Genomic DNA, 111115 nt, shown 5'->3' on the forward strand with positions numbered 1-111115 from the left:
CTGAAACCATCATCCCGATGGATCACAGGCCGATGATGCACTAACAATCAAATCGGACCAGTCAGATGAGGCTGCTCATGGTAACCCGGTAAATCAAACGTGGCTATGTTTGTCGCTCCCGGCAAAGCTAGAAAAGTCTTGCTCACGTTAGCATCAACCGTTCATGGTCAAAGGGAATTTCGGGAAATCGCTTAGTACAAATTATGGTGAGAAGGCAAGTGGTTGATGCTAAAGCATACTAACATTGTGGAAAGCGTTCGGAACCCCAAATGGGCCAGAAAAGATCAGTCAGTTATTGATTGTTACGTAAAGTTCAACCACATCAAAAATGAGGTTCCCTTCTCTGCAAATCCAAATGACTGCGAACGCCATGGAATTGAAATTTTCCATCGTTGTCGCAGTGGTGAGTTTGGCCCTATCGGGGCCTACGACGGCGTTTCCTTACATCCGAGCTTTCAGCAACCACGCTTTCAACAAACGTTACCCATCTGGTTCATGAACCAATTTGCCGGTATGTTAAACGAAGCAAATTCTGAAAACCATGCTGGCACGGCGCGTGGTATTGTTTTAGTCTGGGGAGCTTTTCTAGAAGAAGTTCTAAAAGGATACATTGAAGGCAGCTATAAAAACCAAAATTTAGCTGGTACGCCATCCAAAACAAAGAGAAGGATGACAACCCTTGGCGGCAAAATTGAGGTGGCACATGATCTTGGTTTGTTAAATCCAGAAGTTAAGGAAAATCTCAACGCTATCAAAGAATTGAGAAACGTTGCCGCACACAGCCTTCACTTTTCAGATTTTTACCATATCAATACTGAAAAAGCTAAAGGAGCCTACAACCGCCTCTATTCGGAATTCGCCGCAGACACATTTCACGAAGTCGCAAATCTCCAATTTGTTGCTCGATTTATCTACGGTACGGCCTGCCAAATGGTATCTTTTGAGTTGGCGTTATGGCACGACAATCTGCTGAGGCCTTGAAACCGGCTCTTAAAGCCCAGCCTTCACGCCCCACCTAGCGAACTCTCTAAGCCGCGCCTCACGTCCACCATAGGTATTCTCAGCGACCGACTGAGCGGAATGCCCGAGGTATCCATGACGAACCTCTACAGGTGCCCCAGCATCCCTTAGCTTATCACTTGCCCTGTGGCGTAGCCCATGGACCTTCATGCGCTTGTCGTCGGTGTTCTTTCTGACCGCCTTCATCAGCGCCGCAGAGGCAGCCGTAGGGCCTCCGTCACGGCCATAAGAAGGGAACAGAGGCTGGTCACCCTTACTCCCCTCAACACGCGCCCTGAGGGATTCCCTGAGGCTGTCTGAGGCTATTGGAACATGCCTGTCACTGTTGCTGTTCTTGATGCCATTTATTTCGTTGGGGGTGATCAGGATGGACGGAGTTTCCCCATTCAGGTCGACGTCACAAACGCGCAGACCACAAGCCTCACCCAACCGCATACCAGTACCTTTTAATACTCGCCACATATCCGGTAGGTCTTCGCTGCGACCACCCTCAAGGGTCTTCTGAACGGCGTCCACGACGTTGTCAGGCAGCGGTACATTCTTATCCAGAGAACTAACCTGTTCCTTAGGCCATGGAAGGCGCTCGAAATGGTTACGCTCAGACGGTATCTCCAATTCCCTGACGGCATGATTATAGGCGGCGGCGACAATAATCACTTCTCGCTGACACGACTTGAGCGCTAGCGGTTCTCCATTTGCTTTCTTCAAACCAAGCAGGTGGTCCATGAAGCTACGTGCTGTCTGTCGGTCGATACTCTCAATCGTCACGTCTTCCAGAGGCTTCCCTAGGGCGTCCTTCAGTCGGCCAAAGGTGCGGTCAATTCTGACCATCGCCTTTCGATCATCAGCAAGCCCTTTGTCCTTCGCGTAGGTGTCCCGCATGTCGACCAACGTGGGCTTCGGGGGTTCCTGATCAGGGTTCAGGATAGCAGCCACAACTTCCGGTGCCTCTCCACGGGCAGCCAGACCGTGACCCACTACCCCACGGGTCCAGCTATCGTCAGGGTCCAAACCTTGAACACCAGTCATGTAATGCTCTGCTAGGCGCTGGGCGTCGATGAACTTCTGAGTGGCTGACCGGGTGTCAACCTCAGGGTGCCGCCTAAGAGTATCCTCAATTATCGCGTCAAAATTTCTCAGGTGGAACTGATACTCGCGCTGAAAAGCAGCCCCGTCACGCGCCTTAATGTGCTTCTGATAGGCATCCTCACCACGAATTTCACGCACGCGCTTCGGCCACCTTCTGCGGAAACGCCATTGAGTGTCGCTGATGGGGTCGATGTATTTGATCTTCATTCTAAGGGCCATTGTGTGCTGTCCGTGTGTGCTGTTTGCGTTATGCGACACACTCGGAAAATGCTGATTGCCCTTGTTTATATGACCCAAAACGAACTGATCAAGTAAGTTCTGGTGCGGTCGAGAAGACTCGAACTTCCACGGGTGTTACCCCACAGCGACCTCAACGCTGCGCGTCTACCAATTCCGCCACGACCGCACTGCCTGTGACTTGGTAGAGCGGCGTATAGACGTTGGCGCACGCGATGTGAAGAGGCAAAAACACACTGGTTTAAAAACCTTCGCAGCAGTCCTATCTAAGCCGGTGATCAACACAGTTTCGATCTGACAGGAGCCGCAGATGACCTCGCCCGATACCCGCGCCATCATCCAAATCGATATCGTGTCAGACGTCGTGTGCCCGTGGTGCATAGTCGGGTTTCGCCAGCTTGACGTGGCATTGAAACAGCAGGGCATCCAGGCCCAAATTCGCTGGCACCCGTTCGAATTGAACCCGAACATGCCGCCTGAAGGGCAGAACCTGCGGGAACACATCACGGAGAAATATGGCTCGACCCCCGAACAGAGCCAGCAGGCACGTGACAGGCTAACGGCGATCGGCGCAGAACTGGGGTTCACCTTCAACTTTCACGAAGACAGTCGGATCGTGAATACATTCAAGGCGCATCAGTTGCTGGATTGGGCCGAAAGTCAGGGCCAGCAACACCAATTGAAGCTTGCGCTTTTCGACGCATATTTCACACGGCAACAGGATGTGTCCGACGTTGAGGCTCTGTTGCAGGCCGTCACGTCTGCCGGGCTGAACTCTGATGCCGCACGTCAGGTGCTTGAGACCGGCGAACACATCGCCTTGGTGCGAGAGAAACAGCAATTCTGGACCAGCAGGGGTATTTCAGGTGTGCCGTCCATGGTGTTTGGCGGAAAATACCTGCTGACCGGCGCGCAAGGGGTCGATACCTATTCCCGGGTGCTGCAACAGTGTTTGACCGAAGCGGCCTGACCCCTCTTCCCCTGCCCGCTACGGACGGATATGAGGCCGCCATGGAATGGAAAATCACCGATGGTCTGACCAGTTATGACGAAGCGACCGCCTTTATGGAGGCACGCGTCGCCGGGATTGCACGCGGCGACGCGGAGGAGTGCATCTGGTTACTGGAACACCCGCCGCTTTATACGGCAGGCACGTCAGCTAAGGTAGAAGACCTGACCGATCCTGACCGCTTTCCGGTTTATGCAAGCAAACGGGGCGGCGAGTACACCTATCACGGCCCCGGTCAGCGTGTGGCCTATGTCATGCTGGATCTGAACAAGCGCGGGCGCGACGTGCGCCAATTCGTGAAGCAGTTGGAAAACTGGGTGATATCGGCACTTGCCGAATTCAACGTGCATGGCGAAATACGCGACGGGCGCGTTGGTGTCTGGGTGCGGCGCGACGACAAACCGCTGACGGTGACCGGCAAACCGGAAGAGGACAAGATCGCGGCAATTGGCCTGCGTTTACGCAAATGGGTCAGCTTTCACGGTATTTCGATCAATGTCGAACCGGATCTGGAGCATTTCTCGGGCATTGTTCCCTGCGGGATCAGCGAATATGGCGTGACTTCATTGGTGGATCTGGGGCTTCCGGTCACCATGAATGATCTTGATGCGGCCTTGAAGAAAACCTTCGAGGGCGTGTTTGGTGCCTCTGATTTCTGATTCTGCCTTGGCAGAGAATCAGCTTCCGCTGCGCTTGGATACAACAATATGCATGTGCGGAAGGCTCTGTTTCCGAAACACGTCGCAATTTACCAAGAACCATTCAGTTTTACGTTATTCTTTAGGCAAGTTTTAATTCTCTAGGATACACCGGTGTTGTTAACGAGTAATATGAAACTGCCAATCAAGAGTGAGTGGTATGTTAAACCGGTGATCAAGGGCTCGCCCTCGAAATCCGAGAAGTGTTTGGTTACGAGTCTGCCGTTCCGACCCCAAATCGGAACGGCAATTCATTTCCCCCCTTCACGCTGAAACCCGTGCTCAAGCCGCAATGGTCGGGGGCAGGCGATTTCTGCGTTGTCCAGCTATGGATCCACATGGCCTGTCCCAAGGAGGGGTTTCGGGTTTTCTTGTCTCCGGTCGCGGCGACATGCACGGGCGGATGCGGGTAATTGTCCAGATTGTCATCTCACAAAAAGACCTGAAGATATTGATTAAAAAGAGATTTTTATCCTTTCCGCATGTTCGGCAATCAAGTCGAAATCACCCATCTTACCGGGTGGGCGCATCGACACCCCGTCATGACGCGGCAGGACGTGAAAATGCAGGTGGAAAACCTCCTGCCCGCCTGCGGTTTCGTTGAATTGTTGAATGGTTACACCGTCCGCGTCGAAGGCTTTCATCACCGCACGAGCCATCTTTTGAACGGTGTACATGACCGCCGCCAGTTGGTCGGGCGTGGCATCCAGCACATTGCGGCAGGGCGTTTTGGGGATCACCAGCAAATGCCCATCCGCGCGCGGCATGATGTCCATGAAGGCCAGTGTGTCGGCGTCTTCGTAAACTTTTGACGAAGGTATCTCGCCGCGCAGAATTTTGGCGAAGATGTTGTCGGGATCATAATCCATGGTTGCCATCCGTTCCTTGAGGGGCTTTTGACCGAGTTGTGGTCCACCCGCCCCGCCGGGTCAAGCCGGGGGATTGAAGGCTGAAATGTACAAATTGTACCGGGTTTTCGGAGGCCGTTGTTCGTTTTGTACAATTGGATTTGGCTTGAGATCGCATAGATCGAGACAGATGCAGGACGTTCCCGACAGGTGATGTCCGCCTACGCAGCAGAGTACAGGTTTCGCATTTCTTAATGAGACGAAAACTGGTTAAGTTCTTCAATACTTCATCAAGCTCAAGTCAAAGGTTCGCATTGCGAGTATTTGCGGTCAACTGAGTGTTCCCGAGTGTTGGTGTTTGCTGCCCGCTGACCGTTAGGCAAGACAGTGGTTTCGCCTCTGCATGATTGATATTCTAGGCGGGGTGAAAATTTGGAGAAGAACATGCTTTCCAGACGGGATTTTCTTGGCTCAACAGCGGCGAGCCTCATGTTCGCGACAGCCGGCAACCGAGCTGCGGCGCAGGTTTCGGAATTTCGGCAAGTTCTGTTGACTACGGACGGGCTCGGCCTTGCGGCACTGGTCAAGTCCGGAGACATAACGCCATCAGAGCTTTGCGACGCTGCCGTCGAAGCCGCCTTGGCGCTTGATCAGAGTCTCAATGCGATCACAACGCCGATGTACGAAGAGGCGAGAGACAAGGCCGTGGACATGCGACGGCAAGGACCGTTTGCCGGGGTTCCGTTTGTGGTGAAGGATAACCTCGATATTGCAGGGCAATACACGACCCATGGCTCGCGCGTATATCGCGACAATCACCGACCAAGGTCCGCGCCGCTGGCACTGGCCCAAGAGGCAGCCGGGCTGAACCTGATCGGAAAGAGCAATATGCCAGAGGTCGGAGCACTTCCGGTCACGGAAGGTCAACTGCTCGGACCGTGCCGCAACCCGTGGAACCTCGATCACTCCTCCGGAGGCTCAAGCGGAGGGTCCGCGGCTGCGGTCGCGGCAGGTATCGTACCGCTCGCCCATGCCAGCGACGGCGGCGGGTCCATCCGTATTCCTGCATCCTGTTGTGGTGTCTTCGGATTGAAGCCAAGCCGTCACCGTATGTTGTGGGGATCGAGTGATCAGACCACCTATGCTGCCGACAATTGCGTCAGCCGCTCCGTGCGAGACAGCGCGGTGCTTTTCGCCTTGGGGCAGGACCGGTCACCGAATGCACCGCACAGACCAATCCCGTTGATTTCTGGCCCGTCCACCAACCGGCTGAAAATCGGATTTGACCTCCGCAATTATTACGGCGACCTGCCAGATCCCGAGGTGCAGCGCGTCATCGAAGAAATGGCGCAACTCTGCGAAGACCTTGGTCATAGCGTGATTGAAACGCAAAGCCCGGTGGACGATGAGTTCGAGCTTCGCTTCAACCAGATCTTCGGGTTCCGCATGGTGGGCCTCGCCGACGCGGCGACGGCCAAGGCGGGCCGACCGCCGGAGGAAACGGGACTGCTTGACGCGTTCGTCCGCGACTGGGCCGCCTTCGCGCGCAACTTCACTCATGAAGATCAGGAAGCAGCCAGCGCATATATGCTGGATCTGGGCACCAGATATGGCGCATGGCTGTCCGCGTTTGATGTGTTTCTGTCACCGGTTACCCCGGGCACAGCACCGGTGATTGGCACGCTATTCGATGAAAGTGTCCCATTCGAGGAGATGTTCGCGCGTGTTGCGAGGTTCACGTCCTACACCCCGATTCAGAACGCGCTTGGATTGCCAGGAATGTCCGTGCCCGCAGGCCTGACCCGTGAAGGTCTGCCTATTGGCAGCCATTTCGTTGCACCCGCCGGTCGCGAAGACACACTTTTCGAACTGGCCTACGAAATCGAACAGGCGAAACCATGGTGGGCCGACTGGGCGCCTGTGTCGGTGGCCAGTCTCTAGAGCTCCATGCAATAGCAATAAGTACGTTGAAATCGAGAACGCCCAAGGAGGCAGCGACCCCTTTGTGTTCTTAAGCTACCCTTCCCTGTCCTCGATCCTGCGGAGTGGGCCGACGGCAGGCGTTCACTCCTTTCCGGTCGGCTTTGAGCGCCGGTCCCATTGCGGGCGGCATGATGACAGGTACCAGATCCGCTGTATCGCCACCCCCCGAACGCTCAGATCCCGGCCTCTTGATCGTTCCTTTTCAAGGGGGGTGCGGCCATTTATCTTGATCCAGATCAAACTCGGCCATTGAAGGTCGCCCCTACGCATTCTAAAACCAGCAGGAATCCCGCGCGTTGGAGAGGTCCGGCTGCGCGGTGTAGTTGCAACAGGAGGCACCTATAATGGCAGACGCAGCCATTCATGGTCACGACCATGAAGACCAGCGCAGCTTTTTCCAGCGCTGGTTCATGTCGACCAACCACAAGGACATCGGGATTCTGTACCTGATCGTTTCGGCTCTGGCCGGTCTGATCTCGGTTCTGATGACCGTTTACATGCGGCTCGAGCTGATGCACCCCGGTGTTCAGTACATGTGCCTTGAAGGCTTCATGGCCGACCCGTGTACGCCCAACGGGCATCTGTGGAACGTGATGATCACCTATCACGGTGTTCTGATGATGTTCTTTGTTGTCATCCCTGCCCTGTTCGGCGGATTTGGCAACTATTTCATGCCGTTGCAGATCGGCGCGCCGGATATGGCGTTCCCGCGGATGAACAACCTGTCCTTCTGGCTTTATGTCGCCGGTACCTCGTTGGGTGTGGCCTCGCTGCTGAGCCCCGGTGGGAACGATCAGATGGGTTCGGGCGTGGGCTGGGTTCTGTACCCGCCGCTGTCCACGACCGAGGGCGGCATGTCCATGGACCTTGCGATCTTTGCCGTACACGTATCGGGCGCCTCCTCGATCCTCGGCGCGATCAACATGATCACCACCTTCCTGAACATGCGTGCCCCCGGCATGACCCTGTTCAAGGTGCCGCTGTTCAGCTGGTCGATCTTCGTCACCTCGTGGCTGATTCTGCTGTCGCTGCCGGTTCTGGCGGGCGCAATCACCATGTTGCTGATGGACCGCAACTTTGGCTTTACCTTCTTTGATCCGGCCGGTGGCGGCGATCCGATCCTGTATCAGCACATCCTGTGGTTCTTTGGCCACCCGGAAGTGTATATCGTGATCCTGCCCGGTTTCGGCATCATCAGCCATGTCATCGCGACCTTCTCGCGCAAGCCGATCTTTGGCTATCTGCCGATGGTCTGGGCGATTATCGCGATCGGTGTTCTGGGCTTTGTCGTGTGGGCGCACCACATGTACACCGTCGGCATGTCGCTGCGTCAGCAGGCCTATTTCATGCTGGCCACGATGGTCATCGCGGTTCCGACGGGCGTTAAGGTCTTCTCGTGGATCGCGACCATGTGGGGCGGTTCCATCGAGTTCAAGACACCGATGCTGTTTGCCTTCGGCTTCCTGTTCCTGTTCACCGTTGGCGGTGTGACCGGTGTGGTTCTGTCGCAGGCTGGCGTGGACCGTGCCTATCACGACACCTACTATGTGGTTGCGCATTTCCACTATGTGATGAGCTTGGGTGCCGTCTTTGCGATCTTTGCGGGGATGTATTTCTACTTCGCGAAAATGACCGGTCGCCAATATTCCGAGTTCTGGGGCAAGGTTCACTTCTGGATGTTCTTCATCGGCGCCAACCTGACCTTCTTCCCGCAGCACTTCCTGGGTCGTCAGGGCATGCCGCGCCGCTACATCGACTATCCCGAGGCGTTCGCGCAGTGGAACTATGTTTCGTCGATTGGTGCGTTCATCTCGTTCGCTTCGTTCCTGCTGTTCTTCGGCATCGTGATCTACGCCCTGCTGCGTGGCGCACGCGAGACCCGGCCCAACTACTGGAACGAGTATGCGGATACGCTGGAATGGACCCTGCCCACGCCGCCGCCCGAGCACACGTTCGAGCAGCTGCCCAAGCAGGAAGACTGGGACAAGGGCCACGCGCACTGATCTCGATCTGATCCAAAGAAACCCCGCCCAGGTGGCGGGGTTTTTCTTTGCCCTCACCTCGCGTTCGCCAAGTGCCCCGAAATCAGCTATGATGTGCGGACGGAACAGTCGGAGGGTCGGCAATGCCCGAGATCGACTTTTGGTATTCCATTGGCAGCACGTACAGCTTCCTGACCGTGATGCGTCTGGACGAATGGTGCGCCCAGCATGACGCCACGGTGAACTGGCGCCCGTTCAACGTGCGTACGGTGATGTCGGCCCAGCAGAATATTCCTTTTGCCGGAAAGCCTGTGAAATCGGCTTATATGTGGCGCGACATCGAACGCCGCTGTGCCAAGTACCACATCCACGCCAACCTGCCCGCGCCCTATCCGATTTCCAATCTGCCGCTGGCCAATCAGGTTGCGGTGCTTGGAATGATGGACGGCTGGGGCGTGACGTTCACCCAGACGCTATATCGCATCTGGTTCGAAGAAGGGGTGGAAGCCGGTAGCGAAAGTGCACTGTCCGAGGCGCTTTTGCGGTGTCAGCAGGACCCCCGACTGACCCTGGCGCGCGCGCAAGGCGACGACATCGTCGCGGCCCTTGAGGCCGAGACGGAAACCGCCGTCAAACTGGGTGTTTTCGGCGCCCCCAGCTTTGTTGTCCGGCAAGAGGTGTTCTGGGGTGACGATCGTCTGGATGACGCCCTATCCTGGTCTCGGGTCGGCCACGTCGTCTGATCAAAACCCGTCGACATGAGGCCGCGCTGCGCTATGTTCGCGGTATGCCCTACACGTGGAATCAGACCTCGGAAACCGAACAGGAACTGCGGCTTTGGCCGCATAACTCGCTGCCTCCGCGAGGGGCGATGATCACGATATTGTCGGTGTTCCTGTTTGGCCTGATCCCATTGCTGGCCACGCTTGGTTCCGTGATCCTGTGGGGGCTGCTGCCGTTTCTGCTGATCACTGTGCTGGGGCTGTGGCTGGCCATCAAGACCAACTACCGCGCCCGCAGTGTTTTCGAGGTTCTGACCCTGTCGGGCACACATGCGCGGCTGGTGCACCACACCCCCGGCAAAGAGCAGCACGAATGGTCTTGCAACCGCTATTGGGCGCGACCGGCGATGCACGAGAAAGGCGGCCCGGTGCCGCATTATGTCACCCTTGTCGGAGACGGGCGCGAGGTCGAAATCGGGGCGTTTCTGTCCGAAGATGAACGGATCACGCTTTATGACGAGCTGGTCCTAAGACTGCGCGAGCCGGTCGCGCAGTAGCAATTCACAGGGCCTAGTGCCTCAGCAATCGCCGTTTGAGGCTGCGCACAGGTGATCCTTGACCATCGGGCCGACCTTGCCGAAATCCATCCGGCCGGTATAGCGCGTCTTCAACTCGCCCATCACCTTGCCCATATCGCGGATCGAACCCGCGCCGGTTGCCGTGATGGCGGTTTGAATGGCCCTGCTGACCTCATCGTCATCCAGCTGTTTGGGTAGAAATTCCTCGATCACCTCGACTTCGCGAATCTCGCGTTCGGCCAGATCCAGGCGACCGCCCTCTTCGTAGGCGCGTGCGCTTTCCTTGCGCTGCTTGGTCATTTTTCCAAGGATTTCAAGAACCTCTGCGTCGCTGCATCCCTTTGCTTCTTCATTGTCGGACGCACGTGCCGCGATGTCGCGGTCTTTGATGGCGGCGTTGATCAACCGCAGCGTCGACAGACGCTCGGCTGCTTTGTCTTTCATTGCTTGCTTCAGGGCTGCATTCACCCGTGATCGCATATCCATTTGGCTTGTCCATCCCCATGACAAAGGAACCTCGACCATATCGAAACAAAAAGCCTGACACAACCGGGGGTGAATACAGTTAACCCATTGAAAAACAACAATAGCCTAAAAATTGAACAGACTTGACCCAGACGCGCAACCCCCTTAGGTATGCGCCGATTTACCCTACAGGAGAGTCGCGCCATGGCCCCGAATGCCCCGTCCAAGCCCACCGCATGTCTGGCTTTGGCCGATGGAACCCTGTTTTACGGCGCAGGCTTCGGCGCGACCGGGCAAACCGTGGCTGAGCTGTGCTTTAACACGGCGATGACCGGATATCAGGAGATCATGACCGACCCGTCTTATGCCGGGCAGATCGTAACCTTCACCTTCCCTCATATCGGCAATGTCGGCGTGAACCCCGAGGATGACGAAACCGGTGATCCGGTCGCCGCTGGCATGGTTGTGAAATGGGATCCGACCGAGCCATCGAACTGGCGCTCGACCGAGGAGCTCAAGGGCTGGCTGGCCCGCCGGGGGCGCATCGCCATCGGTGGTGTCGATACCCGCCGTCTGACCCGGGCCATCCGCCAGCAAGGTGCGCCGCATGTGGCGCTGGCCCATGATCCCGAGGGAAATTTCGACATTGGGGCGCTGGTGGCTGCCGCGCGCGGTTTTGCCGGGCTGGAGGGCATGGACCTGGCCAAGGAAGTCACCTGCGCCCAAAGCTATCGCTGGGATGAGATGCGGTGGGCCTGGCCGGATGGGTACCAGCGTCAGAAGGCCCCTGCCCACAAGGTTGTTGCCGTTGACTATGGCGCCAAGCGCAACATCCTGCGCTGCCTCGCATCCGCTGGATGTGATGTTACCGTTCTACCCGCAACCGCGACCGCAGCTGACGTGCTGGCACATCAGCCCGACGGTGTGTTCCTGTCGAACGGTCCCGGCGATCCGGCAGCAACAGGCGAATACGCCGTACCGATGATCAAAGAGATTCTGGAGACGACAGACCTGCCTGTGTTCGGCATCTGCCTTGGACACCAGATGCTGGCGCTGGCGCTGGGAGGTCAGACGGTCAAGATGAACCACGGCCACCACGGCGCGAACCACCCGGTCAAGGATCTGGACACCGGCAAAGTCGAGATCACGTCGATGAACCACGGTTTTGCTGTCGATGCGCAATCCCTGCCGGATGGCGTCGTGGAAACCCACCGGTCGCTGTTTGACGGTTCGAACTGCGGTATCCGCATGGCGGATAGGCCGGTTTATTCGGTCCAACACCACCCCGAGGCATCGCCCGGACCGCAGGACAGTTTCTATCTGTTCGAGCGCTTCGCCGAGGCCATGGAAAAGAAGAAAATTCAGGCATAACTGCTTGTCTGTGCAGTGTTAACCGGGTGTTAACCCTGATCGAACAACCCTGAGCGCAGGTAACTGCGCCAGGGTTTTGTTATGGCTGAGCTTGATCTTCTGGATTTCACGTCCGCCGCACCGATCCCCGCGCCCGGGTATCGGAAACCACTGGGCACCTGCCTGCTGGAAACCGGGGCTATCACCCGATCCCAGCTGGACCATGCGCTGAGCCAGCAAACCAGACAGAACGCACCGCTGGGAGAGATACTGGTCGGCGAAGGCTATGCCACCCGGCAGGACGTGTTGAGCGCGCTGTCTGCGCAATCCGGCTGGCAGATTGCCGATCTTGAACAGATCCCGCCGATGCCGGAACTGAGCGGGCTGATGCCGGTCGACTTCTGGCTGAAGCACAATGTCATCCCCTGGATGCGGATTGGCCCCCTTGTTCTGGTGGCCACTGCCCGGCCCGACCGGTTCGCAACCGTGACCGCCGGGATGCGGGAATGCGATTATTCCGTGATCCCGGTGCTGGCGGCATCCGATCAGATCGACCGCACGATTGCGCGGCAATTCTCGGGGACTTTGGCCAGATCGGCGGAAACGCGGGTTGATCCCGCACAAAGCTGCCGCAACTGGACCCTTAGGTCGCGCGTAGGGCCGTCGGTGGCCCTGTTGTGTGTGCTGGGGCTGTTTGCCATGTTTCCGGCGTTTGGCCTGCTGGCGGTGCTGGGCATGGCTGTGGGAACTTTAGTGCTTTTTGCAGCCTTTCGGATGGCTGGCACGCTGGCTTACCTTTGGCATCGCCTGAGAACGCAGCCGGACCACACCGAAGCTGCCATCACATTGCGGCAGCCCTGCGTGTCGATCATGGTGCCATTGTACAAGGAGCGCGAGATCGCGAACGCTCTGGTGCACAGGCTGCAGCGGCTGACCTATCCCAAGGCGTTGCTGGATGTCATCCTTGTGCTTGAGGAAAAGGATGACGTGACGCGCAATGCCCTTGCGCAGGTGAGCCTGCCCAGTTGGATGCGCATCGTCGAGGCGCCCGAGCTGAACGGGCTGACCACCAAGCCGCGCGCCATGAATTACGCTCTGGATTTCTGCCGGGGCGACTTCGTCGGCGTCTGGGACGCGGAAGACGCCCCACAACCGGATCAGATTGAGCGTGTGGTGGCGCATTTCACCCAGGCCGCGCCGGATGTTGTGTGCCTGCAAGGGGTTCTGGATTACTACAACCCGCGCAGCAACTGGCGGTCGCGCTGCTTTACCATCGAATACAACAGCTGGTTCCGCGTGATCCTGCCGGGGATCGCCCGCATGCGGCTGGTGGTGCCGCTTGGGGGCACCACGTTCTTTTTCCGTCGCGACAAACTGTTGGAACTGGGCGGCTGGGATGCCCACAATGTCACCGAGGACGCTGATCTGGGCGTAAGGCTGTGCCGGGCCGGGTACCGGACCGAAATGGTGGATACCACAACATATGAGGAGGCGAATTTCCGGGCCTGGCCCTGGGTCAAACAGCGCTCGCGCTGGCTCAAGGGGTTCATGGTCACGTATCTGGTGCATATGCGCAGCCCGCGAAAACTGTGGCGTGACCTTGGTGCCGTTAAATTTCTGGGCCTTCAGGCGTTCTTTTTGGGCACGTTGGGGCAATTTCTGCTGGCACCCATTCTCTGGGTATTCTGGCTGTCAAGCCTGGGGTTGGCCAATCCGATGGGGAATATTCTGCCGCATTCCATCTCAACCGCGCTGATCGGGCTGTTTCTGGTGGCAGAGGGGCTGAGTATCGGTGTTGGTCTGATCGCCGTATCCGCGCGTGAGCGGCGGTTTCTTTTGCCTTGGGTTCCGACGATGTTTCTGTATTTCCCGCTAGGCGTGATTGCCGGTTACAAGGCGTTGTGGGAATTGGCGACCAACCCGTTTTTCTGGGACAAGACCCAGCACGGACAGGCCAGCGAAGACGAGCCGCTGACCTGATAATCACTTGTCGCGGCGACTTGCGTCCTGTTTCAGGCGCGTCATGAACGCGATCGAGATATGATCCTTGAGCGCCCGCCCCGCCGCCTCTTCATCGCGCGCGGCAATGGCTTCGACGATGCCTTTATGTTCGCTCTGGGCAATCTCTCCGCGCCCCTGCACGGCCAGCGACGTGGTCGCCATCAAGGCCATAGTCCGGTGCACCAGATCAAGCTGCTGGACAAGGTAGCGGTTGTGCGAGGCCAGATGGATCTGTTCGTGAAAGCGCCGGTTGGCACGTGACAGCGCCATCGGATCGCCCACCAGCTTGTCATCTTCGAGAACCATGTCCTGAAGAACCCTGATCTCTTCTTCGGTGGCGTGTTTGGCAGCCAGCCGCGCGGCGAGCCCTTCCAGTTCGCGGCGCACGATATAAAGCTCGGCCATCTGGTTGTGGTCCAGCGACGCCACGATCAGTGACCGACCGTCCCGTTCCAGCAGAGACTGGGTTTCCAGGCGTTGCAACGCTTCGCGGATCGGGGTGCGCGACACCCCGAACCGTTCTGCCAGCTCGCTTTCCACCAGACGATCGCCGGGCTTGTAGACGCCGACATCAATGGCTTCGAGTATCAGGCTATAGGCATCCTTGGTGGGGGATCGGGTCTGGCTCATGGGGTATTCTGTCTCCTCGTTCGGACATGTCTATCCGTCTCTGGGGGCAGCAATCAAGTACGGCATTGAAATCACCCGGCCCGCGCCCTAAACCCAAGCCATGGTCAAACCGTCCTTCAGTCATGTCACGCAATGGGTGTTCGATCTGGACAACACCCTGTATCCGCCGCATATGCAGCTGTTCGATCAGATCGAAGTTCTGATGACGGATTATGTGGTGCAAGCCATCGGCGTGGACCGGGCCGAGGCCGACAGGCTGCGCGGGCAATACTGGCGCCAATACGGCACCACGCTGGCCGGGTTGATGGCCGAACATGATCTGGACCCCGAGCCCTATCTGCACGCGGTGCATCAGGTGGACATGAGCCATATGGACCCGGATGCAGAGCTGGCCGATCACATTCGCGCCCTGCCCGGACGGCGCATCGTCTACACCAATGGCAGCGCGCCCTACGCCGAGCGGGTCTTGCAGGCGCGCGGGCTTTCGGGGCTGTTTGATGCAATCTATGGCGTCGAACATGCCGGGTATCGGCCCAAGCCCGAGAAAGCCGCCTTTGAAGCCATCTTTGCACAGGATGGCATTCAGGCTGACAAGGCCGCGATGTTCGAGGACGACCCGCGTAATCTGGCCGCCCCGCATGAGATGGGAATGCGCACGGTTCATGTCGCCCCGGACCCGCATGAGGCCGATCACATCCACCATCACACGGACGATCTGACCGCATTTCTGGCCCGCCTGCGGTAGCCTGTCACACTGCGACGATCCGTACGTTCTGCACCCGCATGCGCAGCCCTATATGCGCTGGAGCGACGAACAGAACGGAGAAGCCCCATGAGCGCGATCGATATGCCCGGACGCCTGCCGGTTTGGCAGCGCCTTTTCTTTGCAATTCCGGTTTTCGGGTGGCTGGCCCGCGACGCGGCCAACGGCAAGGCGGAGGACCTGTATTACACCGTCGGCGCGGTCCTCAGCATGTGGGGCTGTTCCGCCATGGTGTTTGGTCTTCCCGGCCTTTACATCCCTGCCCTGATGATGGTGCCGGTGATGTTCCTGGTCCTGATCCTGATCTCGCGCGGCTGAGATACGGGACAGGATGTCACTTGGCGCAGGGGGTGGAACCGAACTAGGGTCTGCCCGAGATGATGAGAGGCGCCATGACTGACAGTTGTGACATCCTGATTTCCGGCGGAGGAATCGCCGGTCTGACCGCAGCGGCGGCGTTTGGAACCGCCGGGTTTGACGTGGTGTGCGTAGATCCCGCGCCACCGATCACCGAACGGGATGTGGACGGGTCCGACCTGCGCACCACCGCCTTTCTGCAACCTGCGCGCGGCCTGCTGGAGCAATGCGGCCTGTGGGCGCGGCTGGATGCCCATGCGGCCCCCTTGCAGATCATGCGTATTGTCGATGCCGGGGGGGACGTGCCCGAACCCCGCGTCGTACGCGATTTCAACGCCGCTGACATTTCCGAGCAACCGTTTGGCTGGAACCTGCCCAACTGGCTGTTGCGCCGGGAAATGGTCGCGCGGCTGGCAGAGCTGCCGAATGTCGATTTCCGCCCCGGCACCGGCACCGTCAGCCTGTTCACCCGCACTGCCGAAGCCCGCGTTGGCCTGAGCGACGGCAGCCGCATCCGCTGCAAGCTGGTGCTGGCCGCAGATGGGTGCAACTCTCCCATGCGCGCGGCCGCCGGTATCAAAGTGCATACAACGCGGTATGGGCAGAAAGCGCTGGCGTTCGCGGTGACGCATCCCGTACCGCACGAGAATGTCTCGACCGAGATACACAGGTCTGGCGGGCCGTTCACATTGGTTCCGCTGCCCGATTGGCAGGGGCAGCCCTCGTCCGCCATTGTCTGGATGGAACGCGGGCCAAATGCCGTTGACCTTTTGACCCTTGATGCCGAAGCGTTTGAGACTGCGATGACAGAACGGTCCTGTGGCCTGTTTGGCCCCTTGAAGCTGGCATCGCGCCGGACCATCTGGCCGATCATCAGCCAGTCCGCGGAACGGCTGGCGGGTGAGCGCATTGCCCTGATGGCCGAGGCCGCGCATGTGGTGCCGCCGATCGGCGCGCAGGGGCTGAACATGTCATTGGGCGATCTGCGCTGCCTGCTGGATCTGGCGCAATCCCAGCCCGAAGGTCTGGGCGACGCGCAGATGCTGGACGCATATCACAAGGCGCGCCACACCGAGATCGAGATGCGGGTCAAAGGGATCGACCTGCTGAACCGCGCCTCGATGATCGAGGCGCGCCCGCTGCGGGATGCGCGCGCAATGGGGCTGAGCGCGCTTTATTCTCTGCCCCCTGTGCGCAAGACGCTGATGCAGATGGGCCTTGGCGTTCGCTAAGGCCCGGCCTGTTTACAGAACCTGATCCAGCACGCGTTTCAGGCGCGCGATGGTGGCGTCTACATCATAAAGCTTGTCCAATCCGAACAGGCCCAGACGGAAGGTGCTGAAGCCTTCGGGTTCGTCACATTGCAGCGGCACCCCGGCGGCAATCTGCATCCCCAGAGCGGCAAATTTCTTGCCGTTCTGGATTTCGGGGTCCGAGGTGTAGCTGACCACAACGCCGGGTGCGCCGAAACCGTCAGCCGCCACCGAGACAATGCCATACTCCTTCAACATCGCCCGCACGCCGTCGCCCAATGCCCATTGCGCCTTGCGCAGCTTTTCGAACCCGTATCCCCTGGTTTCTGCCATGGTGTCGCGGAAAGCCAGCAGCGCATCGGTGGGCATCGTGGCGTGATAGGCGTGACCGCCATTTTCATAGGCCTGCATGATCTGGCGCCACTTTTTCAGGTCGATGGCGAAACTGTCCGAGCTTGTCTGTTCCAGACGCGCCTCGCCCCGTTCGGACAGCATGACCAGACCGGCACAAGGCGATGCGCTCCAGCCCTTTTGCGGGGCCGAGATCAGGACGTCGACGCCGGTGGCTTTCATATCCACCCAGGCACACCCGGATGCGATGCAATCCAGTACCATCAACGCACCCACCTCATGCGCCGCGCTGGCCAGGGCGGTCACATAGTCATCCGGCAGGATGACACCTGCCGCCGTTTCAACATGCGGTGCGAACACAACACCGGGTTTCTGTTCGCGAATCGTTGCGACGACCTCGTCAATCGGTGCGGGCGCAAAGGGGGACGGGCTGGTATTGCCGGTCTCGCGCGCCTTCATCACGGTGGTCGAGCTGGTCAGGGCGCCGCTTTCGATGATCTGGCTCCAGCGGTATGAAAACCACCCGTTCCGAACCACAAGGACTTCCGCCCCGCGCGCGAATTGCCGGGCGACCGCTTCCATCGCATAGGTGCCACCGCCCGGAATGACGGCCACCCCGTCTGCCTTGTACACCTCTTTCAGCATGGCAGAGATGTCGCGCATTACCCCCTGAAACTTTTGGGACATATGGTTCAGCGAGCGATCGGTGAATACGACCGAGAATTCTTCGAGCCCGTTCGGGTCAACGTTTTTCAGCAAGGCAGGCATATGGCGTCCTTTCAATATCGTCAGTGCAGTCTTGGTCTCTTTACCTTGGCCAGTAAAGCCATTTCGCGACAAATAGTGACGCCACGGAATGCGGGTAAAATCGGCCTGTTTGGTGCTGTAGGACGCTGGGAACACAAGAAAATGACGCCAACCAGTGTCACTTCCCCTTTACACTTCTGCTTGCTTCTGAACAGATGCGCACACTTTTTACTTGAAGGGATATTTTTCCTGTGACGATTCATAAGCGTATTAACTTCCAGTCCGTTCGAGATGAAGTAAAACGACGTATTGAAAGCCGCGTGTGGCCTCAGGGATCTTTGCTACCGACCGAAACGCAACTGGCGGAAGAATTCAATTGCGCCCGCGCGACGGTGAACCGCGCCCTCAGGGAACTGGCCGATCAGGGTTTCATCGAACGCAAGCGCAAAAGCGGTACGCGGGTCAAGAAAGAACCCAGCAAACACGCCAAGCTGGAATTCTCGCTGGCGCGACAGATGGTCGAAAGCCAGAATGCCGCCTATCGCTATGCGCTGGTGGAACGGACTGTCGAGGCCTGCCCCCGCTGGCTGTCCTCTCAGCTTGATGTCCCCGCCGAGACGCGGGTTCTGCATGTCGTTTGCATGCATTACGCGGACAACCGCCCGTTCCAGCTTGAAGAGCGCTGGATCAATATCGGAACCGTCCCCGATGTGGAAAAGGCCGACCTGACCCAGCAAGGACCGCATGAGTGGCTGTTGAATGCCGCTCCGTTCAACGATGCCGAGGTTGCGTTCTGCGCGATTTCCGCTGATGCAAGGCTGGCGGAATTCATGGGAACCACGGCGGGCGCGCCGATGATCCAGATGGAGCGCACCACATGGAAAGAAGACAAACCGATTACGTTTGCCCGCCTGACCCATCATCCCGGATATTACATCCGCACCAGATACTAAGGCAGGTCACCCAATCGGTCCCGGCAGCCGTTCCTCGCTCAGCAGAACATTCGCTTCGACATCGCCTGCGCCGGGCAGCGTCATGATCCGGCGCCGCAACACGCGTTCGAAATCGGACAGGTCCCGCGCCACGACGCGCAAACGGTAGTCGTACAGACCCAGAACATGCTCGACAGTCTGAACTTCAGGGATGGCGCTGACGGCGCGTTCGAAATCCTCAAGGCTGATCTGGCCCTTGCGCGCCAGCTTGACCCCCAGAAACACGGTCACGCCAAAGCCGAGCGCCTCGGCATTCAGGCGCAACCTTCGGCCCTTGATGATCCCGGCGTCCTCCAACCTGCGGATACGCCGCCAGGTGGCGGGTTGAGACAGATTGAACCTCCGACCCAGGGCACCCGCGCTTTGGGTGGCGTCCTGTTGCAGCGCACGCAGCAGACGGCGGTCAATCTCGTCCAACTCGATCATACCGGCAACACCTCGTCCCGCTTGACTCGCGCGATATGCATCAGCGCTTCGATATCGGCGATATGCGGCAGGGTCAGGATCCGGTCCCGATAAAGCTGCTGATAGTGCTTCATATCCCGCGCTATGACCGACAGGCGGACATCCACCCGGCCCAGAAAGGTCTGGATTTCGATCACCTCGGCCACGTTGCGGGCCTCTTCCATAAACTCGTCAAAGGCGCGGGCCTGTGTCTTGTCCAAGGTGATCCGAAGCGACACTTCGACAGCATAGCCCATTGCGGCCCAGTCGATCACCGCCTCCTGCCCTTCGATGATCCCGGCCGCCTGCATCTTTTCCAGCCTGCGCCAACAGACGCCAGCGCTGATCCGGCACAGATCGGCAAGTTCCGCGGTGGTCAGGCTTGGGTTGGCCTGAAAATGGCGCAAAATGCGCCGGTCGATATCGTCAAGCATGATTTTTTCGGTATTTTCCGTTTCCAAGAATTATTCTTCATCTTTTTCACAAATACTCAAGCCCAACCCTATCGCCAATCGGACGCCCGGCAGGTAGAACCGCCCCAACCAAACCAGAAAGGACCGGCAAAATGCGCGTCTATTACGATCGCGATTGCGACATCAACCTGATCAAAGACAAGAAAGTGGCTATCCTGGGCTATGGCAGCCAGGGTCACGCCCACGCGCTGAACCTGCGCGACTCGGGCGCCAAGAACCTGGTCATCGCCCTGCGCGAAGGCTCGCCCTCGGCCAAGAAAGCCGAAGCAGAAGGTCTGGAAGTGATGGGCATTGCCGAAGCGGCTGCCTGGTGCGACGTCATCATGTTCACCATGCCCGACGAATTGCAGGCCGAAACCTACAAGAAATACGTTCATGACAACATCAAGCCGGGCGCGGCCATCGCCTTTGCCCACGGCCTGAACGTCCATTTCGGCCTGATCGAGCCGAAGGACGGCGTTGACGTCATCATGATGGCCCCCAAAGGCCCCGGTCACACCGTGCGTGGCGAATACACCAAAGGCGGCGGCGTGCCCTGCCTGGTCGCGGTTCACAACGATGCAACCGGCAAGGCGCTGGAAATCGGCCTGTCCTACTGCTCGGCCATCGGTGGCGGCCGTTCGGGCATCATCGAGACCAACTTCCGCGAAGAATGTGAAACCGACCTGTTCGGCGAACAGGCCGTTCTGTGCGGTGGTCTGGTCGAACTGATCCGCTGCGGCTTTGAAACTCTGGTCGAGGCCGGTTACGCACCCGAGATGGCCTATTTCGAATGTCTGCACGAAGTGAAGCTGATCGTTGACCTGATCTATGAAGGCGGCATCGCCAACATGGATTACTCGATCTCGAACACGGCCGAGTATGGCCAGTATGTCACCGGTCCGCGCATCCTGAAATACGACGAGACCAAAGCCCGCATGAAAGCGGTTCTGGACGACATCCAGCAGGGCAAATTCGTCCGTGACTTCATGCTGGAAAACGCCGTTGGCCAGCCGACCATCAAAGCGTCGCGCCGCGCCAATGACGAGCATATGATCGAAGAGACCGGCGCCAAGCTGCGCGGCATGATGCCGTGGATCTCGGCCGGCAAGATGGTCGACAAAGAAAAGAACTAAACCTGACCGATGTCAGGCAAAGGGCGGCCCAAGCGGTCGCCCTTTTTCATTTTAAGACCGCTTTGGCAAAGCATTCGCACAGCACGAAATCCCATCCCGTATCGTAGCCGCCGCGCTTTTCGGGCGCTTCCCCCGCCCAGACGTCCCAGCCGGAATGCGTCAGGGTGACTTTGGCCTGCCCCGAACCACAATCCTCAAAACGCACATCGACGCGCGTTGGAGACTCCCTGCTGGTGCCCGGATGCCAGGTGAATGCCACGGATTGGCCGGGATCAATTGCCAGCACCTGACCCCAGTCGGCACGGGTTCCGTCGAACATGACCTCATAGACCGCGCCACCGATCCGGGGTTCAATAACCACGTCCCTTGCCGGTTGTCCCTGCGATGCGGAAACCGCGTGGCTGTCCAGCGGCCACCATGTCCCGATGCGGTTGACGAAGATGTCGAAAGCGCGCGCAGCAGAGGCACTTACGACAATTGTCTTGACTATCGGGTCTGTCATGGCCTCTCTCCCGCTCTGTTCACCTCATCTGCAAAGCTGTTCATCACGTCGCTCCAGTAACGGTCGAGCCATCTGCGCAGCTCTGCCAGCCCCTCGGGGCGCACCGCATAGATCCGGCGCGTCCCTTTCGCGTGGCATGTCACCAGCCCAGCATCAGACAGCACCTTGAGATGTTGTGAGACGGCCGGTCGGCTTACTGGCAGCTTTGACGCAAGTTCACCTACTGCCTGAGGCTGGCTGGCGACGGCTTCGAACACCTGCCTGCGGGTCGCATCGCCCAAAGCTGAAAATGTCATATCGTAAGTCATTGCTTACGGTAAGTGGAAACTAACATAAAGTCAAGATCAGCCCGTGACACCGGCGCGCACGCGGGATAAGGGGATGGAATGGTTGAACAACCCACGAAGCAGGACTGGAGCGGCGTTTTCACGCTGGGGCTTATTTGGGGCGGCACATTCATGGTCGTCGCGATGGCATTGGAAGGCTATGGCCCGATTACCGTGGCGACATCGCGCACCACTTTGGGTGCGGTGACATTGCTTGTCCTGATGCGGATCACCGGGCGCCGTATGCCGGTTTTGACACCCGCGCTGACAACATCAATCCTGCTGATTGGCGTGTTGTCGACTGCGGTGCCTTTCATGCTGCTCAGCTGGGGGCAGCAATATGTACCCTCGGCCTTTGCAGGGCTGTCCATGGCCGCAATTCCGCTGATGGTGCTGCCGCTGGCGCATTTCTTTTCCGATGAGCCGCTGAACCTGCGTCGGTTTCTGGGCGTATGCCTTGGGTTTTCCGGCGCATTGGTCCTGATCGGACCCGGTCTGGCAAAGCTGGGTCAAGGGACCGAGCCGCTGGCGCAGCTGGCCTGTATCTCTGCCGCCCTCTGCTATGCCTCGACATCGATTCTGACACGACGCTGCCCGCCGGTCGAGCCGCTGGCGCTGGCCGCGCTGACCCTGCTGGTCGGCGCTGTTCTGCTGGTGCCCATCATGCTGCTGGTCGAAGGTGTCCCTACTTGGCAGGGCAACCGCCCATCGCTGGCCCTGATTGTCCTTGGGCTGATCCCCACAGCTTTCGCCAATTTGCTGCGGGTTTCGATCACCCGCAGCGCCGGATCGGTGTTTTTGACGCTGGTGAATTATCAGGTGCCGATCTGGTCGATGGTGTTCGGGGCCTGGATCCTGTCCGAGGCCCTGCCCCTGCGGTTCTACGTCGCCCTGGCCCTGATCTTGACGGGCATGGCCATCAGCCAATGGTTCAGCCTGCGCAGGGTTCTGTTCGGGCGCTAGCCTGCGGCGGCTTCGACCTCGGCCACGATACTGTCGACGACCTGTACCAGCAGCGCGTCATCCTCGCATTCGGCCATAACGCGGATCAGCGGCTCGGTGCCGGATTTGCGGATCAGCAACCGGCCCTGCCCGTTCAGCCGCGCCTCGGCATCGGCAATGGCAGCTTTAACGCTTTGAACTTCAAGCGGAGTTTGACCGTTGGCATAGCGGACGTTCTTCAACAGCTGCGGCACGGTTTCGAACTGCTTGGACAGGTCCGAGGCTTTGCGACCAGACAGAACCATCTCGGCCAGGAAATGCAGGCCGGCCATCAGGCCGTCACCGGTGGTGGCATAATCGCTCATCACGATATGACCGGATTGTTCACCGCCCAGGTTGAAGCCGCCTTCGCGCATGCGCTCGACCACATAGCGGTCGCCGACAGCCGTGCGTTCCAGTCGCATGCCGTGTGACGAGAGGTGCCGTTCGAGCCCCAGATTGGACATCACCGTGGCCACAAGGGCATCGCCTTTCAACTGCCCGGATTTTTTCCAGGCCGTCGCTAGCAGCGCCATAAGCTGATCGCCATCGGCGATCTGACCGGTCTCGTCGACGATAACAACCCGATCCGCGTCGCCGTCCAGACAGACACCAACGTCAGCGCCATGCGCCACGACGGTTTCGGCGGCCAGTTGCGGCTTGGTCGATCCGCAGTTGAGGTTGATGTTCTTCCCATTGGGCGAAATCCCGATCGGGATCACGTCTGCACCCAGTTCCCAAAGAACCTCGGGCGCGGTGCGGTGGGCGGCGCCATTGGCACAGTCGATCACCACCTTGAGACCATCCAGACGCACATCGCGCGGCAGCGAGGATTTTACACGCTCGCCATATCTGAACCGGGCGTCATCAACACGACGCGCCCGTCCGATATTCTGGGCCTGAGCAGGCCGGACACCTTCGTCGATCAGCTTTTCGATGTCGATCTCGGCCTGATCGGACAGTTTATAACCGTCGGGGCCAAAGAACTTGATGCCGTTGTCCTCTGCCGGGTTGTGGCTGGCCGAGATCATGACACCCAGATCGGCCCGCATCGACCGCGTCATCAGGCCCACCGCAGGCGTCGGAACCGGTCCTAACAACAGCACATTCATTCCCGTTGACGTCAGACCGGCGGTCAGCGCGTTTTCCAGCATATAGCCGGACAGGCGTGTGTCCTTGCCGATGACGACCCGGTGCACACCGGTCGCATCACGCCGGAAATAGCGCCCCACCGCAGCCCCGATGCGCAACGCCATTTCCGCCGTCATCGGATGCGTGTTGGCCGTGCCCCGCACCCCGTCGGTTCCGAACAGCTTGCGCATTGGTGTCACTCCGTGATTTTCCGTGAGACCGGATTACCGGACAGCGGCCCATAGACGCAAGGCCTGAGCGGTCTCGGCGACGTCGTGAACGCGAATGATCTGCACGCCCTGAGACAATCCGGCCAAAGCCACAGCAATTGAACCCGGCGCGCGGGCAGTCTTGTCAGGCTCCCGTCCAATTGTTCCGATAAAGCCCTTGCGGGACACGCCCAGCAGGATCGGGCAGCCAAGCCCGTGAAACAGGCTGAGATTGCGCAGCAAGGTCAGGTTGTGATCCTCGGTCTTGCCGAAACCGATACCTGGATCGACGATGATCAGGTCGCGCCGAAGCCCCAAGCTTTCCAGCAGAGCGATCTGGGTTTCGAGGAAGTCATAAACATCCAGCAACACGTTGTCGTAGCTGGGGTTTTCCTGCATCGTGGCTGGATCACCCTGCATATGCATGACGCAGACCGGTGTGCCCTTGTCGGCGCAAAACGGTGCCAATTCGGGATCGAAAGTGAACCCCGAGACATCGTTGACCAGCCCCGCGCCCGCCGCACACGCCGCTTTGGCGACGCTGGCTTTGCGGGTGTCGATTGAAATCAGGGCATCCGTTTGTGCGCGAATCGGCTCGATCACCGGGCGGGTGCGGGCAATTTCCTGATCTGCCGGAATGAAATCCGCGCCCGGGCGCGTTGATTCCCCGCCAATATCCAGAATGGTGGCTCCATGCGCCACCATCCTTGCAGCGGCATCGCGGGCGGCCTCGACGGAACTGTGAACACCCCCGTCCGAGAAACTGTCAGGCGTGGTGTTGAGAATGCCCATGATGTGCGGCACCTGCATATCCAGCCTGGCGATGGGTGCGCGCGGGCGGGTCAACCGCTCCAGTGCCCCACCGGGAATATCCGATGCTGCCATGATCTGCGGTGCGGTATCGCGCCCAAGCGCTTCGACATGGGTAAACCACAGGGGCTGACCGGCCAGAGAATACGCGCCAGCGGGCCGGGTCTGGCCGTGCTGAACCAGCGGTCTGAAATAGATGCTCACAATTCGGCCTGATCCACGGCCACAGCCCGCAGGGGGGTTTTGGGCGTTTTCGGCAATTCGCCGCCGATGACCATCATTTCGCTGGCTTCAAAGGTCGCCGCAAACCATGCAGCCAAAGCCACGGCGTCGGAGGGCGCGGCGGACGGACCATCCACCGCGTCCAGCACGATCTTGGACGGGGCCCAGACACAGATCTGGCCGTTCTTCATGGCCCAGTCCAGTTCCGTCCGGGTTGAAACCACCTTGCAGCGGTGATCGCGCGCGGCCAGAACCCACGCGTTCTGCTCGATCGCCAGCAGGTCAATCCGGCGCTGTGTCATTGCGTGGCCGGTTTGCGGCGCAGCCAGGTCTGACGCCCCCACACACAGGATCAGCGGGCGCTGTCGGTTCTGCAACTGGTCGATCCACCCGGTCAGATTGTCCGACGCGATAGCGTCATTCGACAAGTAGACCAGACGGGGATGCGGGCGATCTTCCTCGGTCACGTCGTGATGAACCGAGTCTTTCCCCCGCACGATCTCGACCCCGAGAGCGCCTGGGCCGCGATCCAGTTTTTCGATGCGAACAAAGACCCTTACAGCCTGTGGTTCATGCAAGATACGTTCGGCTACACGCTCGGCCAGGGTTTCAAGCAGGTTCAGACGCTCGGCCGCGAGTTCATAGGCAATGGATTCCGTCACCCGGTCATAAGACAGGATGCGATCCACATCGTCGTCAATAGGGTCGGTCAGAGGCCGGACTTCGACCACGATATTGAAACAGATCCGCTGGGTTGTTCCCCGCTCGGCCTGAAACGCACCGATTTCAACCTCGACAATATGGTCGCGCAGGGAAATGCGGTCCAGCGGCCCTCGGGGCGAGGTCGCCTCGGACCGTTCGGTCGGGTGCGCAAATGCCAGTCGGATTTCAGAACTCATGGGTCCGGCCTTTTCGGCTTGTTGCAGGGCTTGCCCTCTATAGGCGTTGCAAGGGCCTATAACATTCAAACAAACGCCATTCCAACCGCCGAATGCGGCGTCAGGTGACGCGAAACCAGCTCATCATACCCGAAGCGGCATGTCCCAGCATATGGCAATGCAACAGCCAGTCCCCCGGATTATCCGCGACCAGAGCGATCTGGCGGGTTTGTCCGCGATCAACCAAAACAGTATCGCGCCACGGGCCAAGCGATCCGTCCGGCTGGATCAGTCGGAAGTGGTGACCGTGCAAATGCATGGCATGTGGAAAGACTGTTTCATTGACGAACTCGATCCTGTGAAGACCCCCGGTCCGGGCATCCAGAAACGGTTCGGACGGGCGTTCCGCATAACCGTTCAGGGCCCAGAACCGGCCCAACTGCGCCAGTTCTTGGCCTGACAATTCTGTGTCCCCGATCCGGGCGCTGTCCAGCCAGCGCATCGCCCCGCCTTGCAGGGACATCCGGTGCGATGGTGCGGATGAGACATCCTCGATGACTGGCAAAGGGTTGGGCGGCAACGCTGACACGCCTTGTCGCGGCGCAGGTGCGAAGGGTTCGTCAACATCAAACCGAACGATGCCAAAGGCACCATCGCGCTCAACGCTCACCAGACTTGCCGTATCGCCCGCAGCCACGACATCCACAACAAGATCGATGCGTTGTGCGGGGGCGATTGGGAAAGCCCCAGACAATGGGATCGGCGTTTCCAGTGGCATACCGTCAAGAGCGACGATCCAACCAGACAACCCGTCAAGATTCAGGTCAAAAATCCGCGCGTTGGAGGCGTTGATCAGGCGTAGCCGGAGACGGTCGTTCCGTCGCGCCTCAACGCGAGGGTCAAGGGATCCGTTGACAGTGATGATATTCCCCAGCCGACCAGCATGGCTGAGATCATGGCCATTGTCGAAATCATCCGTGATCTGAGCGGTTTCCGGATCAAGCCGCCAGTCGTCCAGCATCAGCACCAGATCCTGATCCACATCGGGGGCAGCAGTTTCTTCGACGATCAGCGGCCCGTAAAGCCCGCGCGCAACCTGTTCCATCGACTGGTTATGCGCATGATACCAATAGGTCCCTGCGTCGGGAACGACGAAGGAGTAATCAAAGCTTGCGCCCGTCTCGACCGCGTCCTGCGTCAGGCCGGGCACGCCGTCCATGGCGTTTTCGATGCGAATGCCGTGCCAATGGACCGACGTGGCTTGCGGAAGCTGGTTCATCAGGGTGCGCTGGATGCGGTCGCCCTGCCTGACACGCAGTTCAACGCCGGGGACAGACCCGTCATATGTCCAGACTTCCGTTTCAGGATAACTTTCTGGCGCGATCGGGTGTTTGGCTACACGCGCATTAAGCGGTGCAAAACCCGCGCTGGCCACACGCGGCATCAGCAATGCTGCGGCGGCGGATTGCAAAAGGTGTCTGCGGTTCAAAATCATCACGGGCCTCCTGGCCCGCAATATAGGGTGCAACCTGCCCCACGCCAGCAAGCTTCCAGCGCGGGTGCGTCAATCAGTTGCTCGCTGTCCGGTAGTTGTGACGGTAAAAAACATGCACGCCGATTTTCGCGGTCTGTTTATAGACCCGCGACCAGGACGGGCGCACCGACGTCGTGTGATAGTGTGTTGCCCCTTCGGTCAACTCATTTGCCACGCCATCAATGGCTGCCCGCGCGACTTTCGCCACACGCTCATACGCCTTTTTCTCGTGGATGACTTCCTTGCGGCCATCGCAGGTATACGTGAACTGGCACTGGTATTTCTTGCCGGTCCCCTGATGGATCACCCCGCACAGGGAATCCGGGAAACGGCTGCTTTTGACCCGGTTCAGGATCACCTCGGCAACCGCGAACTGGCCGCGCACGCTTTCGCCGCGCGCCTCGAAGTACAGGGCTTCGGACAGGCATTTCCAGTTTTCACCACCGGAGGCCTTTGGTTGCTGGTCAAGCCAGTCTTTGGAGAAGGACACTTCGACAGGTTCAGCCGCCTTGCGGGGCTGGAACAGCTTGAAATAGTCCCGAAAACTTTGCGCTGGCAGCTCGCTGCGGGCGACAAGTTCTTGTTTTGCAGTATCAGTCGCTTCCTTCTCAGCGAAGGATGCACTCGGCAGAACGGTTGCCGCCACTGCGGCAACAGCCAATATGTAACGTAGCATCAGATAACCTCGCACAGGCACATCACGCGCCTTACCCTCCCCCGGCGGGCGCGACGAGGCTGATACCCCAGACTGACGCAAAGGTCCAGTATCTTGAAAAAAGCAAGTGGAAAATCGCCCGTAGCGAAAATATTTTTCGCCTACGAGTGACCGTATAACCCACTATTCCTTGGGGTCCGGCGCGGTGTCAACCCCCAAGTCTGGAGGAAATCGCCAGTTGAGCGGCAGCCAGCCGAGCGACCGGAACCCGGAACGGTGAGCATGACACATAGTCGAATCCAAGATCGCGGCAAATGGCGATTGATTCGGGGTTCCCGCCGTGTTCGCCACAGACCGAAAGGGTCACATCCGGCTTCGCGGCACGCCCGCGTTCCGCCCCGAGTTTCAGCAGCTCGCCCACCCCGTCCGGATCAAGGACATGGAACGGATCTTCGGTAAAGACCCCCTGCCGCACGTAAGCGGACATGAAACGACCGGCATCGTCGCGGGACAGGCCGTAGGTCATCTGCGTCAGGTCGTTCGTTCCAAAACTCATGAAAGCAGTCTGTGGCGCGATCTCTTCCGCGCGCAGACAGGCGCGTGGCGTTTCGACCATGACGCCCAGCCGATATTCGAACTTCTGCCCGCGTTCCGATTCAACGGCGGCGGCGACCGAGTCGATGCGGGATTTGACCAGTTCAACCTCGCGCTTGGCGGATACCAGCGGGATCATCACTTCGGGCACCACCGGAGCACCGTTTTTTCGGGCGTCAAGCGTGGCTTCAAAAATCGCGCGCGCCTGCATGTCGTAGATCTCGGGTACGGTGACACCCAGACGAACGCCGCGCAGGCCCAGCATGGGGTTGTATTCGGTCATCGCCTCAACCCGGCGTTCGACGTCGGACACGGGCAGGTCCAGCGCCTCGGCCAACTCCCGTTGCCCGGTGCGCGTTGTCGGCAGAAATTCATGCAAGGGTGGATCGAACAGGCGGATGCAGACAGGCTGACCTTCCATGATCCTGAACAGCTGAACGAAATCCTCGCGCTGCATCGGAAGCAGGCGTTCCAGCACCGCCGCCCTGCCCGCCGAGGTTTGCGCAAAGATCATTTCGCGCATCACGATCAGACGACCGGGGTCAAAGAACATGTGTTCGGTCCGGCACAGACCGATCCCCTGGGCCTGAAAGTTCCGGGCCGTCTGCGCATCAGCCGGTGTGTCGGCATTGGCGCGGATTTCGATGTCACGCTCGGCATCGGCCCAGCCCATCAGCGTCTGGAAACAGTCATCCAACGCGGCCTCGAGCATGGCGGGCTGACCGGCCAGCACCTGACCCGAGCTGCCATCAATGGTGACAATATCGCCGGTTTTGAATACCCGGCCATCCGGTGCGGTCAGCATCTTGTCTTTCGTCTGAAACCGCATTTCCGAGGCCCCGACGATACAGGGCAGACCCAATCCGCGCCCGATCACGGCCGCGTGGCTGGTCATGCCGCCTTTTTCCGTCAGAACCGCAACGGCGGCGTGCATCCCGCGCACATCCTCGGGCGAGGTTTCCCGGCGCACCAGAACACATGCCTCGCCACGGGCGGCACTGGCCTGTGCTTCGGCCGAGGTAAACACGATCTTGCCGGTCGAGGCACCGGGGCTGGCACCAATGGCCGTGGTCAGCACATCGCGTTGCGCATCGGGGTGGACCTGACGGTGCAGTAGTTCGTTCAGCGCGTGCGGGTCGACACGCATCACCGCCTCTTGCGGCGGTATGATACCGTCTTCGGCAAGACGTACGGCAATGCGCATGGCCGCGCGGGCCGATCGCTGCACCCGGACACCATCCAGAATATGCACGGTGCCGTCCTGAATGACGAATTCGACCTGCATCTCTTCGCGCAGTTTCTCGCGCATCAGCGCGGCCTGAGCCTTGACCTCGGCGAAAGCATCTGGTGCGACCTCTTCCAGCGATGGGCCGCGCGGGTCTTTTTCCAGAAACAGGGCTGCCACATCTTCACCCAGCGCATCGCGCCCCTGACTCTGGCTTAGATAGCGGCCGGTGATTTGTGGCATTCCGGTCGTGGAATCAACCAGTTGCAGAACGCCAGATCCGCATTCGCCTTTCCCGACGCCGGGGATCATCTCTTGGATGACCAACCCAAGCCCGGCATCTGCGGGTGCCCCCTTGGCCTGCCGCAGCAAGCGCGCGGACGTCCCGTCCCATGCACGCGCCATCGAGCGCAGAACGCCGATCAGCTGTTCGCCCCTGTCCTGCGGAAAGACCTCGTCGGTTTCATCCTCGTAGGCGCGCAGCGAGTGGCGCAACCCCTCGCGGCCATCAGCTTCGATGTCATCGAACACATCCGCATCCAGCCGTGCCACGTGGATCGCATAGCTTTGAACGAACCGCAGATACAGAGCTGCGGCGGCCTCGGCGCCCATGGTGTCGGACAGGTCGACATAGCGCGCGTCGTTCATTCCGATATTGAGAACCGCGCCGGGGCCGCCCCAATCGGGATCTTCGGAACTGGGTCGGACGCATAGCAACGAGGTCGGGTCGAACTGTTCGAGGATCGCCGCAATATCCGGGATCGCCCCTTCTGCAATCTGGTGAACGGCATCAAATGACAGCGCAACGGTTCGGGGCACCGGCAGGTCCAGCCGGACCAGACGTTGCAAACATTTGGCCCGCCCGCCATGTGTATGGGCGGTGACAGGCGCATCGGATGTAATGAGCGTTGTATTCGGATTATTCTGCACTGCAGCACCTTTTGGTTTGTCTGCAGCATAGGCGCTTGCGCCCTTCACGCAAGTGCGTTGTGGGCGCGCCTGCCAGTGCGCCCAGTCGTTTACCCTTCGATCCGGGTCAGATCGGCCACGCTGGAGCAGATCTGCCGGATCTGGCTGAGAAGGTTCAGCCGGTTGCGGCGAACAATGTCATTGTCGGTGTTGACCTGCACATCCTCAAAGAACGCATCCACCGGCCCGCGCAGCCCCGCCATGGCGGCCATGGCCGTGGGGAAATCTTCGGATTTCAGCGCGGGTTGGATTTGCGCATGTGCTGCATCCAAAGCGGCAAACAATGCCTTTTCGCTGTCGGTCTCGGCGAATTTCACATCCGCACCGTAGGAATATTCCACCCCGTCCTTTTCTTCGGCCTGGGTCAGGATGTTGTTGGCGCGCTTGAAGCCCTGCACGAGGTTTTCGCCATCTTCAGTCGCGATCACCGCGTTCAGCGCGCGGGCGCGTTTCACCAACAGGTTGAGATCATCATTGCCGTCCATCGCGATACAGGCGTCAATGACGTCGTGACGGATGCCTTCGTCGCGGAGGAAGACCTTGAGGCGGTCGTGGAAGAAGGAAAGGAGATCGTCGGATGCGTCGGGGATCTTCTTTTCAAGGCTCAGGAAATCGGCACCCGACAATTCTCCCAGCCTTTCCTTGACAGTCTGGAAGGCTGCGCCAAACACGCCATGATCTGCGATTTCATCCAACAGTTCGTCAACATTTTCAGCCGCCAGCGCCTCGTTTGCAGCGCTTTCAGCACGCAGCAGCTGTCTGTCGAAAAACTGATCCAGATGCAGACGCAGGTCATTGTCGAGCACCAACCGGATAACCCCCAGCGCCGCACGGCGCAAGGCAAACGGGTCTTTCGAGCCAGTAGGCTTTTCATCAATCGCCCAGAACCCGGTCAGTGTGTCCAGCTTGTCGGCCAATGCAACGGTCACCGACAGCGGAGCAGTGGGGACATCATCCGACGGCCCCAAAGGCGAGTAGTGCTCTTGCGCGACGGCGGCCACGGCGGCATCTTCACCTGCCGCTTCGATGTAATACCGCCCCATAAGGCCCTGAAGCTCAGGGAATTCGTAGACCATTTCCGAGCTGAGGTCGGCCTTGGCCAGGCGCGCGGCTTTTTCAGCCTGATCGGCATCGGCACCGGTTACTGGTGCCAGTTCGCGGGCCAACGCGGCGATACGACCGATCCGGTCGGCCTGCGTTCCCAGTTTGTTGTGGAAGGTGACGTTCTCCAGCGCGCGGGTCCATTGTGCAATGTCCGATTTGGCGATGCGCAGGTCATTTTCCCAAAAGAACTTGGCATCGGCAAGACGGGCTGACAGCACTTTCTGATTGCCCGCCAGAATGGTCGCGCCATTGTCCGCGGTTTCGCGGTTCGCAACAGTGACGAACCGTTCAATCCGGCCCGTTTTGGGATTGCGGACCGAGAAGAACTTCTGGTGTTCTTTCATCGAGGTTTGCAGCACCTCGGGCGGCAGGTCGAGGAATTCGTCGTCAATCTGTCCCATCAGAACGACCGGCCATTCGACCAGCCCGGCGACCTCGGCCAGCAGGCCCTTGTCTTCGACCAGTTCAAGACCGGCGGCAAAGGCCATGTTCTGGGCGTCGTTCCAGATGTGCCGGGCGCGTTCCTCGGGGGACAGGACGACAAAAGCCCGCTTCAGCTTGGCCGCGTAATCGTCGAAAGACGTGACCGAAAAGCGGTTGGGCGCCATAAAGCGGTGGCCTGCTGTGGTGTCGCCGGACGAAATGCCGTCGACATCCATTGGAACCACCTGCGCCCCGGCCTCATCCGTCAGAATGCACAGGATCGAATGCAGCGGACGCACCCAGCGCAAGCTGCCACCGCCCCAGCGCATGGACTTAGGCCAAGGGAAATTGCGGATGGTGGTTTCGAGCACTTCGGCAATGATCTCTGCCGCAGGGCGACCGGCCTTTTCGATGGTGGCGAAATAGATGGCCCCCTTGGGCGTTTCGCGTTCTTCCAGCTGATCACGGGTCAGGCCCGCGCCGCGCAGGAACCCTTCGATTGCCTTGTCGGGTGCGCCTACTTTTGGACCCTTGCGTTCTTCCCGGATGGTGGGGCTTTTCGCCAGCAGCCCCTCGACCGCCAGCGTCAGGCGGCGGGGCGTGGTCAGGGCGGCCGCGCTTGCATAGGTCAGACCGGCCTCGACCAGACCATCGGTAATCCGCTTTTTCAGATCCTCGCCGGCACGGGCTTGCATCCGTGCGGGGATCTCTTCGGAGAACAGTTCGATCAGCAGGTCGGGCATTGTCGGTCCTTAGAAATTGACGATCGTCTGAATGACGATGGCATTGGCGATATCCACAAAAAAGGCGGATACAAGGGGCAGCACGATAAAGGCAATAGGCGATGGGCCATATCGCTTGGTCACGGCTGTCATATTTGCGATAGCGGTGGGTGTGGCCCCCAACGCAAAGCCGCCAAACCCGGCGGCCAGTACAGCAGCGCGATAGTTGGACCCCATGACCGGGAACAGCACCCAGAGGACGAAGAGCACCGCGAACACCGTCTGCGCTGTCATGATCACTGCAATGGCCATGCCCAGCTGCGCGATGGTCCAGAGTTGCAAGCTCATCAGCGACATTGCAAGAAACGCGCCCAGCGCAAATTCCGAAATCAGCGCCAGCGACGGTGTGCGCGACACTTTCGGAGCGCCGGGAAACAGCGCGTCCCGCAGATTGGCGATCACGATGCCCATGATCAGGCAGGGCACGAACAGCGGCAGCTTCAGCCCGGCGGCGGCAATTGATTCATTCAGCGCATACCCCGAGATGATCGCCAGGTTCAGGTGCAGCAGGACGCGCATGACGGTCAGATGATCGATGCTTGCGGAGTGCCCGTCATGCTCATCCGGCAATCCGACGCTGGGTTCTTCGTCAGGGCGGTCAGGCGTCAGGCCGCGCCGTTCGACCAACAGGCGCGCAATCGGTCCGCCAACCAGCGCAGCAAGGACCAATCCAAGGGTGGCGACTGCCACACCCAGTTCGGTCGCGCCGTCAAGGCCCGTTGCCTGCGCCACATCCGGCGCCCATGCAATTGCCGTTCCGTGCCCACCGATCAGGGCAGCCGATCCGAACAACACACCGGCCTGTGCGGGATAGCCGAAGATCGCCGCCCCAGCCGCGCCGATCACATTCTGAAAGACAATCGTCGCCAGAGTAAGAATCAAAAGCAAGATTAACGGCTTACCACCCGCAATGAGGTCAGACAGGCGGGCGTTCAGGCCGATCCCGGCAAAAAACAGGACCAGCAGGAAATCGCGGGCTGTCAGGCCAAAGGACAGTTCGATCCCGAATACCAGATAGAGCATCAGAACCACCAGCGAGGCCAGCAGGCCTCCTGTTACGGGTTCGGGGATGTTGAAATTGCGCAGGGTTGTCACACGTGCGTTGATCTCGGCCCCGATCAGATAGACCGCAAACCCCAGAGTGGCTGTCAGGAAATCGGGGATTTCTATGACATGGCCCACGATCTGCTCCTTCAGTTTTCCGGGCGCGGCGGGCATTCCTCGCCCACGACGGTACCGTCATAGGCTTTTTCACCACAATTGTTCAACGCGTGCCAGACATAGCCCTTGCCATCCGCGGTGATCGCCACAATCCGGTCGACGCCGAAATGGATGTTCTTCACCCCCATGAACGCCCGCGCCTGCCCGGATTCAAGCGCATCCGCCAAAGACACCGCATCGTAGCATTCAAACCATCCCGGTGCGGTCAGGGGTTCGGAGTTTTCGACAGGCACGTATCCAGCCATCTGGTCCGGCGACAATTCGGTTTCGAAGCAGGCACGATACCGGATCGGCGAACTGTCGGCGTCGATTGCCTGAAACCCGGAATAGGCGATGGGCTCGGGCACACCGCCCGAATCCGTAATCAGGGCAACGTCCTGCCCCGGTTGCGGTTCGACCTCATAATAATAGCCGTAGACCTGTAGATAATACATGCCGACGCCTGCCACGATGGCCGACAGCAGCAGAAGAATTGTCAGCAGTTTTCCCGTCATCTTTCAGGCCGCCTCTTTCAAGTTCTTGTAAAATAGGACAGGTTTCATCCGGGGACAGGCAGAAACGAGGTCAACACGATGGAATCCACCCTTGCCGTCGGATTTTTCGGCGCATTGTTTGCGATCATGAACCCGGTCACCAACCTGCCGGTGTTTCTGAGCGTCACTCAGGACCTGTCCGCCGCCGAACAACGCAAGATTGCGGCCAAAACAGCGGTTTACTGCCTGATCCTTGGCGGCGCCTTTGCCTTGGTCGGTAGTCAGGCGCTTGGCCTTTTTGGCATTAGTGTCAATCATCTGCGCGTCGCCGGTGGTCTGGTTGTCATGATGATCGGCCTTAACATGCTGAACGGACACGAAAGCACCTCTCATCACGGGACGAAGGGGGAAAAGGACGCTTACCCCGAACCGGATACCGTCGCCTTTTATCCGCTGGCCTTTCCCGTTTTGGTCGGCCCCGGCACGATCACCACGCTGATCCTGTATGCACACCAGATCAAGAAGCCCGTAGAAGCCATTGTTTATGCTGGTGTATTCCTTGCCATTGTTGGCCTGCTTCTGATCACGTTCTGGAACGCGGCCTGGCTGGCCCAACGCCTTTCCGACACCGCGCGCGTGATCATGAGCCGCTTTATGGGGATGATTCTGGCGGCTATCGCCGTCAGCATGATCGCGGACGGCCTGAAAGCCCTGTTGCCGGGGCTGGCCTGATCGCCTCATCCGGCGCTGAACCCGGCGGCCTCGGTCTGCACAAAGGCATCCGCGCATTGCTTGGCCAGCGCCCGCACGCGCCCGATATAGGCCTGCCGTTCGGTGACCGAGATCACGCCCCGTGCATCCAGCAGATTGAAGATGTGTGACGCCTTGATGCATTGGTCATAGGCCGGATGCGCCATGATGATACGCTTGCCGGTTTTCGGGTCGTCATGTGCCTGCGCCAGGATAGTGGCGCATTCAGCCTCGGCCTCTTCGAAATGGCGCAGCAGAACCTCGGTATTGGCCACGTCAAAGTTCCAGCGGGCGTATTCCTCTTCCGTCTGTTTGAAGATGTCGCCGTATTTCAGTGGGCTGGGCGATTGCGGATCGTTGAACGGCATGTCCATCACGTGGTCGATGCCCAGCACATACATCGCCAGACGCTCGAGCCCATAAGTCAGCTCGCCCGAGACAGGCGTGCAGTCATGGCCGCCGACCTGCTGGAAATAGGTGAACTGGCTGACTTCCATTCCGTCACACCAGACTTCCCAGCCAAGCCCCCAAGCGCCCAGCGTGGGGCTTTCCCAGTCGTCTTCGACAAAGCGGATATCATGCAGGTCCATGTCGATGCCGATGGCCTGAAGGCTGCCCAGATACAGCTCCTGCAAATCCGGAGGGCTGGGTTTGATCAGCACCTGATACTGGTAGTAATGCTGAAGCCGGTTGGGGTTTTCGCCATAGCGCCCATCCGTGGGACGGCGCGACGGTTGAACATAGGCTGCGGCCCATGCCTTGGACCCCAGCGCCCGCAAAGTGGTAGCGGGATGGAACGTCCCTGCCCCGACCTCCATGTCATAGGGTTGCAGAATCGCGCAGCCTTTCGAGGCCCAGTAGGACTGAAGCCTAAGGATGATTTCCTGAAATGAACGCGGTGCACTGGTCGGTTCGGTCATGACATTCCCTCTGGGCGCCCCGTGCGCCCGGTTCCGGTCGGTTTGGCCCTTCCTATGCAAGGGGCCGAGGGGCGTCAACGGGGCTTTGGGCTGTGGCTGTATCTGCGCGGCCACACCACAAATTCCCCGCATTCACAGCATGGTATTTGGCAAATGAAATCGCGTATTCTGCACCTCAGTACAAACACCGCATAACACGGGCAGACTATGACACGCGTATTTTCAGCAATTCTTTTGTTTCTTCTGGTCGGCCTGCGCGCCGCGACCGCACAACAAGATCCCGGCGTCTGGGTTCAGGTCGAGGCGCAGCCGTCGCTGCGCGAAGCGCAGGACCGGGCGCAAGCCTATGCCAGCACCCTGCCCGATGTGAACGGGTTTCGGCTGAACAGCGGCTGGTATGCCATCGTCATTGGCCCCTATTCGCGCGGCGATGCCGAGCAGGTTTTGCGCGTATACCGGGCCGAGGGGCAGATCCCGCGTGACAGCTTTGTCGCGTTTTCAAGCGCGTTGGGGCAACAGTTCTGGCCGGTCGGCGAAAACGCGGTGAACCGCGACGTTGTTAGCGTGCTGACAGAACCGGCAGCACAGGCGGAAGAACCCGTGGCGGTTACGACCGCACAGGATTCGGATGAAACCCGCGAACAGGCGTTGCAATCCGAGCGCCTTTTGACGGCGCAGGAACGGAAAGACCTGCAAACAGCCCTGCAAGCGGCGGGTTTCTATAATTCGACCATCGATGGCGCTTTCGGTCAGGGAACCCGCCGGTCGATGGGCGATTGGCAGCGCTTCAATGGTTATGAGGCGACAGGCATTCTGACCACGGTGCAACGCAAGGCCCTGATAGATGAATACAACGCGCCGCTGATCTCGGCCGGGATAGAACGGTATTCCGATGACGCAGCCGGAATTGCGCTGGACATGCCGTTAGGTACAGTCAGCTTTGATCGCTATGAGGCGCCGTTCGTGCATTTCAAAAGCGCCTCGGACCTGAACGCCCAGGCCCTTTTGATCAGTCAGGAGGGTGACAAGAACACGCTGCGCGCCCTTTACGAGGTGATGCAGTCGCTTGAGATTGTTCCGCTGAACGGCCCGCGCGAGCTGGGTCGCGACCAGTTTACCCTTGAAGGGCGCGGCAATGGGATCGTGTCATTCACGCAGGCGCGGCTGGATGATGGAAAGATCAAGGGCTTTACACTCGTCTGGCCCGAAGGGGACGAAGCGCGCCGCCTGCGTGTTCTGGCTGCGATGGCGACCAGCCTGAGCACAACCGGCGCGGTTCTGGATGCCGCCGCCGGTGCGGATGCGGAACAGCGCATCGATCTGGTCTCGGGTCTTCAGATCCGCAAGCCCCGGTTGTCGCGGTCGGGCTTTTTCGCTGGTGCGGACGGCACGGTTCTGACGGTGTCCGAAGCCGCCGAAAGCTGCACCCGGATCACTCTGGAAGGGGATCAGGAGGTTCAGCTGGCGCTGACGGACCCGGAGCTTGGTGTTTCGGTTCTGCGTCCTGCAAAAGCTCTTGCCCCTATGAGTGTTGCTGCTTTCAGCACCACCCAACCGCGCATCCAGTCCGAAGTGGCCGTATCCGGCTTTTCCTACCAGGGGGCTTTGGGCGCACCGACGCTGACCTACGGCCAAATCGCGGATATCCGTGGCCTGAACGGCGAGACGGGTGTCAAACGGCTGGCGCTGAACGCACAGCCCGGCGATGCGGGCGGGCCGGTCTTCAACGACAGCGGCAACGTGGTTGGCATGCTGCTGCCCACACCGTCCGAGGGGCGCACCCTGCCCGCGTCAGTCAGCCTTGCGGCAACGGTCGAGCGGTTGACAGAAATCCTGACGAAAGCCGGTGTTTCCGGTCAGTCGAGCGAGGAAACCACCCGGATTTCCCCCAACGAGCTGAACCGGCGCGCGACCGGAATGACGGTTCTGGTGCATTGCTGGGATTGAACGCGCGCAGATATTGAAACCAGACATTGAAACATCAAAGCGCCGCATGAACCTGCGGCGCTTTTATTTGTTACAGAATGTCCGGGGTCACGTGGATCAAGGTCGGGACAGGTGCATCGAAAGCCGCGCGAACCGCGCTCTGCATCTCAGCCAGAGATGAAGGGGCTGAGGCGCGCGCGCCAAAAGCTTCGGCCAGCTTGCAGAAGTCCGGGTTATGCGCCACCACTGCATTGGGCGCGATCTGGCTGCGGACCATGCTGTCTTCGATTTCTTTCAGTTTGCCATTGTCCCACAGGATGATCGGCAGCGACAAACCCAGTTCGACCGCAACACCCAGTTCCTGCATCGTATAGTGGAACCCGTAATCCCCGGCGATAACCGCCGTTGGTTTGCCGCGCCGCGCCACCGCGCCGCCAATTCCGGCCGGTAGACCATAGCCCAGCGTTCCGAACCCGGTCGGATGGTGCCAGTGATGCGGATAGGCCATGTCCCACACCTCTTTCGCGACATAGGCGAATTGGGTCATGTCGGAATAGATCATGGTATCAGCGGGCATCGCGGCGCGCAGCGCATCGGCCACTGCTGCAATTCCGGGCCGTTCGGCATCCACCTCGGCCCGCCACCGGGCGCGGGTTTCGGATATTTCGTCGGGCGACCAGCCGGTTGCCGGTTTCAGGTTTTCGGTCGCCTGCCACAAGGCGCGGGCAAAGCTTTCGCTGTCGGTTTGCAGTTTGATCGCGGCGCGATGGTGGTCCGACAGGACTTCGGGATCAAGGTCAACGCGGATCAGCGTTGACGAATGCCCAAGGTCGCTGCGCCACAGATCGACCTCGCCCAATTCGGCGCCGACCGCGATGACCAGATCCGCCGAGGCGATAACCTCGGCGCTGCCGGGGCGCGGCAGCGACGCGCCGAAATCCAGCGGATAGTTTGCGCCCGGCAGCCCGCGCCCTGCGTATGTAGTAAAGCATGCAGCCCCAAGCTGTGTCAGAATCTGCCGCCAGTCGTTGGACTTGCAACCGCCCCCAAGAATGAACAGCGGCCTGCGCGCAAGGTTCAGCATCGAGACAACCGGCGATACGTCAGGCGGCAACGCCTTGGTGCGCAACGCAGGCTGGTTGGGGAAAGGTGCCGGATCAGCCTCGGCCTGCAACTGCGCGATTGGCACCTGAATGTGCTTGGGGCGCGGGCGCGACAGCTCGAATTCTTCAAAGGCGCGTTCGACCAGCGCATAGGCGGCCTCGGCCGTGTTGGCCTGTGCCGACCAGTGTGCAACGGTTCCGGCCGCAAGGCGCTGGTCCTTCATCTGGTGCAACTGGCCGCGCAGCGCCTGTGTTTCATCAAGGCAGGACGACACCACCAGCATCGGCACCGAGTCGCTGTAGGCCTGCCCGATCGGCGTCATGATGTTGCACAGGCCGGGCCCGGTGATCACATAGGCAACCCCCGGCTTGCCGGTTGCGCGGGCATACCCATCGGCCATAAACCCCGCCCCCTGTTCGTGACGGGCCAGAACATGTTGGATGCCAGCCTCTTCCATGCCGCGATACATTTCCTGATTGTGAACGCCGGGTATACCAAAAATCACGTCCACGCCACGATCCTTGAGCATATGCGAAATCTGCGCGCCAAGGGGTCTTTTCATCAGCCTCTCCAGAATTGAACAGTGAAGATCGCGTAAACGGCCAACAGCTCGAGCCGCCCGACCAGCATCCCGATTGTCAGCAACCATTTAGCCGTGTCGTTGAGATTTGCGAAATTGCCCGCTGGTCCGATCTGATCGCCCAGACCGGGACCGACATTGGCCAGCGCGGTCGCTGCCCCGGAAACGGCTGTGATAAAGTCCAGACCGGTCAGCGCCAGCGCCCAGGACAGCACGCCCATCGATAGGACAAAGAACATGAAGAAGCTCATCACCGAGGTCAGAATACCCTGCCCCACAGGCCGCCCATCATAGAGCGGCACGAACACGCCATGCGGAGACCTGATCCGTTTGATCTGACTTTTGATCGAGGCAAACAGCAGCTGATAGCGGAATATCTTGATCGAACATGCGGTCGATCCCGCGCAGCCGCCAATCAGGCCGATCAGGAAGAACATCATGATCGGAAAGCTGCCCCAGCCCATGTAATCGACACTGGCATAGCCGGTGCCCGAGATGATCGAGGTGATGTTGAACAAAGATTCCCGAAACGCCTGTTCCCAGTGATGCGGAAAGACCGATGTCAGGAAAATCGACATGATGATGACCAGAACCAGAATGGTCGCCAGAAACACGCGAACTTGACTGTCTTTCCACAAGGACGCTGTATGGCCGTTTGCCAGCTGGACGTAGCGCACAAAAGGAAGCGCCGCCAAAATCATGAAGACCGACGCCGCATATTCGGCGGGCCCCGAGAAGGTTCCGAACGAGGCGTCATAATTCGAGAACCCGCCGGTCGAAAGCGTTGTCAACGCATGTACCAGGGCGTCGAAAAAGTTCATTCCCAAACCGGCGTAAACCAGCGCGCAGACAAGTGTCAGGAAGACATAGATGAGCGAAATCTGACCCGCGATCTCTTGCGCGCGAGGCAGGATTTTTCCCATTGTTTCAAAGCCTTCCGAGCGGAAGATTTGCATGCCACCAACGCGCAGCTCGGGCAGGAATACCATGGCGACAACGATGATCCCGATGCCCCCCAGCCATTGCAGGATACCGCGCCACAGCAAAAGCCCCTGCGGCAGGGTGTCCAACCCGGAAATCACTGTTGAACCTGTTGTTGTCAGGCCGGACATCGCCTCGAAATACGCATCGACAAAGCGCAGCTCGGTTTCACCGAACAGAAACGGAATTGCGCCAAACAGGGGCAGCGCCGCCCAAACACCGGTTGTCAACAGGAAGGTCTGGCGGATGGTCAGCCCTTCGCCCACACCGTTCGAGCAGCTCATCGCCAGAACGGACCCGGTCAGCGTCGTGATAATCGCGCTTTCCAGAAACACGTGCCATTCCCCGCGCCCCTCGATCAGGTCCGCGAGCATAGGCAGCAGCATGGTCGCCCCAAGAATGGCGACCAGCAAGCCAATCACATATCCGACCGGGCGAAGATCCATCATGACGCGCAGGGTTGGCGTGCCAACCCGACCGTGTCAAGCAGATGATCCCGGTTTACCCGTCAGTTTTTGGCATCTGCTCCGGGCATCACGGGTGGTTTGGACGGGGCACGAGTTTTTCGCGCCTGTGGTTTGCGCGGCTCTGTGGCCGGGGCAGATTTCGCCTGCACCTCAGCCGGGGCAGGATCGGCCGGTGTCGGCTTAACCTGCGTTGCCTGAACAGGCGCCGGTTTTGCAGGGGCGGGCTTGGGCGTTACGGGCGACACGGTTGCGGTCGCAGGTGTCACCGTAGATTCAACAGGTTTTACTGCTATTTCATCACTAACCGCTGGTGTCGGTTTGGCTGCCGCCGGGGGTGCTGCCGTGGGCCGCGGACTGGCTGAGAACTCAACCGGTGTGGCCGCCGGCTTGGACGGTGCAGGTTTGCGGGCCAGCTTTTTCTTGGGCGTTGACGATTTCACCGGTACGCGTTTCGCACGGGTCGCGGCGGGTTTGGGATTGGCCACCGGTTTTTCCGCCGGTGTTTCCACCGCAGGAACCGGTGCTGATGCTGCCAGGTGCAGGGCGTGGACCGGCACCATCGGCAGTTCAAGTGCCGAACGGGTCATGATCTGTGCGATCTTGATCTGGTTGACGATCGCATAGCCAGCCATGCGTATAGCTGCGGCCTGAAGCTCTAGCGGTTGGGTAATCGGATTCATTCCATAGATCTCCTCTGAAAACGATGCAGCCCGAAGAGTGAGGGTAAAGCGCCCTGCCCGCTCGGAGGGTCCGGGCGGAGGTAGGGGTCTTGCAGTCCAAGGCGTCTCACGTCTCGGCTTCCTTTCGGGTGACACACCATTGAGCGCGCCGGTGTGCCGAAGCTGCATTCCCCGTCAGGATACAGGAAGTCTTCACGCAATTGCAGCATTTTTGCTGCACTGCGGCGAATGAGCGCCGATCAGATAAATCTCTGATTAAATTCTAGCCACTTACCCGAGACGTTCAGCCAACGTGAAACAGGGTCGTAAACAGTTTCGGGTCCAGGCTGGACGCGGTGAAGGTTGGGCCTTCGGTCAGAATCGACACGGCGTCATGGCTGTGCAGGCTCTCTTGATGGCTTGCGACAACGCGAAAATCGCCAACGTGATGATCTGCCAAAAGCTCGGCGCAGAACAGGCGCGCGGCATCTTCGACAAAGATCGGATTGGCTGCGTTCAGCTCGGCAAATGCCTGTTCATCTTCGCGTTTCACCATGACCTGCGTTTCCGTCGGAACCGCACGGCGGCACAGCGCAATCAGGTCTTCAAACCACAGGCAATCCGCATCACAGTCCACGACAACCGAGATCCGCGCGACGGAGCGCTGCGAATGCGGCGTCGCCAGCTGACCACGCATCGACCGGGCATGTTCGCTGAGTTCCAAAGAACATGGGCAGGTCGAGGAATAGACATAGTCAAGGTGCATGATCTTTAGACGCACACCGTTCTGTTCGACCAGTTCCAGCGCTATATCGTAATACTGGTACCCTTCAAGGCCCGAGCGCAGGCTTTTGATCCTGTCCGGGTAGGAAAAGCGCATCTGGATACGGGCGTCGAAGCTGTCCAGATCGGACATGTAATCGTCCAGAGCGGATTCCATGACCTCAAAGCTGAACGTCCGTTCCGCATGTTTGTAGAAAGATCGCATTATCCGGGACATATTGATGCCCTTTTTCTCGGCCTCGAGGCTGACCGTGCCGGTGATCGAGGTTTCCAGCGTCAGGTCTTCGCCCTCTTTCCGGTGGAAGCGGATCGGCAGGCGGAAGTTCGAAATACCCACATGTTGAATCTGCTGTTTGGCCCCACGGATCAGGCTGGACGGGCCGTTCTGCAAATCCGGCAAGGATGCGCGGTACGCCGCATCGACAGTAAAGTCATCGGGGTAAGCGCGCGAAAAGGGCGGATAGTTGCCCGCCGCCAGACCGGGCAGCAGCCGGGCCACAGCCGGGTCAAGCTGGTTTATCTCGGCTTCCGAGGCGGACTTTGCCCATTGCCGCAAAACGTTCAAAGCCTCGGCAGCCTTGTCCCGATCCGGTTTTTCATCAATGTCGCGCGGGTGAACGTTCATCAGCGGCAGTTCCTTGGTTGGTCGTCGGACTATATATGACTGATGGTCTAATACCAGTCTAACCCGATACGTCGGCAATAGCAGCCCGGATTGAAAAATCCGGCGCAAAACCGTCATCTCGCAACAGTTAGCGCCTTTTGAAGGCGGGAACAGCGGGTGGTGCGCCTGGCTGCCGCCCGAAACAGAGTGGCCGCATGGGCAGGCAGCCAGCCCCCACGCACGAAAAGGGCGCGCGGGGGGCTTTGGTTTATTTCTGCGAGGCTTCCAACGCTTGCTGAAGGTCGGCCAGCAAGTCACCGGCATCCTCAAGCCCGACGGAAAAGCGGATCAGACCTGGTGTAATGCCCAGCTGGTCCTTCTGCACGTCACTGAGACGCTGGTGCGTTGTTGTCGCCGGGTGCGTCGCGATGGATTTGGCATCGCCCAGATTGTTCGAAATCACAGGAATGGTCATTGCGTTCAGGAAGGCAAACGCCGCATCCTTGCCGCCCTTGATGTCCAGCGACAGCACGGTTCCGCCCTTGCCGCCCAACTGGGTCTGAACCAGCGCGTTCTGGGCATGGGTTTTCAGACCGGGGTAAAGTGTACGTTCCAGCGCCGGGTGCCCTTCCAGCGCCTCGGCAATCTTTTGCGCGCTTTCGGCTTGAGCATTGACCCGCAGCGCCATCGTCTCAAGACCCTTGAGCATGATCCACGCATTGAACGGGCTCAGCGCGCCGCCGGTATGCTTAAGATAGGGTTCAACTGTTCCTCGGATGAAGTCCTTGGTTCCGATGATCACACCGCCCAGCGCACGGCCCTGCCCATCGATATGCTTGGTCGCTGAATAGACGACCACATCCGCACCCTGCTGGATCGCGCGCGAGAACACCGGGGTCGAGAACACGTTGTCCACCACGACAACGGCTCCGACCGCATGGGCCAGATCGGCCACGGCGGCGATATCGATCACCTCAAGCGTGGGGTTCGACATGGATTCAAAGAAAACGGCCTTGGTGTCCGGGCGGATCGCAGCCTTCCACTGTTCCAGATCGGTGCCGTCAACAAAGGTCACGTCCACGCCATAGCGGCTCAGGATGTTTTCAAGGATATAGAGGCACGAGCCGAACAGCGCCTTGGCCGAAACGACATGGTCCCCGGCCTTCAGCATCGAGGTCAGCGCGCCGTTGACGGCGGCCATACCCGAGGCCGTCGCAAACGCATCTTCGCCGCCTTCCAGCGCCGCGACGCGCTGCTCGAACATGGACACGGTCGGGTTGCCGTAACGGGCATAGATGAACTCGTCCGGGCCACATTCCAGAAACCGGGCCTCGGCCTGTTCAGCGTTTTCGTAGACGAAACCCTGCGTCAGAAAAATCGCCTCGCTCACCTCGTTATACTGGCTGCGACGGATGCCGCCATGGACGGCTTGGGTGCGTTTGTTCCAGTTCTCGCTCATCTCAATCCTTTCAGCCTCGGGTGGAGGCAAACAAAAAACCCCAGACGCGGCCAAGCGAAAGGGGTCTTTCATCCTGACCTTTTAGCGGTGTTGTTTAGCGTGGCCCGCAATCCGGTAACAAATCGCCACGTAGCTTCAGGATCGCAATACGCCTCGGGCGGTTCTCGGTCAAGCCCGGCCTGCGGTTCGGTCACGCTTTCGTAAGCGGTACTTGCCGAACCGGCAGAAACCCGCATGATCCCCGTCAACATCAGGAGAACACATGGCTGACCCGATTGATCTGTATTTCTGGCCGACACCGAATGGCTGGAAAGTTTCCATCGCCTTGGAAGAGATGGAGCTGCCCTACACCACCCATCTGATCAATATCGGCAAGGGTGACCAGTTCGACCCCGGTTTCCTGAAGATCGCGCCCAACAACCGGATGCCCGCCATCGTCGATCCCGACGGGCCGGACGGCGCACCTATTTCGGTTTTCGAAAGCGGCGCGATCCTGATGTATCTGGCCCGCAAGACCGGGCGGTTCTATGGCAGGACCGAGCGCGACCGGATCGCGGTCGAGGAATGGCTGATGTGGCAGATGGGAGGCGTTGGCCCGATGGCGGGTCAGGCGCATCACTTCCTGAAATACGCCCCGCAACTGGACCCGCCACAGGACCTGCCCTATGCCAAGGACCGCTACCGCGCCGAGGTCGCGCGCCTTTACGGCGTACTGGACCGGCGGCTGGCCGAAAACGAGTATGTCGCGGGCGATTTCTATTCCATCGCCGACATGTCGATCTGGGGCTGGGCCAGCCTGTGGGAAGGTCAGCGGCAGGTGCTGGAGGACAAGCCGCACTTTGCCCGCTGGCTGGAGACCGTCAGCGCCCGCCCAGCCGTTCAGGCCGGACGCGCGCTTTATGCCGAGTTGCGAGGGGATCACCGGGACAAGCAGGCGCAGAGCGTTTTGTTCAAGCGGTAAGCTTGTTCCATGGCCGGTTTTGAGGTCAATCTTACGTATGCTGCGTGATGCGCGAATATCCGCCTTTGCTATTGTATAGGTTTGGCAAATCATTACATGAGCGACGGAAATCCTTCAGAAAGACCCACTCAAGATGTACGCGGCATTATTTGTCGTTTTTGGCCTTGTTGGCTTGATGGTCGGTGGCGAATTGGTGGTGCGCGGATCGGTTTCTGCTGCCAAGTCGTTCGGTATTTCACCGATGGTCATTGGACTGACACTGGTTGGCTTCGGAACGTCAACACCGGAACTGGTTACAAGCTTGCAAGCCGCGCTTTCCGGTTCTTCAGGCATTTCAATTGGGAATGTTGTCGGCAGCAACATTGGGAACATTCTTCTAATACTCGGCATCGCAGCACTCATCGCGCCTATCGCCGTGAACCCGAGAGCATTCCGCCGGGACGGCACGGTGGTCGTGATAGTAATTCTCCTTTGTTTAAGCGTAGTTCTATACGGCGAAATCAGCCGGCTGATCGGCGCAGGGCTTGTCGTCACCTTGGCGGCCTATCTGGGCTTCACACTGTGGTCTGAGTATAGGTCCGAAGGCACGCCAGCCGCAGCTGTCTACGAGAACGAAGCAGAAGCCGTGATCGGCCCAGAAACATCACTTGCCGTGTCGTTACTAATCACCGTTGCAGGGCTGGCAATCACGATATTTGGGGCAAAGCTCTTGGTGACAGGTGCCGTGTCTCTCGCTGAGACAGCGGGGCTTTCGGAGACGGTAATTGGGCTGACAATTGTTGCAATCGGAACCTCAATGCCGGAACTCGTCACTTCAATCATCGCAGTTCGGAAAGGTGAGGGAGATGTCGCACTCGGGAACGTCTTGGGCAGTAACATCTTCAACATCTTGGGTATCCTTGGCGTAACTGTTCTGGTGCAACCTATGGTCATTCCTGGCGAGATTATTCGTCTCGATATCTGGGTTCTGTGTGCCTCAACGCTTGTCCTTATCGGGTTTGCCCGAAGCGGCTGGTCAATCAGTCGGCGCGAGGGCGGGCTCTTTGTGCTCGCTTACGTTGTCTATCTTGGTGTGCTTCTGGCTCGATAAGCGTTCACTCGGATAGCCTAGCTGTCTAATGAAGCGGACCTTTACAGCGGTGCAGTTATGGCCCGCTTTGTCCCCGTACCGGGTTACTCCGCCCCGCACCAACACGACCAGCACCCCCGGCAGCGAATCCTTGGCGCGGGGCGACCTGTCAGCGAAACTGGAATTCAGGTTCCGCGGGGAAAGACATGGATATGCCTGTCCAGTGCCCATTGCGCAGCCTTGCAACGTTCCGCCCGTCAACACGCATCCGGGTCGTCAGGACAAATGCGGCCTGCCCTTTGCGCGCTCCGGCTTTCTGGGCTGCGCCGTCAGAACGCTCTGCCCTTTCGAAAAGCATCCCATCGGGTTTTGCCGACCGCCGGGACCGAAAGCTCGGGACCAAATGCGGCTTTCGATCCGCTTTCTCCGCCGAGCGCGACGCCTCCATCCGCTTGAGTTGCTGCAACTCCGACCGAAGCCTTTTTGCAGTCTCAACCTGCCTGCGTTCAAAGGAATAAGCGCTTAACGCCTCATCGATCATTCGGGCGGTATGAACATATCCCGCTGAACGCGTGAGTTCCGAGAGCTCAGCCAGACGGTCGGAAATCCGGCTTTCGTCCAGAGAGACGGTATTTTGGAGCGATCCTTGGTGTGTTGCGTTGAGCATCCGAACTGACTCTGAAAAGACGTTGAGTGATGCGCAATCCGGCCCGAGCTTTGACACAAGCCGATGCGCAAAGATGCGTGTCACTACTCGCCCGGTGCCAAAGAGTCGACCATCCCGCGTTCAAGTGGCGGAAAAGCGCCTTAATCGCGCATTTGGGGCATAGAAAACATATCGCCCGCCCTTCAGGCGCGGGTTTGCGGCACTGCGACGGACAATGTCGGATTGATCCGCACAGCAGGCCTAACCCTGCCCCTGCACCAGCAGGTCCAGCATGCCCGAGATATCCTCGATCTCTTCCGCGATCACATGGGTCACCGAATGCGCCCGCTGCATCCGGCCCGTCACCTTCAGCAACCGCCCCGAGATCACCGCACGGCGGAAGCGTTCGTAGATTTTGCGCCAGACCACCACGTTGACGATCCCGGTCTCATCCTCAAGCGTCAGAAAGATCACGCCTTTGGCTGTCCCCGGCCGCTGCCGCAAGATCACCAGCCCGGCCACGGCCACACGCGCCCCTTCGGGCGGGGCCTCCAGCTGGGCGGAGGGCAGACAGGACGGCGGTCGCGGCCAGTCCCGGTTTGAAATCGCGCGGTGAAAAGGGGCAGTAAACATAAGAACAAAAATAGAACAAAATACAGGAAAGTCCAGACACGGCGCAAGGAGTCGCAAATGAGGCTGGAAACACCTAACTCCCTTCACTAAGGAAGGTTTCGAACATCGCAAAAGGAAGACGCACGCAATGGCAAAGATCACCTATGTCGAGCATGGCGGTACCGAGCACACTGTCGAGGTCGCCAACGGACTGACTGTCATGGAAGGGGCCCGAGACAACAATATTCCCGGCATCGAGGCCGATTGCGGCGGTGCCTGCGCCTGCTCGACCTGCCATGTCTATGTCCACCCCGACTGGGTCGAGAAGATCCCGGCCAAGGACGACATGGAAGAGGATATGCTGGATTTCGCCTATGAGCCCGACCCGGCCCGCTCGCGCCTGACCTGCCAGATCAAGGTGACCGACGCGCTGGACGGTCTGATTGTCCAGATGCCCGAAAAGCAGATCTGATGCTGTCCAAAGCGCCGCGTCAACCCGCCCGCCTGTGGCAATGTCGGGTGCGCAGCGCTTTGCTCCCTTTTGGCATGTGGTGCGCGCTGCCAATCGCTGTCCCGGCGGACACCATCACCGACGCTCGCTTCACGGAACCAACCACGCGATACGCGCATGGTGTTTTGGGCGACAACATCGAATACGGCGCACTAGAACTTGTGGTCAATGACACAGTCGTAACGGTTCGCCTGCCACAGGACCGTGTATTCGAAGACCTCGCGCCGCGTCTGGCAGACATCGACAGGGACGGCGCGGTTGAAGCAATTGTCGTTGAAACGCAGGACACAACAGGCGCTCAGCTTGCGATCTACAACACCGCTGGCGAAAAAATCGCGGCCACACCTCATATCGGCGCACGTTTCCGCTGGCTCGCCCCGGTCGGTGCTGCTGATCTGGATGGTGACGGCAATATCGAAATCGCCTATATCGACCGTCCCCACCTGGCCAAAACCCTGCGGATCTGGCGCTTCAAAGATGGCGGCCTGACCGAAATCGCCGCTTTGCCCGGCCTGACCAACCACAAGATCGGTGAGGATTTCATTTCCGGCGGCCTGAGGAGCTGTGGTGAACCCCCTGAGATGATCCTTGCCAGCGCCGACTGGTCGCAGATCATCCGTGTTTTTTATCAAGATGGCTGGCATCTGACGGACCTGGGCCCGCTCAAACACCGCGACAGTCTCACATCAGCCCTAAAGTGCTGATCCGCTTCTTCATCTGGCCAAAAATATCCTGGGGGTGAGCGGTTGAAAGGAAATCGTCCAGTGGACGATTTCGACCCCGAACGCGCGCAGCGCCGGGAGGCCGCGAGGCCGAGGGGGCAAAGCCCCCTGCCCGATCATCCCTCCAAAGCGCGCCAGCCGATATCGCTACGATAGAACCCTTCGGGCCAATCCACGGCATCAACCATCTGATACGCCCGGTCGCGCGCCTCTTGCAGCGTTTTTCCGCGCGCGGTCACGTTCAGAACGCGCCCGCCGACGGCCTGCACCTGCCCCGCAGCCTCGCTAGTGCCGGCATGAAACACCATATTGCTGCTGTCCTCGGGCATGCCGTCCAATCCTTTGATGACCGTGCCCTTCTCGTAGGTTCCCGGATAACCTTTGGCCGCCATCACGACCGTCATCGCGTGATCATCAGCCCAGTTGACCCGCATCTCGCCCAGCCGCCCTTCGGCGGTGGCATGCAACAGGTCCATCGCCTGCGCGCCCAGACGCATCATCAGGACCTGACATTCCGGGTCCCCAAAACGGACGTTGTATTCCACAAGGCGCGGCTGGCCGTCCTTGATCATCAGCCCCGCATAGAGAATTCCCTGAAACGGTGTGCCCCGGCGCTTCATTTCGGCAATGGTGGGGCGCACGATTTCTTCCATCGCGCGCGCTTCAACTTCCGCACTCAGAACCGGCGCCGGAGAATAGGCACCCATCCCCCCGGTGTTCAGGCCGGTATCCCCTTCGCCCACCCGCTTGTGGTCTTGTGCCGTGCCGATGGACAGGATGTCTTGGCCATCGCACAGAACAAACAAAGACGCTTCTTCGCCGTCCATAAACTCTTCGATCACGACCTCGGCCCCCGCGCCACCAAAGGCACCTCCGAACATGTCGTCAATGGCGTCAAGCGCCGTGTCTTCGTCCATGGCCACGATCACGCCCTTGCCGGCGGCCAGACCATCGGCCTTGACCACGATGGGCGCGCCCTGTTCGCGGATATAAGCCTTGGCGGGTTCGGGCGCGGTGAACCGCGCATAAGCGGCGGTGGGGGCATGTGCCGCGTCGCAGATTTCCTTGGTAAAGCTTTTCGAGGCTTCCAGCCGGGCCGCTTCGGCAGACGGTCCGAAAACCAGCACCCCGGCTTCGCGCAGGCGATCCGCCACTCCTGCTGCCAAGGGGGCCTCGGGGCCGACAATCACGAAATCAATCGCGTTTTCCTCGGCAAAGCTGACGACGGCCCCGCCGTTTTCGATATCCAGAGCGGCACAATCCGCGATCTGAGCGATCCCGGCATTGCCCGGCGCCACGATCAGACGGTCGCATTTTGGGTTTTGCATCACCGCCCAGGCCAGGCTGTGTTCGCGCCCGCCGCTGCCGAGAATAAGGATGTTCATGGGGTCGTCTCCGATCTGCTTGGCCTCGCCTGCGCGGCGTTCTAAGCTGGGTGAGCATTTGAAACAAGGCGCTGAAATGTCCGACCTGCTTGATGACCCGATTCCGGGCCAAAACACCCCTGAATACACGGTTTCCGAGGTATCGGGCGAGGTAAAACGCACGCTGGAAGGCGCGTTCGGGCGAATCCGCGTGCGCGGCGAAGTTGGCCGCGTGTTCAAGGCCCGATCCGGGCACCTGTACTACGACATCAAGGACGACCGGAACGTTTTGGCCTGCACAACATGGAAAGGTCAGGTTTCCAGCCTCTCGGTCGTGCCAGAGGAAGGGCTGGAGGTTGTCGTCACCGGTCGCCTGACCGCTTTTGGCGCGCAATCCAAATACAACCTGAATGTCGATGAAGTTGCCGTTGCCGGTCAGGGCGCGCTTATGGCCTTGCTGGAAAAGCGCAAGAAACAGCTTGAGGCCGAAGGTCTGTTTGCGCCCGAGCGTAAGAAGCCCCTGCCGTATCTGCCGCAGATCATCGGCGTCGTGACATCGCCTTCGGGCGCGGTGATCCGTGACATTCTGCACCGGCTTCGGGACAGGTTCCCGCGCAAGGTGCTGATCTGGCCCGTAGCCGTGCAGGGCGCAAACTGCGCCCCCGAGGTTTCCCGCGCCATCGAAGGGTTCAACCAGTTTACACCCGGTGGCGCACTGCCCCGTCCTGACCTGATCATCGTGGCCCGTGGCGGTGGGTCGATCGAAGATCTTTGGGGCTTCAACGAAGAAAGTGTCGCGCGCGCCGCCGCCGCATCGGAAATACCGCTGATTTCGGCCGTCGGGCATGAAACCGACACGACCCTGATTGATTTCGTCTCGGACCGCCGCGCGCCTACACCCACAGCTGCGGCAGAGCTGGCCGTGCCGGTCCGCATCGAACTGCTCGCCTGGACCGGAGAGCAAGGCGCACGTCTGTCTCGCGCGGCAACGGACGCGGTGCAGCGCCGTTCGCAAAGGCTGCGCGATTTGTCCCGCGCCCTGCCGCGCCCTGACAGTCTGTTGAACTCCCCCAGACAACGCCTTGATTTGATTGCAGATCGCCTGACCCCAGCTTTGACGCGAGGAGTGCAAAACCGTCGCCTGCAAGTGGTGGAACTGTCTGCGCATCTGCGCCCGTCAACTCTGCGCGGTCTGGTTTCGGCCCGTCAGGAATCACTGCGCAACCTGTCTTCGCGCCTGTCCCTGCGACCGATTCAACGCGAGATCGGCCAGCATGCTCAAAACCTTGCCCGGCTTGGTGACCGGCTGAACGCGGCGCAGACCACGCGGCTGGATCGTCTGAAACATCAGCTTGAGGCCACCGACCGCCTGCGCGAAACGCTCAGCTACAAGGCCACGCTGGAACGCGGATATGCTGTGGTCCGCGCAGATGGGAATGTCATCACGACCAAAGCCGATGCCGCGAAACATACGGCGCTGGACATCGAATTCGCCGATGGCATTCTTGGCACCGGGACAGCCGCAAAGCAGCCCAACCGGAAAACCAAACCGGATGCACCAGGTCAGGGATCGTTGTTCTAAGCCATGCTGACAATCTGGGGCCGCAAAACGTCATCGAATGTTCAGGCCCTGATGTGGTGCGTCGGAGAGCTGGGGCTGCGCTTTCATCGCCACGATGCAGGGCACAGGTTCGGTGGGCTGGACACCGATGCCTTTCGCAAGCTGAACCCGAACGGCACCATCCCAGTACTCCAGGATGGTAATCACCCACCGCTGTGGGAGACCGGCGCAATCCTGCGCTACCTGGCGAATGCCTATGGCGGGAATGCGTTCTGGCCGCGCGACCCAGTCCAACGGGCCGAAGTCGACAAATGGGCGGAATGGGCCAAGATCAACATTGCGATGGATTTCACGGTACCCGTGTTCTGGCAGGTTGTGCGAACTGCTCCGGCGCAGCAGGACCAACACGCGATTAAACAGGCCGTTGCCGCACTGGAAAGCAAACTGGCACTTGCCGATACCCGGCTATCAGAAAACACCTACCTGTGCGGGTCCGATCTGACGCTGGCCGATATTCAGCTGGGACATATCCTTTATCGCTATTACGACATCGCCATATCTCGCAGGGTCCTGCCCAACCTGCGGCGCTATTACGAAAAGCTGACAGAAAGACCTGCATATCAGGAGCATGTCATGCTCAGCTATGATGAGCTTCGGGTGATCTAGTCAGACACCGACGTCGGGGCCATAACACACCATTTCTTCACCGATATCTTCCGCCTCGTACAGCTCGGTCGCCTGCGGGTCACCTTCAAACTGCGCGACGAGGCCACCGCCGGATCGCGTAAAGACCCAGCATTGCGGATCAAACCGGTCTTCGTAGATGAAACAAATCTGCTCTTCCTGCTGATACCAGACACCTTCCTTGCAATCGCCATCCAGAAAAGACCAGATCACGCGGCGGTTGGGCAAATAGCGTTCGACCCCGTAGACCTGCCCTTCGAACCCGTAAAACAGGGTCTTGCCCCGCGTATAGGTGTCGAATTCGGGGCCGGACAAAGGGGTCTGGGCCACAGCGGGCGGTGCGGCAAAACAGGCGAGAATCATCAGCGCTCGGAACATACGCCCATTGTGTCAGATGCGATCCGGCGACGCCATTCACCCTTTGGCCGAGGGTTGGCGAAACACGCTTAACTCCACGTAAGCGCTTGATTATTTGCCCCACTCGGGATGATGGTATTCGAAAACCGCAGTGAGGTGACATGACAACCTTTCTCTTCTGGATCGCCCTTGGCTGCGCATTGGGATACCTGCCCCTGACGGTCCGACCAGCCAGTTCCTTGCGCACTGTGCTGAAAACCGCCTCGGTCGCCGTGTTGGCAGTCATTGCGGTTCTGCAGGGCGGCCCATGGATGCTGGCCGTTGCGCTTGCACTGTGCGCGACCGGGGACGCGCTGTTGTCGCGTGAAACGGATGCCACGTTCATGGCTGGTATTGCCGCTTTTGCCGCCGGGCATCTGGCCTATATCGCCTTGTTTCTTTCGCATCCCGCCAGTTCCGCCAGCCTGATCTGGGACGCCCCCGCGATCGTGTGGTCTCTGATCATTCTGGGCATTGTCATGGCCACCTTGCTTGCCTCTCGGGCCGGAGATCTCAAAGGCCCTGTTCTGGCCTATATACCGATCATCCTTGGCATGGGGATCACCGTGCTGGCGCTGCCCCAGACAGGTGCCCTGCGATGGGCGTTTCCGGCTGCAATCGCCTTCATCGCGTCCGACCTGATCCTTGCAACGGAAAAGTTCCTGCTGCCTGCGAACCATCCCGCCCACAAGCTGACTCCCTATCTGATCTGGCCGCTCTACTGGGGCGCGCAATTTGGGTTCGTCTTCGCTTTTGCGTGACCCTTTGCAACTGCCGCAAATCCGCATTAGGTGAAAGGAACACCTGCGGAGACCAAATATGGCGTTTTTCTCAAAGCTAAAGGACAAGCTGTTCAAATCCTCATCCCGCCTCGAACAGGGGCTGGACGCCATCGTCGAGGATGGTGGCGAGGAAATCGCCGCACCCGACCCAGTCCTCCCCGAACCAGAGCCCGAGCCGCAACCGGTCCCGGAAATTCCGGCCCCTGAACCGGCGCAGGAACCGGCTGAACAACCTGCCCCCGCCCCGGCGGACCCCAAGCCCATTGCCCCACCGCCGGAAATTCCCGAATCCAAAGGCATCCTGAACCGTCTGTTCAGCCGCGGCGGCGACGCCACTGAAATGCGCCGCACGCTGGATGACGACATGCTCGAGCAGCTCGAAGAGCTGCTGATCGCTTCTGACATGGGCGTCGACACCGCCCTCCGTGTCACCTCGAACATGGCCGAGGGGCGCTTTGGGCGCAAACTCTCGACCCGGGAAATCAAACAGCATTTGGCGCAGGAAGTGTCCCGTGTGATGGAGCCCGTGGCCAAGCCACTGCCGATTTACCCCAAACGCCCGCAAGTGGTGCTGGTCGTCGGTGTCAACGGCTCGGGCAAGACCACGACCATCGGCAAACTGGCCAGCCAGTTCAAGCAGGCTGGAAAAAAAGTCGTCATCGCCGCCGGTGATACCTTTCGTGCTGCGGCCGTCGAACAGCTGCAAGTCTGGGGCGACCGCGCCGGGGTTCCGGTTCTGACCGCGCCCGAGGGCTCGGATCCCGCCAGCCTCGCCTTTGACGCGCTGACCCGGGCACAGGCCGAAGGCGCGGACCTGCTGATGATCGACACCGCCGGACGCCTGCAAAACCGCACGGATCTGATGGAGGAGCTGGCCAAGATCGTCCGCGTCATCCGCAAGGTTGACGAGACCGCGCCGCACAACACCTTGCTGGTCCTCGATGCCACCACAGGCCAGAACGCGCTGAGCCAGGTGGAAACTTTCCGCAAGCTGGCCGATGTCTCGGGCCTGATCATGACCAAGCTGGACGGAACCGCCAAGGGCGGCGTGCTGGTCGCTCTGGCCGACAAGTTCGGCCTGCCGATCCATGCAATCGGGGTGGGAGAGCAGATTGATGACCTTGCCCCCTTCGACCCCGAAGAATTCGCCGCCGCCCTGACCGGGCTCGACAAGGGCTGATCCGCCACTTCATCTGGCCCTAAATATCCTCGGGGGTGTGGGGGCAGACAGCCCCCACCCCTTTCCGCCCGGCAAAAGGTTTGCGTAATTGAGCGACTGGCTGATCTCACTTGAAGGCACCGAAACCGGTCACCAACTGGCGCTGGCACTGGCGTTGATGGCTGCCTTCCTGCACGCCGCGTTCGGGGCGCTACAGAAAGGCCGCCATGATCCATGGCTGTCCCGCGGCGCCATTGACGCCAGCTATGGCCTGATGGCCGCCCCGTTTGCCTTTTTCGTGGTTCCCTGGCCTGAACCTCATATGTGGCCGATCTTCGCCCTCGTCTGGCTGATCCACATTGCCTACAAGACGCTGCAGGCCGCGGCGTACACCAAGGGGTCCTACACGGTCGTCTATCCCGTCGTGCGCGGGACAGGCCCGCTGTTTACGGTCATTGGTGCCTATCTCCTGTTCGGTGAAACATTCTCGACCGTGCAGTGGCTGGGCGTCGCAACCCTGCTGGCCGGGATATTTGGCCTGGCCGCCTATAATTTCCGGTTTCTCGAAACCAACCGGGACACACTGGGGATTGCGCTGGTCCTGGCGATCATTACGGGCCTGTTTGTAGCGCTTTACACCACCTATGACGCTTATGGCATACGCGCCACCGCCGACCCGTTCACATTTCTGGCCTGGTTCTTCATGATCGACGGCGCGGCGATGCCGGTCTACGCCTTCCTCAGATGGCGCGCGATGACACATCGCCCTGCACCCGGCCCGCTGATGCTGCGGGGTCTGGCTGGGGGCATCATCGCGCCTTTGTCATTTGGGTCGATCATGCTGGCCACACGGCTGGACAAAGTCGGTGAAGCCGCCGTGCTTCGCGAAACCTCAACCGTCTTTGCGGCGCTGATTGGCTGGCTTGTCCTGAAGGAGACCGTTGGCCCAAGACGCATTGCATTGATGGCATTGATTGCACTCGGCGCCGTAATAGTTGAAATGGGCGGGTAAGCAGCAGGACATACCGATGACAGGCAAAAAAGATATCAACCCATTTCTGAAACAGGTGCTGGAGCTTGGCCCGCCGCTGGCCTTCTTCTTCATCTACCTGCGCTTGCGTGATGACAGTTTTCTGATCGGTGGCACCGAGTATTCCGGCTTTATCATCGCCACGATTATCTTCGTCCCTTTGATGCTGGGGGCAATGGGTATCCTGTGGTACCTGACCGGCCAGCTTAGCCGGATGCAGATTTTCACGGCCTTCATGGTCATTTTCTTTGGTGGCCTGACCGCATGGTTCAATGACGAGCGGTTTTTCAAGATGAAAACCACGCTTGTCTATGGCCTGTTCGCCCTGATCCTTGGCATCGGGTTGCTGCAAAAGAAATCTTATCTGGCCTACGTACTGGATGAATTGCTGCCGATGAAGCACGAAGGGTGGATGATTCTGACGCGCCGCCTTTGCGCCTGCTTCGCCGTTCTGGCCGCCGCAAACGAGTTTGTCTGGCGCACCATGTCGACCGACCTTTGGGTCAAAATCGAAACCTTCGGATTTCCCATCGCGCTGATGGCCTTCCTGATGCTGCAATTCAGCATCCTGCAACGCTATATGGACGACCCGGAACAGAAATAGCTGCCCTGACGTCGCAATACCTGCAAAACAAACAAAATTCTTGGCTTAGCCACCGAGCTATGGGAAGTTGTGTCACCACCCACACTCACACCTTACCCAAGATCGGTGTATACATGACGGCCTTTCCCACCAGCGGCTTCCTTTCGGAGGCCTCCGACGGGCTTAGAGAGATGCTTTCGGCGCAGGCGACCGACATCTCGCTGGCTCAAGGTGAAACCCTATTCGAACAGGGCGATGAAGGCGATTCGCTCTATGCCATTCTGGAAGGCACGCTTGAAGTGTCCTTTCTGGCGATGAGCGGGCGAAAGCTGACGCTGACCCTGATGCGCCCTGGCGAAGTCTTTGGCGAAATTGCGCTGTTTGACAACGGCCCGCGCACGGCGACTATTGCGGCGGCCGAGCCATCGCGCGTTTTGCGCGTACGTCGCAATGACGTCATGAACCAGATCAGAAAACAGCCTGATCTTGCCGTGGATCTGATCCGGTTGGCCGGGGTGCGCATGCGATGGATGGGGTTGCAGCTGAACGAGCAGGTCTTTTTGCCCATGCCCATTCGATTGGCCCGAAAGCTTTTGCATCTGTCGGAATTGCAGGACGACCCAACGCAGCGCATCACCTTGTCGCAGAGCGAACTGGCCGAATTTGTCGGGGCCACACGCGAGGCCGTTTCCAAGACGATCTCGATCTGGAAACGCGACAATATTGTCGAATCCTCGCGCGGCGGATTGCTGATTCAGGATTTCGACGCTTTGCGGGAACTGGCCGATTCCGAACTTATCTGACCCAGTGTGATCTGGTTCACATACGAAGAGGTCGGCGTTGACCTAAGGTGAAGTTGTTACCGTAGGAGGTCAGAGAATCATCCCCGATATCTGTCCACTGATCTCTCCCTGTATCTGAGCCATACGCAATTACCGCGTATGGCTCATTTTCTTTCTGCATGCCTCTTCAGGTGTTCAGGCAATGAAAAAGGCCAGGCGCTTGTCCCGGCCTTTTCTAATCACTCTTCCAGGCTTAGCGCCACAAATCGCGGCTCGCCCCCCCTGCGGACCAAAAGCAGCAGGGATTTCCGCCCAGCCTCTCGCGATTGGTCCATTCGGGCCTCCAGATCCGCGATGGTTTCCACCTTTTGCTGACCCGCTTCCGTAATCAGGTCACCCGCGCGCAACCCTTTCGCGTAGGCTTCAGACGCTTCGTCGACATTCGAAATCACCAGACCTTCGGCATCTGCATCCAATCCCATATCCGCGCGCAGCGTATCTGTGAGCGGGGAGATGGTCAGCCCGAGAATATCGGCGTTTTCTTCGACCGGAGCATCTTGCGTTTCTTCTTCGTCATCTTCTTTGCTTTCTGCGTCTTCGCGGCGTCCCAGCGTGACCAGAATTGTCTGCGTGCCGCCATCGCGATGCACAATGACCCGGACAGCTTTGCCGACTTCTGTTTCGCCAACCTGACGGACCAGACCACGGGTGTCTTCGACCTCGACACCGTCAAAGCTGATGATCACGTCGCCTGCTTTCAGACCGGCCTCCTGGGCGGGGCCTTCCGGAACATCGCTGATCAGCGCGCCGCCGGGCTTTTCCAGCCCCATGGCCTCGGCCATGTCCTCGGTCACGTCCTGAATGCGGACACCCAGCCAGCCGCGCCGGGTTTCACCAAACTCGCGCAGCTGATCGACAACCTTCACTACCACGTTCGACGCCATCGAAAAGCCGATGCCGATCGAGCCACCGTTGGGCGACAGGATGGCGGTGTTCACGCCGATCACTTCGCCGTCCATGTTGAACAACGGACCGCCCGAGTTGCCCCGGTTGATCGCCGCATCCGTCTGGATGTAGTCGTCATAAGATCCGCTGAGCGCCCGGTTGCGGGCGGATACGATACCAGCGGATACAGAAAAGCCCTGACCAAGCGGGTTGCCCATGGCAATAACCCAATCACCCACACGCGCCACGTCGCTGTCGCCGAATTGCACGTATTTCAAGGGGCCGGACGCTTCGACCTTGAGCAGCGCGATATCGGTTTTCTCATCGGTTCCGATGACCTTGGCCACCAGTTCTTTTTTGGGCTGCCCGTCGCCGGGGAAGAATTCTATGAGGATTTCATCAGCTTCCGCAATGACGTGATTGTTGGTGACAATAAAGCCATCCTCTGAGATCACAAAACCCGACCCAAGGGCGTTGCTGCGTCGGGGCGGGCCGTTGTCATTGCCGCCGTTGCGATCCTGAAACTCGCGAAAGAAATCCTCGAACGGAGACCCCTCGGGCACGATGCCCTGCGGACCTGTCTGACCTTCGATCAGGGTGCTTGTGGTGATGTTCACCACGGCCGGGCTGATCTTTTCCGCCAAGGGCGCAAGGCTTTCGCTTCTGGCCTGAGCGGAAACCGACTGCGCCAGCACAAGCAGTGTACCGGCAAAGGCCAGCCACATTAGCCGCATCCAAACACTCACGTCGTCCCATCGGACGGATAAACTGCTCGCTTTCGCCTGCACTTGAGCTCTCCTTGTCGACAATCTTGCCAAGGCCTGTATCGGCCTTTCTTAGTTTCCAATGTAGTCAGTTTAACCCGGTGAGCAACTCGGGATCGCAGCGAAATCACCCGCACGTGAAACCGCCCCGTCAAAAGCCCAGTTGATATGCCCCCCAGAGCAGGATCAAACCACTGACAACACAAAGCAACCCGGCCAGACGCCGGGCCTGTACGGGCATGGCGCGCAGCGCCTCCAGCATCCGTTCGATAAGCGAAGGGGCCAGCGCATAGGCCAGCCCCTCGACAATCAGTACCAGCCCGAAGGCCAGAAGGATCATGCCCATTATTCAGAGACCGGAGCCGCCGGAACACTCCGCCCTGTGGGTGAACCCAGGTAATTGAAAAACTCGGAATCCGGGCTCAACACCAGCGAGCTGTTACCGCCTTGCAGCGCATTCTGATAGGCCGTCAACGAGCGGTAAAATTCAAAGAACTCCGGATCGGCGCTATAAGCTTCGGCAAAGATCGCGTTGCGTTCGGCGTCGGCTTCACCGCGGGTGATCTCAGCCTCACGGCGCGCATCCGACACCAGTTCAACCACAGTCCGGTCAGCCTGCGCGCGCACACGTTGCGCCGCCTCGTTACCACGTGCGCGTTCATCTGTCGCTTCACGTTCCCGCTCGGCCTTCATCCTGTCAAATGTGGCCTCAAGGTTGGCCTGCGGCAAGTCGGTCGCTTTCAGGCGCACGTCGATTACGGTGACGCCTAACGCCTGCGCTTCGGCAATCGCGCTATTTCGAATGCGCAGCATCAAGGCTGCACGATCCGAGCTGAGGATGTCGCGCGAGGAAACCGAACCCAGTACTTCGCGGGTTTCAGCACGCAGAATGCGGTCCAGACGATCCTCGGCCACCGGGATACCACCGACGCCAACGGCCTGACGGAACTGTTCCAGATCAGAAATTCGATAACGCGCAAACGCATCAACCACCAGACGACGATCATCCAGCGGAGTAACTTCCAGCGGGTGGACATCGATGGACAGGATGCGGTTGTCATAGCGCACTACTTCTTGAATCACCGGTATCTTGAACGCCAGACCTGGCTCCTCTTTCACCGCGACAACGCGGCCAAATTGTAAAACCAGAGCACGTTCGCGCTCGTCCACGATGAAAATCGAGGAAAGAACACCGACTACCGCGATGAAAACGATCGGCAAAATAAATGTCGTCTTACGCATCAGTTGCTCTCCCCAGAAGGACTACGGCGCAGCTCATTCAGTGGCAGGTAGGGCACGACGCCTTGCCCTTGTCCACTCGAACTCGGGTCTAGAATGATCTTGTCGACGTCACCCAAAATCTGTTCCATCCGCTCCAAGTACAGACGCTTGCGAGTCACGTCCGGTGCCTTGGAGTATTCTTCCAGAACCGCGCTAAAGCGGCTGGCCTCACCTTGGGCACTATTGATTTGTTGGGCGCGGTACCCTTCAGCCTCTTCCAGAATCTGTGCGGCTTCACCGCGTGCCTCGGCCAGCACACGGTTGGCATAGGCGTCTGCCACGTTCTGCAACCGGTCACGTTCTTGCGCGGCAGCCTGGACATCGCGGAAGGAGGCGATCACGTCCTGTGGCGGGTCGGCTTTGTCAAAGTTGACGCGAATGATGTTCACACCCGAATCGTAGCTGTCCATTGTATCCTGAATCAGCACCTGCAAACGGTCGGCGATTACGCCGCGATCACGGTTAAGGATCGGTGCAAGCTCGCTTTGTGCAATGATCTCACGCATCGCGGATTCGGACACGGCTCGAATCGTCTGGCGCGGATCACGCAGATTAAACAGGTACTTGGCCGGGTCGTTGATGTTCCAGACAACCTGATAATCTATGTCGACCACATTCTCGTCGCCGGTCAGCATCAGGCCATCGTCGCTACCACGCGCGCCACCCATGTCTTCGTTCTGTTCGCGGGTCACCGGAATAACCTCGGCGGTTACAAACGGCCATGGCGCAAAGTTCAGGCCCGGATTGCCGACGGCCGAGAATTCACCCAGAAACAGTTCGACAGACTGTTCTTCGGGTTTGACAGTATAAAAGCTCGCAAGCCCCCAGACTACTGCAGCTGCAACAAGGCCAATCGCAACTGTGCCCTTGGTAAAGGCCGGACCGCCACCGCCCTGACCACCGCTACCGCCACGGCCACCGCCGCCACGGCCGCCCATGAGGACGCGCAGCTGCTCCTGGCCTTTTTTCATCAGTTCATCGATCTCGGGAATATGCGGGCCATCGCTTTCGGGAGGCTTGCGCCCGTTCCCGTTGTTACCCTGATTTCCTCCGCCACCGGATGAGCCTCCGCCCCCCCAGGGGCCGCCGCTGTTGCCCGCCATATGTATCTTTTCCTTCGTTTTGGACCGTGTGATCACGGGTTCCCTTGTAACCTGTGTGCGCGCGCTTGCAAATCAAGCCGTGCGCACAGGTTGCCGCATTGTCACCAGTTCTTCGGCCATGACCGGGTGAACTGCAACCGTGCGGTCAAAATCTTCCTTGGTCGCGCCCATCTTTACGGCGATTCCCGCCAGCTGGATCATCTCGCCGGCACCGGGGGCGACAATATGGCAACCCAGCACCTTGCGCGTGGCCTGAGAGACGATGAGTTTCATCAGTACCCGCTGCGTGCCGCCAGCAAAAGATTTCTGCATCGGCTTGAAAGATGTGGCATAGACCTCGATCGGTTCCTGTTCTGCTGCCTCTTCTTCGCTGAGGCCGACAGTTCCCATCTCGGGCTGAGTGAAGATCGCAGTCGGGATCAATTCGTGATCTACCGGTGTCGGATTGCCTTTGAACACGGTTTCCACAAAGGCCATCCCCTCGCGGATCGCGACCGGGGTCAGGTTCACCCGATCGGTCACATCGCCAATGGCAAATATCGAGGGAACGGCGGTCTGGCTGTATTCATCCACGATGATCTCACCCTTACGACCGCGTTCAACGCCCAAAGCCTCCAACCCAAGGTTATCGGCATTCGGCGCACGGCCCGTGGCATACATCACCACATCAAAACTCTGCTCGGAGCCGTTGGTGGCCTTGACCCAGATCTTGTCGCCTTGCTTTTTCATCTCAAGCACATTGGTGCCCAGATGCAGGTCGATGCCGTTCTGGCACATTTCTTCGCTGATCAGTCCACGCGCCTCGTCATCAAAACCCCGAAGGATCTGTGCGCCGCGATAAAATTGAGTCGTCCTGACCCCCAGCCCGTTCATGATCCCGGCAAATTCACAGGCGATATAACCGCCCCCTACGATCAGGATGCTTTCTGGCAGCTTACCCAGATGGAATATCTCGTTCGACGTAATCGCCAGTTCCGAGCCCGGAAAATCCGGAACAACCGGGCGACCGCCAGTGGCGATCAGAATGTGTTTGGCGGTTTTGCGGGTTCCATCGGTCAGCTCGACCGTGTGGGCATCCACAAGGCGCGCACGCTGGTCAAAGCTTTCGACGCCGTTGTTCTTCAGGATATTGCGATATATCCCTTCCAACCGATCAAGCTCGGCCACCAGCTTGCCGTGGAAAGTGTTCCAGTTGAACGCGCCGGGCTGAATGTCCCAGCCATAGGCCTGCGCATCCCCGACCATGCCCGAGTATTCGCTGGCAAAGACCATCAGCTTCTTTGGCACGCAGCCCCGGATCACACAGGTGCCGCCATACCGGTCTTCTTCGGCCAGCGCGACCTTGGCGCCGGTTTCGCCCGCCGCAACACGCGCCGCGCGGACCCCGCCCGAACCTCCGCCGATGACAAAAAGATCATAGTCAAAGCTCATGCCGGGTTCCTTCGTTCAACTTTCAAAATTCTCTGGATATCTGGGCGTAAAAAAGCCTGTGCCAACCCCCGGCGCGGAAAATTCGAACTTTCATAGCCACTTGCCGAACGGAACTGCACGAAACTCAGTCCGAAAAATCGGAGAACAGATTGTCGCGCGACCCGCTGAGCAGCTGATCCAGTTCGACCGTGCCCGCGTTGATATCCCGCAGCTCGACCCGGCCATCGCCATGGCCGATCACGACCTTGTCGCAGATGTCGATGAACAGGCCATTTTCCACAACACCGGGCACCTGGTTCAGGATCAGCGCCATCTGGCGCGGGTTGCCGATGCGCTTGAGGTGCAGGTCAAGGATGTGGTTGCCCTCATCGGTTACAAACGGGGCCTCACCATTCATGCGCAGCGCCGAGGACGTTCCAAGTACATCCATTGTATCCAGGGCTTCCTCGATCAATGTGCGCGTTGTCTGCCAGCCAAAGGGAATGACCTCGACAGGCAGTGGAAAGGCCCCCAGAGTTTCAACTTCTTTGCCTGCATCGGCGATGACGATCATCTGATCGCTGGCCGTGGCCACAATCTTTTCCTGCAAATGCGCACCGCCGCCCCCCTTGATCAGGTTCAGGTCCTGATCGAACTCATCCGCGCCGTCGATGGTCATGTCCAGCCAACCGGCCTGATCCAGTGAAATGACGTCAATACCAACCTCGCGGGCAAGCTGCGCCGTGCGGGTCGAGGTTGGAACACCCTTAATCCGCAGGCCGTCTTCGCGCACCCGTTCACCCAGACGGCGCACCAGCCAGGCGGCTGTCGATCCTGTGCCAAGGCCCACGCGCATCCCGTCTTCGACCATGTCGGCGGCACGGTACGCGGCAACATATTTCGCGGTGTCGATTGGCGACAGATCTCTGGTCATAGCAGCTTTCCCAGTTTATTCTGACGGAGTTATAGGGAATGCGTCAGGCGACTGCGACCCCATTTTGCGATCCGACAGGCGTTAAGATGTCTCAGGACTACGCGTTTCCTGTCGGAAAAGTCGCAATCATGTCTTACACCCACATCTTTGCGCTGTAAGTTGCGCGCATGTTGACCCCGTACCGCCTGCACTATGCCCCTGACAACGCCTCGCTGGTGATCCGGCTGGCGCTGGACGAGATGGGCGTGGCTTATGAAACGGTGCTGGTGGACCGCCGCCAGAACGAGCAGGACAGCGACGCGTATCGGTCGCTTAATCCCAACGGGCTGATCCCGGTTCTGGAAACGCCGCAGGGCCCGATCTTTGAAACCGCGGCGATCCTGCTTTGGCTGACGGAGCGCCATGGTCAACTTGCCCCGACGGCGGATGATCCTGAACGCGCCGGATTTCTGAAATGGCTGTTTTTTGCGTCCAACACGTTGCATGCGGATCTGCGCATCCTGTTCTACGCTGAAAAATACATAGACGCCTCACAGGCCGACACGCTGCGCGCGGGCATCCGACCCCGGTTGCTGCAGCACCTGCGGCTGCTGGATGCGCTGGCGCAACGCGGGCCTGAGTGGTTTCGCGCAGGTGTCCCATCGGTTCTGACCTATTATGTCGCCTGCATGATGCGCTGGATGGCCCTGTACCCCGTAAGTGCTAACCGTAGCTGGTATCAACTGGCCGACACGCCGCATCTGCAGAAAGTTCTTCTGCACCTTGAGACATGCCCCGCCACCCGTTCGGCAATCGCTGCGGAAGGTTTGGGCGTTACACCTTTCACATCCCCTACTTACGCTAATCCCCCGGAAGGCTCGGCTATCTGATATGTTCCTATCTGTCTTCGATATGTTCAAAGTGGGCATTGGCCCGTCTTCATCGCACACAATGGGCCCGATGGTGGCCGCGGCGCGCTTTTTGGACATGATGCGCGCCTCCCCCTTTGAATTTACAGGCCTGAAAGGATCGTTGCACGGCTCGCTTGCCTTCACCGGTGTCGGTCACGCGACCGATCGGGCGACCATTCTGGGTCTGGCGGGTTTTGTTCCTGACACCTATGACAATGAAAAGGCCGAGGCCGCGCTGGCTGATATCGCCCGCACGCACACGGTCACGCCCGAAGGCCTGCCGACGCTTCATTTCGATCCCAAGGCGGATCTGATCTTTGACTACGACAACAATCTGCCCGGGCACGCCAACGGGATGATCCTGATGGCCACCGACGCACAGGGCGATGTGATCCTGCGGCAGGTGTTCTATTCGATTGGCGGCGGCTTTGTCCTGACCGAGGAAGAACTGGCCGAGGGGAAAGACACCGATGAGGGCGACCCGGTCCCGTTCCCGTTCAAGTCCGCCGCAGAAATGCTTGAGATGGCCAAATCCAGTGGCAAGACCATAGCCGGGATGAAGCGCGCGAACGAGATCGCGCGGGGCTGCGCCGACAGTTTCGCGAAAGGCTCGGCCCGCCTGTGGGACGTCATGAATGCCTGTATTGAACGCGGCTTGACCACTGACGGCATCCTTCCGGGCGGGTTGAAAGTGCGCCGCCGCGCGAAAGGCATCTATGATGCGCTGATGGCCGAACGCGGCATGAACCTGACCGCGCCGCACACGATCAACGACTGGATGAGCGTCTATGCCATGGCGGTCAACGAGGAAAACGCGGCGGGCGGGCAAGTTGTCACCGCGCCCACCAACGGGGCCGCAGGTGTTCTGCCCGCTGTTCTGCGCTATTATCTAGATCACGTACCGGGCGCGTCCGAAAGTCATATCGAGGATTTCCTGCTGACCGCGGCGGCCATTGGCGGGTTGGTGAAGTACAACGCCTCAATCTCGGGTGCCGAAGCCGGATGTCAGGCCGAAGTTGGCAGCGCGGCCGCCATGGCGGCAGCCGGGCTTTGCGCCGTGATGGGGGGAACCCCCGAACAGGTGGAAAATGCCGCCGAGATCGCGCTGGAGCATCATCTGGGCATGACCTGCGACCCTGTTGCCGGGCTGGTTCAGGTTCCTTGTATCGAACGAAACGGGCTGGGGGCCATCAAAGCGGTTTCAGCCGCCTCGCTGGCCTTGCGCGGAGATGGTCAGCATTTCGTGCCGCTGGACGCGGTGATCGAGACGATGCGCCAGACCGGCCATGACATGCATGAGAAATACAAGGAAACGTCGCTGGGTGGTCTGGCTGTGAACGTACCGAACTGCTGAAACAGAAAGCGAGGGGCGACATGCGTGGACATTGTCTGTGCGGCAAGATCCGGTTCGAGGTCGACCCTCCGGTACTGTCATGCGTCAGCTGCCATTGAGACAGTTGCCGCCGCCAGTGCGCAGCGCCGATGACAACGTATTTCGGAGTTCACGATGGCCATTGGCGGTGGACCGGTGAAGAGCCCAAGCGTTTCAACTCCTCTCCCGGTGTCGAGCGCAGCTTCTGCCCGCACTGCGGCACGCCAATGTCCTTCCGTTCAACCGCCATGTCGGATGTGATGCACCTTTTTGTCGCGACACTGGACTCTCCTGACACGCTGGAACCTACGTTGCATGTCGCGCATGAAGAAAAGCTGAAATGGCTGAAATTGGAGGATGGTTTGCCTACCTGCAACGGGCCGGATTACACCAAGGTTCAGCCTCTGGCCGACCGCTGACAACAGCGCTTCCCTCTGCGTCGCGAAACAGTTAGCGTCGCGCTCGTGACTCAGGACAGACCCGTCTTTGGCATCTTTTTGATGCTCGGTTTTTGCGTGCTCGCGCCCTTGGGGGATGCGATGGCGAAGCTGTTGGGCGAGACCACACCGCTGGGTCTGCTGGTCATGGTCCGTTTCGCGGTGCAAGCGGTGATCCTGATCCCTCTGGTTGCGGTGACGGGGCGGCCCTGGCGGATGCGCGGACGCATCCTGCGGCTGACACTGCTACGGACCCTGCTGCATATCATCGGCATTTCGGCCATGTTCAGCGCGCTGCAATTCCTGCCTTTGGCGGATGCCGTTGCAATTGCCTTCGTCATGCCATTCATCATGCTGCTGCTGGGCAAATATGTTCTGGAGGAAGAGGTCGGTTCCCGCCGTCTTGCCGCCTGCATCGTCGGGTTCATTGGCACGTTGCTAGTTATTCAACCCAGCTTTGCAGAGGTGGGCGCACCTGCGTTGCTGCCACTGATCGTTGCCGTGGTTTTTGCCTTGTTCATGCTGGTCACCCGGCAAGTCGCGAAAGAGACCGACCCGGTGTCGTTGCAAGCCGTGTCCGGCGTATTTGCGACAGTCCTTCTGGCTCCGATCCTTCTGATTGGCACGCAAATGAACATTCAAGAGCTCTCGATGACCCTGCCGTCCAGCGACCTGAACTGGCTGCTGATTGCGATCGGGGTGTTGGGTACGGTCGCCCATCTGCTGATGACTTGGTCGCTGCGCTATGCGCCCTCTGCTACACTGGCCCCGATGCAATATCTGGAAATCCCGGTTGCAACCCTGATCGGATGGGTGATCTTCAGCGACCTGCCCGACGGATTGGCTGCAGTTGGCATCGTCATTACCATTGCCGCAGGCCTGTACGTCATTCTGCGCGAGCGGGCCAGCGCCCGGTCTGCCCCGACAGAAACACCTGCATAAGCGGATCGAGTGCAGCGCGCGGGATCATCACCAGCAAGCCCGGCCCATCCATCTTCAGCTCGACAGGTGCCAGTGCGCGGTTGGACGTTCCCACCTGCCCGTCCGGCCGAAAGGCCAGATCGTCAATCGGCCATTCCAGCCCGGTACTACGCCCCGTCACTGACTGCATCGGAAACAGCGAGACCACATCGCCGGGCGCAACCGGCAGCTTGATCTCTGGCGGTGCGTGAAAAACCAACTCACGTTCGCCCAGCAATATGCAGGCCTGATCCTGCCGTCGGACCAGAACATTCAGAACGGCCAGTTGATGATCAAGCCGCCCGCCAAGAAACCCTGCCCCCAGAACCAGCGGAGCGTGCAGATTGCGCAGAGCCTTGTCGAAATCGGTACTGTCCTGTTCGCGGATGGCAAACAGGCGATCCGCGGGAATTTTTGCTTGCGTCGCTTGGCTCAGCGAATCGAAGTCACCAATCACCGCATCGGGAATCCGGCCTGATTCTGTCAAAACGTCCGCTCCGCCATCGGCGGCAACGACCGAATTGACGCGATTCAGCACCAGATTCAGGTCTCCATATCCGATAAATCCCCCTCCGAACAACCCAATTGGATCGGCAGAGCGTACAATTGGCTTGATTTTCCTAAGATTGGCCATTTTTCCCGGATTTGGACACATTAAGACCACAAAATGATAGGTTCATGCATAAAGTTCAGAGCCTTCGTGTGCTCCCGATTCCGGGTAAGTGGGCTCTCGTAGTTTGTAAAGGACGTGCGTCTGATGGTACAGAATAACAAGGTATTAACCGTTTCATATGGAACCTTCTCCTGCACTTTGGAAGGATTTGATGATTCCTTTGAAACGATGAAAGCCATCGCCGAGTATTTCCGCGATCTCGCAGCGGATGACCGTTACTTCGGCTCGGAACCCCCGCAACCGGATGCCGAAATGCTGACCCGCATCGCCCGGCGCGATGCATCACAGCGCGTCGAAGCCCGTCAGAACGAATCCGGCCTGTTGCTGCGCGCCACTCAGACCACCGAAACTCCTGTCGCTGCTGAAGAACCGGCCCCGCACACGGCCGCTATCAAGGCTGCCGATACTCCCACTCATGTTCAGCCGCAACCGGCCCCCGCGCAGACCGGGTTCGCCGAAGCGGAACCTGTCGCGGACACCCCGCCACCGGCTGCTGACAGCATCGCGGCGAAACTGCAACGCATTCGCGCGGTCGTCTCTCATTCCGACGTGCCCGCTGCCGAGTATTCCGAAGACGAAGAGTCGCCGCTGCTGGCCAATACCGCCCCCCCGGTAGATGCTGTGGCCGCTGCGTTTGAGGCCGGTGCGCTCAGCGCAGAAGACTTTGCCGAACCCACAGAGCCTGAATCCCAGGAAACCGAAGAGCCCGCGGCACCTGCGATTGATGAGTTGCAGGATCAGGAAGCTGAAGAACCGCAAGCGGCTGAGACAGCAGAAGCGCTGATCCCCGAAGGTGCTGAAACTCAGATCGAAGAAACCGTTGACTTGCAGGCGCCCCTGACCCCCCAGCCCCTGCATATCGACGAAATCGAAGACGCGCCGGTGGCGGATCAGTCCGCTGCCGAGCCTTTGTTCGCTGATCTTGAAGACGTTGCCGAAGACGATTTCGACGAAGAAGATGCCCCCAACATCCTCAACGTTGAAGACGTAGCAATTGAATCCGACGATGAACCGGTCGAGGAAGACCTGACGCAGGGTGTATTGACGGCAGAAGACGAAATGCACCTGTTGACCGAAATTTCCGAGATCGAACAGCACCTGTCCGGTCGTTCGAGCCAAAAACTGGCTGACGATGCGGATCCCGATCAGGATATGTCGCGCCTGATGGCAAAGACCGGCGAGCATATGGATGACCCCAGCAGCAGCGATGCGCGCGAAACCTATTCGCACCTGCGCACCGCCGTCGCAGCCACCGAAGCCGACCGCGACGGTCAGGCGCGCTCGAAAGAGGCGGCCGACCGGGAATACCGCGGCGATCTGGCATCCGTGGTCAGCCCACGGCGACCCGAAATCAAGGTAACCAGCATGCGTCCGGCACCGGAAGCTCCGGCGCCACTCAAGCTGGTGGCCGAGCAGCGCGTGGATGAACACGGAACATCCGCAAGTCCGGTCTTGCCACGTCGCGTCACTACAGACCAGGAAGCAACCGGATCAGAGGAAGGCGGTTTTGCACAGTTTGCACAGGAACAGGGTGCGCAATCGCTGCCTGATCTTCTGGAAGCGGCTGCCGCCTATCTGTCCTTCATCGAAGGTCAGGAGCAGTTTTCGCGCCCGCAGCTGATGAACAAGGTGCGTTCGCTGAAACAAGACGAGTTCAATCGCGAAGAAAGCCTGCGTTCTTTTGGGCAGTTGCTGCGCGATGGTAAAATCGAGAAAGCCGGAGGCGGGCGTTTCGCGGCGTCCAACCTGATCGGTTTTCGCCCCGATGACGAGCGTGCCGTAGGCTGATCACGCTTGAAGGTTATCAATCAAGGCCGGGTTTACCCCCGGCCTTTTTGCTTTTGGCCATTGGACCAAACGCCCGTCCTGAATGACAAAGCCCGAACGTTTCGACTGTTACCAGACGGTCGTCACCAAAGCGCCGAGGACCACGCGTTTTCCCGCACGGCACTCAGCAGGCCCGGTCATTTACACGTACCTCACGAGCGCTAGGACTGATCGGGGTCTTCTTTACCGACGCCGCGAAACACGAACTTGAACGGCAGGGCCCAAAGGATGCCCAGCACGATATAAACCAGCAACTCAATCCAGATCGGAGGACGCCCCAGCAAGTTCACGATCGTCACCACGGCGATGATGTACAGCGGAAGGCCAAGCACAAGGATCACCAGCGACCAGCGCCGGCGTGCCTTGTAACTCAACCCTTTCTTCTGTTTCTCGCGCATCAGTCAGCAAAGGGGTCCGTCACCAGAATGGTGTCGTCCCGCTCCGGGCTTGTGGACAAAAGCGCAACCGGGCATTCGATCAGTTCTTCGACCCGACGCACATATTTGATCGCATTTGCAGGTAAATCCGCCCAGCTGCGCGCGCCTTCGGTCGATTCGCTCCACCCCGGCATTTCTTCATAAATCGGGGTACAGCGGGCTTGCTGATCAGCAGCGGTCGGAAGGTAATCCAAACGTTCGCCATCCAGCTCATACCCGGTACAGATCTTAAGTGTCTCAAACCCGTCCAGAACATCCAGCTTGGTCAGCGAAATACCGTTCACGCCGCTGGTTGCGCAGGTCTGGCGCACCAGACAGGCGTCGAACCATCCGCAGCGGCGCTTGCGGCCTGTTGTCGTGCCGAATTCGTGCCCGCGTTCACCCAGACGCTGACCGTCTGCGTCTTCCAACTCGGTCGGGAACGGCCCTTCTCCAACACGGGTGGTATAGGCCTTAACAATGCCAAGCACGAAATTGATCGAGCCTGGGCCGATACCAACACCGGTTGCCGCCTGCCCCGCAATCACGTTTGACGACGTCACAAAGGGATAGGTGCCGAAATCGATATCCAGCAGCGCGCCCTGCGCCCCTTCAAACAGGATGCGTTTCCCGGCCTTGCGCTTTTCGTTCAGCACTTTCCAGACGGGAGCTGCAAACGGCAGAATTTGTTGCGCGATCTCTTTGAGTTGAGCAATCAGCGCGTCGCGGTCAACCGGCTCGATACCCAGACCCTTGCGCAACGGATCGTGATGTTGCAATGCGCGGTCCACGCGGGCCTCCAGCGTGGCTTCGTCCGCCAGATCGGCAACGCGAACAGAACGCCGCCCAACCTTGTCTTCATAGGCCGGGCCAATTCCGCGACCGGTTGTTCCGATCTTGGTGCCTTTGCTCGCAGCTTCCTCGCGCGCACGGTCCAGCTCGCCATGAATGGGCAGAATCAATGGCGTGTTTTCAGCGATCATCAGCGTCTCAGGAGTGATCTCAACACCCTGCGCCCGGATGGTTGCGATCTCATTGACCAGATGCCAGGGGTCCAGAACCACGCCGTTGCCAATAACGCTCAACTTGCCGCCGCGTACCACGCCCGAAGGAAGCGCGTGCAGCTTATAAACCTCACCGTCGATCACCAGCGTATGACCGGCATTGTGACCGCCCTGAAAACGCGCGATTACGTCCGCCCTTTCGCTGAGCCAGTCGACAATCTTGCCTTTTCCTTCGTCGCCCCATTGGGCGCCGACAACAACCACGTTGGCCATATCCGGTCCTTTTCGTGCTGAGTGATCAAACCCGGCTCATATAGCGGGGCAAAAACGGCAGGGAAACCGATATTTCGCCGCAGAGGAAAATCGGGCTCGCGCGCGATGCCTCCGGCGGGGATATTTGTAGCCAGATGAAGAGTGGATCCCCTGCTTCACCTGGCTGTAAATATCCCGGGGGAGGCGCCCGGAACGGGCGGCGGGGGCAGAGCCCCCTAACCCTGTCGCCGTAAGTGGACAGGTTGCCCATGCGGAGTGGTCAGGTAAGCCTCTTCCCAGGCCTTATGCAGATCAAGCACATCTTTCGGCCTTGCAGCGCCCTGTTCGGCCAGCAATGCCTCAAGCGTTTCCAGCCATGCGTGGAAGTAATCGTCACCGCCATCCAATTCCCGGGCAAGCCCATTGTGTTTCAATGTCGCTGAAAAGCGCGCCGCCCAATCCGCCCACTCGAACCGCCCAGCCTCGTTCAGCGCGACGGTGACGGCAAAGACCTGAGCGTGCCAGGGTTCAGCAAAAACCGGCTCGGGGGCTCCGTGTGAGATACAGTCGTTCATGCCGGTTCCAGGTAGCTTTGCCAGAGGTCCAGCACCACCTGGTCGGCGGGATGTTCGGTGGCGGCCCAGAGTTCTGATGCCGCAAAAGCCACTGCATAAATCGGCTCTGGCGCCTCACCCAACCCATGCGCATTGGAATCGGGCAGAACATGGGTTCCGTGCAGGCGCAGGATTCGGCCCCTGGCACCGGATGCATAGACAGGCAGGCGCGTGTGACCTCCATCCACGAGGCGATTTGCTGTCGGCCGGACCGTGACAACCTCTTGCCCCACAGAATACAGCGCCGCGACATTGGAAGGCCTGTCCGCAGGCCCGCCTTTGGCCAGCGCAGCGGACACCGCTTCGGCCTTGAGCGCTCTGTCTGCAAAGGGGTGCGGATTGTCGCCGCTCACGCCACGCAGATCATCCAATGTCAGAACACCCATTTCGACCAGCAGATCGGCCAGACCGGATATCCATTTCTCATAATACGAAAACCGGGTGTAATCCTTCGGAGACAAGCGTTCGCGCGCGTGGCGCGAAACGTCGATGTTCCACTGCCCCAGAAACCCGGATGCAAGTGTCACCGCAAGAGCGCGGGCGTGCCAGTCTTCGGCAAAAACAGGCGCGTCCTCTGCCTCGGGGTGTATCGGACCATCACCGAAACGGCCTCCCATATCGTGAACGCGGGTCATGATGGCACCTTGGGAAGGCCCGTGCCGATCATGCTGTCGCGCGTCACAAGCGCAGCAAGCTCATCTTCGCTCATTCCGTCTGTGCCTTCAGGGCGCATGGGCAAGACGAGATAGCGAATCTCGGCCGTCGAATCCCAAACCCGTACAGAGGTGTCTTGGGGCAAGGTGACGCCGAATTCGGCCAACACCTTGCGCGGTTCTCGCACTGCGCGGGCTCGGTAGGCGTCGGATTTGTACCATCCGGGCGGGATACCCAGCAGCGGCCAAGGGTAACAGCTGCACAGGGTGCAGACGACCATATTGTGCCGGTCCGGTGTATTCTCGACCACCACCATATGTTCGCCCTGGCGGCCATAGTAGCCAAGGTCCGCTACGACCGGAGTGGCGTCTTCAAGCAGGGCAGCTTTGAAGGCAGGGTCGCTCCAGGCTTTGGCAACGACGCGCGCGCCGTTTTGCGGCCCGATCCTGTTCTGATAAGTGTCGATGATCTCATCCAGAGCCGCCGGATCGATCAGCCCTTTGCGGGTCAGAATCGTCTCGAGCGCTTTGACGCGCAATGCGGGTTCAGGTGGCAACAGGGCATGCGGGTGGTCGTGATCGTCATGTGGCATGGCCGCAGCCTGCGTCACAAATCAACACACTGTCCAGTCCCTTTGACGTGATGGGATACATCAAAGAAGTTGATGCCAACTCCTGACTTGCCCCCGCTGGCAAACTTGCATAAGTACCACGCGATACACGCCACGCTGTACAGGACCACCATGGAAAACGTCGTTCTCATTATCCATCTTCTTCTGGCTCTGGGCCTGATCGCCGTTGTCCTGATGCAGCGGTCCGAAGGCGGTGGCCTGGGTATGGGTGGTGGCGGTGCCATGGCCGGTCGCGCAGCAGCGACGGCATTGGGCAAGCTGACGTGGATTCTGGCGGCCTGTTTCATCGTCACCTCGATCACGCTGACCATTCTTGCGGCTCAGAAATCTTCGGGCAGCTCGGTAATCGACCGTCTGGGCGTTCCGGCACCGGCTTCGACCGAGGAAAGTGCACCGGCGATTCCGTCGGTTGATGATCTTTTGCCGCCGGCACAGGACGACAACGCGCCGCTGATCCCGCAGGCGGATTGATCCACAAAACTTAGAAACATGAAAGAGGACTGCAACAGCATCTTGCGGTTCTCTTGCGCTTTTCGCGCGAATCCTTTATACGTGAAGTCCCGTGATGCAGCGGTTTTTCGGAACCGCCGGGCAGCTGATTTTGACGTCTCACGGGAGCAGCCGAAAAACTATGGCACGTTTTATTTTCATCACCGGTGGTGTGGTTTCGTCCTTGGGCAAAGGGCTGGCTTCGGCAGCTTTGGGCGCTTTGTTGCAGGCCCGCGGTTATTCGGTGCGTCTGCGCAAGCTGGACCCCTATCTGAACGTCGATCCCGGCACGATGTCGCCCTTTGAGCATGGCGAAGTGTTTGTCACCGATGATGGCGCCGAGACCGATCTGGACCTTGGCCATTACGAACGGTTCACCGGTGTCGCAGCGCGCAAGACCGACTCGGTCAGCTCGGGCCGGATTTATTCCAATGTTCTGGAGAAAGAGCGCCGCGGAGATTACCTCGGCAAGACCATTCAGGTGATCCCGCACGTCACCAACGAGATCAAGGATTTCATCGCCATCGGCGAGGATGAGGTTGATTTCATGCTGTGTGAGATTGGCGGTACCGTGGGTGACATCGAAGGCCTGCCCTTCTTTGAAGCCATCCGACAGTTCAGTCAGGACAAACCGCGCGGCCAGTGTATCTTTATGCATCTGACGTTGCTGCCCTACATCAAAGCGTCGGGTGAGTTGAAAACCAAGCCGACCCAGCACTCGGTGAAAGAACTGCGCTCGATCGGTCTGGCCCCCGATATTCTGGTCTGTCGGTCCGAAGGGCCTATCCCGACCAAGGAACGGGAAAAGCTAGCCCTGTTCTGTAACGTGCGTCCGGACAGCGTGATCGCGGCGCAGGACCTGTCCACCATTTACGACGCGCCGCTGGCCTATCACCGCGAGGGGCTGGACCAGGCCGTTCTGGATGCCTTCCAGATCAGCCCCGCCCCCAAACCTGATCTGGCCAAATGGGAAGATGTCAGCGACCGCATCCACAACGCCGAAGGCGAAGTGAAAGTGGCCATTGTCGGCAAATACACGCAGCTTGAAGACGCCTATAAGTCGATTGCCGAGGCGCTGACCCATGGCGGTATGGCCAACCGTGTGAAGGTCAAGATCGAGTGGGTGGATGCCGAAGTTTTCGACACCGAAGACGCAGCTCCGTATCTGGAAGGGTTCCACGCCATCCTAGTCCCCGGTGGTTTTGGCGAGCGTGGCACCGAAGGCAAGATCAAGGCGGCGCAATATGCGCGCGAGCACAAAGTCCCCTATCTGGGCATTTGTCTTGGCATGCAGATGGCGGTGATCGAGGCAGCGCGGAACGTTGCGGGTATTACCGAAGCCGGGTCCGAGGAATTCGACCATGAGGCCGGGAAGAAACGGTTTGAACCGGTGGTCTATCACCTCAAAGAGTGGGTACAGGGCAACCACAAGGTCGAGCGCAAGGTCGGCGACGACAAGGGCGGCACAATGCGCCTTGGGGCCTACAACGCAGTATTGGCGGACGGATCCAAAGTCGCCGAGGTCTATGGCGGCACCCAGATCGAGGAACGGCACCGCCACCGCTATGAGGTGGACATCAAGTATCGCGACAAGCTTGAAAAAGCGGGCCTGAAGTTTTCGGGCATGTCGCCGGACGGTCGTCTGCCCGAAATCGTGGAATGGGCGGATCACCCGTGGTTCATTGGCGTTCAGTACCACCCGGAGCTGAAGTCCAAGCCGTTTGACCCGCATCCGCTGTTTCGCGATTTTGTGCGGGCCGCGAAAGACACCTCGCGCCTGGTCTGATCCCTGACTGTGTCGGACTGTCACCCCACGTTGTTTCGTGGGGATTGATCTCTTAACTGTGTGCAGAGGCAGGCTTTCTGCTTTTGCATTTCACGATTTCAGGAGATTTCCGATGAGCAACGCAACAACGATCAGCAACCTTCAGCAAGCGCTTCATATGGAGCTTACTGCCGCGCACCAATACCAGTTGCACGCGCACGTTCTGGACGATTGGGGCCTTGATATTCTGGCTGAGAAAATGCGGGGCGAGATGCAGGAAGAACTGGTGCATTCTGACGCCTTTATTGAACGTATCCTGTTTCTGGGTGGAACCCCCGAGCTTGCGTTTCAGAAAAGCCCTGCCGCAGCGGGTACACTGGAAGAAATGTTTGCCTCTGATCTCCAAGACGAGAGTGAGGCCGTTGTTTTTTACACCAATGCAGCGCAACAGGCGGCCGAAGTCGGTGATGTTGGTTCGCGTTCACTGTTCGAACGCATCCTGATGGAAGAAGAAGGTCACAAAGCCTGGCTGGAGACACAGCTGAGCCTGCTGCAACGTCTGGGCGAATCTGCGTTTAGCGCGAAATTCGTCTCTGGCGCCGCGGGCGAAGCCTGAGGCCTTGGTTTCAAACCGGTGGATGTCACAGGTACTTTGCGCAGCTGACGCAATCTGTGCCTGTGCCGTCACCTCAAAGTGACCTGTCTGGGTGCAAAAACTCTGGCCGGGTCATTTTCGCAGCGTTAGCTGTAGGATACGCGACAACAGGAGAGTTCCGATGACCAGCCAGTCCCAGAAAGCCGTGACCTTTACCAGCCTTCACAAGAAAGGCGATCCTGTCATTCTGTTCAATATCTGGGACGCTGGCAGCGCTGGCGCTGTTCGGGACGCTGGTGCCCAGGCCATCGCGACCGGCAGTGCCCCTGTTGCCATGGCGCAGGGCTATGGCGACGGGCAGAACATTCCACTTGAGGCCGCGTTGGACAATGCACGCCGCATCGTTGCAGCGGTTGACTTGCCCGTTACACTGGATTTCGAGGGCGCTTATGCCGAAGACCCGCAAGGGATCGCGCAAAACGTTCAGCGCGCGCTGGACTGCGGTGTTGTTGGTTTCAACTTTGAAGACCAGATCATAGGTGGAGACGGCCTCTTTGACATCGCCACTCAGGCCAAACGTGTTGAAGCGATGTGCGACGCCTGCGCGCGCGCAGGCATTCCCGCCTATGTCAATGCGCGCACAGATATCTTCCTGAAGGCAGCAGCGGACACCCATGACGACACGATGCTGGATGAGGCCATTGCCCGTGCCAATGCCTATGCTGATGCAGGTGCCAGCGGATTCTTTGCACCTGGGCTAAAGAACGAAGCCCTGATCGCCCGGCTTTGCGAATCCACGGCCTTACCGGTCAATATCATCGCCCTGCCCGGCACGCCGGATACGCCCACCCTGGCAAAACTGGGGATTGCGCGGATCAGCTACGGTCCGGTTCCCTATCGCCAAATGCTGGCCTGGTTGCAAACCGCAGCCAAAGAGGCCCTGACCTGGTAATCACGTCAAAAGCCTGACCGAAGCCATTTCACCGGATCCTGAGTGACCTGGGTGGTAATTTATCTTCAAAGTTGGCTAGGGTTTTCATTGAAAATCCCCGACCAACTAAACCGATCAAGACACCTGAATCCCCGTAAACCCTGACTGGTCGAAAGATAACGTTAAGTTTTTGAACGCCTTTTTTTAAGGCGCCGATAGTTCATATTCCGAAGTATCTGACCAATTTTGGATCCTCGTAATTGATACCTTTTGCCGCCGGGAAACAACGCCAACTTTCCATGAACAGCACCGAACTGTGTTACACGCCAGCCCTGATCCTTCCAGACCCGGTGCAGAAGCTCCAATCGAACATCTGCGTAATCTTCGGCATTCAAAACCTGAACGTCTTGCGCTGGCTTACGCATCACGACCATGAATTCGATACCCTTGGGTTCCTGCACGTCTTCGATTTGCAAAGATGTCAAGCCCAAGTATTGGCAGTCTTGCAGCATCAAGCGCAGCGAACTGGGTGTCATAACAGTGCAATGAGCATCCTGATAAGGAGATTCTGGCGTTGTTTGCTGCCACTGTTCCCACAAAACAGCGGGATCAAATTGCAGTCTGTGAAGTTCAGGTGGTGTTTGATGGTTAACAGGCTTGAACTCTGCGCCGCAGGCCTCACGGGAGAGAACGTAACGCGAGTCAAAAACCTGCTTTTCTGTCGGTTTCTTTCGATCTTCCCGGTAGGCTTCAAGCCATTCTGACGTAGTTGTCGGGGGGCGGAAATGGTCGAAACATAACCGCCCATCCGGTACGATCATGATCAAGCGCCCCCCTGACTTCAGTAGCGCCTCACAAGCTTGAAGAAATTTGATCGGATTCGGTAAATGTTCAAAATTATGGGAACTATATATATAATCGAAACTGCCATGTTCGTCTTTTGGCACGACTGAACCCAACTCGGTGGCGCTGCCGACGAAGTCTATCTCCTCTATTAGGCCGTAACTATCAGGGTTAATTGTGTCATTTCCCTCCGCCGACGCCAAAAGTTCTTGCGCGGTCAGTACGTCTGCTATTTTGACATTGTAGCCTTCAGCTTTCGAAACGAGCGGATTGAACCAAGGTGCGATTTCCAGCCCCTTGTCTGATTTACTGATCCCCATTGCACCAGGTAAACGCGGTATCATCTGAAACTTCCTTTCAAATACAACTTTATCGTGCACAGGTCCGACTCGGCGCTGGATACATGCAATACTGTATCAAGACCAGCATTTCGTGCTTGGCCGATCACGACCTGTCGTCTAGGTGTTTGTTATGTTGAAAAGGTTCTTTAAGGCGCTCAGACCGCCTCATCATGAACAGTTGCCGGACCCGGATGCAGAACTTGCTCTGGGTGCTCTGATGGTGCGCGTCGCGCAGGCAGATCGCGATTACAAGCTGGAAGAGATCAGTCTGATCGACAAGATACTGGCCCGTCTGTACCAGCATAACGCGATTGAGGCAGCTAAGGTGCGTGCCACCTGTGAAAAGCTCCATGCTGCGGCACCGGAAACAGATACGTTCGGCAAACTGATCCGGGAAACCACGGATCTGAAAGAGCGGCTGGCAGCCCTTGACGCGTTGTGGGAAATCGTTCTGGCGGATGGCAGTTCGGACGAGGGCGAGATAAAGATCGTCGAAGAAGCCCGCATTGCCATGGGCCTGAGCTACAATGACAGTCAGGCAGCGCGCGAGCGCGTCCAAAGCCGCTTGGATGTGAGTTAAGCGCCCGCTATATCTTACCCATGTTCAGTGACTTTCTTTCCAGGCTCACACAGCCCAAGCCCGACCCGCTTGTCGAAGATGATGCCCGCCTGGCCCTGACGGCCCTGCTGGTGCGTCTGGCACGATCTGACAACGATTATTCTGCCTCCGAAATGTCGCGCATCGACCGCATATCGGCAGAACGATACGGTTTGTCCCCATTCGAAAGCGCGGCTTTGCGCGCCCGTGCCGAAGATCTGGAGACCGAAGCCCCCGACACGGTCCGTTTTACCCGCGCCATCAAGGAAGCAGTCGCTTATGAAAACCGGCTGGCGGTGGTTCAGGCGCTGTGGTCAGTGGCCCTGGCTGATGGCCACCGCACGGGTGAGGAGGACTCGCTGCTGCGTCTGGTTGTCAGCCTGCTGGGGGTCAGCGACGTGGATTCGGCTTTGGCCCGGCAAAAGGCCGCCAAATCTTGATAGCCATGCTTGGCATGTACGACATGCCCGAGGTTCAGGCCGCCAATGGTCGGTTCTGGGGGTTGATTCGCGCGAATCTGGGTTACGGACCAGAACAGCTGACCCGAGACGCCGATGTTTGGCAGGTTTGGCTTGAACCCGATCTGGTGCTGGCACAGACCTGTGGAATGCCCTATCGCACACGCTTGCATGGTCGTGTTCAACTGGTGGGCACCCCGGATTACGGCCTGCCCGGTTGCCCTGCCGGGCATTATTGCTCGGTCTTTGTGGCGCGGCGCGACGACGACCGCACGCTGGCGGGAATGACTGACGGTATCTTCGCATATAACGAAGCATTGTCCCAATCCGGCTGGGCGGCACCCATCACGTATTTATCCCGGGAGAACCTGTATCCTGCGTCGTTGTTGGAGACAGGCGGTCACGCGCTGTCAGCGCAGGCGGTCTCGGAGGGGAAGGCAGATTTCGCGGCGCTGGATGCGTTGACCTGGATGATGTTGCAAGAACATACCGATCTGGGCGAAAGCCTGCGCGAACTGGCAAAAACCGCTTCTACACCGACCCTGCCCTATATTACCGGACCCGACCAAAACGCGGATCTGGTCGCAGACGCAGTTCGGGCAGCAATAGAAAACCTTGCCGAACACGACCGCAAAACGCTGCACATTCAGGGGCTGATCGACATCCCGGCGGAGGAGTACCTGTCCGTACCGACCCCGCCACCGCCATGCGCCCAGCAGATAATCTGATGGCCAAATTGTCGGGTGCATTTGGTCAATTTGACAGTTTCCGACCCTGAATTTGCGAATTGCGCATTGCATTGAGCAAATTTTTCGGCCCTAGTACCGCACCAACACCACAAACTACTGGACTGCCCGTGACAGAAACCGCTCCCGTCATCGAAATCAAAAACCTTCACAAAAGCTTCGGCAATCTGGAAGTGTTGAAGGGGGTGGACATCACAGCGCATGGCGGCGACGTGGTCTCGTTGATCGGGTCATCGGGGTCAGGAAAATCAACTTTGCTGCGCTGCTGCAATCTGTTGGAAGACAGCCAGCAGGGCGAAATCCTGTTCAAAGGCGAACCTGTCAAATGGTCGGGCGATAGCCATGGGCGCCGCCCCGCGGACCCCAAGCAGGTCCTGCGCATCCGCACCAACCTGTCGATGGTGTTTCAGCAGTTCAATCTGTGGGCGCATATGACCATCCTGCAAAATGTCATGGAAGCCCCCGTGACCGTTCTGGGCCGCGACAAGGCCGAAGTGGAAGACAGCGCGCGCAAATACCTTGAGAAAGTTGGCATTGGCGACAAATGCGACGCCTATCCGGCGCAATTGTCCGGCGGTCAGCAACAGCGCGCCGCTATCGCGCGGGGGCTGTGCATGGAACCACAGGCGCTGTTGTTCGACGAACCGACCTCGGCGCTGGATCCCGAACTGGAACAGGAAGTGATCAAGGTGATCAAGGATCTGGCAGCCGAAGGGCGCACCATGATCATCGTGACTCATGACATGAAAATGGCGGCAGATATCTCGAGCCACGTGGTATTTCTTCATCAGGGCCTGATCGAGGAAGAAGGTTTGCCCGAAGATATCTTTACGTCACCCGAATCCGAGCGGCTTCGGGGCTTTCTCTCCGCCACTCAGGCGGCTTAACTTCAAGAACAGAACCAAAACTGGGGAGTAACCAATGAAAAACCTGATTCTGTCCACTGCGGCCCTGGCGCTGACTGCTGGTATCGCCATGGCCGACACGATCCGCATGGGCACCGAGGGCGCCTACCCTCCGTACAACTTCATCAACGATGCAGGTGAAATCGACGGGTTCGAGCGTGAAGTCGGCGACGAGCTGTGCAAACGCGCCAACCTGGAGTGTGAATGGGTCAAGAACGACTGGGATTCGATCATTCCGAACCTGGTCTCGGGCAACTACGACACCATCATCGCCGGTATGTCGATCACAGCCGAACGTGATGAGGTCATCGACTTTACCCAAGACTATTACCCGCCGACCGCTTCGGCCTATGTTGCGACCTCTGACTCGGCAGACGTAACTGGTGGTGTCGTTGCGGCGCAAACCGCCACGATCCAGGCAGGCCACGTTGCCGAATCCGGTGCAACCCTGGTCGAATTCGCGACCCCGGAAGAAACCATTGCAGCTGTCCGTAACGGCGAAGCCGATGCAGTTCTGGCCGACCGCGACTATCTGGTGCCGCTGGTCGAGGAATCGGGCGGTGAGCTGGTCTTTGTCGGCGATCCGGTTCCGCTGGGCGGCGGCGTCGGCATGGGCCTGCGTGAAAGCGACGGTGAACTGCGCGGCAAGTTCGACGAAGCCATCACTTCGATGAAAGCCGACGGCACGCTGAACGAGATGCTGATCAAGTGGTTCGGTGAAGGCACCGCCACATACGGTACTGACGGTTCGGTCGTCACCAACTAAGACCTGACCAATCCCGGTCCGGTGCCTCGGCACCGGGCCGATTCCGGCCTAGCCGGAACAGACGTTGGAAAGACGCCATATGTTCTCGTACTGCGCTGATCCTGACACGCTGGGCACGTTCCGCTGGTTTTCATGCTACCTGACCAATGGCGTACACTGGTCGTTCTACCTGTCTTTCATCAAGGTTTTGGCCCTGCTGGCTGTGACCGCGCCCGTCGCACTTGGCTTCGGGTTTGCAGGTGCCATGGCGGCGCGCTCGCATTTCCCCCCGCTCAGCTGGCTGGGCAAAGGGTATATCGCGATTGTGCGCGGCGTGCCCGACATTGCGTTTTTCCTGTTTTTCGTCATCGCACTGGATCAGGCGTTCGAGTGGACGCGGCATAAGATATTGTGCCCGGACTGGACCGACCCAATCCGCCAGGGCAATGATTTCCTTGTTTGTCAGGCTGCCAAGCTGCCACTCGGGACCGCGCCTGAATGGATGCATGAAACCTATGGGTTTTTCCTGGCGGTCATCACGTTCTCTATCGTTTTTGGCGCCTTTGCGGCCAATGTCCTGTTCGGGGGGATGCGCGCCGTACCACATGCGCAGCTGGAAACGGCCGAAGCTTATGGTATGAACCGCCGCCAGACCTTCTGGCGCATCCTGGTGCCTCAGATGTGGGTCTACGCGCTGCCCGGCCTGTCCAATCTGTGGATGGTGCTGATCAAGGCGACGCCCCTGCTCTTCCTGCTGGGTGTTGAAGATATCGTGTATTGGGCGCGCGAACTGGGCGGCACCAAAACCTCGAAATTCACGCAATACCCGCATGGCGACTGGCGCATGTGGTATTTCCTGTTCCTGCTGATCTTCTACCTTGGCATGACCCGTTTCTCGGAACTTGGGTTGGAAAAACTGATGCGGCGATTGTCCCACGGACAGGCCACTTCGGGCGGAGAGCTTCTGCGCAAGGAGACCACGGCATGATGATCCGCGTTCAAGACCGCATCCGGGTGCCGCACGCGATTGCACAGCAATCTGATTCGCGCACTCAATCTCCTTTTCAGGGAGCCCGAGCATGAGCTGCATCCAGACCATTCAGGATTACGGCCTGCGTTCGCTTGGCATTGGGGAGCGCCTGCTGCCCAAGACCGATTTCACCCTGTGCGAACAGTTCACCCTGATCGGCTCGGGCATGATCTGGAACATCTATTTCGGCGTCATGGCGCTGACGACCGGGTTCTTTCTGGCCACTGCACTGGCCGTCGGCAAAGCCTCGACCAACAAATGGCTGCGCAAACCTGCCGAATGGTTCATCTTTCTGTTCCGGGGCTCGCCGCTCTTTATCCAGTTCTTCTTTGCCTATTTCTTCTTCCTGTCGCTGAAGAAAACCTATCCACTGTTTGACGCCTTCACCTCGGCTTGGCTCGGCGCACTGATCGTGCTGTTCCTGAACACCGCAGCCTATTCAGGTGAGATTTTTTATGGTGCTCTGCGCTCGATCCCCAAGGGAGATATCGAAGCGGCAGATGCCTATGGTATGTCCGGCTGGTCGCGGTTTCGGCGGATCGTCTGGCCAACCATGTTGCGGCTGGCCTGGCCTGCCTACACGAACGAAGCCATCTTTCTGTTCCACGCCACCACGCTGGTCTTCTTCTCGGCCTTTCCGGCCTGGCAGCAGCGCGGCGACGCGCTCTATTACGCCAGCTATTTCGCGGACAAGACGTTCAACCCGTTTATCCCCTATCCAATTCTGGCGTTCTATTTCATCTTGCTGACATTGGTGATTGTCGGGGGTTTTGGCCTCATAAACAAACGCCTGAACCGCCACCTGCCCACTGCGAAACGGGTGAAAATGCGGTTCAAACTGAACCTGGCGCGCTAAAGATCAGCGCGCCGGACTTTCCGGCGTTCGAGCCTACACTATGTTTGTAATGCGCTTGGCGGTGCGAACACGGACAGTCGATTTTGGGGGAATGGTACCGCCTCCCTGGCTTGAACAGGGGACCTCTGGATCCACAATCCAGCGCTCTAACCAACTGAGCTAAGGCGGCACTTCGTGAGGGGCGATGTACCGAACGCGTCCGGGGAATGCAAGAGGATTAAAGCCGAATTCTCCAGCTTTGTTCGACAAGATCGACCCCAAAGGAATGCACCGGTTTGCTGTCTATCAGTTCCCAGCCAAACGCCCTGTAAAGCGCGCAGGCGGCCGTATGGCTTTCATGGGTCCACAGAACCATTTCCCGATATCCAGCCTCGCGTGCAAAATCTGTACAGGTCTGTAACAGCCGTTTCCCCAACCCAAGTCCGCGCGCCTCGGGGACAAGCAGGAAGAGGCGCAGTTTGGCGGTTGTTTGGTCCACGCGCACGCAGAAGATGCTACCCAATCTTTGTCCAGTCCGTTCAGCAATCCAGCCTTTTTCAAAGGACGGGTCGTTGTCTGCAATGAACTCCTCAAGGATGCGCGCAACCAATGGGGCAAAGCTGTCATCAAATCCTTCGTCGCGCGCATAGAGCAACCCGTGCTGTTCAACCAGCCACGCGGCATCATCGGGGCGAAACGTTCTGAGAACCACTTTATCCATGTCTTATCTGACCGCAAAGGTGACTTGATTCTCAACCCCGTGCGCGTTAGCACGAACGCTCAGGCTCGGAGGCACAGATGGGCATCAATACCGAACGCGATATACAGGCCAACCTGCAAATCGGCCCGACCGATCAGGGGATGGTGCGCTTGTTCATCGAAGCCGACGGCATCGAGATTCCGATGGATTTCGATCCCGAAGAAGCCGAAGAAATCGCAGACGAGATCCGCGCCGCGATACAGGCCGCCCTCGCCGTCAAAGGCTGAGCTTTTTACAAGCGCGGATCGCGCAGTGCATGCAGTCGGCGTGCTGCATCTGTTGCAAATTTCTGGATCATCTTTTTGCGCCGCGCTGGAGCAAGCTTGTCCTCGGGCGCCATGCGCACGATCTCGGCATCATAGGCATCAGCAATGATCAAGCCCGTTTCGTCAGGTAACAGATCGGTCGGAAACTCGGTATCCACGGCCCAGAAGAATCGGTCGCACCATTCCAGATAGCCCTGCCATTTGGCATCCGATTGATAATCGGCACGGCTGGATTTGCATTCGATCACCCAAAGTTCACCTTTGGGACCTAGGCCCATTACATCGACACGCAGACCACGTGCCGGAACGAATTCTTCAACAGAAACAAAACCATGTGCGGCAAGGTGGCGTGCGACGCCACGCGCCAGTTTCTGTCCGGGCTGCAGATCTAAAGTCATGTCAGAAATGTGAACAATTAGGGAACAAAAGTAAAGTGCTGCGTCGCACTTGACATGATACCTTTGGGTGTCGCATTAATATGATACCAAATGGTATCTCTTCCGGGGTTGCTTATGGATAACCGAACTCAAAACGCGTTTCGTGCGCTGGCCGATCCCACACGTAGGGACATTGTGCAATTGCTCTCGTCTCAGGACATGACCATCGGGCAGTTGACAGACCGGTTCGACATGACCCGGGCCGCGGTCAAAAAACATCTGACCGTGCTATCCGACGGCGGCTTGATCACCGTTGAAACCCGCGGCCGCGAACGCATTAACCGTCTTGAACCACAGGGGATGGCCCCCGTTTTGGACTGGCTCAGATATTTTGACCAGTTCTGGGACGATCGCCTCAACTCTCTCAAGGAAGCTGTTGAAAGGAAATCGAAATGACCGATGCAGTTCTGAATAAATCGATCTTTCTGAGGGCCGAGCCGGAAACGGTTTGGGCTTATCTTACAGACCCGGATCGTCTGGCGGAATGGTTCCACAAACCTCGACATACTCTGTCCGCGGGTCAAAAGCTGGAGATGTTTGGCACGACAAGCGGCGACCTGTTGATCTGGGGTGAGGTTCGCGTTGCCAACCCTCCCAAATATCTGGAATACACGTTCACCGTAAAACCGATGGGCGACGCGGTGAGCGTAGTCAAGTGGACCCTGGAACCCGTCGCAGGCGGGACGCGCCTTGACCTTCGGCATGAAGGCCTGCCGCAGGGGGCCGATGCCTTTGGCCTGATCCTGGCGCTGGACAAGGGTTGGGACGAACACTTTGGCAAGATGCGCACGGCATTGCACGAAACTGTTGATGCCTGACCCCTTGTGCGAACCCGTCATACGCCCTACTTAAGCGCGTGGCGGGTTCTGCCCTTCTTGTGAAAGGTAGCATTCTGGTGGCCTTAAGCAATTCCGAGGGGGCTGGCTCTGTTCAGGTCCTGGCCTGATTACCTGGCGCCCACCTGTATATACAGGTCCTCGGGAATCAAACCACACGGTTGTTTGGTGGTCCCGCCACATTTTCCACGGAAGTTCAGCGCCCTGCGCGGGCTTCCTGCTTTGCAACCGCCGGTTCAAAGCTGTGTACAACAGGTGTCCCCCGGCGCGGGCCTTGCGGCTTTTCTGCCATGCTCATGATCTTGTAGGCGAACTGAACACCGGCAAAGACAATGCCGTTCATGAACCAGATCATCACCAAAGCGATAAAGCCGATTTCCGAACTGGTTATCAGATGGCGCAGGTTTGCGACATTCAGCGCCAACAGAACGCCGACAAACACAGCCGAAATGACAAAGCCCCAGGCAACTTGCGTGATATAAAGGCGGATCAGTTTGGGCATGGCGAACCTCTTTGCGCTATGACATTCAGGTTAGCGCATATTTGGTTCTCGTAAAGGCGTCAGAATGCCTCGGGCTGTGCCTCGCGCGCCATGTGATCCAGCACGGCATTGACGAATTTCGGCTCTTTGCCTTCCGGAAAAAACGCACGCGCCACATCGACGAATTCGGTGATGACAACCTTTGGCGGCGTGTCGCTTTGGGTCAGCTCGGCACCTGCGGCACGGAACACCGCACGAAGGGTCGGATCGATGCGCGCGATCGGCCATTTGGCCACCAACGCACGGTCAGTCATCTGGTCGATGGCCGCTTGATAGTTCACCGCATTGTCAACCAGGGACCTGAAAACCGAGATATCGCCGTCCAGCATCTCCTCGCCCTCATACACGGCGCCAAACCGGTGATCCAGAAACTCGTTCACGACAGCTTCGGTCGTTTGCCCGGACTGTTCCATCTGGAACAGCGCCTGCACGGCATAAAGCCGGGCGGCGGATTTCATCAGGCGTTTCTGGTTGGCCGGTTTCGGCGCGTCTGTCTTGGTCATGCTGTCGAGGGTCCGTTGCTGTCGCCCGCCACAAGGATGGACTCGGACGGCGGCTTGAAACCAACGCCCTTTTTGGAAGAGCCCCACTTACGGCTGAGCGCGATCAGATGCAAGGCCGCAGCAGCAGCCCCACCCCCTTTATTCATCTTTTTAGGGTTCGCGCGGACTTCGGCCTGCGCGTCGTTTTCCACAGTCAGAATGCCATTGCCGATGCACAAGCCCTGTAGGCCCATCAACTGGATGGCCCGGCTGGAGTCGTTGCAAACGGTTTCGTAATGCGTGGTCTCACCGCGAATGACGCAGCCCAGCGCGACGTAGCCGTCAAAGTTGCATTGACGGTCGGCCATAGCGATGGCGGTTGGGATTTCCAGCGCGCCGGGTACCTCGACCACTTCGCAGGTGCCACCCGCGGCTTCGATTTCGGCCTTCGCGCCCTTGATCAGGTTATCGGCAATCGCACGATAAAACGGCGCCGCCACGATCAGCAGCTTGACCGGCTTGTCAAATGTCGGTGTCGGCAGAACGCCATGTTCGTCTTGAGCAGCCATGATCAGTCTTCCTTCAGAATCGAACGGGTGCCGACGATGGACAGGCCAAACGCGTCAAGCCCCAGATATACGGTTTGCGGCGAGTCGGTCAGCAGGACCAGTTCCTGAATTCCCATCTTGGACAGGATCTGCGCCCCCAGACCGGTTTGTTTGATGGTGCGCGGCCCCTCGTCACCCGTGGCGTATAGCGAGTTGCGCGGTTGACGGAACAGGCAGACCACGCCCCGTCCTTCTTCAGCAATCTTTTCCATGGCGCGCGGCAGTTCGCGCGAGGATTTCGGACCAAGACCCAGAATATCGGGGGCCTCGTGCAGAGCATGGGTGCGGGTCAACACCGGTTCGGGTGTGGTGATGTCGCCCTTGATCATGACCACATGTTCGATGCCGTGGGTCTGATCGGTGAACAGCCGCATCTCCCACTCGCCGCCATATTCTGACGTCACCATCTGACGCGAGGTTTCGACCACCAGATTGTCATTGCGCGACCGGTAGGCGATCAGGTCACTGATCGTGCCGATCTTCATGTTGTGCTCTTGCGCAAACTCAACCAGATCGGGCAGACGCGCCATGGTGCCGTCGGGTTTCATGATCTCGCAGATCACGCCCGAGGGGTTCAGACCGGCCAGACGCGAGATATCAACGGCAGCCTCGGTATGACCGGCACGCACCAACACCCCACCCCGCTTGGCGCGCAAGGGGAAGACGTGGCCAGGCGTTGCGATATGGGCCATCGTGTTCTGCTCGTTGATTGCAGTTGCCACGGTCAGCGCACGGTCGGCGGCAGAGATCCCGGTACTGACCCCTTCGCGCGCTTCGATGGACACGGTGAATGCGGTTTCGTGCCGGGACGAGTTGTTCACCGCCATCATCGGCAACCCAAGCGCTTCTACACGTTCTGCTGTCATCGGCAGACAGATAAGGCCACGGCCATGGGTGGCCATAAAGTTAATGGCCCCGGCATCAGCGAACTCGGCAGCAATCACCAGATCGCCCTCGTTTTCGCGATCTTCGTGGTCGACCAGGATATACATCCGGCCCGCACGCGCCTCTTCAATAATATCTTCGATCGGGCTGATCGCGTCGCGCAGCCGGGCCTCGACCGGGCCGGGTGTCTCAAAGCTCATTGGGCAGCCTTTCGCATGGCATGTTTGAACGGCGGAATAGACCACTGAGGGCACAAAGACCAGTCCACAAACGGCGCAGGTCTGCTCCGACGCGACGTATCGTATCAGGACATCTCGGCCAGACGCGACACATAACGGGCCAGCGTATCGATCTCAAGATTGACCCGGTCACCGACCTGCACGTCACCCCAGGTGGTGACCTCTTTGGTGTGTGGGATGAAGTTGATGCCGAAATCGCAATCTGTCACGTCATTGACCGTCAGGGATGTGCCATTCAGTGCCACCGACCCTTTGGGCGCAATGAACCGTGCAAGATCCTTTGGTGCGCGCAGGGTGACGCGGGTGCTGTCGCCGTCTTCCTTGATCGCGATCACCTCGGCTACGCCATCCACATGGCCCGAGACGATATGACCGCCCAGTTCGTCACCAACCTTCAGGGCACGTTCCAGATTGACACGCTTGCCGACAGTCCATGTGTCGAGATTGGTTTTCGAGACGGTTTCCGCGCTGATCTGGACATCATACCAATCGTCGCCCAGCGCGATCACGGTCAGACACACACCGTCACTGGCAATCGAGGCCCCGATATCGATGCCCGCAGTGTCATAGGCGGTCTTGATCCGCGCGCGCAGGTCACCCTGCTGCTCCAGCTCGGCGACGGTGCCCATGTCGGTGACGATCCCTGTAAACATTCCGTTAACCCTCAGTTTCTAACCTGTGCCTGACTATCACCGTCGAGGTAAGGCCAACGGGCCGCGCGGGCAAGCCCTGCCTTGCCGTACACCGACCAAACGGGCATAGTTTTGGCAACAACAACAATACGAGCAGTTCGGATGCAGCACCCGCCTTTAAGGTCTCATGATCGGGTCTTCCTGTTCCTTCAGGGCCCGCACGGACCTTTTTTCCCGGCCTTGGGGCGTATGTTGCGCGCGACGGGGGCTCGGGTCTGGCGAGTTGGATTCAATGCAGGCGATCAGGCGTTCTGGTTTGACAAAGCAAGTTACATCCCGTTTCAGGACAAACCGGAAAACTGGCCCGCAACACTGTCCTCTTTAATCGCTGAAAAAGCTGTTACGGACATTGTACTATATGGCGACACCAGACCCATACATGCGCGTGCGGTCGAAATCGCACGGTCTTGCGGAGTTACCGTACATGTATTCGAGGAGGGGTATCTGCGCCCCTGGTGGGTGACCTATGAGCGGGACGGGTCAAATGGAAATTCCCGGCTGATGACGCTGGACGTTCAGCAGATGCGTCAGGCCATGGCCCTGTCCGACCGAAAGGCGCCGCCGCCCCCGTCGCATTGGGGAGACATGCGGCATCATATCTTCTATGGCGCCCTTTATCATTGGTTCGTGATGACTCTGAACAGCCGCTACCGAAACTTTCAACCGCACAGGGAATTACCTGTCTCGCAAGAATTCAGATTGTACCTCAAGCGCCTGTTTTTGATGCCTTTTCATCGTCTTCAGCGAAGTGTGGCGACGGCGCGGGTCAGATGGGGCGGATACCCCTACCACCTCGTTCTGTTGCAGCTTGGGCATGACAGCTCGGTGAAAGCTCATTCCAGCTTTTCGGGCATGTGTGAATTTCTTGAGCTGGTAATCGAAGGATTTGCGCAAGGCGCGCCGACCCATCACAGGCTGGTGGTAAAGGAACACCCCCTGGAAAACCATCGCGAACCGTTGCGACGCCGGGCCCGTGAGATTGCCAGAAAACACGGCATCGACGACCGGGTTCATTATGTGCCGGGCGGCAAGCTGGCCAGATTGCTGGATGAGGCGAATTCGGCCGTCACCGTGAATTCCACCGCCGGACAGCAGGTCCTGTGGCGGGGCATTCCATTGCGCATTTTCGGGCGTTCGGTTTATGACAAACCCGATTTCGTCTCGCAGCAGCCGATCGCGGCGTTTTTTGCCGATCCTTGCCGCCCCGATTCCGAAGCCTATCGCTGTTATCGGCAATTTCTTCTGGAAACCAGTCAGGTACCCGGCGGGTTCTATTCAAGACGAGGGCGCCGTCAGCTGCTGCGCCGCGCCGTGGATATGCTTTTGGACACCAACGATCCCTACCAATCGGTTCTGAATACGAACGAGGCGCGAACGACACAGTTGAAAGTCGTCGAATGAAACGGGTGGTGTGTGACTGGAAGTTAAGCAACTTACCAGCTAATCTGCACGCAACTACAAAAGACTGAGGATATCGGGCGGTGAAAGTCTCTCCTAGGCGATGGATTCGGGGCGTGTCCTTTGTGGCTGCAATTGGCCTGCTGGCCGCGTGCCAGCTGCCAAAATCCGGACCGAACAAATCCGAAATTCTGGCCGGTTCAGTTCAAAAAGGGGGCAACGCATTTGTCGTTGAAGTTGATGACAACGTCACACGCGCGACATCCGCTATTCCTCAGTATGGTTTTTCTTCCTCCTTTAGCAGTGCCCAGACATTGACCGCGGATACCGTCCGCCCTGGCGACGTGCTGGGGCTGACCATCTGGGAAAACGTCGACGATGGCCTTCTGTCCGGCGAAACCGGTCTTGCAACCGCGTTGAATGAGGTTCAAGTCGACAGCGACGGATTTATCTTTGTTCCCTATGCAGGCCGGATTCGGGCTGCGGGAAACACGCCGGAACAGCTGCGCGTTCTGATCACAGACAAGCTTCAGGAGCAAACGCCGGACCCGCAGGTCGAAGTGCGGCGCGTCGCTGGTGACGGGTCCACCGTCTCGCTGACGGGCACGGTTGCCGCGCCGGGCATTTATCCGATTGAACGGCCAACCCGGTCGCTGCTTGGTATGTTGTCCCAGGCAGGCGGAGTCTCGGTCGCGTCTGACATCGCGCTGGTGACCCTGATCCGGGGCGATCAGAAGGGTACCGTCTGGTACGAGGACCTGTTTCGCAACCCCAAGCTGGACGTCGCCCTGCGCGGTGGCGACCGCATTCTGGTGGAAGAGGACAGCAGATCGTATATCGCCCTTGGCGCAACCGGGGGCCAGTCGCGCGTGGCATTTGAAAGCCAGGACCTGTCGGCACTGGAAGCCTTGGCACAGGTCGGTGGTCTGCTGACGCTGTCCTCAGATCCAACGGGTATCTTTATCCTGCGCAAGGAACGTCAGGATGTCGCCCGCAGTATCACCGGACGCGCCGACCTCAAAGGGGATCAGCGCATGATCTACCTGCTGAACCTGACAGCCCCCAACGGCCTGTTCATTGCACGCGATTTCGTGATCCGGGACGATGATACGATCTACGTGACCGAAGCGCCCTATGCACAATGGAGCAAATCGATCTCACTTATCGCAGGCGGTCTGACACCCGTTGCAAACGTTGCCACCCTAACTGGCAATTGATGCATGAGGCCCGATCCCGACACGTCAGCCGGGAGCGGGCAAAATCGGCTGTTCGTCTATAACGGCGGCTTTCTGACCCAGAAACGTCTGAGACGAATCCTGTCGCTTTCGGGTTACGACATTCGTCTGGGATATCCCAAAGACGGCGATTGCGTAGGCGTCTGGGGTAACAGCCCGACAGCACATCGCGGCCTTAAGATCGCCGAAAAACACGCTGCCCCGGTTCTGCGGGTCGAGGACGCCTTTCTCAGATCTCTGCACCCGGGCCGGAATGGCGAGCCCCCTTTGGGGCTGTTGCTGGATCGTTCCGGCCTGCATTTCGATGCCGCCACGCCGTCTGAGCTTGAAACAGTGCTGGCCACGCACCCGCTGGATGACACGGCCCTGCTGAACCGGGCCCGCGCCGCGATCACGCGGATCAGGGAGCTTAACCTCAGCAAGTACTCCGCCTTCGATCTCGATCTTGACCCACCCGATCCGGGTTATGTTCTGGTGATTGATCAGACGGCCGGCGATGCGTCGGTAACAGCAAGCAGAGCGGACCGCGCCCGGTTTCTTGAAATGCTTGTCTTGGCGCAGGAGGAAAACCCCGGCGCGCGTATCCTGATCAAGACGCATCCTGAAACACTGGCTGGTCACCGTCAGGGGCATTTTACCAATCAGGACCTGTCAGACCGGATATCGCAGTTCAGCGACCCGATCAGCCCATGGCCGTTGCTTGAAGGGGCTGTCGCAGTCTACACCGTGTCCTCGCAACTGGGGTTTGAGGCAATTCTGGCTGGCCACAAACCGCGTGTTTTCGGCCAACCTTTCTATGCAGGATGGGGCCTGACGCAGGATGACCGCCCCGTTCCGCGTCGTCAGCGCAGCCTGACACGGGCACAATTGTTCGCGGCCGCCATGCTGCTTTACCCGACTTGGTACGATCCCTATCGCGATCAGCTGTGCGAGCTGGAAACGGTGCTGGACACGTTAGAGGCACAGACCCGCGTTTGGCGACAGGACAAGAACGGCTGGACGGCATCCGGGATGCGCTTGTGGAAACGCAGGCATCTGCAACAGTTCTTCGGACAACATGGAAAGCTGCGCTTTACGGCATCTCAACCCGGCACACCGGACCACCCCCACATGGTCTGGGCCAGCCAGGCAAGAAACACCGAAGGGGCGGTTCGGGTCGAAGACGGGTTCTTGCGTTCACGCGGACTTGGGGCGGCACTGGTCCCGCCACTGTCGCTGGTGACGGACGAATTCGGTATCTATTACGACCCGACAAAACCCAGCCAGTTGGAAGAGTTGATCACTTTGCGTGAAACGTTGAGGCCGGATCAGGACCTGCGCGCAGAGCGTCTTATCGAGAACCTCTTGGCCGCAGGCTTGAGCAAATACAATACCGGCAATCCCGCCAGCCCCCTGCCCGAAGGCCATCGTATTCTTGTGCCCGGACAGGTCGAGGACGATGCCTCAATCCTGTTGGGTACCAGCGCGGTTCGCAACAATCTGGACCTGCTGAAAGCTGCGCGCGACGCCAATCCCGACGCGATCCTGATTTACAAACCCCACCCCGATGTCGAAGCGGGTTTGCGCGAAGGCAGGATCGATGCCGAAGCAATTGCCGACATCGTCGCAACCCAAACAGACCCCGCATCATTGTTGCTGCACGTGCAGGAAGTATGGACCATGACGTCGCTTCTGGGGTTCGAAGCTTTGCTGCGCGGCGTGAAGGTTACAACTCTGGGCGCGCCTTTCTATGCGGGTTGGGGGCTGACCACGGATCTGGGGGCTGTTCCTGCCCGGCGTGGTGCGCGACCGACGTTGATGGGCCTCGTCCATGCCACCCTGATTGATTACCCTCGCTATTTCGACCCGGTCACGGGGCAACCCTGCCCCGTCGAGGTTGCCGTTGAACGTCTGGCGCAGGGCACTTGTGCCCCGACCGGTCCCTTCAATCGTGTTCTGTCAAAACTTCAGGGCGTGTTTGCGACACATGCGCACTTGTGGCGCTAAACCTAGTCAGACGCCCTGCGCCAACGGTGCAGGATATCCCCACCCACCCTATTGGTTTCCGTCAGCTCGAATCTTGGCGCAGCGTCCAGCGTCGTTAACCCCAATGTTCCAACTGCCGCCAGCCCCTCGGCACCGATGGTCAATCCGGCAGTAAATCCGACCAGTTCATCCACCAGATCCTCGGCCAGCAGTGACGCCGCCAGCGCCGCCCCCCCTTCGCAGAAGACGCTAGTCAGACCGGCTTGCCCCAACTGATGGAGCAGATCGACCGCGTCAATCTGATGATCTTTCAACGCGCAGGGGATCAGCCTTGCGCCCAATCCTTCCCAGGCTTTCGCGCGCTCGGAATCCGGGTGATGCGCATGGCAGAGCCAGACAGGTGTCTTTGATGCCGTGCGGGCCAAATGTCCCATCAGGGATATGTCCATATGGCGCGAAACGACAACGCGCACCGGTTGATGTTCAACGCCAAGATCCCGAACCGTCAGTGACGGATCGTCGGCCCGCGCGGTACCCGCTCCGACCATCACCGCATCGTGACGCGCACGCATGGCATGGACAACACGACGCGCCTGTGGCCCGGTAATCCATTGGCTGTGTCCGGTCGAGGTTGCGATCCGCCCATCAAAACTGCTGGCCAGCTTGAGGGTCACGAAAGGTCGGCCTTGTTCCGTCTTCAGGAAGAAGCCTTCCAGATCACGTTCCGCCTGCTCTGCGAGGACACCGGTTACGACCTTAATTCCGGCCTCGCGCAACTTGGCAAAGCCCTGCCCTGCGACGCGCAGATCACTGTCTTCCACGGCGGCCACGACACGGGCGACACCCGCAGCAATCAAAGCCTCGGCACAGGGGGGTGTCTTGCCGTGATGGGCGCAGGGTTCCAAAGTTACATAGGCGGTCGCACCGTGCGCGGCCTGCCCGGCTTGCGCCAAAGCCTCGGTCTCGGCATGGGGGCGACCGCCCGGCTGGGTCCAACCGCGCCCGACAATCCGGCCTTTGCGCACGATAACACAACCCACTGCAGGGTTTGGCCAGCACATCCCCTGACCGCGCCGCCCCAGTGACAGGGCCAGCGCCATGAATCGCTTATCTGTTTCGCTCACTCGTCCGTCGGTGGCTGCGGCGGGCGCAGTTCGTGGACAAACTCCTCAAAATCATCGGCCGCCTGGAAATTCTTGTACACACTCGCAAAGCGAACATAAGCGACGGTATCGATCCGCGCCAGAGCTTCCATGACGATCTCGCCGATCTTGTGGGACGGGATATCCGTATCGCCCATGCTTTCCAGCCGACGTACGATACCCGATATCATCTGATCGATCCGTTCAGGATCAACTGGCCGTTTCTGCATCGAGATACGGATCGAACGTTCCAGTTTGTCGCGGTCGAAGTCCTCGCGCTTCCCATTGGTCTTTATGACAACCAAATCACGCAGTTGCACACGTTCATAGGTCGTGAACCGCCCGCCACAGGCCGGGCAGAACCGGCGTCGGCGGATTGCCACGTGATCCTCTGCCGGACGTGAATCTTTTACCTGAGTATCGATATTTCCGCAAAACGGGCAGCGCATCCGCCGTCTCCTCGTCCCTTGTTCCGCCTCTTTTTGTAAGCGCTGCGACTTACTTATCCACAACTATAGGGCAGCAACTAGGATTTGGGTAGTCGGAAATTTCAACCGCTAGATAAAGGGTCAGGCCAGGTGCGCTGCAATCCGTCTCTGGTGTGGTGCCGTGCGGTGTTCAAACAGATATATCCCCTGCCATGTTCCAAGGCATGGGCGACCCTGCGACACAGGTATCGACAAGGATACAGGCAACAGCGCAGCTTTTATATGCGCGGGCATGTCATCGGGGCCTTCATAAGTATGCCTTAGATACGACATTGACGGGTGATTGGATGGCGGCACCAGCCTTTCGAAGAACGCCCGAAGGTCGGTTTGAACTTCGGGATCCGCGTTTTCCTGAATAAGCAACGAACAGGAGGTGTGGCGAACGAAAAGCGTCAGTAAGCCATCCGTCGCCACCTGCCCCAGCCAATGCGTCAACTCGGCCGTGAACTCGTAAAGACCTGAACCTTGGGTCTGTATTACAAATTCAGTCTGCATTCACGGTGTCTCGCCGTTTTGTCAGTCGTTAAAGAACGGTCGATAGTTACACCTGGCATTCGCGCCTTGTACAGACATGCTGTACCCCGGCTGAAAACCAACCGAAACAAAGCTGCTTGGCTGCGCACCGACATTCTGTGGCGGCTTGATCGAAAACTGAACCGCTGTTTTACGCCCTGTGGTGACGCTTGGCCCATACCCGCGCAACACGTAGATCGGATCGCGCCAGCCCGCGCCCAAAGTACGCCGTGCATAATCCGCTGCCGCGCACCAGTATCCTTCGGTACGCTGGTCGCCGCGCGGAATAACCTCGAAGTCAGTGGCGTTTATCGGCTCGGTCCGGTACCCGTGCGGCGCTGCGTCAGCAGCCATGGGAATGCTGAACGCCAGGGCGGCAATCGCGGCAAATGTCCGTGTATGTTTCATTGTCATTACTTCCCTGATTGTGTGTGTCAAAAAGGTTAGGCCATTAGCTTCGTCGGCACAGGGTCGCTCACGTTCTGTTTAATCTGTCTCGTGCGATACGTGAACCGGCGTGAGCCATCCCTGATACCTGATCAACATTCCCAGTCCCGGCGCGCCAGCAGACACATCAAACCGAAAGCGCCCCGTTTTGTCCTGCCATTCGCGCGTTCTTGATCGCGGCAAGGTAAAAGCTGGCATCGGAATACCAAACACGGTCAGGCGGAGGATTTTGATATCCATTCCGTTTTCCCGCCAAATGGGCTTTAACCAGATTGAGATCGAGCCGAAAGATTCCCGAACACACTCTCTTTTCGTATCATATTTCAGAGTTGATCGGGTTTTGTGGCCCGCGAAATTCCGGTCCCATGACCAGAATTCGCCATTTGCACCAATGTGCAGAGAAACGGGGACGTCTTTGCCGCTTCGCGGAAATCCGGCCAGACGTGTTGCAAGGGCAACCCATAGCCCTTTGCCACGTTCGATGTCGCAGCGCCCCGTAAAGTAGCCCTCGCTCGTGTGCAGAACTCGAGCCGCCCTTGGCAACCTTTCGGTCGATCCTATCGCCTTAAGAAAGGGATCTCCCATCGCTAGTACCCGTTTTCGGCAAAACGAGCCCTGATATCGGGACAGGGAACCAGACATGTCTTGGAACGCCCAAAGAACGCGTATCTGTTTCGTGCGATCAAGCGATAGGCCGGATCCTTGATGGGCCGAGGCAGAAACCGGCATATTGATAACAGCGACCACGGAGCGCGCAACTGTCGCATCGCCTCAGAAAATGCATCCAGATGCTGAAAAACAGCGCCATCCACGACCACCAGATTGGTTTGAAAATCCTGTGTGGGAAGGCCGAGATCTCGGTACAGTTTTTGCCCAAGCGGGGACTGCGCCGTGGCAAATTGGAAAACATGGCGCCGGTCACGTTTCAGCATAAACTGGAAAAACCCCGAACACAGCACGCATTCGCCGTCAAACACAATCAGGTTTTGGTCATAAACCCCTGTATTCTCAAAAACATCTTGCAAGGTTTTTCACCGGTATTTTTGACTTAAAGCCAGCCTGACAAAACCACCTGAGCGAAGCAATGCGACATGTACGAAAGGTATGGGGGCGTGCCGGGGAGCCTTGACCAGAGGCTGGTGATTTCCCCGAGGCTCTGACCTCATCCCCATAAAGGTCTGGACCCGGCAACATTGCTGAATTGGTTCGTTGCACATGGCGACGCTTGTCCATACCGGGCAATAAATTTCGAGAATTTGCCACCGATGGCTTGTTTCTGTGTGAAATCGACTTGTCAGCACCGTCGATCATGAAAGAGAATTCTGTAATAGTCCGCTTATGTATTTGAAAATTTGAGGTACTGCTTCGCGATGGATGTCGATATCGGCCGACTTCATCTGTTTGTTCAGGCACTGGACCGCTATTCCGGAAATGGCGATATGTCCTGTAATGTCCTGAAGATGGCAGGGCTGCGCCCTCAGGATATCGCGCCGCCGGTCTCAACCTACAGCGTACAAAGCGAGGCTTTGTTTATCCGTTATGCATGTGACGCCACCCACGACGTCACGTTTGCGGCTCGCACGGGTCTTGAGGTTACGTCAGCCTCGACCGTGATCGCCTATATCAGCAAGTGTTCCCGCGATCTGAAACAGGTGATGGAGAACCTTTCGCGCTTTCACGGCATCATCGACCCTGCCATCGCGCTTAACCTGCGCGTCGCGGGTAACTTTGCGACCTTGGAAGCCGAGTGGAAAGACCCCGGATTTGCGCGGTATCACAGACGCACCGAGTTCCTGATATTTGCTGCCCTGGCCAGAATGCGGAACCTGACGCAAGTCAATCTCTATCCGATAGAAATTCGGTTTCAGCACAGGGTCGGCGACCACGCCCGAAGATTTGAGAAGCTTGCCGGTTTTCCTGTGACCTTTGGGGCTGAGAACCTCGAGATTATCCTGCCACTTTCCGCGCTGGACCTGCCTGTGCCGACATATGACCCCCAACTCAGAGAGCACTTGCTGGGATATGCAGATCGCCTGCTTTCTGAGAGAGGCGCGCCCAAACATCTGACCCGCTCCAATGTCGAAGGGCTGGTTACCCGTTCCCTGCCCGGCGCAATCCCGCAGGCCGAAAGCGTCGCGACTGATCTGGGGATGAGCCTTAGAACCTTCAGCAGGCGCCTCAGGGATGAAGGCACCAGCTATCGCGATGTTGTCGACGAACTGCGGTGCGACCTGGCGCAGACCTTTATCAAGAATGAAATGCCCTTGTCCGAAATCGCCTATTCGCTGGGCTATGCGGATCAGGCCGCATTTTCGACCGCTTTCAAACGTTGGACAGGCCAGCCGCCCAGCGCGTTCAAGACGCGATTGGCACACCCGATACGGACGTGAGACCGGGGGTCATCAGCTTGAAAAACCTCGCCCCGGCCCGTCCCATGAGTGGACAAAACGGATATAGAAGGACAGAAGGTCCGGGCCTTGTGCGTTCCCGCCAATGTGATGGGAGAACAGGCCATCGTGAAGAGCGCCTTGATTGAAAAAAGGCGCCTCGGGTGAGGCGCCTTGGAAATTATTGATCCAGGAAGGACCGAAGTTTTCGGGATCGGCTGGGATGCTTCAGCTTCCGCAGCGCCTTCGCTTCGATCTGGCGAATACGTTCGCGGGTCACGCTGAACTGCTGACCCACCTCTTCAAGCGTGTGATCGGTGTTCATACCGATGCCGAAACGCATCCGCAGCACACGTTCTTCGCGCGGGGTGAGCGAGGCCAAAACCCGTGTGGTGGTTTCCTTGAGGTTTTCCTGAATGGCGCTGTCCAGAGGCAGCACGGCATTCTTGTCCTCGATGAAATCACCCAGCTGGCTGTCTTCTTCGTCACCAATCGGCGTTTCCAGCGAAATCGGCTCTTTGGCGATTTTCATCACCTTGCGAACCTTCTCAAGCGGCATTTGCAGCTTTTCGGCCAGTTCCTCGGGTGTCGGTTCGCGGCCGATCTCGTGCAGCATCTGGCGGCCGGTCCGGACCAGCTTGTTGATCGTTTCGATCATGTGAACCGGAATACGGATCGTGCGCGCCTGATCCGCGATCGAACGCGTGATCGCCTGACGAATCCACCACGTTGCATAGGTCGAGAACTTATAGCCGCGGCGGTATTCGAACTTGTCTACCGCCTTCATCAGGCCGATATTACCTTCCTGAATAAGATCAAGGAATTGCAGGCCGCGGTTCGTGTACTTCTTGGCGATCGAGATCACCAGACGCAGGTTGGCTTCGACCATTTCCTTCTTGGCCTGCCGCGCCTCTTTTTCGCCCTTCTGGACCTGCTGAACGATGCGGCGGAATTCGCTGATGTCCAGACCCACATACTGGCCGACCTGAGCCATGTCGTTGCGCAGCTCTTCGACCTTCGCGGTCGAGCGTTCGATGAACATCTGCCAACCCCGACCCGGCTTTTCCGCCATCTCGGCCAGCCAGTTCGGGTCAAGTTCGCGGCCGCGGTATTCGTCGATGAACTCGCGACGGTTGATCCGCGCCTGATCGGCCAGCTTCACCATCGAGCTGTCCAGCGCCATAACGCGACGGTTGATACCGTAAAGCTGATCGATCAAAGCTTCGATCCGGTTGTTGTGCAGGTGAAGACCATTCACCAGTTGCACAATCTCGGCCCGCAACTTCTGATAAGTCGCCTCGTCCTCTTCGCTGAACGTGCCATCCTCGTTCAGGGTGGCCGAGATACGGCTGTCCTGCATTTCAGACAGCATCGCGAAATCGGTAGAGATCCGTTCCAGAGTGGTCAGAACCTGATCCTTCAATGCCGCTTCCATCGCGGCTAGCGACATATTAACCTGATCGTCTTCGTCATCATCGTCGTCGCTGGTGATCGGGTTGCCATCCGCATCCAGTTCCGGCCCGGCCTCTCTTGCAGGTTTTGCAGCCTGCACGGCAGACGCATCAACAACTGGCGCGTCGCCGTCTTCGTCCAGCTGGTTGCCGAACGTGGTTTCCAGATCGATGACATCCCGCAGCAGAATGTCTTCGGACAACAATTCATCGTGCCAGATGGTGATCGCCTGGAAGGTCAACGGGCTTTCGCACAGGCCTGCGATCATGGTGTTGCGCCCTGCTTCAATCCGCTTGGCGATGGCAATCTCGCCCTCACGGCTGAGCAGTTCAACCGAACCCATCTCGCGCAGATACATGCGAACAGGGTCGTCGGTGCGGTCCAGCTTTTCGGTGGCGGCCCCTGCCAACGCAACCTCGCGGTTGCTTTCTGTGGTTGTCAGATCGGTCGAGCCTTTGTTCTCTTCCTCTTCGGCCTCTTCATCTTCGATGATGTTGATGCCCATCTCGGACAGCATCGACATAACGTCTTCGATCTGTTCCGAGCTGACCTGATCAGGCGGCAAAACCTGATTGAGCTGATCGTAGGTGATGTAACCTTTCTCGCGGGCCTCGGCGATCATCTTCTTGACGTTGGCCTGGCTCATGTCCAGCGAGATTTCCTGTTCCTGCTCGTCGGATTTGCTATCTTCGGTCGTATCTTTGGCGGCCATTCAATGCTCCTGCAGGGATGGGTGATTCGTTTGATCCGAATCATTAGCGCGTAGAAGTGATTCGGCCACCCGTTTACCTGTTTTTCTTTTCCAGTGCCTTACGAAAACACCATTTTACCGGCGTTTCCGCTCGAATTTGATGCCGGACATAATCGCCTCGAACGCGTCTTTCTCGTCGCGGTTGATTCGCGCCCCGTTGTCGGCGATGTCGAATATGGCCTTGTCCTCATTCTGGCTTCGGCTTGTCCGATTGCGTTCTTCCGCCGCTTGCGCCAGCCTATATGTCAGCGCCTCATCGGCCAGATCGGACAACTCCTCTGCGGCTTCGGCAATCTCAGCATCCAACCCCCGGAGCGCTTTGATTTTCGCGAGTTCTTCGGCCAGTGTCATCTCGGCCTTTTCGACGTCGCCTGGTTTGAACACACAGGGGATTACGGCGACATGGCGAAGGGCCAGCAGGTTTTCAAGGGCCGAGGGCCCTAAAGTTTCGGTAATGTGGTCCTTCAGATTGTTCGGGTCATCGATCGCGTGGCGCAGGATTGCAGTTCGCAATGCAGCATGATCGGGATCACGGCATTCCATTTCTTCCATTTGGTGTTCGAACTGCACGACGACTTGGGGGTTAAGCGCGGCAATAGCCAGAATGGCCGCTTCGCGCAGTTGAATCTCGGCATTCTCGGACGAGGCCAAAAACGAGGACCGCGCGCCGGGTGTGGCGGGCTGTTTTGGCGGCACCCATTTGCCACGCGGTTGCCATTGCCGGGATTGCGGCTGCCGTTGCGGACGGAACAAGTGCCACCGCAAATCCTTGATCTCTTGCCCATAATGCGACCGGATCGATGGGTCGCGGATCAGCTTGATTTTCTCGCGCAGGGACTTGTCCAAAGCCGCCTTGCGTTCGGGGCTGTCGAACACCCTGCCGTCGGTCTCGCGCTGCCACAGCAGCTTGACCATCGGAATGGCACCATCCAGTACGGCCTTCACGGCACCTGCCCCTTCGGCGCGCAGCAGGTCGTCGGGGTCTTTGCCCTCGGGCATCAGGGCAAACCGCAGCGACTTTCCAGCTTCGAGCAGCGGCAAAGCCAGATCAACCGCCCGCATCGCCGCGCGCAGACCTGCTGTGTCGCCGTCCAGCGCAATGATCGGCTCGTCCGATATCCGCCACAGCAGTTGCAATTGATGTTCGGTGATGGCCGTTCCCAAAGGGGCAACCGACGCGCCAAAGCCGGCTTCGACCAGCGCGATCACGTCCATATAGCCTTCGGCCACGATCAGCGGCTGACCCTTCCCCGCCGCCTGACGTGCCGGGCCTTGATTGTAAAGACTGCGTCCTTTGTCGAACAGCTCGGTCTCGGGCGAGTTCAGGTATTTCGCGTTGTCATTGGGGTCCATCGCCCGCCCGCCAAACGCGATACAACGCCCGCGCGGGTCGCGGATCGGGTACATGATGCGGTTGCGGAAGGTGTCATAAGGCTTTTTGCCCTTGTTCGAGGGCTTGGCCAGCCCGGCCCCAAGGATCAGGTCCTCGGCCACGTTCTTGCCGCGCAGATGGTCCCAAAGCGCCTGCCAATCGTCCGGGGCAAATCCAATCTCCCACCGGTCCAGTGCTTGCGCATTCAACCCGCGGCGCGCGAGGTAGTCTCGTGCGGCGGCTCCTGCCCCGGTCTTGAGTTGCAGGCGGAAGAACTGCGCTGCCTGCTCCATCACATCAGCCAGCTGTGTTCGGTGGTCCTGTTTTTCCTGCGCCTTCGGATCGCGCGCAGGCATCGGCATCCCGGCTTCGCGGGCCAGAATCTCGACAGCTTCGATGAACGAGACATTCTCGGTCTCTTTCACAAAACTGATCGCGTCGCCTTTAGCGTGGCAGCCAAAGCAGTAGTAAAACCCCTTTTGGTCATCCACGTGGAACGAGGCCGTCTTTTCATGATGGAACGGGCAAGGCGCCCACATATCCCCTTTGCCCGGATTGGACTTGCGTTGGTCCCACATGACTTTGCGCCCGACAACCTGAGACAGGCTGAGCCGCGTGCGCAATTCGTCCAGAAATCCGGGGGGCAATGACATGAGTCAAACCTGACAGAAACAGGAACGCGCGCCAAGGGGATGGCGCGCGGTTGTCCACAGGGAAATTGCCGGGTTGTGGATTATTGTTGCAGGCACAGTTCAAGCCACGCCGCGCCCAGGTCTTTCTTGCGCACATCCCGCATCTTTTGCTCATAAACCCAAGGTGTGATCAGCGGGATTGCAGCATTGTAGTTTTCGGGCCATGTCGGGCCGCTATCCGCCACCGCTTGTACAACGTCACGTTCGTTTACACGGTCCAGTCGCGCCTTTTGAATCGCAGCCACCACATCTGCTTGATACTTGCAGCTTTGCTCCTTGGTTTCCTGAGCGGCCAAAGGGGTGGCCAACAGAGCCGCAACAAAAGCGATACGCAACATGGAATTCTCCGGAGATTCGTTTCTTTGACGTAGATTGCCCGTCAACCTAACGGGCTGTCATGGACATTCAAGCCGCAGCCGATGCAGGCGGGGCGAATTGATCACCCCGCCTGTCTGATTCAGAGACCTTTGGCGCGGTAGCTTTTCGCAACACGGTCAATCGCCACGATATAAGCCGCCGTGCGCAGGTCCTCGACATCATCACGGCTGTGCCAAACCTCACGCATCGACTGATAAGCAATGCGCATTGTGTCATCGAGACCCGAGCGCACCAGCTCAAGCTCATCCGCGCCTTTGAGGTACTTGGCCTTAAAGTCCGGCGACATAGACCATGCATCGCCCAGGTACCGGTCCAGCCTTTCCAGCTCGCTGACGATCAGTTCATGACGCGATTCTTCCTGACGACGCTGCATCCGGCCAAAGCGGATATGGCTAAGGTTCTTGACCCATTCAAAATAAGACACCGTCACACCGCCCGCATTTGCATACATGTCGGGGATGATCACTGTGCCTTTCTTGCGCAGGACTTCATCCGCGCCAGCGGTAACCGGACCATTGGCAGCTTCGATAATCAGCGGCGCCTTGATCCGATCGGCGTTCGACAGGTTAATAACACCCTCCAAAGCCGCCGGGATCAGAATGTCGCATTCGGCCTCCATCACTGCTGCACTTTCAGCGGAATGGGTCGCATCGGGATAGTCTTTTACGCCGCCGTGTTTGACAATCCACTGCCGCACGGCTTCGACGTCAATGCCGTCGGGATTAAATAGCGCACCATCCCATTCGATGATTCCGGTGATGAGCGCGCCGTCTTCTTCGCTCAGGAACTTGGCTGCGTGATAACCTACATTGCCAAGCCCCTGCACGATAATGCGCTTACCATCCAGTTTGCCCGACAAACCTGCTTTTTGAATGTCTTCAGGGTGGCGGAAAAACTCGCGCAGCGCATATTGGATGCCACGTCCGGTCGCCTCGACCCGCCCGGCAATGCCGCCCGCATTCAAGGGCTTGCCGGTGACACAGGCGCGCGCGTTGATATCCGTTGTGTTCATCCGCGCGTATTGGTCGGCGATCCAGGCCATCTCACGTTCGCCGGTGCCCATATCGGGCGCAGGCACGTTTTGCGATGGGTTTATCAGGTCTCGCTTTGCAAGCTCATACGCAAATCGCCGCGTGATCTGTTCCAGCTCATGCTCTTCATATTCTCGTGGATCAATGCAAAGCCCCCCCTTGGAGCCACCAAACGGCGTTTCAACAAGCGCGCACTTATACGTCATCAGCGCAGCCAGGGCTTCGACTTCGTCCTGATTCACTGCGGTGGCATATCGAATACCGCCCTTGACCGGCTCCATATGTTCCGAGTGGACAGATCTGTAGCCGGTGAAGGTATGAATTTCACCACGCAACCGAACACCAAATCGAACTGTGTAGGTTGCGTTGCAGACACGGATCTTTTGCTCCAACCCCGGCGGCAGCTCCATAAGGGCGGCTGCCCTGTTGAACATCAGGTCAACACTTTCACGAAAGCTGGGTTCTTTGATGCCGGTCATAAAATCCTCCGTAGCGGTACATGACGATACGTCACGACGTTTTGTCGCACCACTGGCGGCATGCTGCAATCAAACAATGCACTTTTTTTAATCATTTTATGAACGCATGCTTAGTTGCCCTAGGGTGAGTCGCTCAGATCGGCCAACTCCCTAACGAATTGTTTTCATTTCATCGACAGATCACCTGAAACGGTCCGAATTATACCCCTCGGGCGCGTAAAAAGGCCAAAACCAAGCCTTTTTCGCCCAATTCACGCCACGTTTGAAAATTAACTTTGTCCCAAATCTCTTTTTCTTTGACGCACGAATTCGACGTGTGAAGCGGAGTAACCAGAATGCTTAATTCCTTGCTTTGTAACGACGGCTCGAAACCGAAGCGCAAAACGTTCAAGTTAGTGCAGTTCGCTCGGAACGAAGATGGCGTCTTCACCATTTTCGTATTGTTTATGGTGGTCCTGATGCTGGCGATTACCGGCATGGCCATGGATGTCATGAAGTATGAGCGTGACCGCGCTAGCCTGCAATCCACACTGGACCGCGCTGTGCTTGCCGCCGCAGACCTCGACCAGGACCTTCCCGCCAAGGCGGTCGTCGATTCTTACATGGACAAGGCCGGGCTGGGCAATCTGAATGCCATTACGACGGTCGTCGAAGGTTTCGGCTCCAAAAAAGTAACTGCTACAGCTGAAGCGGTTGTGCCGACCCGCTATCTGAGGTTCGGCAAAGTCACTGAACTGGGCCTTGTTGCGACCAGCGCGGCTGAAGAATCCATTGGCGCTGTCGAAATCTCGTTGGTTCTCGACATCTCCGGCTCCATGTCTCAATCGTCCGCCACGCCATCAAAGACAAAAATCGCGGTATTGAGAGAAGCTGCGTCGGAATTTGTGAGGCTCATGCTAGACAAACCTGACGAAACACAGATTTCAATCTCGATTGTTCCTTATGCAACGCAGGTCAACGCTGGTGCATCAATCCTGGACAAGTTCACGAATGTCACGCAGGAACACAGTTATTCGCACTGCGTAAACTTCATTCCAGAGCAGTACAGCGATTCTGATCTGGAACGGGATGACACGTTGGAGCGCACCGCCCATTTCGATCCTTTCACCTATTCTGAAGGGTCAATCGACCTGCCCGTTTGTCCGGTCCGCGCAGGGAGTGCAATCACCCCTGTCACCGACAATATGAACAAACTGCTTGCCCAGATTGCGTCCCTCACCCCCGGTGGGAACACGTCGATTGATATTGGGATGAAGTGGGGCACTGCCCTGCTGGACCCGAGTATGCGCGGAATTGTTCGCGACCTGTCACTGGAACAGGATCCGTCCTTTGTAGGTACAACAATTGTACCATCAAAATTCTCGGTCCGTCCTTCAGACTATGGCACCGACGTTCTGAAGATCGCCATTGTTATGACCGATGGTCAGAACACCGATCAATACATGCTTAACCCATCGCTGCGCGAAGGTATGTCAGACGTCTGGTACAACCCGGAAGCTGATGAGTACACCGTGTACCATTCTCAGGGTCGTCCGAATTTTTTCTGGCCTCAGCAAGACGTTTGGGCGGATCATCCCTACGGAAACCCGGAACCTGAGACAGAGCTGAACGAAGAACCCGGAACAGCCGTTCGGTTGACATATCCTGAACTGTTTAACCGAGTATCTTTGGCATGGAACGCACGGTACAACTATTACTGGCAGTCCAGCGGTTGGGCAGAATGGTATTCCAAGGCCTACGCGAAAGTCGAAACGTCGGCCAAGAACCAGCGCACCAAGCACATTTGTGATGCGGCCAAAGATCAGGGTATCATCGTTTACGGTATCGCATTCGAAGCGCCCAGAAGCGGATACAGGACCCTCAAAGACTGTGCCAGCTCTGACAGCCACGTCTATGACGTAAGTGGCCTGAACCTTGAGAAAGCCTTTGAATCCATCGCATCGTCGATCCGCAAGCTGAGGCTAACCCAATGATCAGCAGAAAGCTGTCGATGCTACGCCTGTTTCGACAATCCGAGGCAGGGAATGCGACAATCGAGTTCATCATGCTCGTACCCTTCTTCCTGGCGCTTCTCGTGGCAGGAGCCGAACTGTCCATCATCACAATGCGGCATGCTGCTTTGGAGCGTGGGGTTGACCTGATCGTAAGGGATATTCGGCTGGGTACAGGTACGGACTGGAATCACGACGTGATCAGGGATCGGATTTGCGAAGTGTCCGGAATCAAGGATTGTACAGGGAATTTGCGACTGCAAATGGTCAAGCAGGACGCGTTCGCTGGTATCTTGCTTTCGGATGACATCCCCTGCACGGACAGTTCTGAAGATCCCAAGCCGGTTCTGGATTTCAAGAGCGGCCAGTCCAATGAGTTGATGATCCTACGTGCCTGCCTGCGCATAGATCCGGTTCTTGAGACCTCTGCCATTGCCAAGCTTGTCCCGGACGCTACCGGCCACTACGCGGTGACCGCAACAACGGCATTCGTACAGGAGCCACTGTAAGATCATGTCTGTACTCCAAAATCTGAGAAATCGCGTCAAAGTCTTCAAGAAAGACGAAAGTGGCATTCTGACCGTAGAAGCCCTCATGATTTTTCCACTGATGTTATGGACGATTACGTTCACGTTCACAGCATTCGAGGGGTTTCGTCAAAGCGCGTCCAATCTGAAGGCAGCTTATACAATCAGCGACCTGATTTCGCGTGAAACGCAGGCCGTAACAGATGTGTATATCGACTCGCTGCACGATTTGGCGGGCAAGATGATCAATAACCGGTCAGACGTGAAAATGCGTGTCTCGCTGATCGTTTACGATGAGGACGATAAACGCCACTATGTGCGCTGGTCGACCGTTCGCGGCTTTGACAATGAGTGGGACGACAACAGCATCGATGAAATCGAAGATCGCCTGCCGCCGATGCCCAATCAGGATACGGTCATTCTGGTCGAAACGTCGAATGAGTACATCCCCACGTTTAGACCGGGTTGGGACTTTGCGACAGGTATCACCTTTGAGAACTTCATCTTTACCCGTCCCCGCTTTACTAACGAAGTTGCGTGTAACTTATCCAGGACCCCGTTCGTCTGCACAAATAGCGGATAGAATTTCGGACATGAACTTGGCTTCGGCGGCAGATGTCATGCCGCCCACGCCAACCCGGTGACCCACCCGCCACCACAATCCCGGAGCCCAGCGGTTCGCCGCTTTGTTTCGCGTACGGACCAGAAAGCCGTTTGACGGTTTGAACGCGAATACACCCCGATCCACCGTTTCAATATCGGCCACTTCCGCGATGACCTGACCCGATCCCGTTCGCAACTCGGTCCGGGTCAGTTCGATACAGTCTTCTGTGGCGCGCCATACCCGAAGCGCCAGCCAAAGCGATGCACCGCCAACGACAAACAGAAACACCTGCCAAACCGGTTCGGGCGGCGATGCCAGCGCGACATAGGTAACCAGCATTCCAACCGTTGTCAGCATCCCTACCCCGGTCCATCGTCTGGGGGATGAGGCCTGAATCGTTGCCAACACGTCGTCCTGCATGGATGTCTCCTGTCTGATCCACTTCGATCTAGCCATTTTGCGCCGGAAACAACAGGGGTTTGGCTGCAAAACAATTTCGCACAGGTCCGGTTATTTTGTGCAAATTGACTGCTGTGGCGCAGAGATTACATGCTGCCCGGATGAAACGGAGGCAAACATGTCCCTTAGACCGACGTTGGAAACACGCAAAGCCATCCCCACAATGGAAGGGGCTGGTGTGAAACTTCACCGCGCATTCGGGTTTCAGGACCCGTCCGAACTGGATCCCTTTCTGCTGTTTGATGATTTCAGAAATGAACGCCCGCAGGATTATCAGGCCGGTTTTCCCTGGCACCCGCACCGGGGGATCGAAACGATCACTTACGTCCTGACCGGCACGGTCGAACATTCGGATTCGCTGGGCAACACCGGCACGCTTGGCGCCGGTGATGTGCAATGGATGACCGCCGGATCCGGTATCCTGCATCAGGAAATGCCAAGCGGCAACATCTCAGGCCAGATGCACGGCTTCCAGTTGTGGGGCAACCTGCCTTCGGACCAGAAGATGACCGCCCCGCGCTATCAGGACGTCCAAAGCAAGGATATCCCCGAAATCACCGATGACGATGGCACGACAGTGCGGGTGATCGTAGGTGATTTCTGGGGTAAGACTGGACCCGTAGACGGGATAGCTGCTGACCCGCAATATCTGGATATCTCTGTCCCGGCGGGTGTGAAGAAAACTTTCCGGATCGATACGTATCGCCGTGCTTTCGCCTATGTGTTTCAGGGTCAGGCCGCCTTTGCCGATGCCTCGCAGCCGACAGGTGTGCTGCTGGAAAAGGAAATCGCCGGGCAAGAGGTCAATATCCGCGACATGTCTGGGGATCGCACGCTTGTCCGTTTTGGCACTGGCGATGAAATCACCGTTCAGGCTGGCCCCCAAGGCGTGCGGTTCCTACTGATCTCAGGGGCTCCGATCAACGAACCCGTCGCCTGGCATGGCCCCATCGTGATGAACACGCGGGCCGAACTGGAACAGGCATTTCGCGAGCTGCGCAATGGTACGTTCATTCGCCCCGCGCACTAACAGCGTGACGGTTTGACTTTGTCAGGCCGTCACTGCCTTGTGCACCATGTTCCAATAGATCTCCTCGACCTCGTCCAGAGACAGGCGACCGCCCGAGCGGTACCAGGTCATCACGCCATTCAGCATGGCAATCACGGCCAGCGTTGCAATCTTCGTGTCCGAAATTGCGAAATGTCCGGCCTGCTGCCCTGAAGCAAGGATGCTTTCCAGCACGTTTTCGTATTGGCGCCGCAGGTCTTCGATTTCAGCAAAGTTTTCGGGTGAAAGATTGCGCAACTCCATATAGGCGATGAAAACTTCGTCGGGGCGTTGCAAATGGAAGCGGATGTGAAAGCCGAT

General features: G+C 58.5%; 114 protein-coding genes, 2 tRNA genes, 1 pseudogene and 1 riboswitch (1 of these 118 cut by a window edge). Of the genes and pseudogenes, 55 read left to right on the forward strand and 62 right to left on the reverse strand.

Annotated elements, in window-relative coordinates:
* The first annotated feature begins 225 nt into the window (after nucleotides 1–225).
* Nucleotides 226–981: a DUF4145 domain-containing protein gene (locus tag AC2FNC_RS02090; RefSeq protein ID WP_496714518.1), complete on the forward strand. Its 756-nt coding sequence runs from the start codon at nucleotides 226–228 to the stop codon at nucleotides 979–981.
* A 9-nt stretch (nucleotides 982–990) separates the two neighbouring features.
* Here the strand turns inward: AC2FNC_RS02090 and AC2FNC_RS02095 are convergent, their stop codons facing one another.
* On the reverse strand, nucleotides 991–2328 hold the full coding sequence (locus tag AC2FNC_RS02095) for a tyrosine-type recombinase/integrase (protein WP_496714519.1): 1338 nt from the start codon (nucleotides 2326–2328) through the stop codon (nucleotides 991–993).
* 100 nt (nucleotides 2329–2428) lie between these two features.
* A tRNA-Leu gene (locus AC2FNC_RS02100) sits at nucleotides 2429–2515 on the reverse strand.
* A 141-nt stretch (nucleotides 2516–2656) separates the two neighbouring features.
* On the opposite strand from AC2FNC_RS02100, the gene AC2FNC_RS02105 reads away from it, so the two are divergent.
* Together AC2FNC_RS02105 and lipB are read left to right on the forward strand one after the other, a co-directional pair.
* A complete protein-coding gene (locus AC2FNC_RS02105) occupies nucleotides 2657–3316 on the forward strand; it encodes a DsbA family oxidoreductase (protein ID WP_480521132.1) in 660 nt (219 codons plus the stop codon).
* 41 nt (nucleotides 3317–3357) lie between these two features.
* Nucleotides 3358–4014 carry a lipoyl(octanoyl) transferase LipB gene (lipB, locus tag AC2FNC_RS02110; protein ID WP_496714520.1) on the forward strand — a complete coding sequence of 219 codons (657 nt, stop codon included), beginning with the start codon at nucleotides 3358–3360 and terminating at the stop codon, nucleotides 4012–4014.
* Between the two features lie 494 nt (nucleotides 4015–4508).
* Here the strand turns inward: lipB and AC2FNC_RS02115 are convergent, their stop codons facing one another.
* The gene (locus AC2FNC_RS02115) at nucleotides 4509–4931 is read right to left on the reverse strand and encodes an HIT family protein (RefSeq protein WP_496714521.1); all 423 of its coding nucleotides are present in this window, start codon (nucleotides 4929–4931) and stop codon (nucleotides 4509–4511) included.
* A gap of 459 nt (nucleotides 4932–5390) precedes the next feature.
* Here AC2FNC_RS02115 and AC2FNC_RS02120 point away from each other — a divergent pair, with 459 nt between their 5' ends.
* From AC2FNC_RS02120 to AC2FNC_RS02135, 4 genes are all read left to right on the forward strand, one after another.
* Nucleotides 5391–6842: an amidase family protein gene (locus tag AC2FNC_RS02120; protein WP_480554704.1), complete on the forward strand. Its 1452-nt coding sequence runs from the start codon at nucleotides 5391–5393 to the stop codon at nucleotides 6840–6842.
* Between the two features lie 386 nt (nucleotides 6843–7228).
* Nucleotides 7229–8887 (forward strand): cytochrome c oxidase subunit I, encoded by a 1659-nt coding sequence (gene ctaD / locus AC2FNC_RS02125; RefSeq protein ID WP_267366169.1) that lies wholly within the window; start codon nucleotides 7229–7231, stop codon nucleotides 8885–8887.
* Nucleotides 8888–9009: 122 nt separating this feature from the next.
* Nucleotides 9010–9609: a 2-hydroxychromene-2-carboxylate isomerase gene (locus AC2FNC_RS02130; protein ID WP_480516658.1), complete on the forward strand. Its 600-nt coding sequence runs from the start codon at nucleotides 9010–9012 to the stop codon at nucleotides 9607–9609.
* 44 nt (nucleotides 9610–9653) lie between these two features.
* Nucleotides 9654–10145, forward strand: coding sequence for a DUF2244 domain-containing protein (locus AC2FNC_RS02135; protein WP_209504230.1), 492 nt, complete (start codon nucleotides 9654–9656; stop codon nucleotides 10143–10145).
* Nucleotides 10146–10166: 21 nt separating this feature from the next.
* On the opposite strand, the gene AC2FNC_RS02140 is transcribed toward AC2FNC_RS02135, so the two are convergent.
* The gene (locus tag AC2FNC_RS02140; protein ID WP_480493418.1) at nucleotides 10167–10652 is read right to left on the reverse strand and encodes a GatB/YqeY domain-containing protein; all 486 of its coding nucleotides are present in this window, start codon (nucleotides 10650–10652) and stop codon (nucleotides 10167–10169) included.
* 183 nt (nucleotides 10653–10835) lie between these two features.
* Here AC2FNC_RS02140 and carA point away from each other — a divergent pair, with 183 nt between their 5' ends.
* Nucleotides 10836–12002, forward strand: a complete 1167-nt coding sequence (carA, locus tag AC2FNC_RS02145) for a glutamine-hydrolyzing carbamoyl-phosphate synthase small subunit (RefSeq protein WP_496714522.1) — start codon at nucleotides 10836–10838, stop codon at nucleotides 12000–12002.
* Nucleotides 12003–12083: 81 nt separating this feature from the next.
* Complete coding sequence (locus tag AC2FNC_RS02150; protein ID WP_496714523.1) at nucleotides 12084–13961, forward strand: glycosyltransferase; 1878 nt, start codon at nucleotides 12084–12086, stop codon at nucleotides 13959–13961.
* Between the two features lie 3 nt (nucleotides 13962–13964).
* Here AC2FNC_RS02150 and AC2FNC_RS02155 read toward each other — a convergent pair whose 3' ends face one another.
* Complete coding sequence (locus AC2FNC_RS02155; protein WP_267363400.1) at nucleotides 13965–14612, reverse strand: GntR family transcriptional regulator; 648 nt, start codon at nucleotides 14610–14612, stop codon at nucleotides 13965–13967.
* A 100-nt stretch (nucleotides 14613–14712) separates the two neighbouring features.
* Between AC2FNC_RS02155 and AC2FNC_RS02160 the strand changes: the two genes are divergently transcribed.
* From AC2FNC_RS02160 to AC2FNC_RS02170, 3 genes are all read left to right on the forward strand, one after another.
* Nucleotides 14713–15357, forward strand: coding sequence for a pyrimidine 5'-nucleotidase (locus AC2FNC_RS02160; RefSeq protein ID WP_480476564.1), 645 nt, complete (start codon nucleotides 14713–14715; stop codon nucleotides 15355–15357).
* 87 nt (nucleotides 15358–15444) lie between these two features.
* Nucleotides 15445–15693, forward strand: a complete 249-nt coding sequence (locus AC2FNC_RS02165) for a hypothetical protein (protein ID WP_480554699.1) — start codon at nucleotides 15445–15447, stop codon at nucleotides 15691–15693.
* Nucleotides 15694–15767: 74 nt separating this feature from the next.
* Nucleotides 15768–16964 carry a UbiH/UbiF family hydroxylase gene (locus AC2FNC_RS02170; protein WP_480554698.1) on the forward strand — a complete coding sequence of 399 codons (1197 nt, stop codon included), beginning with the start codon at nucleotides 15768–15770 and terminating at the stop codon, nucleotides 16962–16964.
* A 12-nt stretch (nucleotides 16965–16976) separates the two neighbouring features.
* Here the strand turns inward: AC2FNC_RS02170 and AC2FNC_RS02175 are convergent, their stop codons facing one another.
* A complete protein-coding gene (locus AC2FNC_RS02175; RefSeq protein ID WP_480624324.1) occupies nucleotides 16977–18104 on the reverse strand; it encodes an aminotransferase class V-fold PLP-dependent enzyme in 1128 nt (375 codons plus the stop codon).
* Nucleotides 18105–18334: 230 nt separating this feature from the next.
* Between AC2FNC_RS02175 and hutC the strand changes: the two genes are divergently transcribed.
* The gene (hutC, locus tag AC2FNC_RS02180; RefSeq protein ID WP_480493423.1) at nucleotides 18335–19036 is read left to right on the forward strand and encodes a histidine utilization transcriptional repressor HutC; all 702 of its coding nucleotides are present in this window, start codon (nucleotides 18335–18337) and stop codon (nucleotides 19034–19036) included.
* Between the two features lie 6 nt (nucleotides 19037–19042).
* Here the strand turns inward: hutC and AC2FNC_RS02185 are convergent, their stop codons facing one another.
* Nucleotides 19043–19501 (reverse strand): Lrp/AsnC family transcriptional regulator, encoded by a 459-nt coding sequence (locus AC2FNC_RS02185; RefSeq protein WP_209504239.1) that lies wholly within the window; start codon nucleotides 19499–19501, stop codon nucleotides 19043–19045.
* Nucleotides 19498–19953 (reverse strand): Lrp/AsnC family transcriptional regulator, encoded by a 456-nt coding sequence (locus AC2FNC_RS02190; RefSeq protein ID WP_480476554.1) that lies wholly within the window; start codon nucleotides 19951–19953, stop codon nucleotides 19498–19500. Before AC2FNC_RS02190 ends, AC2FNC_RS02185 begins: the two co-directional genes overlap by 4 nt.
* Nucleotides 19954–20084: 131 nt before the next feature.
* On the opposite strand from AC2FNC_RS02190, the gene ilvC reads away from it, so the two are divergent.
* A complete protein-coding gene (ilvC, locus tag AC2FNC_RS02195; protein ID WP_480476552.1) occupies nucleotides 20085–21107 on the forward strand; it encodes a ketol-acid reductoisomerase in 1023 nt (340 codons plus the stop codon).
* Between the two features lie 46 nt (nucleotides 21108–21153).
* On the opposite strand, the gene AC2FNC_RS02200 is transcribed toward ilvC, so the two are convergent.
* Together AC2FNC_RS02200 and AC2FNC_RS02205 are read right to left on the reverse strand one after the other, a co-directional pair.
* On the reverse strand, nucleotides 21154–21609 hold the full coding sequence (locus AC2FNC_RS02200; protein ID WP_496714524.1) for an SRPBCC domain-containing protein: 456 nt from the start codon (nucleotides 21607–21609) through the stop codon (nucleotides 21154–21156).
* Complete coding sequence (locus AC2FNC_RS02205) at nucleotides 21606–21905, reverse strand: ArsR/SmtB family transcription factor (RefSeq protein ID WP_480493426.1); 300 nt, start codon at nucleotides 21903–21905, stop codon at nucleotides 21606–21608. The genes AC2FNC_RS02200 and AC2FNC_RS02205 overlap by 4 nt, the downstream gene beginning before the upstream one ends.
* A gap of 90 nt (nucleotides 21906–21995) precedes the next feature.
* Here AC2FNC_RS02205 and AC2FNC_RS02210 point away from each other — a divergent pair, with 90 nt between their 5' ends.
* A complete protein-coding gene (locus AC2FNC_RS02210) occupies nucleotides 21996–22898 on the forward strand; it encodes a DMT family transporter (protein ID WP_267363378.1) in 903 nt (300 codons plus the stop codon).
* Here AC2FNC_RS02210 and glmM read toward each other — a convergent pair.
* The 9 genes from glmM to AC2FNC_RS02255 all read right to left on the reverse strand — a co-directional run bounded on the left by glmM (nucleotide 22895) and on the right by AC2FNC_RS02255 (nucleotide 35167).
* Complete coding sequence (glmM, locus tag AC2FNC_RS02215; protein ID WP_480554693.1) at nucleotides 22895–24238, reverse strand: phosphoglucosamine mutase; 1344 nt, start codon at nucleotides 24236–24238, stop codon at nucleotides 22895–22897. The two genes, AC2FNC_RS02210 and glmM, sit on opposite strands and share 4 nt — an antisense overlap.
* Nucleotides 24239–24271: 33 nt before the next feature.
* Nucleotides 24272–25270 (reverse strand): dihydropteroate synthase, encoded by a 999-nt coding sequence (gene folP, locus AC2FNC_RS02220; RefSeq protein WP_496714525.1) that lies wholly within the window; start codon nucleotides 25268–25270, stop codon nucleotides 24272–24274.
* Entirely contained in the window at nucleotides 25267–26187 is a 921-nt protein-coding gene (locus AC2FNC_RS02225; RefSeq protein WP_480476542.1) for a dihydroneopterin aldolase, read from the reverse strand. The genes folP and AC2FNC_RS02225 overlap by 4 nt, the downstream gene beginning before the upstream one ends.
* Before the next feature lie 100 nt (nucleotides 26188–26287).
* Nucleotides 26288–27661, reverse strand: a complete 1374-nt coding sequence (locus AC2FNC_RS02230; protein ID WP_496714526.1) for a multicopper oxidase family protein — start codon at nucleotides 27659–27661, stop codon at nucleotides 26288–26290.
* 73 nt (nucleotides 27662–27734) lie between these two features.
* On the reverse strand, nucleotides 27735–28376 hold the full coding sequence (locus AC2FNC_RS02235) for a cell wall hydrolase (protein WP_496714527.1): 642 nt from the start codon (nucleotides 28374–28376) through the stop codon (nucleotides 27735–27737).
* A 187-nt stretch (nucleotides 28377–28563) separates the two neighbouring features.
* The gene (locus AC2FNC_RS02240; RefSeq protein WP_480476946.1) at nucleotides 28564–31104 is read right to left on the reverse strand and encodes a putative PEP-binding protein; all 2541 of its coding nucleotides are present in this window, start codon (nucleotides 31102–31104) and stop codon (nucleotides 28564–28566) included.
* Nucleotides 31105–31193: 89 nt separating this feature from the next.
* Entirely contained in the window at nucleotides 31194–33413 is a 2220-nt protein-coding gene (gene glyS / locus AC2FNC_RS02245) for a glycine--tRNA ligase subunit beta (protein WP_496714528.1), read from the reverse strand.
* 9 nt (nucleotides 33414–33422) lie between these two features.
* Nucleotides 33423–34670, reverse strand: a complete 1248-nt coding sequence (gltS, locus tag AC2FNC_RS02250) for a sodium/glutamate symporter (RefSeq protein WP_480604170.1) — start codon at nucleotides 34668–34670, stop codon at nucleotides 33423–33425.
* A complete protein-coding gene (locus AC2FNC_RS02255) occupies nucleotides 34646–35167 on the reverse strand; it encodes a DUF6446 family protein (RefSeq protein ID WP_480554683.1) in 522 nt (173 codons plus the stop codon). Before AC2FNC_RS02255 ends, gltS begins: the two co-directional genes overlap by 25 nt.
* 78 nt (nucleotides 35168–35245) lie before the next feature.
* On the opposite strand from AC2FNC_RS02255, the gene AC2FNC_RS02260 reads away from it, so the two are divergent.
* A complete protein-coding gene (locus AC2FNC_RS02260) occupies nucleotides 35246–35878 on the forward strand; it encodes a MarC family protein (RefSeq protein ID WP_496714529.1) in 633 nt (210 codons plus the stop codon).
* A 5-nt stretch (nucleotides 35879–35883) separates the two neighbouring features.
* On the opposite strand, the gene AC2FNC_RS02265 is transcribed toward AC2FNC_RS02260, so the two are convergent.
* Nucleotides 35884–36816, reverse strand: coding sequence for a glycine--tRNA ligase subunit alpha (locus AC2FNC_RS02265; protein WP_267363360.1), 933 nt, complete (start codon nucleotides 36814–36816; stop codon nucleotides 35884–35886).
* 207 nt (nucleotides 36817–37023) lie between these two features.
* Here AC2FNC_RS02265 and AC2FNC_RS02270 point away from each other — a divergent pair, with 207 nt between their 5' ends.
* Nucleotides 37024–38763: a serine protease gene (locus AC2FNC_RS02270; RefSeq protein WP_496714530.1), complete on the forward strand. Its 1740-nt coding sequence runs from the start codon at nucleotides 37024–37026 to the stop codon at nucleotides 38761–38763.
* A gap of 70 nt (nucleotides 38764–38833) precedes the next feature.
* Here AC2FNC_RS02270 and AC2FNC_RS02275 read toward each other — a convergent pair whose 3' ends face one another.
* The 5 genes from AC2FNC_RS02275 to metZ all read right to left on the reverse strand — a co-directional run bounded on the left by AC2FNC_RS02275 (nucleotide 38834) and on the right by metZ (nucleotide 45379).
* On the reverse strand, nucleotides 38834–40408 hold the full coding sequence (locus AC2FNC_RS02275) for a 5-guanidino-2-oxopentanoate decarboxylase (RefSeq protein ID WP_480919427.1): 1575 nt from the start codon (nucleotides 40406–40408) through the stop codon (nucleotides 38834–38836).
* Nucleotides 40408–41856: a TrkH family potassium uptake protein gene (locus AC2FNC_RS02280; protein ID WP_480476522.1), complete on the reverse strand. Its 1449-nt coding sequence runs from the start codon at nucleotides 41854–41856 to the stop codon at nucleotides 40408–40410. Before AC2FNC_RS02280 ends, AC2FNC_RS02275 begins: the two co-directional genes overlap by 1 nt.
* A 59-nt stretch (nucleotides 41857–41915) precedes the next feature.
* A complete protein-coding gene (locus AC2FNC_RS02285; protein ID WP_480493441.1) occupies nucleotides 41916–42554 on the reverse strand; it encodes a hypothetical protein in 639 nt (212 codons plus the stop codon).
* 283 nt (nucleotides 42555–42837) lie between these two features.
* Complete coding sequence (folE2, locus tag AC2FNC_RS02290) at nucleotides 42838–43941, reverse strand: GTP cyclohydrolase FolE2 (protein WP_480476518.1); 1104 nt, start codon at nucleotides 43939–43941, stop codon at nucleotides 42838–42840.
* 247 nt (nucleotides 43942–44188) lie between these two features.
* Nucleotides 44189–45379, reverse strand: a complete 1191-nt coding sequence (metZ, locus tag AC2FNC_RS02295; protein ID WP_496714531.1) for an O-succinylhomoserine sulfhydrylase — start codon at nucleotides 45377–45379, stop codon at nucleotides 44189–44191.
* Between the two features lie 61 nt (nucleotides 45380–45440).
* Nucleotides 45441–45518, reverse strand: a riboswitch (SAM riboswitch).
* Between the two features lie 123 nt (nucleotides 45519–45641).
* On the opposite strand from metZ, the gene AC2FNC_RS02300 reads away from it, so the two are divergent.
* Both AC2FNC_RS02300 and AC2FNC_RS02305 read left to right on the forward strand, forming a co-directional pair.
* A complete protein-coding gene (locus AC2FNC_RS02300; protein WP_496714532.1) occupies nucleotides 45642–46340 on the forward strand; it encodes a glutathione S-transferase N-terminal domain-containing protein in 699 nt (232 codons plus the stop codon).
* Between the two features lie 133 nt (nucleotides 46341–46473).
* Nucleotides 46474–47430, forward strand: a complete 957-nt coding sequence (locus tag AC2FNC_RS02305) for a calcium/sodium antiporter (protein ID WP_496714533.1) — start codon at nucleotides 46474–46476, stop codon at nucleotides 47428–47430.
* Nucleotides 47431–47578: 148 nt separating this feature from the next.
* Here the strand turns inward: AC2FNC_RS02305 and AC2FNC_RS02310 are convergent, their stop codons facing one another.
* Both AC2FNC_RS02310 and AC2FNC_RS02315 read right to left on the reverse strand, forming a co-directional pair.
* The gene (locus tag AC2FNC_RS02310) at nucleotides 47579–48076 is read right to left on the reverse strand and encodes a hypothetical protein (protein WP_496714534.1); all 498 of its coding nucleotides are present in this window, start codon (nucleotides 48074–48076) and stop codon (nucleotides 47579–47581) included.
* A 240-nt stretch (nucleotides 48077–48316) separates the two neighbouring features.
* Nucleotides 48317–48688 (reverse strand): OB-fold nucleic acid binding domain-containing protein, encoded by a 372-nt coding sequence (locus AC2FNC_RS02315; protein ID WP_480476508.1) that lies wholly within the window; start codon nucleotides 48686–48688, stop codon nucleotides 48317–48319.
* A gap of 127 nt (nucleotides 48689–48815) precedes the next feature.
* On the opposite strand from AC2FNC_RS02315, the gene AC2FNC_RS02320 reads away from it, so the two are divergent.
* Together AC2FNC_RS02320 and AC2FNC_RS02325 are read left to right on the forward strand one after the other, a co-directional pair.
* On the forward strand, nucleotides 48816–49139 hold the full coding sequence (locus tag AC2FNC_RS02320) for a 2Fe-2S iron-sulfur cluster-binding protein (protein WP_209504265.1): 324 nt from the start codon (nucleotides 48816–48818) through the stop codon (nucleotides 49137–49139).
* On the forward strand, nucleotides 49139–49882 hold the full coding sequence (locus AC2FNC_RS02325; RefSeq protein ID WP_496714535.1) for an FG-GAP repeat domain-containing protein: 744 nt from the start codon (nucleotides 49139–49141) through the stop codon (nucleotides 49880–49882). The genes AC2FNC_RS02320 and AC2FNC_RS02325 overlap by 1 nt, the downstream gene beginning before the upstream one ends.
* A gap of 134 nt (nucleotides 49883–50016) precedes the next feature.
* Here AC2FNC_RS02325 and purD read toward each other — a convergent pair whose 3' ends face one another.
* Complete coding sequence (purD, locus tag AC2FNC_RS02330) at nucleotides 50017–51285, reverse strand: phosphoribosylamine--glycine ligase (RefSeq protein WP_480516606.1); 1269 nt, start codon at nucleotides 51283–51285, stop codon at nucleotides 50017–50019.
* A 76-nt stretch (nucleotides 51286–51361) separates the two neighbouring features.
* On the opposite strand from purD, the gene xseA reads away from it, so the two are divergent.
* Both xseA and AC2FNC_RS02340 read left to right on the forward strand, forming a co-directional pair.
* A complete protein-coding gene (xseA, locus tag AC2FNC_RS02335; protein ID WP_496714536.1) occupies nucleotides 51362–52846 on the forward strand; it encodes an exodeoxyribonuclease VII large subunit in 1485 nt (494 codons plus the stop codon).
* Between the two features lie 3 nt (nucleotides 52847–52849).
* Entirely contained in the window at nucleotides 52850–53491 is a 642-nt protein-coding gene (locus AC2FNC_RS02340; protein ID WP_480554673.1) for a glutathione S-transferase family protein, read from the forward strand.
* Here AC2FNC_RS02340 and AC2FNC_RS02345 read toward each other — a convergent pair whose 3' ends face one another.
* Nucleotides 53492–53872, reverse strand: a complete 381-nt coding sequence (locus AC2FNC_RS02345; protein WP_480516600.1) for a hypothetical protein — start codon at nucleotides 53870–53872, stop codon at nucleotides 53492–53494.
* A 155-nt stretch (nucleotides 53873–54027) separates the two neighbouring features.
* On the opposite strand from AC2FNC_RS02345, the gene AC2FNC_RS02350 reads away from it, so the two are divergent.
* The 5 genes from AC2FNC_RS02350 (at nucleotide 54028) to AC2FNC_RS02370 (ending at nucleotide 58262) form a co-directional block, all read left to right on the forward strand.
* Entirely contained in the window at nucleotides 54028–54666 is a 639-nt protein-coding gene (locus AC2FNC_RS02350) for a lysoplasmalogenase family protein (protein WP_480554672.1), read from the forward strand.
* 58 nt (nucleotides 54667–54724) lie between these two features.
* A complete protein-coding gene (ftsY, locus tag AC2FNC_RS02355) occupies nucleotides 54725–55867 on the forward strand; it encodes a signal recognition particle-docking protein FtsY (RefSeq protein WP_496714537.1) in 1143 nt (380 codons plus the stop codon).
* Nucleotides 55868–55955: 88 nt separating this feature from the next.
* A complete protein-coding gene (locus tag AC2FNC_RS02360; RefSeq protein ID WP_480554669.1) occupies nucleotides 55956–56858 on the forward strand; it encodes an EamA family transporter in 903 nt (300 codons plus the stop codon).
* 16 nt (nucleotides 56859–56874) lie between these two features.
* Nucleotides 56875–57480: an inner membrane-spanning protein YciB gene (locus tag AC2FNC_RS02365; RefSeq protein ID WP_480476490.1), complete on the forward strand. Its 606-nt coding sequence runs from the start codon at nucleotides 56875–56877 to the stop codon at nucleotides 57478–57480.
* A gap of 113 nt (nucleotides 57481–57593) precedes the next feature.
* The gene (locus AC2FNC_RS02370) at nucleotides 57594–58262 is read left to right on the forward strand and encodes a Crp/Fnr family transcriptional regulator (protein WP_480476488.1); all 669 of its coding nucleotides are present in this window, start codon (nucleotides 57594–57596) and stop codon (nucleotides 58260–58262) included.
* 218 nt (nucleotides 58263–58480) lie between these two features.
* On the opposite strand, the gene AC2FNC_RS02375 is transcribed toward AC2FNC_RS02370, so the two are convergent.
* From AC2FNC_RS02375 to rpiA, 6 genes are all read right to left on the reverse strand, one after another.
* Nucleotides 58481–59920: a Do family serine endopeptidase gene (locus AC2FNC_RS02375; protein ID WP_480493563.1), complete on the reverse strand. Its 1440-nt coding sequence runs from the start codon at nucleotides 59918–59920 to the stop codon at nucleotides 58481–58483.
* 181 nt (nucleotides 59921–60101) lie between these two features.
* Nucleotides 60102–60296 carry a DUF2065 domain-containing protein gene (locus AC2FNC_RS02380; RefSeq protein WP_480476484.1) on the reverse strand — a complete coding sequence of 65 codons (195 nt, stop codon included), beginning with the start codon at nucleotides 60294–60296 and terminating at the stop codon, nucleotides 60102–60104.
* Nucleotides 60296–61192, reverse strand: a complete 897-nt coding sequence (hflC, locus tag AC2FNC_RS02385; RefSeq protein WP_480476482.1) for a protease modulator HflC — start codon at nucleotides 61190–61192, stop codon at nucleotides 60296–60298. The genes AC2FNC_RS02380 and hflC overlap by 1 nt, the downstream gene beginning before the upstream one ends.
* Nucleotides 61192–62334, reverse strand: a complete 1143-nt coding sequence (gene hflK, locus AC2FNC_RS02390) for an FtsH protease activity modulator HflK (protein WP_480476480.1) — start codon at nucleotides 62332–62334, stop codon at nucleotides 61192–61194. The genes hflC and hflK overlap by 1 nt, the downstream gene beginning before the upstream one ends.
* 72 nt (nucleotides 62335–62406) lie before the next feature.
* Entirely contained in the window at nucleotides 62407–63765 is a 1359-nt protein-coding gene (gene gor, locus AC2FNC_RS02395; RefSeq protein ID WP_480604143.1) for a glutathione-disulfide reductase, read from the reverse strand.
* 124 nt (nucleotides 63766–63889) lie between these two features.
* Nucleotides 63890–64678, reverse strand: coding sequence for a ribose-5-phosphate isomerase RpiA (gene rpiA / locus AC2FNC_RS02400; RefSeq protein ID WP_209504279.1), 789 nt, complete (start codon nucleotides 64676–64678; stop codon nucleotides 63890–63892).
* 167 nt (nucleotides 64679–64845) lie between these two features.
* Between rpiA and AC2FNC_RS02405 the strand changes: the two genes are divergently transcribed.
* The 4 genes and pseudogenes from AC2FNC_RS02405 (at nucleotide 64846) to AC2FNC_RS02420 (ending at nucleotide 68319) form a co-directional block, all read left to right on the forward strand.
* Nucleotides 64846–65547 carry a glutathione S-transferase family protein gene (locus AC2FNC_RS02405; RefSeq protein WP_480604141.1) on the forward strand — a complete coding sequence of 234 codons (702 nt, stop codon included), beginning with the start codon at nucleotides 64846–64848 and terminating at the stop codon, nucleotides 65545–65547.
* A 1-nt stretch (nucleotide 65548) separates the two neighbouring features.
* Complete coding sequence (locus AC2FNC_RS02410) at nucleotides 65549–66922, forward strand: L-serine ammonia-lyase (RefSeq protein ID WP_480481524.1); 1374 nt, start codon at nucleotides 65549–65551, stop codon at nucleotides 66920–66922.
* Between the two features lie 113 nt (nucleotides 66923–67035).
* Nucleotides 67036–67359 (forward strand): annotated as a pseudogene (locus AC2FNC_RS02415) (GFA family protein); the annotation flags it as partial.
* Nucleotides 67360–67404: 45 nt separating this feature from the next.
* Nucleotides 67405–68319, forward strand: a complete 915-nt coding sequence (locus tag AC2FNC_RS02420) for a DMT family transporter (RefSeq protein WP_480476470.1) — start codon at nucleotides 67405–67407, stop codon at nucleotides 68317–68319.
* Here the strand turns inward: AC2FNC_RS02420 and AC2FNC_RS02425 are convergent.
* On the reverse strand, nucleotides 68264–68971 hold the full coding sequence (locus tag AC2FNC_RS02425; RefSeq protein WP_480493467.1) for a thiamine diphosphokinase: 708 nt from the start codon (nucleotides 68969–68971) through the stop codon (nucleotides 68264–68266). The genes AC2FNC_RS02420 and AC2FNC_RS02425 overlap by 56 nt on opposite strands.
* 123 nt (nucleotides 68972–69094) lie before the next feature.
* On the opposite strand from AC2FNC_RS02425, the gene AC2FNC_RS02430 reads away from it, so the two are divergent.
* Nucleotides 69095–70798: a hypothetical protein gene (locus AC2FNC_RS02430; RefSeq protein WP_480493469.1), complete on the forward strand. Its 1704-nt coding sequence runs from the start codon at nucleotides 69095–69097 to the stop codon at nucleotides 70796–70798.
* A 200-nt stretch (nucleotides 70799–70998) separates the two neighbouring features.
* On the opposite strand, the gene AC2FNC_RS02435 is transcribed toward AC2FNC_RS02430, so the two are convergent.
* The 5 genes from AC2FNC_RS02435 to nthA form a co-directional block, all read right to left on the reverse strand.
* Nucleotides 70999–71235 carry a DUF2842 domain-containing protein gene (locus tag AC2FNC_RS02435; protein WP_496714538.1) on the reverse strand — a complete coding sequence of 79 codons (237 nt, stop codon included), beginning with the start codon at nucleotides 71233–71235 and terminating at the stop codon, nucleotides 70999–71001.
* Nucleotides 71235–72530, reverse strand: a complete 1296-nt coding sequence (locus AC2FNC_RS02440; protein WP_480516578.1) for an adenylosuccinate synthase — start codon at nucleotides 72528–72530, stop codon at nucleotides 71235–71237. The genes AC2FNC_RS02435 and AC2FNC_RS02440 overlap by 1 nt, the downstream gene beginning before the upstream one ends.
* Nucleotides 72531–72745: 215 nt before the next feature.
* Nucleotides 72746–73084 carry a nitrile hydratase accessory protein gene (locus AC2FNC_RS02445; RefSeq protein WP_480554654.1) on the reverse strand — a complete coding sequence of 113 codons (339 nt, stop codon included), beginning with the start codon at nucleotides 73082–73084 and terminating at the stop codon, nucleotides 72746–72748.
* The gene (gene nthB, locus AC2FNC_RS02450) at nucleotides 73081–73758 is read right to left on the reverse strand and encodes a nitrile hydratase subunit beta (RefSeq protein ID WP_480554652.1); all 678 of its coding nucleotides are present in this window, start codon (nucleotides 73756–73758) and stop codon (nucleotides 73081–73083) included. Before nthB ends, AC2FNC_RS02445 begins: the two co-directional genes overlap by 4 nt.
* On the reverse strand, nucleotides 73755–74369 hold the full coding sequence (gene nthA / locus AC2FNC_RS02455) for a nitrile hydratase subunit alpha (RefSeq protein ID WP_480476456.1): 615 nt from the start codon (nucleotides 74367–74369) through the stop codon (nucleotides 73755–73757). The genes nthB and nthA overlap by 4 nt, the downstream gene beginning before the upstream one ends.
* Before the next feature lie 150 nt (nucleotides 74370–74519).
* Here nthA and secG point away from each other — a divergent pair, with 150 nt between their 5' ends.
* From secG to AC2FNC_RS02475, 4 genes are all read left to right on the forward strand, one after another.
* Complete coding sequence (gene secG, locus AC2FNC_RS02460; RefSeq protein WP_480476944.1) at nucleotides 74520–74879, forward strand: preprotein translocase subunit SecG; 360 nt, start codon at nucleotides 74520–74522, stop codon at nucleotides 74877–74879.
* A 160-nt stretch (nucleotides 74880–75039) separates the two neighbouring features.
* On the forward strand, nucleotides 75040–76683 hold the full coding sequence (gene pyrG, locus AC2FNC_RS02465; RefSeq protein ID WP_480476454.1) for a CTP synthase: 1644 nt from the start codon (nucleotides 75040–75042) through the stop codon (nucleotides 76681–76683).
* Nucleotides 76684–76795: 112 nt separating this feature from the next.
* Nucleotides 76796–77278: a bacterioferritin gene (locus tag AC2FNC_RS02470; protein ID WP_480554650.1), complete on the forward strand. Its 483-nt coding sequence runs from the start codon at nucleotides 76796–76798 to the stop codon at nucleotides 77276–77278.
* A gap of 160 nt (nucleotides 77279–77438) precedes the next feature.
* Nucleotides 77439–78209: an isocitrate lyase/PEP mutase family protein gene (locus tag AC2FNC_RS02475; protein ID WP_496714539.1), complete on the forward strand. Its 771-nt coding sequence runs from the start codon at nucleotides 77439–77441 to the stop codon at nucleotides 78207–78209.
* Nucleotides 78210–78370: 161 nt separating this feature from the next.
* On the opposite strand, the gene AC2FNC_RS02480 is transcribed toward AC2FNC_RS02475, so the two are convergent.
* The gene (locus AC2FNC_RS02480) at nucleotides 78371–79375 is read right to left on the reverse strand and encodes a methyltransferase domain-containing protein (protein WP_480516572.1); all 1005 of its coding nucleotides are present in this window, start codon (nucleotides 79373–79375) and stop codon (nucleotides 78371–78373) included.
* A 127-nt stretch (nucleotides 79376–79502) separates the two neighbouring features.
* Between AC2FNC_RS02480 and AC2FNC_RS02485 the strand changes: the two genes are divergently transcribed.
* The 7 genes from AC2FNC_RS02485 to AC2FNC_RS02515 all read left to right on the forward strand — a co-directional run bounded on the left by AC2FNC_RS02485 (nucleotide 79503) and on the right by AC2FNC_RS02515 (nucleotide 84710).
* Nucleotides 79503–79952 carry a tellurite resistance TerB family protein gene (locus tag AC2FNC_RS02485; RefSeq protein WP_209504295.1) on the forward strand — a complete coding sequence of 150 codons (450 nt, stop codon included), beginning with the start codon at nucleotides 79503–79505 and terminating at the stop codon, nucleotides 79950–79952.
* A 20-nt stretch (nucleotides 79953–79972) separates the two neighbouring features.
* The gene (locus AC2FNC_RS02490) at nucleotides 79973–80410 is read left to right on the forward strand and encodes a tellurite resistance TerB family protein (protein WP_480554645.1); all 438 of its coding nucleotides are present in this window, start codon (nucleotides 79973–79975) and stop codon (nucleotides 80408–80410) included.
* Entirely contained in the window at nucleotides 80407–81156 is a 750-nt protein-coding gene (locus AC2FNC_RS02495) for a phosphate/phosphite/phosphonate ABC transporter substrate-binding protein (RefSeq protein ID WP_496714540.1), read from the forward strand. The genes AC2FNC_RS02490 and AC2FNC_RS02495 overlap by 4 nt, the downstream gene beginning before the upstream one ends.
* 128 nt (nucleotides 81157–81284) lie before the next feature.
* Nucleotides 81285–82061 (forward strand): ABC transporter ATP-binding protein, encoded by a 777-nt coding sequence (locus AC2FNC_RS02500; protein WP_209504298.1) that lies wholly within the window; start codon nucleotides 81285–81287, stop codon nucleotides 82059–82061.
* Between the two features lie 34 nt (nucleotides 82062–82095).
* The gene (locus AC2FNC_RS02505) at nucleotides 82096–82845 is read left to right on the forward strand and encodes a transporter substrate-binding domain-containing protein (RefSeq protein WP_480476444.1); all 750 of its coding nucleotides are present in this window, start codon (nucleotides 82096–82098) and stop codon (nucleotides 82843–82845) included.
* Between the two features lie 79 nt (nucleotides 82846–82924).
* The gene (locus AC2FNC_RS02510) at nucleotides 82925–83812 is read left to right on the forward strand and encodes an ABC transporter permease (protein ID WP_480517728.1); all 888 of its coding nucleotides are present in this window, start codon (nucleotides 82925–82927) and stop codon (nucleotides 83810–83812) included.
* Nucleotides 83813–83903: 91 nt separating this feature from the next.
* Complete coding sequence (locus AC2FNC_RS02515; protein WP_480554643.1) at nucleotides 83904–84710, forward strand: ABC transporter permease; 807 nt, start codon at nucleotides 83904–83906, stop codon at nucleotides 84708–84710.
* Between the two features lie 92 nt (nucleotides 84711–84802).
* Here the strand turns inward: AC2FNC_RS02515 and AC2FNC_RS02520 are convergent.
* Together AC2FNC_RS02520 and AC2FNC_RS02525 are read right to left on the reverse strand one after the other, a co-directional pair.
* Nucleotides 84803–84879 (reverse strand) — tRNA-His (locus AC2FNC_RS02520).
* 48 nt (nucleotides 84880–84927) lie between these two features.
* Nucleotides 84928–85410, reverse strand: a complete 483-nt coding sequence (locus AC2FNC_RS02525) for a GNAT family N-acetyltransferase (protein WP_480554642.1) — start codon at nucleotides 85408–85410, stop codon at nucleotides 84928–84930.
* A 77-nt stretch (nucleotides 85411–85487) separates the two neighbouring features.
* Between AC2FNC_RS02525 and AC2FNC_RS02530 the strand changes: the two genes are divergently transcribed.
* Nucleotides 85488–85676, forward strand: coding sequence for a DUF6324 family protein (locus AC2FNC_RS02530; protein ID WP_117869403.1), 189 nt, complete (start codon nucleotides 85488–85490; stop codon nucleotides 85674–85676).
* A gap of 5 nt (nucleotides 85677–85681) precedes the next feature.
* Here the strand turns inward: AC2FNC_RS02530 and AC2FNC_RS02535 are convergent, their stop codons facing one another.
* Complete coding sequence (locus AC2FNC_RS02535; protein ID WP_480554641.1) at nucleotides 85682–86113, reverse strand: MmcB family DNA repair protein; 432 nt, start codon at nucleotides 86111–86113, stop codon at nucleotides 85682–85684.
* 114 nt (nucleotides 86114–86227) lie between these two features.
* Here AC2FNC_RS02535 and AC2FNC_RS02540 point away from each other — a divergent pair, with 114 nt between their 5' ends.
* The gene (locus tag AC2FNC_RS02540; protein WP_480476940.1) at nucleotides 86228–86548 is read left to right on the forward strand and encodes an ArsR/SmtB family transcription factor; all 321 of its coding nucleotides are present in this window, start codon (nucleotides 86228–86230) and stop codon (nucleotides 86546–86548) included.
* Nucleotides 86545–86970 (forward strand): SRPBCC family protein, encoded by a 426-nt coding sequence (locus tag AC2FNC_RS02545; RefSeq protein WP_480476436.1) that lies wholly within the window; start codon nucleotides 86545–86547, stop codon nucleotides 86968–86970. Before AC2FNC_RS02540 ends, AC2FNC_RS02545 begins: the two co-directional genes overlap by 4 nt.
* Nucleotides 86971–87184: 214 nt before the next feature.
* Here the strand turns inward: AC2FNC_RS02545 and AC2FNC_RS02550 are convergent, their stop codons facing one another.
* The 5 genes from AC2FNC_RS02550 to AC2FNC_RS02570 all read right to left on the reverse strand — a co-directional run bounded on the left by AC2FNC_RS02550 (nucleotide 87185) and on the right by AC2FNC_RS02570 (nucleotide 90396).
* On the reverse strand, nucleotides 87185–87490 hold the full coding sequence (locus AC2FNC_RS02550) for a hypothetical protein (protein ID WP_480476434.1): 306 nt from the start codon (nucleotides 87488–87490) through the stop codon (nucleotides 87185–87187).
* 59 nt (nucleotides 87491–87549) lie between these two features.
* Entirely contained in the window at nucleotides 87550–88032 is a 483-nt protein-coding gene (nusB, locus tag AC2FNC_RS02555; protein WP_209504306.1) for a transcription antitermination factor NusB, read from the reverse strand.
* Nucleotides 88029–88580, reverse strand: a complete 552-nt coding sequence (locus tag AC2FNC_RS02560; RefSeq protein ID WP_480476432.1) for a 6,7-dimethyl-8-ribityllumazine synthase — start codon at nucleotides 88578–88580, stop codon at nucleotides 88029–88031. The genes nusB and AC2FNC_RS02560 overlap by 4 nt, the downstream gene beginning before the upstream one ends.
* Before the next feature lie 2 nt (nucleotides 88581–88582).
* Nucleotides 88583–89704, reverse strand: a complete 1122-nt coding sequence (gene ribB / locus AC2FNC_RS02565; protein WP_480476430.1) for a 3,4-dihydroxy-2-butanone-4-phosphate synthase — start codon at nucleotides 89702–89704, stop codon at nucleotides 88583–88585.
* 104 nt (nucleotides 89705–89808) lie between these two features.
* A complete protein-coding gene (locus AC2FNC_RS02570; RefSeq protein WP_480476428.1) occupies nucleotides 89809–90396 on the reverse strand; it encodes a riboflavin synthase in 588 nt (195 codons plus the stop codon).
* Between the two features lie 141 nt (nucleotides 90397–90537).
* Here AC2FNC_RS02570 and AC2FNC_RS02575 point away from each other — a divergent pair, with 141 nt between their 5' ends.
* The 3 genes from AC2FNC_RS02575 (at nucleotide 90538) to AC2FNC_RS02585 (ending at nucleotide 95054) form a co-directional block, all read left to right on the forward strand.
* On the forward strand, nucleotides 90538–91836 hold the full coding sequence (locus tag AC2FNC_RS02575) for a capsule polysaccharide biogenesis protein (RefSeq protein WP_480554637.1): 1299 nt from the start codon (nucleotides 90538–90540) through the stop codon (nucleotides 91834–91836).
* 80 nt (nucleotides 91837–91916) lie between these two features.
* Entirely contained in the window at nucleotides 91917–93050 is a 1134-nt protein-coding gene (locus AC2FNC_RS02580; protein ID WP_480622381.1) for a polysaccharide biosynthesis/export family protein, read from the forward strand.
* Between the two features lie 3 nt (nucleotides 93051–93053).
* Nucleotides 93054–95054, forward strand: a complete 2001-nt coding sequence (locus AC2FNC_RS02585; protein WP_480476422.1) for a capsule polysaccharide biogenesis protein — start codon at nucleotides 93054–93056, stop codon at nucleotides 95052–95054.
* A gap of 2 nt (nucleotides 95055–95056) precedes the next feature.
* Here the strand turns inward: AC2FNC_RS02585 and ribD are convergent, their stop codons facing one another.
* From ribD to AC2FNC_RS02615, 6 genes are all read right to left on the reverse strand, one after another.
* Nucleotides 95057–96157 carry a bifunctional diaminohydroxyphosphoribosylaminopyrimidine deaminase/5-amino-6-(5-phosphoribosylamino)uracil reductase RibD gene (gene ribD, locus AC2FNC_RS02590; protein ID WP_496714541.1) on the reverse strand — a complete coding sequence of 367 codons (1101 nt, stop codon included), beginning with the start codon at nucleotides 96155–96157 and terminating at the stop codon, nucleotides 95057–95059.
* Nucleotides 96154–96624 (reverse strand): transcriptional regulator NrdR, encoded by a 471-nt coding sequence (gene nrdR / locus AC2FNC_RS02595; protein WP_267367325.1) that lies wholly within the window; start codon nucleotides 96622–96624, stop codon nucleotides 96154–96156. The genes ribD and nrdR overlap by 4 nt, the downstream gene beginning before the upstream one ends.
* Nucleotides 96625–96744: 120 nt before the next feature.
* Nucleotides 96745–97158 (reverse strand): secondary thiamine-phosphate synthase enzyme YjbQ, encoded by a 414-nt coding sequence (locus AC2FNC_RS02600; protein ID WP_480476418.1) that lies wholly within the window; start codon nucleotides 97156–97158, stop codon nucleotides 96745–96747.
* A gap of 21 nt (nucleotides 97159–97179) precedes the next feature.
* Nucleotides 97180–97584, reverse strand: coding sequence for a hypothetical protein (locus tag AC2FNC_RS02605; protein ID WP_480476416.1), 405 nt, complete (start codon nucleotides 97582–97584; stop codon nucleotides 97180–97182).
* 78 nt (nucleotides 97585–97662) lie between these two features.
* Nucleotides 97663–98265, reverse strand: coding sequence for a DUF4166 domain-containing protein (locus AC2FNC_RS02610; RefSeq protein ID WP_496714542.1), 603 nt, complete (start codon nucleotides 98263–98265; stop codon nucleotides 97663–97665).
* A complete protein-coding gene (locus tag AC2FNC_RS02615; protein WP_480554723.1) occupies nucleotides 98211–98555 on the reverse strand; it encodes a thiol-disulfide oxidoreductase DCC family protein in 345 nt (114 codons plus the stop codon). The genes AC2FNC_RS02610 and AC2FNC_RS02615 overlap by 55 nt, the downstream gene beginning before the upstream one ends.
* Before the next feature lie 438 nt (nucleotides 98556–98993).
* Between AC2FNC_RS02615 and AC2FNC_RS02620 the strand changes: the two genes are divergently transcribed.
* Nucleotides 98994–100013: a helix-turn-helix domain-containing protein gene (locus AC2FNC_RS02620; protein ID WP_496714543.1), complete on the forward strand. Its 1020-nt coding sequence runs from the start codon at nucleotides 98994–98996 to the stop codon at nucleotides 100011–100013.
* A gap of 178 nt (nucleotides 100014–100191) precedes the next feature.
* Here the strand turns inward: AC2FNC_RS02620 and rpoD are convergent, their stop codons facing one another.
* The 4 genes from rpoD to AC2FNC_RS02640 form a co-directional block, all read right to left on the reverse strand.
* Complete coding sequence (gene rpoD, locus AC2FNC_RS02625; protein ID WP_480476408.1) at nucleotides 100192–102174, reverse strand: RNA polymerase sigma factor RpoD; 1983 nt, start codon at nucleotides 102172–102174, stop codon at nucleotides 100192–100194.
* 114 nt (nucleotides 102175–102288) lie between these two features.
* Nucleotides 102289–104238, reverse strand: coding sequence for a DNA primase (gene dnaG, locus AC2FNC_RS02630; protein WP_496714544.1), 1950 nt, complete (start codon nucleotides 104236–104238; stop codon nucleotides 102289–102291).
* 80 nt (nucleotides 104239–104318) lie between these two features.
* Nucleotides 104319–104615, reverse strand: coding sequence for a hypothetical protein (locus AC2FNC_RS02635; RefSeq protein WP_480554631.1), 297 nt, complete (start codon nucleotides 104613–104615; stop codon nucleotides 104319–104321).
* Nucleotides 104616–104734: 119 nt separating this feature from the next.
* Nucleotides 104735–106165, reverse strand: coding sequence for a Glu/Leu/Phe/Val family dehydrogenase (locus AC2FNC_RS02640; RefSeq protein WP_496714545.1), 1431 nt, complete (start codon nucleotides 106163–106165; stop codon nucleotides 104735–104737).
* Between the two features lie 335 nt (nucleotides 106166–106500).
* On the opposite strand from AC2FNC_RS02640, the gene AC2FNC_RS02645 reads away from it, so the two are divergent.
* Genes AC2FNC_RS02645 through AC2FNC_RS02655 form a run of 3 tightly spaced genes read left to right on the forward strand, consistent with a single transcriptional unit; the run spans nucleotide 106501 to nucleotide 109266 of the window.
* Nucleotides 106501–108138, forward strand: a complete 1638-nt coding sequence (locus AC2FNC_RS02645; RefSeq protein ID WP_496714546.1) for a Tad domain-containing protein — start codon at nucleotides 106501–106503, stop codon at nucleotides 108136–108138.
* Nucleotides 108135–108665, forward strand: coding sequence for a TadE/TadG family type IV pilus assembly protein (locus tag AC2FNC_RS02650; protein WP_480516530.1), 531 nt, complete (start codon nucleotides 108135–108137; stop codon nucleotides 108663–108665). Before AC2FNC_RS02645 ends, AC2FNC_RS02650 begins: the two co-directional genes overlap by 4 nt.
* Before the next feature lie 4 nt (nucleotides 108666–108669).
* Nucleotides 108670–109266, forward strand: a complete 597-nt coding sequence (locus tag AC2FNC_RS02655) for a TadE/TadG family type IV pilus assembly protein (RefSeq protein ID WP_480516528.1) — start codon at nucleotides 108670–108672, stop codon at nucleotides 109264–109266.
* On the opposite strand, the gene AC2FNC_RS02660 is transcribed toward AC2FNC_RS02655, so the two are convergent.
* Entirely contained in the window at nucleotides 109228–109707 is a 480-nt protein-coding gene (locus AC2FNC_RS02660; RefSeq protein ID WP_480476394.1) for a hypothetical protein, read from the reverse strand. The genes AC2FNC_RS02655 and AC2FNC_RS02660 overlap by 39 nt on opposite strands.
* 157 nt (nucleotides 109708–109864) lie before the next feature.
* Between AC2FNC_RS02660 and AC2FNC_RS02665 the strand changes: the two genes are divergently transcribed.
* Nucleotides 109865–110776 (forward strand): pirin family protein, encoded by a 912-nt coding sequence (locus tag AC2FNC_RS02665; RefSeq protein ID WP_480516526.1) that lies wholly within the window; start codon nucleotides 109865–109867, stop codon nucleotides 110774–110776.
* A gap of 21 nt (nucleotides 110777–110797) precedes the next feature.
* On the opposite strand, the gene AC2FNC_RS02670 is transcribed toward AC2FNC_RS02665, so the two are convergent.
* Nucleotides 110798–111115 carry the 3' portion of a TetR/AcrR family transcriptional regulator gene (locus AC2FNC_RS02670; RefSeq protein ID WP_480604093.1) on the reverse strand. 270 nt of this gene lie beyond the right edge of the window, so 318 of the gene's 588 nt are visible here — the last part of the coding sequence; its start codon lies beyond the right edge, outside the window; it ends in the stop codon at nucleotides 110798–110800.

This window comes from Ruegeria sp. BHSA123 (genome assembly GCF_059613425.1).

Coding starts and splice junctions, on each gene's coding strand:
- AC2FNC_RS02225 (WP_480476542.1), bottom strand. CDS start 26,187: ATGAGTTCTGAAATCCGACTGGCATTTGCGCACCCGACCGAACGGTCC.
- AC2FNC_RS02475 (WP_496714539.1), top strand. CDS start 77,439: ATGACCAGCCAGTCCCAGAAAGCCGTGACCTTTACCAGCCTTCACAAG.
- ctaD (WP_267366169.1), top strand. CDS start 7,229: ATGGCAGACGCAGCCATTCATGGTCACGACCATGAAGACCAGCGCAGC.
- AC2FNC_RS02205 (WP_480493426.1), bottom strand. CDS start 21,905: ATGACATTTTCAGCTTTGGGCGATGCGACCCGCAGGCAGGTGTTCGAA.
- AC2FNC_RS02255 (WP_480554683.1), bottom strand. CDS start 35,167: ATGACGGGAAAACTGCTGACAATTCTTCTGCTGCTGTCGGCCATCGTG.
- AC2FNC_RS02610 (WP_496714542.1), bottom strand. CDS start 98,265: ATGTCTGGTTCCCTGTCCCGATATCAGGGCTCGTTTTGCCGAAAACGG.
- AC2FNC_RS02315 (WP_480476508.1), bottom strand. CDS start 48,688: ATGTTTACTGCCCCTTTTCACCGCGCGATTTCAAACCGGGACTGGCCG.
- AC2FNC_RS02310 (WP_496714534.1), bottom strand. CDS start 48,076: ATGCTCAACGCAACACACCAAGGATCGCTCCAAAATACCGTCTCTCTG.
- AC2FNC_RS02090 (WP_496714518.1), top strand. CDS start 226: ATGCTAAAGCATACTAACATTGTGGAAAGCGTTCGGAACCCCAAATGG.
- AC2FNC_RS02560 (WP_480476432.1), bottom strand. CDS start 88,580: ATGGCTGCTCAAGACGAACATGGCGTTCTGCCGACACCGACATTTGAC.
- AC2FNC_RS02325 (WP_496714535.1), top strand. CDS start 49,139: ATGCTGTCCAAAGCGCCGCGTCAACCCGCCCGCCTGTGGCAATGTCGG.
- AC2FNC_RS02375 (WP_480493563.1), bottom strand. CDS start 59,920: ATGCGGCTAATGTGGCTGGCCTTTGCCGGTACACTGCTTGTGCTGGCG.
- AC2FNC_RS02120 (WP_480554704.1), top strand. CDS start 5,391: ATGTTCGCGACAGCCGGCAACCGAGCTGCGGCGCAGGTTTCGGAATTT.
- AC2FNC_RS02640 (WP_496714545.1), bottom strand. CDS start 106,165: ATGACCGGCATCAAAGAACCCAGCTTTCGTGAAAGTGTTGACCTGATG.
- ilvC (WP_480476552.1), top strand. CDS start 20,085: ATGCGCGTCTATTACGATCGCGATTGCGACATCAACCTGATCAAAGAC.
- AC2FNC_RS02300 (WP_496714532.1), top strand. CDS start 45,642: ATGGCTGACCCGATTGATCTGTATTTCTGGCCGACACCGAATGGCTGG.
- AC2FNC_RS02210 (WP_267363378.1), top strand. CDS start 21,996: ATGGTTGAACAACCCACGAAGCAGGACTGGAGCGGCGTTTTCACGCTG.
- AC2FNC_RS02525 (WP_480554642.1), bottom strand. CDS start 85,410: ATGGATAAAGTGGTTCTCAGAACGTTTCGCCCCGATGATGCCGCGTGG.
- glyS (WP_496714528.1), bottom strand. CDS start 33,413: ATGCCCGACCTGCTGATCGAACTGTTCTCCGAAGAGATCCCCGCACGG.
- AC2FNC_RS02655 (WP_480516528.1), top strand. CDS start 108,670: ATGTCTGTACTCCAAAATCTGAGAAATCGCGTCAAAGTCTTCAAGAAA.
- AC2FNC_RS02130 (WP_480516658.1), top strand. CDS start 9,010: ATGCCCGAGATCGACTTTTGGTATTCCATTGGCAGCACGTACAGCTTC.
- AC2FNC_RS02645 (WP_496714546.1), top strand. CDS start 106,501: ATGCTTAATTCCTTGCTTTGTAACGACGGCTCGAAACCGAAGCGCAAA.
- AC2FNC_RS02230 (WP_496714526.1), bottom strand. CDS start 27,661: ATGATTTTGAACCGCAGACACCTTTTGCAATCCGCCGCCGCAGCATTG.
- ribB (WP_480476430.1), bottom strand. CDS start 89,704: ATGAGCTTTGAGACACCCGGCCCGGTCGAGGCCCGGCTGCGCGACGCG.
- AC2FNC_RS02440 (WP_480516578.1), bottom strand. CDS start 72,530: ATGGCCAACGTGGTTGTTGTCGGCGCCCAATGGGGCGACGAAGGAAAA.
- AC2FNC_RS02265 (WP_267363360.1), bottom strand. CDS start 36,816: ATGACCGAACCGACCAGTGCACCGCGTTCATTTCAGGAAATCATCCTT.
- AC2FNC_RS02650 (WP_480516530.1), top strand. CDS start 108,135: ATGATCAGCAGAAAGCTGTCGATGCTACGCCTGTTTCGACAATCCGAG.
- gor (WP_480604143.1), bottom strand. CDS start 63,765: ATGAGCTTTGACTATGATCTTTTTGTCATCGGCGGAGGTTCGGGCGGG.
- AC2FNC_RS02280 (WP_480476522.1), bottom strand. CDS start 41,856: ATGATGGATCTTCGCCCGGTCGGATATGTGATTGGCTTGCTGGTCGCC.
- AC2FNC_RS02410 (WP_480481524.1), top strand. CDS start 65,549: ATGTTCCTATCTGTCTTCGATATGTTCAAAGTGGGCATTGGCCCGTCT.
- AC2FNC_RS02445 (WP_480554654.1), bottom strand. CDS start 73,084: ATGAACGACTGTATCTCACACGGAGCCCCCGAGCCGGTTTTTGCTGAA.
- AC2FNC_RS02570 (WP_480476428.1), bottom strand. CDS start 90,396: ATGTTTACAGGGATCGTCACCGACATGGGCACCGTCGCCGAGCTGGAG.
- ftsY (WP_496714537.1), top strand. CDS start 54,725: ATGGCGTTTTTCTCAAAGCTAAAGGACAAGCTGTTCAAATCCTCATCC.
- AC2FNC_RS02260 (WP_496714529.1), top strand. CDS start 35,246: ATGGAATCCACCCTTGCCGTCGGATTTTTCGGCGCATTGTTTGCGATC.
- rpiA (WP_209504279.1), bottom strand. CDS start 64,678: ATGACCAGAGATCTGTCGCCAATCGACACCGCGAAATATGTTGCCGCG.
- hflK (WP_480476480.1), bottom strand. CDS start 62,334: ATGGCGGGCAACAGCGGCGGCCCCTGGGGGGGCGGAGGCTCATCCGGT.
- lipB (WP_496714520.1), top strand. CDS start 3,358: ATGGAATGGAAAATCACCGATGGTCTGACCAGTTATGACGAAGCGACC.
- nrdR (WP_267367325.1), bottom strand. CDS start 96,624: ATGCGCTGCCCGTTTTGCGGAAATATCGATACTCAGGTAAAAGATTCA.
- AC2FNC_RS02550 (WP_480476434.1), bottom strand. CDS start 87,490: ATGCCCAAACTGATCCGCCTTTATATCACGCAAGTTGCCTGGGGCTTT.
- AC2FNC_RS02405 (WP_480604141.1), top strand. CDS start 64,846: ATGTTGACCCCGTACCGCCTGCACTATGCCCCTGACAACGCCTCGCTG.
- metZ (WP_496714531.1), bottom strand. CDS start 45,379: ATGAGCGAGAACTGGAACAAACGCACCCAAGCCGTCCATGGCGGCATC.
- xseA (WP_496714536.1), top strand. CDS start 51,362: ATGTCCGACCTGCTTGATGACCCGATTCCGGGCCAAAACACCCCTGAA.
- AC2FNC_RS02430 (WP_480493469.1), top strand. CDS start 69,095: ATGGTACAGAATAACAAGGTATTAACCGTTTCATATGGAACCTTCTCC.
- AC2FNC_RS02270 (WP_496714530.1), top strand. CDS start 37,024: ATGACACGCGTATTTTCAGCAATTCTTTTGTTTCTTCTGGTCGGCCTG.
- AC2FNC_RS02170 (WP_480554698.1), top strand. CDS start 15,768: ATGACTGACAGTTGTGACATCCTGATTTCCGGCGGAGGAATCGCCGGT.
- AC2FNC_RS02200 (WP_496714524.1), bottom strand. CDS start 21,609: ATGACAGACCCGATAGTCAAGACAATTGTCGTAAGTGCCTCTGCTGCG.
- AC2FNC_RS02545 (WP_480476436.1), top strand. CDS start 86,545: ATGACCGATGCAGTTCTGAATAAATCGATCTTTCTGAGGGCCGAGCCG.
- AC2FNC_RS02470 (WP_480554650.1), top strand. CDS start 76,796: ATGAGCAACGCAACAACGATCAGCAACCTTCAGCAAGCGCTTCATATG.
- AC2FNC_RS02095 (WP_496714519.1), bottom strand. CDS start 2,328: ATGGCCCTTAGAATGAAGATCAAATACATCGACCCCATCAGCGACACT.
- purD (WP_480516606.1), bottom strand. CDS start 51,285: ATGAACATCCTTATTCTCGGCAGCGGCGGGCGCGAACACAGCCTGGCC.
- AC2FNC_RS02190 (WP_480476554.1), bottom strand. CDS start 19,953: ATGCTTGACGATATCGACCGGCGCATTTTGCGCCATTTTCAGGCCAAC.
- AC2FNC_RS02515 (WP_480554643.1), top strand. CDS start 83,904: ATGAGCTGCATCCAGACCATTCAGGATTACGGCCTGCGTTCGCTTGGC.
- glmM (WP_480554693.1), bottom strand. CDS start 24,238: ATGCGCAAGCTGTTCGGAACCGACGGGGTGCGGGGCACGGCCAACACG.
- AC2FNC_RS02365 (WP_480476490.1), top strand. CDS start 56,875: ATGACAGGCAAAAAAGATATCAACCCATTTCTGAAACAGGTGCTGGAG.
- AC2FNC_RS02585 (WP_480476422.1), top strand. CDS start 93,054: ATGAGGCCCGATCCCGACACGTCAGCCGGGAGCGGGCAAAATCGGCTG.
- AC2FNC_RS02535 (WP_480554641.1), bottom strand. CDS start 86,113: ATGACTTTAGATCTGCAGCCCGGACAGAAACTGGCGCGTGGCGTCGCA.
- nthB (WP_480554652.1), bottom strand. CDS start 73,758: ATGACCCGCGTTCACGATATGGGAGGCCGTTTCGGTGATGGTCCGATA.
- AC2FNC_RS02425 (WP_480493467.1), bottom strand. CDS start 68,971: ATGGCCAATCTTAGGAAAATCAAGCCAATTGTACGCTCTGCCGATCCA.
- pyrG (WP_480476454.1), top strand. CDS start 75,040: ATGGCACGTTTTATTTTCATCACCGGTGGTGTGGTTTCGTCCTTGGGC.
- gltS (WP_480604170.1), bottom strand. CDS start 34,670: ATGCCCGCCGCGCCCGGAAAACTGAAGGAGCAGATCGTGGGCCATGTC.
- secG (WP_480476944.1), top strand. CDS start 74,520: ATGGAAAACGTCGTTCTCATTATCCATCTTCTTCTGGCTCTGGGCCTG.
- AC2FNC_RS02140 (WP_480493418.1), bottom strand. CDS start 10,652: ATGGATATGCGATCACGGGTGAATGCAGCCCTGAAGCAAGCAATGAAA.
- AC2FNC_RS02345 (WP_480516600.1), bottom strand. CDS start 53,872: ATGATTCTCGCCTGTTTTGCCGCACCGCCCGCTGTGGCCCAGACCCCT.
- dnaG (WP_496714544.1), bottom strand. CDS start 104,238: ATGTCATTGCCCCCCGGATTTCTGGACGAATTGCGCACGCGGCTCAGC.
- rpoD (WP_480476408.1), bottom strand. CDS start 102,174: ATGGCCGCCAAAGATACGACCGAAGATAGCAAATCCGACGAGCAGGAA.
- AC2FNC_RS02235 (WP_496714527.1), bottom strand. CDS start 28,376: ATGCTACGTTACATATTGGCTGTTGCCGCAGTGGCGGCAACCGTTCTG.
- AC2FNC_RS02150 (WP_496714523.1), top strand. CDS start 12,084: ATGGCTGAGCTTGATCTTCTGGATTTCACGTCCGCCGCACCGATCCCC.
- AC2FNC_RS02490 (WP_480554645.1), top strand. CDS start 79,973: ATGTTCAGTGACTTTCTTTCCAGGCTCACACAGCCCAAGCCCGACCCG.
- AC2FNC_RS02155 (WP_267363400.1), bottom strand. CDS start 14,612: ATGAGCCAGACCCGATCCCCCACCAAGGATGCCTATAGCCTGATACTC.
- AC2FNC_RS02600 (WP_480476418.1), bottom strand. CDS start 97,158: ATGCAGACTGAATTTGTAATACAGACCCAAGGTTCAGGTCTTTACGAG.
- AC2FNC_RS02660 (WP_480476394.1), bottom strand. CDS start 109,707: ATGCAGGACGACGTGTTGGCAACGATTCAGGCCTCATCCCCCAGACGA.
- AC2FNC_RS02380 (WP_480476484.1), bottom strand. CDS start 60,296: ATGGGCATGATCCTTCTGGCCTTCGGGCTGGTACTGATTGTCGAGGGG.
- AC2FNC_RS02340 (WP_480554673.1), top strand. CDS start 52,850: ATGCTGACAATCTGGGGCCGCAAAACGTCATCGAATGTTCAGGCCCTG.
- AC2FNC_RS02370 (WP_480476488.1), top strand. CDS start 57,594: ATGACGGCCTTTCCCACCAGCGGCTTCCTTTCGGAGGCCTCCGACGGG.
- nthA (WP_480476456.1), bottom strand. CDS start 74,369: ATGCCACATGACGATCACGACCACCCGCATGCCCTGTTGCCACCTGAA.
- AC2FNC_RS02175 (WP_480624324.1), bottom strand. CDS start 18,104: ATGCCTGCCTTGCTGAAAAACGTTGACCCGAACGGGCTCGAAGAATTC.
- AC2FNC_RS02480 (WP_480516572.1), bottom strand. CDS start 79,375: ATGATACCGCGTTTACCTGGTGCAATGGGGATCAGTAAATCAGACAAG.
- AC2FNC_RS02115 (WP_496714521.1), bottom strand. CDS start 4,931: ATGGCAACCATGGATTATGATCCCGACAACATCTTCGCCAAAATTCTG.
- AC2FNC_RS02435 (WP_496714538.1), bottom strand. CDS start 71,235: ATGCGCGAGAAACAGAAGAAAGGGTTGAGTTACAAGGCACGCCGGCGC.
- folE2 (WP_480476518.1), bottom strand. CDS start 43,941: ATGAACGTTCACCCGCGCGACATTGATGAAAAACCGGATCGGGACAAG.
- AC2FNC_RS02540 (WP_480476940.1), top strand. CDS start 86,228: ATGGATAACCGAACTCAAAACGCGTTTCGTGCGCTGGCCGATCCCACA.
- AC2FNC_RS02105 (WP_480521132.1), top strand. CDS start 2,657: ATGACCTCGCCCGATACCCGCGCCATCATCCAAATCGATATCGTGTCA.
- AC2FNC_RS02165 (WP_480554699.1), top strand. CDS start 15,445: ATGAGCGCGATCGATATGCCCGGACGCCTGCCGGTTTGGCAGCGCCTT.
- AC2FNC_RS02575 (WP_480554637.1), top strand. CDS start 90,538: ATGCAGCACCCGCCTTTAAGGTCTCATGATCGGGTCTTCCTGTTCCTT.
- AC2FNC_RS02135 (WP_209504230.1), top strand. CDS start 9,654: ATGCCCTACACGTGGAATCAGACCTCGGAAACCGAACAGGAACTGCGG.
- AC2FNC_RS02275 (WP_480919427.1), bottom strand. CDS start 40,408: ATGAAAAGACCCCTTGGCGCGCAGATTTCGCATATGCTCAAGGATCGT.
- AC2FNC_RS02160 (WP_480476564.1), top strand. CDS start 14,713: ATGGTCAAACCGTCCTTCAGTCATGTCACGCAATGGGTGTTCGATCTG.
- nusB (WP_209504306.1), bottom strand. CDS start 88,032: ATGACCAAGACAGACGCGCCGAAACCGGCCAACCAGAAACGCCTGATG.
- AC2FNC_RS02605 (WP_480476416.1), bottom strand. CDS start 97,584: ATGAAACATACACGGACATTTGCCGCGATTGCCGCCCTGGCGTTCAGC.
- hflC (WP_480476482.1), bottom strand. CDS start 61,192: ATGCGTAAGACGACATTTATTTTGCCGATCGTTTTCATCGCGGTAGTC.
- AC2FNC_RS02485 (WP_209504295.1), top strand. CDS start 79,503: ATGTTGAAAAGGTTCTTTAAGGCGCTCAGACCGCCTCATCATGAACAG.
- AC2FNC_RS02665 (WP_480516526.1), top strand. CDS start 109,865: ATGTCCCTTAGACCGACGTTGGAAACACGCAAAGCCATCCCCACAATG.
- AC2FNC_RS02635 (WP_480554631.1), bottom strand. CDS start 104,615: ATGTTGCGTATCGCTTTTGTTGCGGCTCTGTTGGCCACCCCTTTGGCC.
- AC2FNC_RS02510 (WP_480517728.1), top strand. CDS start 82,925: ATGTTCTCGTACTGCGCTGATCCTGACACGCTGGGCACGTTCCGCTGG.
- AC2FNC_RS02505 (WP_480476444.1), top strand. CDS start 82,096: ATGAAAAACCTGATTCTGTCCACTGCGGCCCTGGCGCTGACTGCTGGT.
- carA (WP_496714522.1), top strand. CDS start 10,836: ATGGCCCCGAATGCCCCGTCCAAGCCCACCGCATGTCTGGCTTTGGCC.
- AC2FNC_RS02530 (WP_117869403.1), top strand. CDS start 85,488: ATGGGCATCAATACCGAACGCGATATACAGGCCAACCTGCAAATCGGC.
- AC2FNC_RS02350 (WP_480554672.1), top strand. CDS start 54,028: ATGACAACCTTTCTCTTCTGGATCGCCCTTGGCTGCGCATTGGGATAC.
- AC2FNC_RS02305 (WP_496714533.1), top strand. CDS start 46,474: ATGTACGCGGCATTATTTGTCGTTTTTGGCCTTGTTGGCTTGATGGTC.
- AC2FNC_RS02615 (WP_480554723.1), bottom strand. CDS start 98,555: ATGCTGAAACGTGACCGGCGCCATGTTTTCCAATTTGCCACGGCGCAG.
- AC2FNC_RS02185 (WP_209504239.1), bottom strand. CDS start 19,501: ATGATCGAGTTGGACGAGATTGACCGCCGTCTGCTGCGTGCGCTGCAA.
- AC2FNC_RS02320 (WP_209504265.1), top strand. CDS start 48,816: ATGGCAAAGATCACCTATGTCGAGCATGGCGGTACCGAGCACACTGTC.
- AC2FNC_RS02620 (WP_496714543.1), top strand. CDS start 98,994: ATGGATGTCGATATCGGCCGACTTCATCTGTTTGTTCAGGCACTGGAC.
- AC2FNC_RS02285 (WP_480493441.1), bottom strand. CDS start 42,554: ATGAATCCGATTACCCAACCGCTAGAGCTTCAGGCCGCAGCTATACGC.